This window comes from Acinetobacter sp. 70_2 (assembly GCF_056736115.1).
In genome coordinates this window covers 57,672-173,014 of sequence record NZ_JBWZIP010000001.1, presented here as the reverse complement: position 1 = coordinate 173,014, position 115,343 = coordinate 57,672, and the positions used below count along the sequence as shown (strand labels likewise).

Below are 115,343 nucleotides of genomic sequence, written 5' to 3'. Positions count from 1 at the left end.
CATGTTGCTGTACATGGTGCTAAATCCAAGAATGGTGGTTTAGTTAAGGCATCATCTAGCAGTTCGAAAATTAAAGGATTAGCTATTGCTCGTGTAGGTGATGAGGTTATTTATGCAGATGGTACAACCTCTAAGATAATCTCTGGTGCGGGTTCTGCATGTGTTGTTGAAGGCCTACCAGTAGCATTAGTAGGTAGTCACGTAGAAAATGGTGATGAAATTATTGATAGTCCTAATACTTCTGTCGCTATCAGAATTTACAAAGATCAACCAAAACCTAAAAACTTTTTGAGTCATGACTAATTTTAAGGAGTAAATCATGGCTAAAGGTTTTGCAATCCATAATGCTATTACAGATCATGGTGGAGTTATTCCATCTACGCAAACAAGAACTTCTCAAATGGGCAACTTATTTGTTAGAGCTGGTGATGGTCATATGTGCCCTAAATGCAGGTGTTGGTCTGTGGTTATTAAAAGCCATGACCATATCATTATGGATGGTAAACCAGTAGCATATGTGGGTGATAAGTTATCATGTGGTGCAACGATTCAACCACAACAGTCTCATGTTGTAGGAGAGAGTGGTAGTCCTTATTCTGGAAAGGATAACCAAAAAGATTCATCTATTAATAAAAAATTTGATGAGCAAGTTCAAATAGAAATCAATAATAGTTTTTCAGAGCTTTTTGGAGGATTAGGCTATAGACTTAAAGTTGGAGAAAAAGTCATTGAAGGAACATTTGATTCTTATGGTAAAACAGAAAGATTTGAAACTCAGAATGCTGCACAGGTTTCTGAATTTGAAATCTTTTTTAAAGACAAAATTAAATATTTCTCAGATTTAGAAGGAGAAGAGTAAAATGGGATTTAGTATTCTTGAAAATAATTTAGATAAAATAATTACTAATAATAAGAAAGATAGTTTAGCTAAATTGAAGTTAAGAACGAGAACTTTAACGGCAGGGGAAATTGAGTTATGTCAATTAGTCTATAAAAATACAATAGATTATTCTAAAGTTACAATTATAGAAGGTAGTTTTTTTCCATTTGATTTACAGAATGAAGATACTTTTGTGACTCCAAATGGACATATTTTCATTCCAACCAAACATTTTTTATTGGATTATAGTAAGGAAGATATAAGTTATAAACATTTATTTATTCATGAAATGGGTCATGTTTGGCAACATCAAAGAAAGAATAGAGTACTTATAAGTGCAGGAATAGCACAAGCATGTACAGTTTTTAAGGACCCATATAAATATAATATACATAATACCGACACTGTGGCTGACTATGTGAAATATAAGAGTAATAAGAAATTTGTAAATTACAACTTAGAATCGCAAGCAGAAATTTTTGCAGATTACTGGGCATTAAAAACAAATAATTTACAGGCAATTAGTAGAAAAAACTTAATCAATATAGATAGAAATAACTTACAGGCTACTATAGCAGTCTATGAAGCAAAAATAAGAGAAGTAATTAAGTAGATCGATATGAAAGAGAAAAAAATTGTTGGATACACCTTAATAGTATTATTTTTAATTTCAATTATTTTTATGCTCAATAAAAATAAGAATGAAGAATTTAAAATAAGCTTGATACATGATAGCTTAGTTATCAATTTTCCAAATAAAATCTTTGTTAAAAATTATGCAATTAAAGATTTTGAAAAAGATAATTTTTCAAATTCAAATGGACCAACAGAGTATAGAAAAGTATTAGAAAACTCATACTACAAAGAAGTTGATCTTATAAAAATAGAAAATATTTCAAAATACAATATTATACCAGATCATGCTTATTTTTATGTTATGACTCAAGAAAATGATCATGATTTAAATGCTAGACTAAAATCTCTAGGTTTCTGTATAAAAGGAAATAGTGTGCTATTACAAAGCAGTCGAGAAAAGGACTCAGATTTTATAGAAAAATGTCATGCTAAAGATAAATAAAATTTTAACCCTGATAGTAATTATTTATTATTAACAAGATAAAAATTGAATGAAATTATTATATTTACTGCTTTTTATTATTAGTAGTACTGCTAGTGCTTCTCCCTATGCCATCCTAAATGTAAAAATTAAAGACAATGATGTGTGTGTATTTACAAAAGGAGGCTATGACAAAGCATATGAGAATCAGACCTTAATTTATATGGGAAAAGTAGATGGAATTAATACCTTTCATGATTCTTATTCAAAAACTTATTTGAATCTTAAAATGCCTATTATTGAAGAGAACTGTATTAAAATTAAGCCATCTGAGTTTAAAGAGCCTTTTCCGTATGATGTTATCCTTGAAACAGACCAATCATATACGCAAAGAATTTGCGTAAATAGGACAATTGAAGGAAAAACTGTATTATTAGAAGCTAAAGCAGACCTTGATAAAGGTATATATTGTGGAACTAATCAATATGATTATTCTAGTAATAGCCTTTGGAATAAATTAAAAAATCTCTATTATTGGTTAGTTAGCTTATTTTAGAGAACTACAAATTAAACAAAATTTTAGAAAATCATGCTTATTATATGTTGTTAGGTGAAGAAAGATTAAATAAAACTATGTAGATGTTTAACCTCAGCCCTAATGCGTTTGAGGTTAAGTTGAGAGTGTTTACTTAAATTATTATATTTACTATTTTTTATTGATGGATCTATTAGTGCTTCTCCCATTCTACTTTATATGTAAAAGTTAAAGATTCTAAATTTTGGTGAAATCTAAAAAATAAATTAATGGCTAATCTATGTTGAAAAATATTAATTTTAGAAATTGTATTAAGTTAATTACTCTGTCTGTATTAATTTTACTTAGTTCTGGTTGTGCTTTGTTTAAAAATAAGCTTCAATTAACAGGATTAATTGAATCAAGAAATCTACTATTTAATTTTAAAGATAAAGAAATAGTTATGTTAGCTTACCAAGTTAACAGTTTAGAAGAGTTTGAGAAAGATAGTTTAACTTATAAAAATATTCTCAAATATCAAAATTATGAAGGTTTTAAAAAAATCTCAATTGAGGATTATAAAAAGAAAAATATTTTAGATAATCATGCCTATTATTTAATAGTGACAAAAGAAGGAACAGTCTTACAAACCTTTGGATTTTGTATTAAAGATAAAACTGTCTACCTTCAAGAGGATCAAAAGGATGATCAGGGCTTTACAAACAAATGCCACAATTTATAAAGACATTTTTTACTTAACTAAATATTCTTTTATCTTTTTGAAAAGTGTCAGTTTTAGTGTTTCTAAAACGTCCATAGAGATCCTAGATCATTCTTCTTAATATACTTTTATGTTAATGTTTTAGTTTGGTAGACGCCATCCTACCAAGTTTCGTAAAAAGCCCTGAAACGTAAGTTTCGGGATTTTTCTTTTTAAGATTTAAATTATTAAATCATCTATACGATGAAGAACGGATAGTTAATGCATTCATTGTTTAGCTCCTTTTTCTAAATCATCTATGCGATGAGCAACAAGAACTAATCGAATGTTAGATGGTGTATTACTTTCTAAATCATCTACGCGATGACGAACGTAGATACTGTTCTTAGTAACAGGCGTAAGAACTTCTAAATTATCTACACGATGACGAACTTTTGGTTGGGAACAATCAATGAAAATGGAGTCTTCTAAATCATCTACGCGATGAGCAACATGTTTTGCCTGGTATTCAAAGTAAAGAAAGATTTCTAAATCATCTATGCGATGAACAACTAGACGACCGATGAAGTGAAACTTCTCCCAGTTTTCTAAATCATCTATGCGATGAACAACATGTTTGAACGGAATCTGGTGCAAGTTCAGTCTTTCTAAATCATCTATGCGATGAGCAAGAATATCAAGCTGCTTATGAAGTTCACCAGTCTTTTCTAAATCATCTATGCGATGAGTAACTTACGAATAGCAATTTCGCGCTCAGCTTCTAATTTCTAAATCATCTATGCGATGACGAACGAGAAAATATTCTTTTATATGTTTCGATGAGTTTTCTAAATCATCTACGCGATGAGCAACGTAAAGGCGGTTGGCCCGGTCTAGCCGTTGATTTTCTAAATCATCTACACGATGAGCAACACTACGCACGGTGTTAAACGTCCTTCCGCATATTTCTAAATCATCTGGACGATGAGCAACTTAATGCCACTCAATCCTGATTTTGCGCCCTTTTTCTAAATCATCTACGCGATGAGCAACGGGGGAAATGAAACATATGACCTACCTTTCATTTTCTAAATCATCTATGCGATGAGCAAGGGTCACGTAATTGATGCTGAAAATGGTGTGCATTTCTAAATCATCTATGCAATGACGAACTCGACAATCAATTCGTCATCAATATCGATCCCTTTCTAAATCATCTGAGCGATGACGAACGTTCCTGTAAAAGCCTATTCTAAGATGGGAATTTTCTAAATCATCTACGCGGTGAGCAACTTGCTTTTGCAGCTCTTCCACTTTCGCTTGCTTTTCTAAATCATCTACGCGATGACCACTATATTGGACTAGAGTCCATCATTAGAAGACGTTTTCTAAATCATCTGGGCAATGAACAACTACCACAAAGAGCTAAGCGCCCATGTCTTGTGTTTCTAAATCATCTGAGCGATGAGTAACATCTGATTGTTGCTCACTTGGCTACACTTCAATTTCTAAATCATCTACACGATGAGCAACCCACCCTTTAGCTGAAGCAAAGAGATGTATTTTTTCTAAATCATCTGTGCGATGAATAGCTTAAGCTACTCTCGAGTGGTTTTTTATTGCGATTTCTAAATCATCTAGGCGATGAAAAACTTGTCGAATTAAAGTTTTGCACGGGCGTGAATTTTCTAAATCATCTGGGCGATGAGCAAGACAGTTGCCCAATTCAGCAATTCATTCATGTATTTCTAAATCATCTATGCGATGAGCAACGTTGTGATGACGTTGGAGGATTTTGATAACGTTTTCTAAATCATCTATGCGATGAGCAACGAAAAGATACTTTTTTGGTTGTATTCAGGATTTTTCTAAATCATCTATGCGATGAGCAACGACTTGTTTTGCTTGCTTTTGCAGACAGAGCATTTCTAAATCATCTATGCGATGAGCAACTGCATTTTGACGCTTAGTAACAGTGGAGTTGTTTTCTAAATCATCTATGCGATGAGCAACTTGAAAGTGAGCGTGCCCAGAAACCTAATTATTTTCTAAATCATCTATGCGATGAGCAACTATATCGCAAACCCTAAGTTAAGAATCTCTGATTTCTAAATCATCTATGCGATGAGCAACCCAGTTTACGAGTGTCAGATCAATGGTCGAAATTTCTAAATCATCTATGCGATGAGCAACCCCCTAATGTTGTCAATTCTCGTGTTTTTAGCTTTCTAAATCATCTATGCGATGAGCAACATAGCGAAATGTTGGGCTATCAGACGGTGAAATTTCTAAATCATCTATGCGATGAGCAACATGATTAACAGGCTCAGGGACATAAACAGGCTTTTCTAAAACATCTATGCGATGAGCAACTCATGCTTGATAGTCCAAGCACTAACGGTCTTTTTCTAAATCATCTATGCGATGAGCAACAACAGTTTCAAAAAGTGGGACCTCCATTTTCATTTCTAAATCATCTATGCGATGAGCAACTCAACTGAATATGTACATGAAACGCCTGACGATTTCTAAATCATCTATGCGATGAGCATCCACCTATTGCCAGTACGTACGTCATTTTGATTTTTCTAAATCATCTATGCGATGAGCAACCGCAAGCGTTGGGATTGGCGCGCGACTACTAGTTTCTAAATCATCTATGCGATGAGCAACTCTCCAGTGCCTTTACCCGTCTTTCTTATTCTTTTCTAAATCATCTATGCGATGAGCAACAAGCTCATCTGTGACAGTGTTTAATCCGAACATTTCTAAATCATCTATGCGATGAGCAACCAATCATCACATTGCTGTGTTTAATCTTCTCATTTCTAAATCATCTATGCGATGAGCAACGGGAAAATTCACTTGAAGAGCGACCAAAGGAATTTCTAAATCATCTATGCGATGAGCAACCACAGGGATTCACTTTCTATGTTAATGGTCCCTTTCTAAATCATCTATGCGATGAGCAACCGATATTAGGATCTGCAACATCAACAGTTGCTTTTCTAAATCATCTATGCGATGAGCAACGTGACTGTAGGCAATAGCTCTCAAAATGTTAATTTCTAAATCATCTATGCGATGAGCAACAGTTAAAAGATGTCTACGGCTTCAAAGTTAAGTTTCTAAATCATCTATGCGATGAGCAACATTTTCGTCACCGCCTTGCTGCTTGAAATAAATTTCTAAATCATCTATGCGATGAGCAACTATACCGGGCATTCAGCTACACAAATTATTGTTTTCTAAATCATCTATGCGATGAGCAACTTAACGCAATACCCTGATACACCAATTTACCTTTTCTAAATCATCTATGCGATGAGCAACATAAGCCTACTGTAAGAAATCGTGGTTTGATATTTCTAAATCATCTATGCGATGAGCAACTTGTAAATGGCATTGATCTTTATGTCTTTATTTTTCTAAATCATCTATGCGATGAGCAACGTTTACATACCAAAGAACTGCCAATTGTGCATTTTCTAAATCATCTATGCGATGAGCAACCTTCAGTTTTGGTAGCAGGACTTGATCGTTTTTTTCTAAATCATCTATGCGATGAGCAACGAGTTCCAGTTCCTCTTCTAACAACTTCTTCATTTCTAAATCATCTATGCGATGAGCAACTAAAACTAGTTTCACAAAAGGTCTGACACCGTTTTCTAAATCATCTATGCGATGAGCAACCTTCTTGATCGATTGCCTTAACTTCCTCTTTTTTTCTAAATCATCTATGCGATGAGCAACAATTCTGAGCAATACCTTGAGGATTAACTGATTTTCTAAATCATCTATGCGATGAGCAACTATTAATATCATTAATAACTTCAAGGCTTGAGTTTCTAAATCATCTATGCGATGAGCAACAAACTTCCCAAATGTTTTCTGCAATTGGCTTATTTCTAAATCATCTATGCGATGAGCAACATCTGCATACATGTTTACCACTTGATGAACTTTTTCTAAATCATCTATGCGATGAGCAACAAAGAACTATCACAACCATTTAGTGTTCCAACTTTCTAAATCATCTATGCGATGAGCAACACTATGCAACTCTTGCGGCTTATAGAGAGAATTTTCTAAATCATCTATGCGATGAGCAACCTTCTCATTAAAACCATCTTCAACTTCTACATTTTCTAAATCATCTATGCGATGAGCAACTTAAAGCAGTTTCATCACCAATATTCTTTGTTTTTCTAAATCATCTATGCGATGAGCAACATTTATATTGCGTAAATACCTGTTCATCAAAATTTCTAAATCATCTATGCGATGAGCAACTCGGTACTGCTGAGACATTCGGCATTGCAATTTTTCTAAATCATCTATGCGATGAGCAACGTATTTCCCATCGCTTTTTTAGCAGTTGCGGATTTCTAAATCATCTATGCGATGAGCAACCATATGTAGACTCAGGATTACCAGTAACTATTTTTCTAAATCATCTATGCGATGAGCAACTTGCTTGGCGGTGAATGTTCTATCTCAATACATTTCTAAATCATCTATGCGATGAGCAACTATTTATGCGTCTACTAAAAAAGTTGACCCTTTTTCTAAATCATCTATGCGATGAGCAACAGAGGTAATGCAAATGCAATTAGCCCAACTGGTTTCTAAATCATCTATGCGATGAGCAACGTGGATGTGAAGCTACCGCAAGCAAACAAGGTTTTCTAAATCATCTATGCGATGAGCAACTTCAGGCGTTTTTCGGCACTTTAAATTCGGATTTTCTAAATCATCTATGCGATGAGCAACCTCGTCTTGTTCGTCTATACTGTTTCTTGAAATTTCTAAATCATCTATGCGATGAGCAACATTTTGTCCAATACGATGCCCATCACCAAAGTTTTCTAAATCATCTATGCGATGAGCAACCATAGCTTTGTCAATTCCGAATACAGCCATAATTTCTAAATCATCTATGCGATGAGCAACCTCGGTGTTTCTGCTTTGCAATCTTTGCTTGATTTCTAAATCATCTATGCGATGAGCAACCAAAATATTTATCATTGCCAATTGTACCCTTTTTTCTAAATCATCTATGCGATGAGCAACAATCATCAAAACTCGCAACAAGAGTTGGTAGCTTTCTAAATCATCTATGCGATGAGCAACTTACGCAAGAACATCCTACAGTTAAAATTGGATTTCTAAATCATCTATGCGATGAGCAACCTGATCATCTTTATTTTGAGAATGGCGCAGTATTTCTAAATCATCTATGCGATGAGCAACCAGTTGCAATCAGATGCTGAAACAGACATAAATTTCTAAATCATCTATGCGATGAGCAACATGTTTGAACTTCAAATCTTGCGGAACAGGCATTTCTAAATCATCTATGCGATGAGCAACGATATCTTTGGGATTAATTTGACCCCACTTTGTTTCTAAATCATCTATGCGATGAGCAACTAGAGTTAAGTTAAAACAAAACTCTTAAAATCAATTATATAAGTTTTTAATGAGTGAAAATATTTCGTTATGAGATACTTGGATTAAATATATGATTTTATTTGATTTTACTACATATGTCAGTAATGAAGCTAAACATGTAATCTAAAATATCTTGGTCTTGGCATGTTTCAATAAGCTGCATTCGGAATTCTTTTTGATTTAATCCTTTTGCAGCACATGTAAAAGCGAGTGGCATCACAAAAGCATCTTTCACTAGATCAGCTAAGTCAAAGACTAGACCTCCACGACGTGTTTTACCGTGCAAAATAGGGAGGGCAAAGCTAATTCCCATTCCATTTAAAGCAACTGCTGCATAGCCATAGGCAATATAGTTTCCATGATCGAGGTAGCTGTTGGCTATATCCGCAATAGTGTCGTGAGAATTTTTTCCTTCATCCCGAATAAACTCAACTCCAAAGCCTTTAGCAAGTTGTTTGTATAACGTTTTAGCCCAACGTCCTTCGGCTGCGAGTAATTCTTGTTGATTTTCTGAGCGATCAATATCTTGTTTAAACGTATTTAAAGCATTTTCATCAATATAAATACCAGATTGAATCAAATCAAAATTCTTCTTCCATGATTGTGATACGAGGGCAATACGTTCAAGTAATAATATTTTTGCCATGAGTAAACGTGCGTCATCTTCTAACCACGCTCTCATCCAAATTTGCATATATTCAGTGGGGCGGTATTCACTTTGGGGCGCTAAAAATGTTAAGTCTAATGATGAAAATAAAGGGGAACCGCCAGAACCGCAAAACCCAACCATGACATTAGATTCCGCTAAACGTCTGGCAGCCGCATCTGTTAATGAACTGCCTTTGCCAAGTAGTAAAAAGGCGGTGTTTTTCTCTGGGATATTATAAAAATATTCCACAGGTTGTGAGTTCTCCGTCAAGTAAACAATTCGATCATCTTTTAAAACGACACGAACTCTTTCGAGATAAAATACGCAGGCACGCTTTGAAAGCATAAGTGGGCGGCTGCGTTCTTGACGGAGTTGACTCATATTATATTTCCTTAAAAAACAGGTAGGGCAAAAGGACTTTCCTTACGGGCAAGCCCATAACTATCAGGCAGCCCGTATCCCGCGTTTTCACTCTCCTGAACATCAATAATGATTGTAAAACCATGACCTGTACTGCTGACCACCTGAAAGAAGGGCATTCCTTTGGCAGTTTTTAAGCGTCTATCTCTTAAAGGTTCATTTTTGTGGGAAAGCTTGGTACGTTCAGCTTTGAGGGTTGGAATACGAAACTTTCGATAACTTTTCCAACCAGAAATTTTGGCAGTAGGAACAGGAATTGCGGCGCCTAAAACGGTATAGTCGCGAATTTTCCAGTGTCCTTTAATTGCCTCTATTAACTCATCTAACTCATCCTGTTTTTCTGCAAAAATTCGCAAAATATCAAAGTTAGGTTTAGCTGAACGACCATGTTTTTTCTCAAACTGTTCTTGCTTCGCTTTCAATTTATCGGATATCTCCAACGCAAGAGCATAATGCGCAGGCAGTTTCCGAAATGCACCATGAATGACGGTGTAAATTTGATTACGAATATGGCCAAGTTTTAAATCCGTATCATCTGATGATTCAAGAACACGGATATCCAGATAGTAATTGGCATCCATCATTATTCACCCTCGGAGTACACGCCACCACGAATTAAACACGCAATCAGGAACATGCCTTTGTCGCTGTTTACATCCAGTTCATCAATTTCTTTTAAAATATCGAATGCAGAAACTTTATCTTTACCCACGCGATAGAAAATCTGTCCTTCTAGGTTTGCCCCGTTAGGCTCTACTGCAATTGGCTTTTCATCGTTTTCTTGAAATAGTGGATACCAAGTGTCAATTGTTCTTAGAGCATTTCCGATTTTTTGGTCACGTAATGCGGCTTGACCTAGATATTGGTTGTCATTTGCTTTGTGGTCTGGCTTTTTCGGTGTTAATTGATATAAAGATCGAGAGAAACCTTTTGGTTTATCTTCTAAGTAATTTTGAGAAGGGAAAACTTCTACACCGCCCATTCCGAAGTCAACAATCGCTTCAATATGCAATGCAGCACTTGTTGATTCACCAGTAATTCCTTTTAACAAAATGTCTGCTAGTTTTTGTTCTTGTTCAGACGGTTGATCAAAACTCTTAAGGTTATAAGAAAGAGCATCAAAGCTAAATGTTTCAGGGTGGTCTTGAGCAGTCACTTGAATGGTAATACTTTCAGCGACAATGCGGTTACGCCATAACCAGCGGCCATTCACGATATTACGTACATAACGACGTACAACTTCTTTAAGTCCATCGCTTTCTTTGGCGCGATTTACAAAACTTAAGAAAGCTTGGCGGAAATTATATTCTTCGGTTTTGTCAGCACCAGCTTTAGAAGCACTTGCAAATAGTACATAGCTCAAGTCAATAAAACGAAAGTCCCATTTCACCAAAAGTTTGGCTTTAGGTTGTAATTTTGCAGATTCGGTAAGCTGAATATTGGTGACTTCGCGAGCCAGTGAATTACCAGTTGCAGCCCCTTTTTCTTTATTACCTGCTACGTTTTGAGTCCCTCGAATACCGTGATACATCACGTGTAAAGGCTCTTGTTTACCATCTTCAAATAAGTTAAAGAAAGCCCCATCACTTACCACTGTACCGCGTTGTAAAGAAAGGCTACCCGGTAATTTCTTAAAAATTGTCATGTGAAAAAATCCTTATGTTTAAAAGTAAGTTATGCATTAATGCAATTTTGTTTTAAAAGAAAAATGTCGTCTTGCGGCCAGTGGTAGGTCCACAATAATTTTTGCAAGTTATGCCAAGAGTCATTCTCAGTCTCGGTATTTTTCCTTAGAATCTCACCTAAAGAAAAATACTGAACAATGCCGGTAAGCGGTTCTGCATAGGCATGTGCTGTCGTTTCCTGATCTTGTGCTTGGCGAATACCAGCTCGTTGGTCTGTGAGTGGCTCAAGTAGGGCGTACCCTAAATTAGTTGCCGATATCCAACTTAAATTTTGGTCATTAAAGAAAGTTCTAAGTGCATCTGCTTTTAATGCCAAAAGTTGGGTAAATGCCTGAATTCGGCTAATTTGTTTACGTTGCTGATATTCAATAAGCAAATCTTGTCGGTCTAAAATGGCAAACCCAGTTTTGATTTTCTTTAAGGCATTTTCTAATTCATTTTCAGCGTGTGTCGTAATTTCTAAAAACTCGATAATTTGTCCACCAGCAAAACGGCTACGTTTAAGTATGTTTGTTAGTTTTTCTGGACTAATCCGAGAGCTAGAAAATTTGATAACAAGGCTAAACTCTAAATGACAAGATGCAGTTGGTTGTAAAGACAATGCGTATTTATTTTTAGAAGAATAGTCCTTTTTACCAATAAACACGGCACCACGACGTTGAGCAGGCGTAAAGCGGCCATAGGCTTGTCCACCTAAACGTTGTTGGTCATGATGAATATAAATAATGCCTTCATCTTGAGTGCCTAATTGTCTTGCCAAATGATGTGCAAACATATTGGCTGCAAACAAAGGTACGCCACCTAATAAAACGCCATTGGTTTGCATATTTGCATTTTGTACTCGCATACGGGGAATAACGACATAACGACTCATCGAACAATCTCCCGTAAGCGGCGGGCGATATAACCTTCTGAATTGCTATCTAGGCTAATCGTTACAGTTTCATTATTTATTTCTATATCAAAAGTTTCATTGGTGATTTTTCTAGCAAGATAATCAGAGAACTTAATTCTCCAGTTATCATCTCTTAGTTCTGGATCAATCAAACCTTGTAAAACAAACGAAAGGCTCGGATGAACCCAAAATGAAGGGCGCTCAATCTCTTCCATACTTGGTAGAATTGCTTCAGCTTCTTCTAAAATATTTTTTTGGAAAGTCGCTTGTCTTAATACATCTTTAGCAAGGATATTCAGGAAAATAACTTCCTGATCTCGTACATCCCAATTAGTAGAAGGAGCGAAAATCTCGAGATCATGCCAATTTTGAATAGTATTCGTTGCGGTAATAACAAGTTGGTGATTTAAAATTTCTGACCACTCTTTAATTGCTTCTTTTGCCCGTTTAGTTCCATTAAGCAGTTTTATTTTGCGGGATAGACGTATCGTAAATCCGTTATAGAAAATCGCTAATGCTTGGCGTACTTTTTCACTTGCTTGAGGAGCATCAACTGTAATAGGGCGTTGCATTGAACGCACTAGGCTTCCGACATTTTGTGGATTAGCTCCGCCTATACCAAAAACAGCAGTTTGAATGCGGTTAAATTCACTGTCTTTTTCTTTGCGTAATTCATTTACAGCATCAACTTCTTGGTTCACCAGATAATTTACACCAGCAGCAGTAAGTGGGCTTACTGAAACGTATTCACCATTTTTTGGAATTAAAAGCTGGCGCATGCGTATATCAATATTTTCTGTACCGGCTTGATATGGCTCATTAAAAATAGATGAAATGGATGGCTTGAGCTGTTGCACTTGTTGTTGAAACTCAGCTTCTTCTGAACTGATATCATCATTAATCATGGCTGCTTTTACGACTTTAAAAATAGAAGCCGTTTTACCTGCATTTGCCTGATAATCGGTTGGAATAAGGAAGTCTTCATTTAATAAAGTTCGAGCACTAAGATAGGGTAAATCAAGTGCTTGTTGTTTACTTAAACGAATCCCACCTTTTTCAATATTGGAATTAATTGTCTTTAGACTAAAGTGTACCGATTCTTCTAAAGCGTTTATAAAAATATCAGTTTGTGGTTCAGGCATTATCTTCCCCGTTTTTGTTATCTAGCCAATTTTTAACACATTATTTGAAAAATGAAAGTGTTGGAGAAACACTTGACGTCATAAATTGTCGCCAAGTGTTTTGAACATTAAAGTGACTGGTAATTAATTTAAGTAAAGCCGACATTATTCATAAATATCGGCTTTAAATAGAGTTCTAGCTGGTATGACATGCATTACAGCAGTAATAACATCCATTGATTCGAGCGTTAGGCCATTTTTGTTTTGCTGCTAAAACTGCGCTAAAACAACTCAAATATTCACCCAAATCTACTCTGTTTTGAGGGTATGGCATAAAAGAGCAACCTGTTGTGAGGTTATGAACTTCATAATCGCCATTTGCTTGAACATTTTGATTGATAATGAATTTAGACATAGCTCTTAGTCCTCACAAATCATAATGATTGAAAGTAGATCTACGCTTTGCTGTCTAGCAAGGTGAGACAAAAAATTGAAATGTTGTGCTATCATTTGATAGTCCTCCGTAGTAATTGAACGCTGTGGAAATGGACAGAGCAGATATGAAGTTTTCGAAGGCTAAGTATCTGCTTTTTTTATAACCATTTTCTAAAAAAGCTAACTTGTTTTTCTTGTTGTGTCAATAATTTCTTTAGATTTAAATAAAAAAATTAATAAAAATTACTATAAGTATTAAGGGTTCATTTTTATAAGGGATTTAATCTTTTTTAGATCATGCTAATATGTATACATCCACTATCGTGAAGATAGTTGAGAAATTAATACTTATAGAAATGTTATAAGTGTTTGTCATCGCTTAGATGATTTAGAAAGTGTAGTGGAATAAATATCCTTCAGCCCATTCGTTGTTCATCGCATAGATGATTTAGAAATGTTAATTCATTAATTTGTGATAAGCGAGATTGTTATTCATCGCCCAGATGATTTAGAAAAAGAATGGAAACCATTCAAAAAATGGTTAACGGTTATTCATCGTTCAGATGATTTAAAAGAATTCCTTTCAAAATTGAAGACGACGTATTTTGTCGTTAAAAGGCCGTATTAAGCTGATTAAAACTTTCTCTTTTTAAAACAAAAGATTATATTTTATGACATTTAAACTTTAACAATAAACTATGCATGTCATTTTCATCTCGGCTTGTGAAAAAAGAGCTTTAAAGAAAACAAGAGCAATTTTGGATAGCTATGCTATTCGTACAGGACATTCGTCTTGGCAAGCACCAATGACAATGGACGGTTTAAAAGAAATTCGTAGTGCATTAAAAAAAGTAGCCACCCGACAAACTGCAGTAGCCGCTTACATTAATTTTGGTGTACGCAGAATGAAGCTTGCATGGGTTGTAGGAGCAAAGCATAAATTTGCAAACGATGGTGCATATCCAGTTGCATCGACCAAAAAACAACAAAAACTACTAATGCTAGATGAATGGGTCAAAGTAAGTAGCTTGTTGGCAGGTGCAGCAGGGGACATGCATGATATCGGTAAGGCCTCACAACATTTTCAGAACAAATTAAGTCCAGAAATGGCAGGGCAAAAAATTAGAGATGACATTCGACATGAGTGGCTGTCTCTAAAACTATTACAACAACTCCGAAAAAATGGATGGGACTGGCAGCTTGCTTGGAAAAATTTAGATAAAGGTTTAGATAAATTTACTTTAGGTGATCGACCAGAAATTGAACAGGGAATTCAAAATGAATTAGAAGCAGTCGATTATTTAGTTGTTACACATCATGGTTTATTAGGAGTTGAAGAAACTTTAAAAAATGATCCATTAGCCTTACCTCACTATGAAAATCATGTCCGTACATTAGTTCCAAGCCGTGAGCAAATAACAAGTGCAGGTGAGTTGCCAGACTCTATTTTTAAAAGCCATCAAAAACGTATGCAGCGTTTAACTGCGTTAATACCAAAACAAAAAACAGACCAGCTTTTATATTGGAAGGCTTTAGCACTACATTCACGAGCAGCTCTGATTCATGCCGATCATATTGTCTCGGCCCAGCAATATTCTTTGCAAAAGCCTGAAAATGTATCGTTATTTGCAAATACAAAGCTTAAAAATATCGGCCAAGACAAGAAAGCCAAATTACAAGATCAGCCACTAGAATGGCATTTACACCAAGTGGGTGATCGGGCTTCACGAATCGCAGTTCAAATGATGACTGATTTGAGTTTATCAGGGTTATCTGAGCAAACAGTTGAATACATTTGCCAGCCAACAACTCACCCGCGTTTCCAATGGCAAAATATCGCAGCAAATGCGTTGCAAAAAAATATACAGAAGCACCCTGAAATACCAGCATTGGTATTCAATATTGCAGGGACAGGAAGTGGTAAAACCCGCATGAATTTGCGGGCGGCTTGTACTTTAAGACCAGATGACCCAAGAATAGCGATTGCTCTTAATTTGCGTTCTCTAACTTTGCAGACTGGGCATGCACTTAAAACTTCGATGAATCTATCGGAGGATGAAATCGCCGTGATTATTGGGGACACTGTTACCCAGACCTTATTCGATCAAAATAAAGAGAAAATTGAGTTCGTTGATGAAGATGAAAATCATCCAGAACCTATTTTTGATGCTTGGGGTGAGGACTGCGATTTACCTGAATGGTTACATCCATTATTTACGGTTGAAAAAAATGGACGTAAAGTTTTAGATCAAAAAGAAACGACCATCCTTGCTTCGCCATTATTAGTTTCAACCATTGACTATCTGATTGCAGCGGGTGAACCACATAGACAAGGACATCACGTTAAAGCACTACTTAGAGTGATGAGTAGTGACTTAATTTTAGATGAGGTGGATGGCTATGAACCTAAAGCATTGATCGCTGTTTTGCGCTTAGTCCAGTTAGCTGCAATGTATGGTCGAAATGTTATTTGTTCGTCAGCAACCTTATCACTTACAGTTGCCAAAACAATTCATCGGGCTTTTGAGTCGGGTATGCAGATGCGGACAGCCCTTTATGGTACCGAGAAAAAATCAATTATTGCGATTATCGATAATGAGCTTAAACCGCAGATTTGGTTAGAACGATCAAATCAAAAATCAGAATTTAATACAAACTACCAAAAGCATTTAGATAATTTACAAGTTCACTTGCTCTCTAAGCCTACCCATCGACTGGCTCAGTTGCTTTCGTTACCTGAAACTACAGTTTTATCGTGGAAACAGTCGGTATTGGAAGGAGTAAAGCAACTTCATCAAGAGTATGCATGGAATTTTAAAAAGACCGAAAAGAAAATTTCTTTGGGGCTTATACGGGTTGCCAATATTAAACATGCAATTCGACTTGCCCAATTTTTATCAGATCATTTACCTGAGGCAAAAATAGCTTGTTATCATGCGAATGACTGGCTTATTTCAAGATTTTATAAAGAGCAACGTTTAGATCAGCTTTTAACACGTCATAAAGACGGTAAAAAAAGAAAAACTGTTAATGAGCAGATCGAGCAAGATGATGAAATCATTGATCTCATTCAAAAATCTAATTCTCTAAATATTCCATTTATTGTGATTGCAACACCAGTGGAAGAAGTTGGGCGAGATCATGATTTTGATTGGGCTATTATTGATGCATCAAGTGTGCAGTCAATTGTACAAACAGCGGGTCGTGTTAATCGTCATCGGTTAGAAAAAGTACAGCAACCCAATATTATGATTCCACAATGGAATTATCGTTATTGTGAACGACGTGATATTGAAAAACTTAAACAACAAAGTAAACAGCGTCGCCCTGTATTTATATACCCTGGCTATGAAGGATATGGTTCATCGGTAACTTCAACTTATTCATCTCAAGATTTAAAAGAGCTTTTGCCGTGGGATCATCAATCTCAATTAGTTATTAATGCCCGATTGCGTTTTGATCAAGTAAATTGTTTGTTTGCAAAACATGATGACCAACAAATAGGAAGTTTTTGCCAAAATTATTTTAATGATCAAGGGGAGCAGTTATTTTCTCGGGCGGATGTAGATGCAAGTATTATGACTGAGAATATTTATAATTTAACGCCTTTACGAGAACGTAATTATCAAGAAACTTATATGTTTGAGTGGGCTGAGAGCTTGATTGTTAGAAAACAAGTTTATGGTTTTGATGAAAAAGCGACTAAAACTTTAAAGTATCCAAAATATGGTTTGGTATGGGATCAAGTGAAGTTCGAAGAAATTCCTGCTAAACCACAAGCATGGTTAGCTCTCGATCCACAACAAATGAAAGATTACTGTTATGAGTACCAAATTGCCAGTGAACAAGGCTGCCGTATATCTTTAACACCTTACAATAGAGATGAAATACCTACTTGGTCTTATGATTATGGCTTTGGCGTTATGGAGAAGTGAAAAATTTTGTATGAACTCCCTACTTAAATTTATTTTAATTATCGATTGTTAATAATTAATTTTTATTTTAATTATTTCTTAATGAATTTCTATATATGGAGAATTTGTTGGTGGTAAAATATGATTTTGTGAGTAAATTCATATTTTTATTATTATTAAAATTATCTAAAGTATTTGTTTACTATTTTAAAATATACTCTGTAGTTTAAAAATATCATTAAAACTTGCTAGAACAACGTCTTATTTAAATATAAAACATAATTATATATATTAATATGTAACATTATATTTCTTTTCTTGAAAACAAGAATTTTAAAGGATATAAAAACTATACAGATTTGTCTGTATATCTGTATCTAACTATTTATAAAAGGAAGTATCATCATGAAAAATCGTAAGAAAAATGCTGAATACCTAGGCACTTTGCTAGGTTAATTTAGTAACCGAAACAAAACTATTAATCTTAAAAAAGGAAGTATCATCATGAAAAATCGTAAAAAAAATGCTGAATACCTAGGCACTTTGTTAGGTTAATTTCATAACCAAAACAAAACTACTAATTTTAAAAGGAAGTATCATCATGAAAAATCGTAAAAAAAATGCTGAATACCTAGGCACTTTACTAGGTTAATACAGTATCTTCGATAAAAATAGTATGTCTATATCCATAGACATACTATTTTTTCAACTTAATAAAAAATAATAATTTAAAGGAATATAGCTATGGAAGTTATTAGCATTCGTCCAAACTTTATTAAAACTTTTAATAATCCAAATAATGATTATTTCTGTATAGTAACTAATGAATCTTTGGAAGATAAAATTAAAATCACTGATGATTCTAACTATATTGAAAGTAAGATTATTTTATATAAACCTAATGATAGATTTGAAAATTTACTAGAAAATGTAATACCTGAGAATTCTCATGTATTAGTTATTTCTCCTGATGTTTTTTTTCAATCACCAGATCAGAAACATATTGGAAGCAAAAGAAAGTTGATTGCTATGGCATGCAATTCAACTCCAACGGATATAAATGCCATAAAGCATTTTATGGAAATAATTGAAAATACTGATCCAGACAGCCAACAGGAATTTGCTGATAGATTCTTTAGTATTGGTGAAGATTCAGATTTTTTAAGCTTTGTAGATCCCGTGAACAATACGTCAGCAACATTTAATCATTTAGATGAAAGCTATCTATGGAGTGAACAAGCTGGTCATTTGGGTTATGGGGAACAACAATTAGCTCCTGCAGGGGAAATTAGTGTTTTACCTTTGAGAATTCAAGAGTTTGATGAAACTTTACGTTTAGATTTTAATGGAACAATTGCATTACATGGAGTTCCAATTTTACATAATGGAACTGTTAGCTTCTTGCGAGAGGATCAAAAAAGAATATTTGATCAACTTATAGAAATCAAACACAACCCGATTATTGCTACTGTTGAAAATGGTGTTATCACTGCTCTTAGTGACCCAACTGGCAAATGTCCAAATGCTCTAAATATGTTAAACAGTATGTTCAATGTGGATTCCAGATATAGAATTCTTTGGGAAATTGGGTTTGGTGTAAATACACATAATAAAATACTCGATGGAAACCAAGCTATGAATGAAACCTTTGGTAATACTGATGGTGCTATACATTTTGGTTTAGGTTTAACACCCTATACACAATATCATTTAGATATAATTTGCCCAAATACTGTGGTTAAAAATAATAAGAATGAATACTTGATTGGAAAAGAAGGGAAAAAGATATTACGAAATAAATCAATTGGATGCCCTTGTATAGAATGATAACTAATACATCATTGCTAAGCAGAAGTATACCTGTTTGCTTAGCATTAACACCTATCGGTTTATTATTTGGTATTCTCGCTGGCCAACAGAACCTTCATCATTATGAGGTTCTATTATTAAGTATTTTCGGATTTTCGGGGAGTGGACAGTTTGCACTCTTAAGTTTTTATCAGAATAACTTTGTAGATATTGGATATTTAACAGCATTTTTACTTATATTAAGTATGAATGTTAGATATATTCCAATGACATTAATAAGTACTCCAAAAGATATTAAACTAAGTTCAAAAATTGTTTATTGCCATATACTTTCTGATGAATCTTTTGCTACTGAGAGATACACAGACACATATCATGATCATCTCAAAATCCGATTATATATTTTCTTTACATGGGTTCTATCTACTCTAGCTGGTCAGATATTATCGTCATATATACCTGATTATATATTAAGTTATTTAAATGTATCATTTCCTATTTCTGCAATTTTGTTTACTTTAAGCTTTATTAATATAAAACTTAAAACAACGAAAAAGAATGTTAAAGTTATATTTGTTCTATTTTTAGTGACTGTTTTATCCTTCTTTGTTTTTGGAGAAAGATTTTTTTGGATACCTGCAATTCTAATGAATTATATTATTTTTAGGAAATTTAAATGAATACAAAACTATTAATTGGTGTTGTAATATTATTTTCTATAAGTGTTATTGTCAGAATAGCACCTGCATTTGTAAAAAATAGACTAAATAGTGAAACATTAGATAATATTGAGCAAGTTTTACCAATATGTGTTTTTATACCTATGTCAGTCTATTTTTTTATAACTGAAATACAGAAGAACTTTTTACCAGCTATTATTTCATTCATATTTATATTTATCTTGTTGCAGATTAAAAGTAATAATCTTGTGACAATTATTGGTTCGATACTGGTATTTATTTTTATTAAGAATTTTACAAACCTGAGTTAATTATTCTCTTAAAACTGCTTCAATATTATTACCATCTATATCAATAAGAAAAGAGGCATAATAATTAGTACTATAGTTCAAGCGGTATCCTGGTTTTCCATTATCTTTGGCTCCAATTTCTAAGCCCATTTTATGAAAAGCAATAACCTCATCTTTTGATTTAGCTGAAAAAGCAAGATGTACTTTACTACGGATACCATCTTCTGAACTACTCGCTATCCAGAAATAAACTCTATTATTCATTCCAAAACCGTAAGCAATTATATTTTCATTATCATCTTTTCGTTTTTTTAAACATTTGTATCCTATACTCTCTAATAGATAAGTATAAAAATTATAAGCTAAATCTAAATTACTTACTTTTAATTCAATGTGATCTATCATAGTTATATATGTTAAATATTAAATCAGATTTAATCTAACATGAAATTTATATAATTAGCTATAACTGTTGTACTTTTAAAATATTATCTCATTGTTAATGAAAAAAAGTTTAGTTTCTTATGGAGTTATGACTATTGAAAAGAAGATAGTGATTCCAAATGAGTATGTTACTGTAAAGCGAACTTTGAAGGTCGATAATTAATATATTTAAGTTATCATCAGTTAGCTTTTCCAAAGGCCTCCATGCCACAACAGAACTTTAATTTTTTGCACTGATTTAAAGTCATCCACCGTTGCATCACATCGATAAGAAAGCTAAGTCAAATGCTCCGCAATGTTATTTTCATCACATCTTATATCCTATTAGTTATGCGATTTGATGCTAAACCACTAGGTGATATTTAAGTATGTAGTACTACTCGAGAATAGTACTGGTAAATGTTGGTTCTACTTCTAGCATTTCACCACGATGGTGTACTTTTACTTAGAGAGATACATGAAAGTAAATTTTATTCTAAAAGATGAGACTAGCCTAAGAAAATTTATATAGAAAAAATGATTAAAACTTTAGTAATAGATTGATGTAATTCATTGATAATTTTTTTATGTCATGTATTTTAGGCTCAAACATAAATAACACGTGATTTTTATACATGAGTAATTTTGATAGTACTAAAGAAAATTTAAGTGACATTTTAAAGAAAATTGTTGAGGGGAAATTACAGTTACCTGACTTTCAGCGTGGTTGGGTCTGGGACGATGCTCATATCAAATCATTGTTAGTAAGCATTGCACGGTCATTCCCTGTAGGTGCTGTAATGCTTCTGGAAACAGGAGGCGACGTAAAATTTCAAGTACGTCCTATTGAAAATGTGGAACTTGACAGAAATGATATAGAGCCTGAAGAGCTGATTTTGGATGGTCAACAGCGCTTAACTTCTCTAACCCAAGTACTGAAATTAGATAAACCAGTTAAGACATTTGATGAAAAGGGAAGAGTGATCAAACGTCATTATTATATTGATATTGAAATGGCATTGAGTGGTAATTTAGAAGATGCTTTCATTTCAGTAGACGAAGACAAAATTGTTAAAACAAATTTTGGTCGGGATGTTCAGACGAAAGAAAACGGCCAATTCGAAAAGATAGAGTTGGATTTTTCTACTATTGAAAAAGAGTGTAAAGCATTCTTTTTCCCATGTAATCGAATTTTTAATGCCAATGAATGGGAAGTAATTTTATTTAGAAACCATGCAAACAGAATTCAAGAATATATGGACTTCAGAGAAAAAGTTCTCGAAAGCTTTAGAAAGTATGCACTTCCAGTAATCAAATTGAATAAAGAGAATTCTAAAGAAGCAGTTTGTTTGGTATTTGAAAAAGTGAATACAGGTGGTGTTCCATTATCTGTATTTGAACTTGTCACAGCGACATTCGCTGCTGAAGGATATAATCTCAGAGATGATTGGTATGGGCATCCAGAGCGTAATCCAATTGGTCGTGCTAAAAGATTAAGTGATAAAGAACCTATATTAAAGTTGGTAGAACCGACGGATTACTTACAAGCTATTAGCTTATTAAGTACATTGCAACAGAAAAAAGCTGATATCGCAGCCAATAAAACTGGTAAATTTAGTACCCCAGTAAGTGCAAAGCGCGCAGCAATCTTAGGAATGTCATTAACTGATTATGAAAAATGGTCAAATGATATTGAATATGGTTTTATATTAGTTGCTAAGTTCCTGCGTAAGGAATGTTTTTTCTTCACTAAAGATTTACCATATCGTACACAGTTGGTACCTCTAGCATCGATTCTGGCATTACTTAAAGAAAGATGGTTAGAACCAAAAATCTATGAAAAGTTAAGTCAATGGTTTTGGTGTGGGGTACTTGGTGAGTTGTATGGTGGTGCGGTAGAAACACGTATCGCCAATGATCTAGAAGATCTTAGTAATTGGGTTTTAAATCCAGATCATGAGATCAGAACAATTCAAGAAGCATCATTCCAAGCACAACGCTTGAAAACGTTAAAATCTCGTTTGAGTGCGGCATATAAAGGTTTAAATACTTTGGTATCGAGAGAGGGTGCACAAGACTTCTTTTGGAAGGAGTCTGTTCAAAATTTAGATGTAGAAGAAGTTGCATTGGATATTCACCATATTTTTCCGAAGAAATGGTGTGAAGATAATGGGAAGCCTTCAAAAATATATGACTCTATCCTTAATAAAACACCAATTTCTTATAAAGCAAATCGTATGATAGGTGGTAAGGCACCATCGAAATATCTTAATGACTTGCAAAATCATAAGACTGTGTTGATGGATGATATGGGTATGAACAAGATCTTAACTACACACTTTATTGATCCTGAGTTATTAAGAGCTGACGATTTTGACGCCTTTATTGATGCTCGCCAACAGCAGCTACTTAAGATCATTTCTAAAGTAATGGGTAAAACACTTTCAGATGATAATATCGTTTAATGGCTTATTAAGGGGGCTTTAGCTCCCTTAATTTTAGTATTCTATTTTTTAAATATTTTTGAAAATGATAGATTATTATAGTCATTATGCAGATTTTATTTGAAGTAACTCCATACTTCCCCCAAGGCCCCCATGCCGCAACAGAACTTTAATTTTTTGCGCTGATTTAAAGTCATCCACCATTGCGACACAGAGATAGAGGAGCTAAGCCAAACGCTTAGCCCATGTCGTCTTTATCGCACCGCCGCATCACACTAAAAAAAGTAGGGGCAAAGTCCTGTGGGAGAGCAGGACTTTGCAAACTGACATGTTCTAGACGTTGCATGAGCTTATGCGAGTAAACTTGTTCAAGCCGTTGGTAAATACAGTCGCAACTGACTTGGGTGTGCCCACCAGACAGGCAAATTTCTTCAAAATCCTGCTGAGTGTGAATGTCGCAACCAGAAACACCGTAATCGCCTATTAAAAGGCTTAAAGCCAAAATAGGTTTATAAAGTTTCATATTATTCTCGTGATAATTTTCACTAAGTTATTAATAAAAAATAAGCCGCATATATTTAAAGTATTAAAATCATTTAAAAAGGGAGTAGTTAACCCGCCTGAAATACAGAAAAATAAAATGATTAAAATTTTAAAATAAAATTATTTATAAATTTAAAATATTTTAGGTGAGAGAAAGCCTAAATTTTAAATAAATAAAAAGTTTATAGGGGAGAGGGGATAAGTTTATATAGTGGCATGGTCAACTCCTAGAATTTATGGAGCTCTACCACCAAAGATCACCGTCAATTGATTTGGGTGGTAGAACGAAAAGGGGTTAGCAGACTGGGATCCAAGGAACCAGCACGCGCAAGCGCGTCCCCCTCCCGTCCTACCGCAAAGAAAAGGGACGCAAGGGTCTAACGACTTATAGTGGAACTATAACCCGCCATGGATCTACGGTCTGCTAAAACCGACTGGCAATGTAGGCCAGCGGGACCATAATAATCATAAGTTTTTAACAGGTCAATTCAATTTAAATAAAAATATTATAAAAATTTTAATTATAATTTTATATTTTAATTAAACTCAAAAGTTAGTCCATTAAAATAGGTAAATTAATAAATATAATAAAGTTAAACTAAACGTTTAACCTGCTCTTAAAATGTATAACGGTAATTAATAAATACACGGTGCTGGTCCCAATCTTTACGGGTCATGCCATTTATTTTCTCGCCTAGGTTTGCATTTTCAAACTTTGACTCATAATGCAAAAAAGAATAACGCACATCTAAGTTTTTTACCCACGGCAAGGCATAACTCACCGTAAAGTCAAAGTAACGCTCTTTACCCTCAATATCACTGCTGATGTTACTTTGGTGAGCGCCAAAGCCATAAATATACTTCGCTTCGGTTTTTAAACCTTTCACATAGTCTTTCCAGTTATATTTCAGGCGAAGGGCAACGGCGGTTTCATCGTTGTTGGTAAAGTCGGGGCCAATGGTCGCAGAGGTCGGAAACGGGTTGGTGCCGTGGTCTTGCGTTAAAACCGAGTTGCGGGCGGAGTGTACGGCAAAGTTATCTTCTATCCAAAAGCCATCAAACTTTGAAACGGCAATGCCACCTTCGAGATTATTCTTGGCCACATTTACGTCTACAAAATAACCATTACCACGGTTGTTAATTTCTTGGCCTTTGACACAGTCCAGCTCGGTTTCGGCACCGCATTTAAACAGCTTGCCATCATCACGTGAGAAAAAAGCACCTGTGTTAAATGTCCACACCAAGCCATGCAAGGGAAATTTATATTGAGCAATCGCCCCATACTTTTTTAAATAATCTTTGCTATTTAAATATTCGGCATTCACGCTCCAGTTTTTGTATTGATACTTGGCACCAAGCAAACCGACATAATCAATTCGCTCGTCATTTTCAGTCACCAGTTTTTCAAAAGAGTCCATGCTGCGCGGTTTCCAGCGGTCATAGTAAGCAATGTAAGTTTGTAGCTGATCATTCAGTTGAAACTGCCCACTCGCACCCGAAAAAGTGTCGGGTACTGCGCGGTTATTGGTGCTTTTAAGCAAGAGTGAATCGTGCAATTGGCGACCTAATTTAATTTCGCCTTTGTCGCCCAGTTTTGCCTTGATGTAGAGCTGCCCTAAAGTTGCAAAGTTTTGATCAAGCTTGCCGTTATTTTCGACCTCTAAAAGCTGAGCGCTAGGCTTGCCAGAGTCAAATAACTTGGTGACTGCATAGAGTGAGCCATCCACCCCAAGCCAGTCCCACAGGTAGGGTGACTGATAATTTAACTCAAGCCCTAAAGCGCTTTGCTCATATTCACTCGACGAAGGCGAAGGGTTCGCAAGCGTGGGGTGGGCGGTGCCTTCATCATTCCAGTAACGGGTGTTAAGTTTTAATTCTAACTTGCCAAATTGTTGAGGAAGCTCTGCATACGCATTGCTTACGCTGCCTAAACCAATACAGCCCCATAGCAAATATTTATTCATTTTAAATTCCTTTTTTAAGCATGAATAAGCCCTTTGCCTAACGCTTAGGTTAGGCAAGCTTTTTATGAAATGGATGAATTAAGGAGAGAGTTTTTCGAGCACTTGGCCTTTGGTTTCAATGGCAAACAAGAAGGTCACCAGACCACCAATGAGCGCCACAATGGCAAGCACACTAAACACGTATTGAATGCCATAGCCACCAACCACGAGGCCTACCATAACAGGCCCAATTGCAGAGCCTGCACGTAACCAAGCGGTACTAAAACCAATGCCCATCGCACGTAGGCGAGTTGGGTAAAGTTCGGCAGCGTAAAGGTATAAAGAGAATGAAATAGTTTGCAAAATGGCATAGCTAATTGTTGCGAAAATTACAACTTCCATTGCCGATTTTGCGCCTAAAACCGAGAGGCTCATGAGTGGAATGATCGCCAAGAAAAACGCTGCACTGTACCAAGGGCGACGGCCGACTTTATCAATCATTAACGCACAGATAATAGAGGCAATCACACCCACGCCCGAAGTAATCCAGCCATAACCTAAACTGGTTTGAAGCGATAGACCAAAGTGTTGTTTGTAAAGAGATGGCAGCCAAGTCACCATGGCATTGTTCACCATATACACGCAAAACCACATGCCCCACAGGGTAAAGGTACGTTTACGGTAGATGCCACGGAACAGCTCGCGCCAGTCGGTTTTTGCCATGCCTTGCGGGTTAATTTCTTTAACCACAGGTTCAGGCAAAGTTTTACCGCTTTTGATGGCACCATCTTCAAAGCTTTTAACGACTTGATCTGCTTCTTTAAAACGGCCTTTTGAAGCAAGCCAGCGTGGTGACTCAGGTAAGAAAAAGCGTAAAGGAATCACTAGTAAAGAGGGAACGAGGCCCACAATAAACATGACTTTCCAGCCGTAAATTGGCATCAGGAAAAATGCTGCCATGCCTGCAAACATAAGACCGAGTGGGAACAAAACTTCATAGAGCAAGAAAAACTTACCGCGCTTTTCTGCACCAATAAACTCATTAATATAGGCACTCGCAACGGGCACTTCACCGCCTGTTCCAACACCTTGTAAGAAACGGAAAATTAACAGCGACATTCCGCTCCAAGCAAAAAGACAAGAAATGTCCATTGCCACAAACAGTAAAATGGTAAAAGACAGCACTTTTAAACGACCGACTTTTTCGGCAAGAGAACCAAAGAAGATCGCACCGACCAGTTGCCCAACATAGCCCGCAGCAATGATCGCGCCGACATAGGCAGGCGTCAGGTGCCATTCGGTTATGAGTTGGGGTAAAGCAAAGGCAATCGCAAGAACAGTATAAGCGTCAAAAAAGGTCGCGATACCGATGGTAATTCGCATAAATTGCAATCGTCCGGTGACGGGTAGTCGTTCGAGTCTTGCAATAATTTCCGCATTTTTTTGATGATGACTAATTTGTTCTACATCCGCTAGATTTGTCATCTTATATCTCCTTATCACTACATTCCTCGTAGTTTTGTTGTTCTATTTCGCACTACCTGTTCACCACAGTTTGCATGCTTTTTATTATTGTTTTTAAGAGACATGCCCGATGTTTGGCCTCAGGCAGCGTACAGGAAAAAAAGGCTAGCGTATATGCTAGCCCGAATGGAATTTAAGCAACGGCTTGGGTTAAATCGACCTTGCCAATTCCGGCTTGACGCATCGCATCATGAATTTCTTGCTCAGCACCATCTGCAAGTGGAAGCAGTGGTGAACGCACAGTGGCATGGTCCAAAATTCCGCGAGCAACCAGTGCATGTTTAAGTGCGACCGTACCTTCCATGTGTGAACCGCGGTGATAAACATTGCGAGTCACTGGTAATAGTTGATCGTGAATCGCACGAGCTTTAGCATAATCTTTGGCTTTACCTGCTTTAATCATTTCAATTAACAATTCAGGGGCAATGTTGCCATAGCCAACCAAAGCGCCGTCTACATCAAACATGGTGTGAAGCAAATATTCATCGTGGCAGGTCAATACCTGTAAGTCTGGGCGTTCACGGCGAATAATCGGAATTTCGACATCCCAGCGACGCATATTACGCACACCATTTTTCATGGCAAACACACCTGGCTGTGCAGAAATATCGAGTAGGGTGTCTAGGTCGTAAGTGGCTTTAGTCGCATCTGGATATTGGAATAAAATAGATGGCAAACCACTTTCTTCATAAATTGCTTTATAGCGGTCTTGTGGTGCACCTTTTTGATAGCCAAAACGCAACCAGCCGTGTGAAGGGTAAATTAAGCCTGCTGAAGCACCCGCACTTACGGCACGTTTTGCTTCTTCTGCTGCAACCGAAGTACCTTCGAGTGTAATACCAGCGATTACCGGAATTTTGTCATCTACAGATTTAACAAAGCTTTCGATGACCTGCATTTGTTCTTTTTGCGACAAGAATGTTCCTTCACCTGCATGCCCAAGAACAACCAAGCCTTTCACACCATCAATACTGCCTAACCATGAACCTAAACGTTGAATTGCATCATGGTCTACTTGTCCATCACGGGTAAAAGGAGTCACAGGTGCTGGGGTTAATCCACGTAAATCTAAACTCATAATCGTACTTCCTATACAGTGTAATTAAATATTCTCTGGTTCTTAATCTGACTTAAATCGTGTTGTAGAGAACATGATTGGAGTATAGAAATAGGTGAGCTATGTAGGAATTACCAATTCTTGAATTTCAGTTATACTGAAAATGTATAGCTCAAAATGCTGCCTATTTACGATTTAGGAAGAATCGATGAATTATGAATTATGGAAAATATTTTTAGATGCGGTGGAACTGGGTAGCTTAAGCAAAGTCGCGATGCTGCATAACACCAACCAACCGCAAATTAGTCGGCAAATGAACGAGCTTGAAGCGCAATGTGGCGGTCGTTTGTTTAACCGAACTGGCCGCGGTGTTGAGCTGACCGACTTAGGCCAGCATTTACTTCCTAAAATTCGTTCATGGCTGAACGTAACCGACCAACTCAATAATGAAATTTTGCACTCGACCGATACCCCAATTGGTACGGTTCGTATTGCCAGTTTGCCGTCTACTGCACATCCGTTGTTATCGACGTTGTATAAAGTGCTTCAAGAGAAATATCCCTTAATTAAACTGTCGGTACGTGAAGGGCAAGGTGTGCATTTAGAAAAATGGCTTGAAGATGGCAGCGTCGATTTAGCCATACTCTATCGGTTTAACCCAACGCCTAAACAGGGCGATGTTTATCTTACCCAAGCCGATACCTATTTGGTCGGCTGTGAAGGTGATGCGCTGACTCAGGCCAATGAAGTCGAATTTAAAGCAGTAAGTGAGTTACCTCTGGTCACCTTTTGCAGGCCAAGTAACTGGCGCAATTTTTTAGACCACATGGCCTATGAAAATGGGGTAGAGCTGAATATTATGTTTGAAGCCGACTCGATTAGTTTGCAAACCCATTTGGTTTCCGAGTCTCGCATGTACACCATGCTGGGGCCGCAAGCGTTAAAGAAGGCCAGCCAATACACCTCAATTCAAGCCGCAAAAATTATTAATCCTGCGCTCAAGCGCTATATTTCTTTGTCTATTTCTAAACATGGCTATTTAACGCCCGCGTGTAAGGCGGTGATGGAAGAAATTAGGGATTTGGCTGATTTGCTTTAATCAAACCGTAACTTTATGACTGATACTGTTGCATGGTGCGCATCATAATTGTTGCTATTTTGAAGACAGTGTTGCGACATTAAACAGTCTATGTTTTTACATGCTTTTTTGTTTTTATAAATGCTTTAGCTTTGATTTGTTTTTAAATATTTAAAACATCTTTGTAGTGAATTTAATGACTTTAAAAGAACAGGATGCTGCTTATGCCAGAGACCTCAATTCAACAAGAGACACAAAGTACATGGGCACTATGTCGAGATCCTGTTTTACTGACTATGGTGGGTGGAGCAATTGATACCATTGGCTTTATTGCGTTATTTGGTTTTTTTACCGCGCATGTCACGGGTAACTTGGTACTGGCAGGAGCGGCTTTGGTGAAAGGTGGTACAGGTGTCTGGATTAAGCTTGCTGCTATTCCATTGTTTATTTTGACGGTGGTGATTACCAAACTGTTAATTGACCGTAGTCAGGTTAAACACAAAACACTGTCTTATTTATTTTTATTTGAAGCTATTTTCCTGTGTGCCTTTATGGTTGCTGGGCTTTACTTTGAGCCATTTAAAAATGCCGATGCGATTACTGTTGCTATCACGGGTGGCCTCGGTTTAATTGCCTTAGCTATTCGTAATACTTCAAGTAAAACCCTCATTAAAAATATTAGCCCAAGTACCATGATGACAGGCAACACCACCCAGCTTGGTATTGATATTGCCAACTTGCTTAAAAACAATAACGCAGCCAATCGGGCAAGTCTGCTTAAAAGTGCCAGTATTGTCATTGGCTTTGTGATTGGTGCTTTTATGGGGGCTGTGCTTTATGTCTATTTTGACTTTTGGAGTGTAGCGCCGTTTATTTTACCTATCCTTTATTTTTCTTATTTGGCTTCACAGCAGAAGTTTAAACAAGCTTAAACAGAGCTGTTGAAAGAGCCTGAATTTAAAAAAATTCGGGCTTTTATTTTTTCTATAACGCACCATTGAAGTTGAGCTGAAATTGTTCGTTCACAGCTTTACAGGCATAATGACGAATGGGGAAATACATTCGATAAAGGAATGCACAATGACAAAGTCTGGCCATTATTTAGTGCTTGCAATAATGGGACTGCTTAGCGGTTGTCAGGTCATTCATTTAAAAGAAAGTAACTTAAGCAGCGCTTTAAAAAGTAAAAATGAAAGCATTTTGACCGACAATACTTTAAGCCATCAAACCCAAAACTTGCTGTATTTGGTCAAAGAAAATGAAAAGTCTTGTCTGCAAAATTTTGACGATTGTTTAAAGAAAATTCAGGGGCTGTCTGAAAATAGCAGCCGAGAAGAACGTTATGCTGCGCTGAGTGAAATTTACTTAGCCAAAGCTTTAGATGTGGGACGTAGTAGCCAGTGTAATGTTGGCAGTAAAAATAATAGCTGTGTCGAGCAAGAGTTAGCACTGTTTGATAAAAGCTTGCGTTATAGCTATGTTTATTTGTTTGACTCTGAAGAGTCGCCGTTCGATCGGGTATTTGACCATCGGCAAAATCAGGTACGTATTTTTTATAACGTGGCTTTGTCAAAGCTTATGACCACGTATTTTAATCATTTAAATACGCTTTATTTCCCACCGCTACTAAAAGCAGATGGGCATGAGTACCACGTTAACTTTGATCATGCAGTAGATGTACAAAATATTGAAGTCGATACCTTTCGCTCTAGCTATAACATGAACTTTTCAGGGTTTAATACCGTCAACCGTAAGGACGGTTTAGGAGCCGAGTTTATTGTTGGTCGCAAGGAGCATGATGTAAATCATGGTTTTATTTTAGACCCCGATGCTTTTTACGCTCACCAGAGTAATCCGAACATACATTTACCACGCTTCTTTCCAGTAACTGCCATTGCCTACCCAAAACAAAAGGCCACAGCCGATCAGATCATTGCTGGGGCAGATTTGGAAATTTCCATGTTCGACCCATACCGACAGGACCGTGTAAAAGTTGAAGGTGTGGACTATCCACTCACGGCAAACTATTCAGCACCTTATGGGCTTTGGCTGTCAAAATATAATTTAGGTGCAGCAGGTTATTGGTCTTTAATTAATAAAGAAGCCAATTTGATTATGCCGCATTTATATATGCTGGAACCCTTTAACCCGAATAAGAAAATTATTGTGTTTGTTCATGGTTTGGCAAGTAGCCCAGAAGCATGGGTGAGTCTAACCAATGACATTATGGGCGATGCCGAATTAAGAAATAACTATCAAGTTTGGCAGGTATTTTATTCAACCAATATGCCGATTTTTGAAAGCCGCTTTCAGATTTACTCATTGTTGAATCAAGCTTTCCAAAACGTTGCTAAAGACAGCTATGCTGCTCATGATGCCGTGTTGGTTGGGCATAGTATGGGTGGAGTGATCAGTCGCTTATTAGTAAGCGATGCCGATATTTCAGAGCAAGCCATGCAAAAAATGAATGAAGCCCAGCTAAACCGTTTAAAAGAAAATCCAGTGGTGCTAGAGCGTTTTCAGTTCAAAGCTTTGCCTTATTTTAAGCGGGTTGTTTTTGTTTCGGCGCCGCATCATGGTACTGACTATGCTGACCGATGGTTTACCCAAATTGCCCGTCGCATTATTCGTTTGCCTGCTGACTTTTTTATTGCAGTTGAAATGAGAGATGAAAAAAATACCAAACTCAGAAAAGGCTTAATTGAAAATGGAGCGAGTAATTTAAGTCGTTCATCTAACTTTATGAAGCTCACTCAAGCCATTCAGCCATCGTCCAATGTGGTGTATCACTCGATTATGGGCAATATAAATGGTACGACAGATAAGTCAAAAATGAGCGATGGGATTGTGCCGTATCAAAGTTCACATTTAGGTGGAGAGCAATCAGAACTGATTATTAAAGGTGGGCATTCAATACAAACTAGCCCTGAGGCGATTTTAGAATTACGCCGTATTTTAAGGTTGCATTTAAAGCAGTCACAGCCTTCAAAATAGAAAATTTTGTTTTTAGAAAACCACTGCTGAAACGACTCAACAGTGGTTGAAATGATTAATTAAGCTGATTTTGTTTGAGTGATTTTTTATGCTCAAAGTAGCTAATTGAAAAAATAACCAAGCCGACCAAATACAACACGCCAGACAACAACAGTAAGTCTAAGCCTGCGGCATAGAGCAACCAAAGCGCATAAATTGAAGCGACACTTGCAATGGCAATATGTGGCATACGTTTGTGGCGAATGGATTCTTTTAGATAAAAAGCCGACACCAGAAAATAAGGCAGCAAAATCATTACCGATGAAATCAGTAAAAGCTGGGTGTAGTTTTTATTGAAAAAATACACGGCAATGAGGGAGCCTTGCACCACAATGGTGGTGAGCCAAAGCGATGAAATGGGTACATTATTTTGATTATTCTTTAAAAATAATTTCGGGAATGCACCATTTTTTGCCGCCAAAAATGGAATTTCAGTCGCAAATAACGTCCAGCTTAAATAAGACGAAGAAACTGAAATAATAAGCCCGATGGTTATAACGATAGTACCCGGTAAGCCGATGAGCTGCTGCAAAATAGTCGCCATAGATGGGTTATGCATGCCTGCAAGTGCTTCACGACTTGCCACACCATAAGCCAGTACTGTGACCATGATGTAAAAACTTAACGCTAGTAACACACCTAATATAGTCGCTTTACCAATGTCATGACGCTTTTTTGCGCGTGATGATAAAACCACAGCACCTTCAATACCGGTAAATACCCAAAGGGTAATCAGCATGAGGTCTTTTACTTGTTGCCAAAGCGGAACTTTTAAAGAGAAGTCATTTAAGTTGAGTTTGAACAAATCAAACTTAAAGGCAATAAAGGTAAAGAAGATGAAAACCACCATTGGAATAATTTTGGCAATGGTCGCCAGTAAATTCACAATCGCAGCTTCTTTAATGCCTCGACTCACTAACCAGTGCACCAGCCATACAAAAATGCTTGATCCAATCAGTGAGTAGAGCGTATTACCCTCACCAAAAATAACGTGGTCTTTGCTGTCGGTAAACATGCCGACGCCTGAAAAGGCAATCACTACATAACCGACAATACCAATGGTAGTACACAACCAATAGCCCCACGCCGAGCAAAACCCGATGAGGTCTCCAAAACCTTCCCGCGCATAGTTATAAATACCACCGTCAAGATCTGGTCGTTGACGCGTTAAATGCAACAATGACAGGGCTAAGAAAATAATGCCGACCCCAGTAATGAGCCATGCAACAAGAAGGGCAGAGCCGTTAGCGACTTGAGCCATATTTTGGGGTAGGCTAAATACGCCTGACCCCACCATAGAACTAAAGACCAGCGCTGTAAGAGACAATAGTCCAATTTTGGCAGCAGACATGGTATTTATTCTTTAAAAAATTGAGAAAGTTCAGCAATGTGTTCTGGTCCGATACCACAACAACCGCCAACTAAACTTGCACCTGCTTTCTGCCATTGTTTAGCAAAACCAAGATAAGCTGGAGCATCTAAGTCTTTACGAATTTCATCCAGACCATCGTTGGCTGTAGCGCTTTCATCTTGCGGTGGGAAAGCGTTGGCATAGGCGCCAATTTGTACAGACTCTGGAATGAGTCCTTTAATCTCATTAATCGCTTGCAAGATCACTTCAGGTTGGCAGCAGTTAAACAACACTGCTTTGGCATTGGATTGTTTGATGAAATCAGCCACTTGCTGCATGTTTTCGCCTGAACGAAGTAAAGCTTGTTCTTGTTTAATTTCATCTTGCAGCGTAAATGACACCCAATAGTCCTTACCATCTTGTGGCAATAACGCGTGTACTGTTTCAACTTCTTTTAAGCAAGACTGAGTTTCAGCGAGCCAGAAATCTACTTCTGGTGCCAATGTGTTAATGATAGGCTCAGCTAGGTTTTTAGCCTGTTCTGGTTGGAACAAGTCTGCACGGTAAGAACCAAATAACGGTGGTAAGCAGCCTGCGATTTTGACATTTTTACCGCTTTCTTTAACTGCATTTTTCGCTTGTTCGATGGCAACTTTAATTAAACGTACGCCGTCAGTTTCAAAGCGTTCCTGACCAATGTGAAATGGTACAACTGCGTAGTTGTTAGTCGTGATGACTTCTGCACCAGCATTGATAAAGTCGAGGTGGACTTCTTTTACTGTTTCAGGTGCTTCAATAAGTGCTAAAGCAGACCATTCTGGTTGACGAAATGGAGCGCCACGACGGGCCAATTCACGGCCTAAACCGCCATCTAAAATTTTCATAAATTACAACATAAAGGGAGAAAAATAATTCAGCTAATCTAACGCGTAGGTGTATTCTATTCAATCACTAATATGCTCGATATATTTCAAAAAAAATGAGATGGTTATGAAAATTTTTTCTTAAAAGGAATTCTGTAGATGCTGTTCAGTTTTACTGATGAACTTCACGTGAAAATGAGCGTGTATTGGTTGGCAAACATAGAATGAAAACGATCTTACAAAGCGCCATATTGTTGCCAGCTTTCACCTGTATGCTGTGTTTTATAATAGGTTTGAAGTTGTTTAAGCTGTGAAAAATGTATACCTGACCACACCAATAAACTGATCACTATTAAAACCTTAAATACATTACTAAGTTTATTTAGGCGGGAAAAAGCTAGTAGAACAAAAAATAGTGCAGGTAAAAATATAAAGAACTGGAGAGGTGAGAAAAATAGATGAGCTGTGCTGAAATATAACGCGACTGCACTTAGCAGTATATTTAAAACTGAACAGATTCTCTGGTACTTGCCGAGCTTAAATGCATAGGCAGTGATAATAAATAATATGGCTGAGCTGACATAAATTGCTGTACCACCAATCATCCACATATAAAACCCGCTTAACAAAAGATAAGCCAGTAGCAAAACAAGTACGAGTTTAAAACAAAATGACAAGAGGCGAGGTGATGCGTTTAAAGGCGTCATAGCGAATCTATATCTCAACTGAGGTCTTAAAAAAACAAAAGGACGAATCGAAATTCATCCTTTTGGAGTTTTATTTATACATCGTCAAACTTAGTTTGCTTTTGCAACAGGGGCAGCAGCAGTTTCATCGTTTGCAGCTTTGAACGGAGATGTATAGTTCAAGCCAAGCGTAGAACTTGTGTACTGACGAACTTTGTCGAGTAACACTGGGTCTTTGCTCAAGTCTTGCTTATAAGAAACCACGATTTCATGAAGCTTTTGGTTCCACTTACCTTCAGTTTGCTGAGGGAAAGCTTTTTCAAGCAAGTTAAGCATGATGTATGGAGAAGTCGAAGCACCCGGAGACGCACCTAACAATGCAGTTACAGCGCCGTCTTTAGAAGCAAAGATTTCTGTACCGAATTGAAGTGTCGCAGGTTTACCCGGTTCTTTCTTGATGATCTGAACACGTTGACCACCTTGGCTTAAACGCCAGTCTTCAGCTTTCGCATCTGGGTAGTATTTACGAAGTTCATTTAGACGGTCTTGGTCTGACATCATCACTTGGCTGACCAAGTATTTAACAAGATCAAGGTTTTCCAAGCCAACAGTCGTCATTGGTAAAATGTTGTTTTTGTTGGTTGATGCAAGTAAATCAAGCTGTGAACCATTTTTCAGGAACTTGTTTGAATACGTTGCAAATGGTCCAAACAATACATATTTTTTACCGTCGATATAACGTGTATCAATATGTGGTACAGACATTGGAGGCGCACCAAGTTCAGCACGACCATATACTTTTGCAGTATGTTGAGACGTAATTGCTGGGTTATCAGTAATTAAGAACTCACCACCTACAGGGAAGCCAGCATATTGTTTCGCTTCTGGTAAACCAGTAAGTTGCAATAATTTAACCGCTGCACCACCTGCACCGATAAACACAAAACGCGTTTTAACGTGATCTGTTTTACCAGTTTTCAAATCTTTAAAAGACACAGTCCAAGTTTTGTCATCATTTTGGCTGATGCCAGTCACTTCAGTTGAAGTCTGTAATTTGAAATTTGGGTTTTGGTTTAAGTGTTTCACTAACTGATTCGTGATTGAACCGTAGTTTACGTCTGAACCAACTTCCATACGAGTCGCTGCAACTTTTTGAGTTGGGTCACGATCGTTCATCACCAAAGGTGCCCATTGCTTAATCACAGCTGGGTCTTCAGTAAATTTCATACCTTTGAACAACGGGCTTTGAATCATGGCAGCATAACGTTTTTCTAAGAACTGAACGTTATCGCCCCAAACGAAAGCAATGTGTGGAACAGGGTTAATGAATGATTTTGGTTCAGCTAAAACGCCTTGTTTTACCTGATATGACCAGAACTGTTTAGCGACTTCAAACTGAGAAGCAACTTTTTCAGCTTTGACAATTTCCATCTTACCGTTTTTTTCTTCGGTATAGTTCATTTCCATAAAGCCAGAGTGGCCTGTTCCGGCATTGTTAAAGCCGTTTGAACTTTCTTGAGCAACTTGGTCAAGACGTTCATACATACGAATTTGCCAATTCGGTTCAAGCTCAGTGAAATAAGTACCGAGAGTGGCACTCATGATGCCGCCGCCAACAAGAACAGCATCAACAACTGGCTCATCTTTTGCAGTTTGTACTTGTTTTGACGCAATTGGTCTAAACAAGAAAACAATACCTGCAATTAAAATAAGAATGATTAATACCAGAAGGTATTTCAAAAACTTTTTCATGTAAGGGGGACCTTAAAATAAGTTATTTGAGTCACTTAAGGTGTGAGGAAACCTAGACAGCGTATCCAGACAAAATGGATATAAATGCGAAAGTAAAATTCTCCAAAACAGAGAACTTTAAAAAAAGAAAAATTACTTGGGATTATCGCAAACACTCTATATTTTAGACTAATTTTGCATTGACAAGACAATTTTTATAATAAATGGGGTTCATCAAAATCATAAATATGATTTATATTTGACCAAATTAAGCTTTTGTAAGATTATTTTTTGCTGATATTTTGATTTAATTATTTGATAATTAATGATTAAAATAATTTTGGTTAAACTTGAATCATTTGAGGATAATTTGCCTATAAAAATAGATTAATTTTTATTTCATGCCATATTTATGTAAATGTTTAGCTTATAGCCGCTTATTTTTTGTCATACATAGTTCTTATTAATGCTTGTGCAGTACCTATTAAATTAAGGGCATATCTCTGTATAGGAAATATGCCCTTAACGGTTTTATGACGCGACATAGAACGGTGCAGTTGAACGTGGCAACGCTTCACGCCCACGAATTTGGTCTGCAATTTTCTCGGCAATCATAATGGTGGTTGCATTTAAGTTACCGGTAATAATGAGCGGCATAATTGAGGCATCAACCACACGTAAACCATTCATACCGTGTACACGGCCTTGACCATCTACAACTGCCATCTCATCTTCACCCATCTTACAGCTACAAGACGGGTGGTAAGCCGTTTCTGCATGGTTACGAACAAAGTCATCAAGCTCTGCATCGGTTTGCAAATGTTTGCCCGGGCTAATTTCATCACCACGATATGGGTCAAGTGCAGGTTGCTGCATGATTTCACGTGTAATACGAATTGCATCACGGAACTCACGCCAGTCTTGTTCAGTCGACATGTAGTTAAACAAGATACTCGGGTGCGCAAACGGGTCTTTCGATTTAAGTTTGATACGACCGCGTGAAGGCGAGCGCATTGAACCCACATGGGCTTGGAAGCCGTGTTCTTTTACTGCATTACTACCGTTGTAGTTAATGGCAACTGGTAAGAAATGGTACTGAATATTTGGCCACTTAAACTCATCCGAACTACGGATAAATCCACCCGCTTCAAACTGGTTACTTGCACCAATACCTGTGCCGTTAAATAACCACTCGGCACCAATCGCAGGTTGGTTATACCATTTCAAGGCAGGGTATAAAGAAACGGGTTGCTTACATTTATACTGTAAGTACATTTCTAAATGGTCTTGCAGGTTTTCGCCTACACCCGGCAAATCATGAACCACATCAATGTCCATTGATTTTAAGAAGGTACTTTGACCTACGCCTGAGCGCTGTAAAATTTGCGGTGACGCAATTGCGCCTGCGCAAAGTAATACTTCGCGTTTAACCAAGGCACGTTGTAAGTTGTTTTGATCAGCACCAATAATGTATTCAACACCAATCGCTTGCTTTTGGTTAAACAAGATTTTGTTGGTCGTCGCGTGAGTCAAAATAGTCAGATTTGGACGACCTTTTGCCATATCCAAATAACCACGTGCGGTACTTGAACGGCGGCCTTTAGGCGTAACTGTACGGTCCATTGGACCAAAACCTTCTTGCTGGTAACCATTTAAGTCATCAGTACGTGGATAACCTGCTTGTACACCAGCTTCAACCATGGCATGGAATAGCACGTTATTGCCATTTTTTGGCGTAGCCACTGATACAGGACCGCTATCACCGTGGTAGTCGTTGCCACCAATGTCACGAGTCTCGGCTTTTTTGTAGTAAGGCAAACAATCGGCATAAGTCCAGTTTTCAAGGCCTTTATGGGTCGCCCATTGTTCTAAATCCATTGCGTTACCGCGGATATAGCACATGCCATTAATTAAAGATGAGCCACCTAAACCTTTACCACGACCACACTCCATACGACGGTTGTTCATGTGTGGCTCTGGGTCAGTTAAATAAGCCCAATTATAGCGACGACCTTGAAGAGGGTAGGCCAAAGCTGCCGGCATTTGTGTACGGAAATCCAAGCGATAATCTGGTCCACCTGCTTCTAAAAGTAGAACGGTGGTATCTTTGTCTTCAGTAAGACGCGCAGCGAGTACATTTCCGGCAGATCCTGCGCCAATAATAATGTAATCATATTCTTTAATATTCATAACTATCCTTTTTTTACTAACAGTTTGCCTGAGCAATCTATAAAGACTGCTCGGCATATGTGATTTAGGTTGAAGTGTTTAGAGCGATAGGGGCATTAAAAAATGCTTTGATAATCGCCAAGTTCAACTTGAATAGATTTGATACGGGTATAGTGCCCAAGCGTGGTTAAGCCATTTTCGCGGCCTACACCAGATTGTTTATAGCCACCGACTGGCATCTCGGCAGGCGATTCGCCCCACGTGTTAATCCAGCAAATACCAGCTTCAATCTGGTGAATAATGCGATGAGCGCGGCTAATATCTTGAGTGACAACGCCAGCAGCTAAACCAAAGGTGGTGTCGTTGGCACGACGGATGACTTCTTTTTCGGTTTCATAGCTTAAAATGCTCATGACAGGTCCAAAAATTTCTTCTTGAACAATGGCCATCTGGTCAGTGCAATCGCTAAATACTGTCGGTAGTACATAAGCACCTTTGGCAAGCTCGCCTTCGGTCGCACGACCACCACCAATTAACACTTTAGCGCCTTGTTGTTTGCCTGACTCAATGAAAGACAACACTTTTTCCATATGAGGGAAGCTGGTGAGCGGACCGAAGTTGGTGTCTTCAGCCATTGGGTCACCAATGCGAATACGTTTTACACGCTCTACCACAGCTTTTTCAAAGTCGGCTAAACGTGATTGTGGGACAAATACGCGCGTACCGTTAGTACATACTTGACCCGAGCTAAAGAAGTTCGCCATGACTGCAATATCTGCGGCACGGTTAAGGTCGGCATCTTCACAAATAATCAGTGGTGATTTACCACCAAGTTCCATGGTCACTTCTTTTAAGGTAGAGCCAGCAGCACTTGCCATGACTTTTTTGCCAGTTTCCACACCACCAGTGAATGAGATTTTTTCAATCACAGGATGTTCAGTGAGCGATTGACCAATTTCACGGCCAGCACCTTGTACCACGTTAAATACGCCGTCTGGTAAACCAGCTTCTGTATAGATTTCTGCAAGTTTAAATGCAGTGAGTGGTGTGGTTTCGCTTGGCTTGAAAATCATAGCGTTGCCGGCTGCAAGAGCAGGGGCAGATTTCCATAAAGCGATTTGAATTGGATAGTTCCAGGCACCAATACCTGCAACCACGCCTAAAGGTTCGCGGCGTGTATAAAAGAAACTTGATTCGCGAAGTGGAACTTGTTCGCCCTGAATAGCTGTTGCAAGCCCTGCGTAGTATTCGAGTACATCTGCACCAGTCACAATATCAACTGTAGATGTTTCGCTGTAGGCTTTACCGGTGTCGAGTGTTTCAAGACGGGCAAGCTCATCATTACGTTCACGGAGAATATCGACAGCACGGCGTAAAATACGTGAACGCTCCATAGCGGTCATGGCTGCCCAGATTTTTTGTCCTTGTTGGGCACTTTTTACAGCAGCTTCAATATCTTGTTCAGATGCCTGTTGAAGAGTCGCGATAATTTCGCCGTTGGCAGGGTTAATACTATTAAATGTTTTACCACTGGTTGCTTCAACGTAGCGTCCATGGATATACAATTGATGAACTTGTACATCACTCATTTTGTCTCTCCTGCAAAGGCTTGTTCGCAAATTGCAATTGCGTTTTTACATAATCGTAAGCAATGGAACGGGCCAGTTCGCTGTCAAATTCATTGTGACGGCTTAAACTGCCACGTAGCCATAATCCATCAATCAATGCTGCCAGACCCCTTGCGGCAACACTGGCCTGTTGTTCATCCATTAACTTGAGAAAATAAAACTTCAAGTTGGAATACAGGCGTTGATCATTAATCTTTTGCAAACGGCTCAGGTCCGGTACATGCATGCTTGCAGACCAAAAGTCTAACCAGACCCGCATTGCTTTTTCATTTACCTGACTAATGTCAAAGTTAGAGTCAATAATTGCCTTAATCTGGCTTTCCGGATGCGAATCTGCTTCTGCTCTGTACTGTTCGGTTTTCCGACGCAAAACATTGAGCATTTCTTGCATACAGGTATTTATTAACCCTTGTTTGTCGCCAAAGTAATGGCTGACAATACCGGTCGACAACTCGGCTTTTTTTGCAATTTGTGCAATGGTGGTATTGGATAACCCCACTTCATAAATTACGTCGAGTGCAGCGTTCATAATCTCTTCACGGCGCACATGCTCTGGTTTTACTCTGCGTTTTGTCATGATTGTCCACATCAGCACTTTTACGGGTGCTTTAAATTCAGCATGTTAACTTGCAGAGCATCATAGCACTTTTTTTATCATACTTGTTATTGATTGAACGTTCAATCAATAACAAGTATGATGTGTAAAAATCAATGAATTTTTGAATCTTACTTCGGGGTAGAAGAGATAGAATCAGAAGTTCTTACGGATAGGATGATGCGCATAAGTCCGGTACTTATCACGTTATTTTGGAAAAAATACACCGATTGCAAGGAGCAATAAGATGGTGTTGAAAAGTGATGGATATTCTTCAGACCATATTCGGTTAAATCGTTTTGTATTTTGGAGTTCGGCAGTCAGTATCGGCATTTTTGGCCTATTATTTGTGCTGTTTCCAGAAAAAAGTCAGTTTTGGCTGACCTATGTGCAAGAGCAAGTAAACCACTTTTTCGGGTGGTATTACATGTTGGTGATTGTGCTGTGTTTAGGCTTTGTGGCTTGGCTTGCCTTCTCAAAAGTAGGACAGATTCCTTTAGGAAAAGACCACGACAAACCTGAGTTTGGCTATTTGGCTTGGACCTCAATGCTGTTTTCGGCAGGTATTGGTATCGCGCTACTTTATTATGGTGTTGCTGAACCTGTTGACCATTTTCTAAGACCACCCGAAGGTGAAGCAGGTACTATTCAGGCCGCCCGCAATGCTATGACCTATAGCTTTTTGCATTGGGGTATTCATGGCTGGGTGCTTTATGCTTTACTCGGTGTGACTTTAGGTTACTTTGCTTTTAGACAAGATTTACCGCTTGCATTGCGCTCGGCGCTCTATCCAATTTTCGGAGAGCGAGTTCATGGGCTAGTTGGCGATTTTGTCGATGGCTTTGGTATTTTGGCGACCGTTATTTCTTTGGTGACCAACTTAGGTATTGGTGCTTTAGTGTTGGTTTCAGGTATTTGTTATTTAATTCCTGAAATACCACATAGCTCTGCAACCTTAATTACAGCTGTTCTCGTCATGATGAGTGTGGCGACCATCACAACAGTAGTGGGTATTGAAAAAGGTCTGGCATGGTTATCGCGTATTAATTTGCGTTTGCTCTATGCTTTACTTTTATTTGTATTTTTAACAGGACCGACGAACCATTTGTTAAATGGTCTTGTTCAAAATGTCGGTGATTACCTCAACAATTTTATGGGTAAAAGCTTTGATATGTATTTATACAATCAAAAAGCCAGTGGGTGGTTGGGTTCATGGACTGTGTTTTATTGGGCATGGTGGATTGCTTGGGCACCTTTTGTAGGAATGTTTATTGCCCGAATTTCCAAAGGCCGAACCATTCGTGAAGTGGTTTTGGGTGTATGTCTCATTCCATTAGGTTTTACCTTGGCTTGGATCTCGATTTTTGGAAACACCGCAATTCATTTTATTCTCAACCAAAAGCAGAAAGCTTTAGGTGATATGGTTTTAAGTGACCCAGCGTTGTCATTATTCAAATTACTCGAATATCTCCCGTTTAATCCGTATATTGCCGGGATTGTTGTTGTAATTTGTTTCGTTTTATTTTTGACCCCTGTTGGGTCTGGTACACTAATGATCGCCAATTTGTCCTCGAAAGGGGGCACCAGTGATAGTGATTCACCGATCTGGTTACGCATCTTTTGGTCTGTGGTCATTACCATTGTAAGTATCGGCTTATTATTAGCAGGTAGTTTTAACTCCATGCAAAGTGCAGTGGTGTTATGTGGTTTACCATTTTCAGTCATTATTTTGCTTTATATGTTTGGTCTAGCCAAAGCCTTAAAGCAAGATGATTTTGACCCGAATGTTGCGAAAAAGCAGTTAGCTATTTCAAAAGACATTTCTATTCCATCGAATTGTGACCAGAATAAAGTGACTGAGGTTTTATAACCTTGGTTCATCACATTTATTTATATTTTTTGCGTTCAAAGCAGTCTTTTCATTATTGTTAAATAGTGAAAAGACTAAATTGAATATTTTATTTTTCTTCTATTCCTTGAGGATTGTATGGCAACAGATAATCCAAGAGCAGTTGATGATTTAACATTATCTAAATCTAAAAAAGACCCGCTTAACCGTGTGGTTTTTTATATTTCAGCTCTAATCATTTTAATCTTTTCTCTCGTTACTTTTTTATTTAACGATTTCGCAAATCGAACCATTAACACCGTTCTTGCGTGGGTAACGTCAACATTTGGCTGGTATTATTTACTAGCTGCTACGCTGTATATGGTGTTTGTAATTTTCATTGCCTGCTCACGATATGGTGAAATTAAGCTTGGTCCTAAACATTCAAAGCCTGAGTTTAGTTTACTGAGTTGGTCTGCCATGCTGTTTTCGGCAGGTATTGGTATCGATTTAATGTTCTTCTCGGTGGCCGAGCCATTATCTCATTATATGCAGCCACCTGTTGGCGTAGGCCAGACCTATGAAGCAGCACGCCAAAGTATGGTGTGGACGCTGTTTCACTATGGTTTGACCGGATGGTGTATGTATGCCTTGATTGGTATGGCACTCGGTTATTTCAGTTATCGCTATAACTTGCCGCTGACCATTCGTTCTGCACTTTACCCAATTTTCGGGAACAGGATTAATGGGGCTATTGGCCATAGTGTGGATACTGCCGCCGTCATCGGGACAATTTTTGGTATTGCGACCACCTGTGGGATTGGCGTAGTACAGCTGAACTATGGTTTACATGTTTTATTAGGACTGCCAGAGAATATCTGGATGCAGTTTGCACTGATTGCCATTGCAGTCGGTATTAGTATTATTTCAGTGACATCCGGGGTAAATAAAGGCCTTCGGATTTTGTCTGAAATCAATATTTATGTATCGATTGGTCTTTTGCTATTTATTTTATTCTTGGGCAATACCGAGTTTTTACTCAATGCGCTGGTACAAAATATTGGTGATTATTTAACTCGCTTCCCAACCTTAGCCTTACAAAGTTTTGCCTTTGAACAACCTAAAGATTGGATGAGCAGTTGGACCTTGTTCTTCTGGGCATGGTGGATTGCTTGGTCGCCATTTGTAGGGTTGTTTTTGGCCCGTATTTCTAGAGGCCGTACTATTCGTGAGTTTGTGTGCGGGACTTTAATTATTCCTCTGCTATTTACCTTAACGTGGTTATCCATTTTTGGTAATAGCGCATTGCACAGTGTTATTTTTGAAGGCAACCAGACTTTAGCTGCAACGGTATTATCCAATCCGGCACATGGTTTTTATGACCTGTTAGCGCAGTACCCAGGTTTTACCTTCATTGCTTCAATCGCGACAGTGACAGGTCTTTTGTTCTATGTGACTTCTGCCGATTCGGGTGCATTAGTTTTAGGTAACTTCACGACCAAGCTTACGCATATTGATAATGATGCACCGCGTTGGTTAAGCGTATTCTGGGCAATTGCCATTGGTTTATTAACGCTAGCCATGCTGATGACCAACGGGATTACCGCTTTGCAGAATGCAACCATCATTATGGGACTACCGTTTAGTTTCGTAATGTTCCTAGTCATGGCTGGTCTTTATAAGTCGCTTAGACTTGAAGATTACAGGCATGCCAGCCGAAGTATGAACGCGGCACCTGTGGTAGGTAACGTCGATATTCTCAATTGGAAACAGCGTTTGACTCGGGTTATGCATCATCCGGGAACGACTGAAACCAGACGGATGCTCGATACCGTTTGCCAGCCTGCCGTTCAAGCCGTTGCTGATGAACTTATTAAGCAAGGTATGAATGTAGACGTGCAGCAAACACCACTTGAAGATGAAGAGGCGCTATATCACCTTGATATCACCATTCATTTGGAAGAAGAGCAAAACTTCGTGTATCAGATTTGGCCTGTCCGTTATAGCGCGCCTAACTTTAGTCAGCGTGTAAAACGAGGCAAACAGTTCTATTACCGTCTCGAAACCTATCTTTATGAAGGTTCTCAAGACAACGACCTTGTTGGTTACAGTAAAGAACAGGTTATTAATGACATTTTAGATAAATATGAAAGACATATGACGTTCTTGCATATTAATCGTATTAGCCCTGGGAACCGTCCATTATTCCCAGATCCGCAAGCTTAAGGGGAATATGCATGGTTTCACCATATCTGCATTCTTTTGCTTTATTTTTCTCTTTGCTCAATCCATTTTTAATGAGCATTTATATGATTGGCCTAATCCGCCATTCAGAAACCAAGGTATTTAACAAAGCTTTAATTCAGGGGAGCTTGATTGCTTATATCGTCTTTATGCTGTTTGCATGGGGCGGTGAAGCAATCTTTAGTAAATACCTGAACGTACGCTTTGAGGCTTTCCAGATTTTTGGTGGTCTTATCTTTTTAGTGATTGGTTATCGCTATGTGTTTCAGGGAGCCGACACCATTGGTGAAATGCGCGGTGCACCTGAACATTTAGCAGGAACGATCGCTATGCCTTTTATGATTGGACCAGGCACCATTAGTGCGGCTGTGGTCACGGGTATTGAAATGTCGATAGGTGCTGCGGCACTTGTTATTGGGTTTACCATGTTTTTAACATGCAGTATTTTGATTTTGATGAAATTTTCACATGATCATTTACGCTATAAACATGCAAAATACATCGATCGATATTTTGATATTGTCGGGCGTTTATCTGCTTTGTTAATTGGTACGATTGCTGTTGATATGATTATTAATGGTATTACTGGACTGATCCATAAAGTATAGCCAGGCTTATATAAAACGATGCTGTGTTATTTAAAATGGAACAAAATGGCATAGCATCTTTAGTTTATTTTTGGCTGCTTCTCAGCTTTTTATTTAAGAAAAACTAAAAAATAATTAAAAATAATAGCTTAAAAAATATTCGTTCAAAAAAAGAATTAACAATATTAAAAAATACGATGCTATGTTGTGGATTTAAGCATGTTTTTTTTGTGAATTATCAACCATAATGTTTTCTGAGCTTGTTTTGAGACAGAGTTGAGTCATGCCTACATTAGATGAAATGACAACCGTAACTGATGATCAGTCAGAATTAACCATGTCAGTGTTAATGACCCCAGACATGGCAAATTTTTCAGGTAATGTTCATGGTGGAACAATTCTAAAGCTGTTAGACCAAGTGGCCTATGCTTGTGCAAGTCGTTATTCAGGCAGTTATGTCGTAACGTTGTCTGTAGATAAAGTAAATTTTAAAGAACCAATTTATGTGGGCGAACTCGTTACATTTTTAGCGAGTGTGAACCATGTGGGTCGTACTTCAATGGAAGTGGGTATTCGTGTAGAAGCACAGAATATTCAAAAGCGCACCGTTCGCCACACCAATAGCTGTTATTTCACGATGGTTTCGGTTGATGAGCATGGTAAACCACGTGAAGTGCCTCAATTAAAACTCGATACTGAATGGAAACGCTGTCGATTTGAAGCAGCAGAACACCGTAAGGTGTTGCGCCTACAAGAAAATCATAATCCTTCTTGCAGCATGTATAAGAAAACTTCTTAAACAACAAAGAAGACTAAATTAAAAAAAGATCGAACCGCAGCATGGTTCGATCTTTTTTCTTCACCGAAATTCAACGTCCTGTTTCGTTTCAGCAAAATTATCTCTGAGCTTGGAGGAGAGTACAGAGGTAATTATTGAGCAGCAGGAGCAGCTTCAGAAGCAGAACCTACCGCTTCAGATGCAGCATTTGCAGTGTTTGCTTGCTCTTGAGTTGAAACTACAACTTTATCTTCTGCTGGAGCATGAACTTTATCATGTTTAGAAGCAGCAAAAGTTGAAGCAGCAGTTAAAGCTAGAGTAGTCGCGAGTAAAGTTTTAGCTAATTTCATTTTATGGCATCCTTAAATTCATTAAAAAATAAATCAAACCTAATCGTTCATACCTACCTGATAAAACATGTAGGGCTGAATGACTAAGCTAGGACACATGCTAAGCCGAGCTTTGGATTACATCAATTAACTTAACAATCTATTACGCCTATCTTAACAATATGAAATATACGGGCCGTTTATGTGCGTCTACTGTAAAATTGGAGCGCTTGTTGAGCGCTAAAAATGTGAAAGAATATTTCTTGTTGAGTAAAAAAAAGCCAAGTTAGTTACGTAAACAAAACACTCTGGCATGAATTGTGAATGCCCATAAATAGAATATTCCGTTTAATTATTTTTTATTTAAAGTTAATTTAGATTATTGATGAGAGGTATGTCACAAAAATGCTGTTTTAGCCGGATAATTGAAAACTATAGCTTCAAAATGAAAAATGTTTTCCATGCCACTTAAACAGTGATATACCTTTCTTAGTTTTTAAAACCTTGTTGATTTGAGCCGCTTGTGAAACTTATTGCCCCAAAAACTGTGCCTACCCATATTATCTCAGGGTTTTTAGGTGCAGGAAAAACCACATTATTGCAGCATTTATTAAGTCAGAAACCCAAAGATGAAGTATGGGCAGTCTTAATGAATGAGTTTGGGCAAATTGGAGTTGACCAACAACTGTTACCTCAAGATGAAGGTTATGCCGTAAAAGAATTATTAGGTGGCTGTTTATGTTGTAGTAGCCAACTTCCCATGCATATTGCTTTGGCTCGTTTGTTAAGTGAACAAAAGCCAGACCGACTCTTTATTGAACCTACTGGGCTTGGGCACCCTTCACAATTATTTGATCAGCTTACAGAACCTCATTGGCAAAACAGCTTGGCTATGCGTGCATTGGTCACGGTTGTTGATGGTAGTCGTTTGCATGACACCAATTGGGTTAAACAAAATCTGTATGAAGATCAATTAAAAGCCGCGCAAATTGTGGTGGTGTCGCATGCTGACACCATGACTTTTGAAGATGATCAGGCACTAGATAAGCTTAAAGATGAATACCAGCCTTATCAGCAGCAATGGCTAAAGACCGAGCATGGTCAACTTGAACTAGCACAAATTGATGTCGCTGCTCGTTTAACTGAACGCTCTATACAACCTTTACTTAAGCTTCAAAAACAAATGACCGAAGCTGAAGTTGCAAAAGAAATTCATCAATTGCCTTATCACTATGTTGAGTCTGCACAAGGTTATATTGTGGCGGGTTGGAAATTTCCTAAGCGTTGGAAATTTGAGTTTTATGCTCTGCTCGATGTGTTGTGCGCACAGCAAGACTGGCTACGTATTAAGGGAATTTTTAATACAGATCAGGGATGGAAGACCTTTAACTTTAACCCTGAGCAGTTTAATTATAAGTCTGGTGAAGAGAGCATTGATAACCGTATTGAAATCATTAGCCAACATGAACACGACTGGCTGGCATTTGAAAATGAATTATTAGATTGCAGAATTGATGAATAGAGAACATTGAAAAGATAGCTCAATGTTCTCAAAAATATTCATCTATTTTTTGATGTTGAGTATAGCTTTAGCTTGAGCATGGTCAATGTCTTTTTCCCAATGTGCAACGACTACGGTCGCAACACAGTTACCAATTAAATTGGTGCAGGCACGGATAATCCCGATAAACCAATCTACAGACAATAAAAGCACTAAGCCAATTGCAGGTAAGCTTGGAATGACTGAAAGTGTCGCCGCAAGAATCACTAAAGCAGACCCCGGAATACCGTGCGCGCCTTTAGAGGTAATGAGTGAAACCAGCAAAATAGCCAACAAGTCATGCATAGAGAGATCGATATTGCAGGCCTGTGCAATAAAAATCACGCCTAACGTTAAGTAAATTGAAAAGCCGTCTAAGTTAAAAGAATAACCAGTAGGAATAACCAGACCGACTGTTGAATCTTTAATTCCCAAGTTTTTAAGCTTTTTCATGACTTGAGGGAGAACCGAATCGGAAGAGGCAGTACCTAAAACAATCGCGAGCTCATCTTTAAAGTAACCTACAAATTTGAAAATGTTGAGACCAGCAAGTTTTAGAATTGAACCTAGAACAACCACAACAAATAAAATGCAGGTTGCATAAAAGAGTAAAACTAAATAACCGAGTTGTAGAAGTGAGTCTGATCCGAATTTTGCAGTGGTATATGCGACTGAACCGAATACACCAATTGGAGCTAAACGGATAATCAGTCCCATAATTTTAAAAAAGACTTCAGAGAAAGCTTCAAGTGCCTGACGTACCAGCTCTGCTAAATGTTTAGGAATTAAGAGTAGCGAGACACCAAACAAAATCGCGATAAGTAAAATCTGTAAAATATCGCCGTTGGCAAAAGCAGCCGTAAATGTTTTCGGAATAATATTGAGTAAAAAGTCCGAACCTGTATGCATGTCATGAGCACGGTCGGTATAAGTACTTAAATCTTTAGCATCTAAATGATGAATATCGATATTCATACCGACGCCTGGTTTAAAGACATAAGCAACAATAATTCCCAAAATTAAAGCAATACTGGTGACTACTTCAAAATAAAGAATCGTTTTTGCACCGACTTTGCCCATTTTTTTAATGTCGTTTGCACCATAGATTCCCAGTACCACCACACAAAACACAATTGGAGCAATCAACATTTTAATGAGCGAAATAAAACCATCACCAAGAGGTTTTAAAGCTAGGGAGAAATCATGAAAACCAAGACCTACTGCAATACCGAGGAAGAGAGCGCAGAGAACTTGTAGGAATAAACTACGTTTAAGTTTTTGCCACATAAGTCATCAAATCAAAAAAAGAGGAATACAACCCTCTCAAGCAAAAAGCCCGCCAACTTTAAAAATGCTTAGATGTTTTGGAATAAGATGCAAATTTAGAGTGAAAGAAGTTTTGGGTTACTGCGTTTTTTCTATAAATTTTTAACTAAAATCGAGTATTCTTAGCGCCAAATTTTTGGACATATCAACTATGGCGCTTAAAGCAACAATTTATAAAGCGGATCTGAACATTGCCAATATGGATGACCATATTTATGGCGATTATCAATTGACGCTTGCCTTACATCCTTCAGAAACTTTAGAACGATTAATGGTTCGTGTTATGGCATTTGCACGTTTTGCCAGTGATAGCCTTGAATTTACCAAAGACCTTTTTGAAACTGATGAGCCTGCACTTTGGCAAAAAGACTTAACAGGACAGTTAGAAACCTGGATTGAAGTCGGTTTACCTTCTGAAGATAAAGTGAAAAAAGCCAGTGCCCGTTGTAAAAATGTGGCAATTGTTGCTTATGGTTCACAAGTCGAAGACTGGTGGAAGAGAAACAGTAAAATTAAAACTTTGAGTAATGTTCAGGTATGGCAAATTGCACCTGAAAGTACAGCAGAGCTAGAACAGCTTTGTGAACGCACTATGCAGTTACAGTTAAATGTTATGGACACAGAGTGGACTTTGCTTGGTGAAAAGGGCCAAGCAAATGTGGTGTGGACACAATTACAGTAAAACTGGAAAGCGAAACAAATTTTACAACTTCACTTGCTAGACTAAAGATTGAGTCTGAGCTGTGAATTTAAATGAAACGGAAATGTTATGATCACTGAATTAGAAATTATCGATTTAAAAGTAGGCGAAGGTAAAGAAGCGGTTAAAGGTGCTTTAATTACCACGCACTATATAGGGTGGTTAGAAGACGGTACTAAATTCGACTCTTCAATTGACCGCGGAAATTATTTCGAATGTGTCATTGGTACAGGCCGTGTGATTAAAGGTTGGGACCAAGGCATCATGGGAATGAAAGTGGGCGGAAAACGTAAACTTATTGTTCCTGCGCATTTAGCTTATGGCGAACGCAAAATGGGTAAAATTATTCCGGCAAATTCAAATTTGATTTTTGAAATCGAATTATTTGACGTAAAAACTCGTGATGAGTGATATCAAATTCTTTAGGGTTTGATTTTATATAAGCTTTAAATATAAATACATTCACTATTTATATTTTAGCTTTTTGAATATTTAAGATTATTTTCAGTTTATTTGATTATAAAGGTGAACTGAAAAACTGTTCTTTGGAACAGTCTGAACCTAAGGGCTAAATTGACATAAGGTTTAGTTCTTAAGTTTAAATTTCACATAAATAATCTATATTGCTATTGAGACGCTATTTCATGATTACCCGTTTTGCATCTCCTTTGTTGAATCTAACGCTTGGCTTGGCTTTAGCAGGCTTGTCAGGTATGGCATTAGCTAAGCCTCCTAAAATAGATGCTTCAGAACTTACTGTTATTGGCTATCATGAAATTACCGATACTAAAAATGCCTTAATTCCTCAATATGCAGTGACCACGAAACAGTTTAGTGAGCATATTGATTGGCTGCAAAAAAACGGTTTCCATTTTATTACTGTAGATCAGTTGATTCGTGCTCATCAGGGCAAAACTGCACTGCCGACCAAGCCAGTTTTATTAACTGTAGATGATGGTTATCAGTCTTTTTATCAAAATGCCTATCCAGTGATTAAGGCTAAAAAAATCCCGGTAGTACTTGCAGTTGTTGGTTCTTGGTTAGAGCCTAAAGCAAGTCAGAAAGTTGATTTTTCTGGCGAAGAAATTTCACGTGATAAAATCTTAAGCTGGCCTGAACTTAAAGAAATGCAAGACAGTGGTTTTGTTGAAATTGCAAGCCATAGCTATCATTTACACCGTGGTATTACAGGTAACCCACAAGGAAACTCTGAACCTGCGGCAACGACTCGTTTTTATGACGTAAAAACTAAAACGTATGAAAATGACAGCCAATATCAGGCCCGAATTTATAACGATTTAAAAAAGAATAATCAGTTGCTTAAAGAACATGGTATACGTTCACCACGTATTATGGTGTGGCCATATGGTCGCTATAATATGCAAACTGTTCAAATTGCTAAAAAGCTTGGTATGCCAATTACCATCACACTTGATGATGGTGCGGATCACGCTAAACAGTCTCTACAAAATATGAGCCGTATTTTGGTAGAGGGCGGAATGAGCACAAATGATTTAGCTCAAGAGATTAAAAACCGTGAGTTAAATTTAACGGATAATAACCGTCCGCAAAAAATCATGCATGTGGATCTCGACTATATCTATGATCCAGACCCGCAACAGCAAGAGCGTAATTTAGGTAATTTACTCGACCGTATTAATGCAATGGGCGTAAATACAGTTTATTTGCAGGCTTTCTCTGATGCAGATGCGAATGGTTCTGCCGATATGGTATACTTCCCAAATCGACATATTCCTATGCGTGCTGATTTATTTAACCGTGTTGCATGGCAAATTCAAACACGTACTCCTGTAAGCCGTATTTATGCGTGGATGCCATTATTGGCATGGGAACTACCAAAAACTGATCCTGTATCAAAAGATTTGGTTGTAACCCAACAGGATAAAACGGGTGGACACCTTAATATGGGATACATTCGTTTAAGTCCTTTTTCACCTGAAGCGCGTCAAACTATCCGTGAAATATATCAAGACTTAGCGAAGTCATCGTCTTTCAATGGAATTTTATTCCATGACGATGTGACACTGTCTGATTATGAAGATGCAAGCCCAGATGCTTTAAAAGCTTATGCAAAACAAGGCTTACCAACAGACTTGGCAAAAATTCGTGCAAATGACGAAGATTTGCAAAAGTGGACTGCATACAAAACCAGATATTTAGATGATTTTGCGATGCAGCTTGTGGATCAGGTTCGTCAATATGAGCCATTCCTGTTAACAGCACGTAATTTATATGCGCAAGTGGCTTTAAAACCATATGCGGAAAATTGGTACTCTCAGTCACTTGAAGAGTCATTAAACCGTTATGATTTTACTGCTATTATGGCGATGCCTTATATGGAGCAAGTGAAAAACTCAGATCAATTCTATAAAGATATGGTTGATCGTGTTAAGCAATATCCAAATGGCATTAAGAAAACAGTTTTTGAGCTACAGGCAACGAACTGGCGTAATAACGAAAAGGTACCTTCAACTGAAATGGCTGCGACAATTCATTCTCTCTATGAACAAGGCGTAATGCATGTCGGATATTACCCTGATGACCCAATCAAAGATCATCCGGACGTGAACGTGATGCATAAAGCATTTGCTGAAAAATCATCTCGTCTTGTGCCGTAGTCGAGGCTGAAACATGACAATCTTTGCTGCAATATGGTCGCACGCCCTAAAATTCGTTTTTTATTATCCATTGTTTATGTCATATCTATGGATGATAGGTGCGGTCATTTTCTATTGGAAGGAACGTAAGGCTCCACCTTACGATCAACCAGCTCCATTAGAAAGCTATCCGAAAGTTGCTGTACTTATTCCTTGCTTTAACGAAGGTGATAATGCAGAGGAAACCATTAGTCATGCTTTAAAACTGGACTATCCTAATTTTGAAGTGATTGCGATTAATGATGGCAGTTCGGATAATACGGGTGAAGTGCTGGACCGTTTAGCTGAACAATACGAAAAGCTTCGTGTTGTTCACCTTGCACAAAACCAAGGTAAAGCAATGGGCCTACAGGCAGGCAGCCTGATGACCGATGCCGAGTTTTTAATTGGTATCGATGGCGATGCTTTGCTTGACCCGCATGCAGCGAAATGGATGATTCGTCATTTTCTTCAGAACCCAACAGTTGCAGCCGTAACTGGAAACCCACGTATTCGTACGCGTTCAACTTTGTTAGGACGTATTCAAGTCGGTGAGTTTTCTTCGATTGTGGGAATGATCAAACGTGCACAGCGTACATTTGGTCGTTTGTTTACGGTGTCTGGTGTAATTACCGCTTTCCGTAAAAGTGCTGTTCACCAAGTCGATTATTGGTCTCCAAATATGTTGACCGAAGACATCGACATTACTTGGAAATTGCAGCGTGCAGGCTGGGACATTCGTTTTGAACCGAATGCCTTGGTCTGGATTTTAATGCCTGAAACCTTAAACGGTTTGTGGAAACAGCGTTTACGTTGGGCAATGGGTGGAGCACAGGTTTTAATTAAAAACATTGATGTGTTCACCAAACCAAAATTGAATTTTTTATGGCCTCTCATGTTTGAGCTTTGCTTAACTTTAGTCTGGTCATATTTAATGCTGGCAATGGCTGTGTTGTGGTTGGTACATTTTATTTTACCAGTCCCTGCTTTAGCCGTTGTGAGTTCCCCATTTTTACCGTATGGTAGCGGTATTTTATTGGGGGCAACCTGTCTAATTCAGTTTGCTTTAAGCAAATGGATGGATAGTCGCTATGAACCGCATCTAGGAAAAAACTATTTCTGGATGATCTGGTATCCATTGGTCTTTTGGCTAATCACCATTTCGGCAACCATTGTGGCATTTCCAAAAGTCTTACGACGTGGAGATGAGAAACGAGCACGTTGGGTGAGCCCGGATCGGGGCATTCGTTAGATGAAATGCAAGAGTCATGAGATTTTAAAGATCGTGCTGTATTGATGTCTGGGGAAAACCGCAGCACTTCGTTAGGTAAAGAGAAATGAAGACAAATTCGTTGATTATTGATTTACGTCGTCAATTACCATGGCACAAACGCTATGTTTCTACAACAAGCACAGCCATGATGTGGGGCGGTTGGTTGTTGTTGTGGCGTCCGTTCGTGTTTGTATGGCTATTGGTTGAACTACAAAAAACACATTTGGTACACCGTTTATTTAGTGCCTTTGGTGTGGGAATTGAGCATGGCTTTACAGCACTTATTGCTTGTGCAATTGGTTTGTTGCTATGGAGTCATGTATTGCCTGAACGCCGTGTTGAGGGGAGTGCACTTAACATGAAACAGACAGATGATTATGCACGCTACTTTGATTTGCCAGAGCAAGAAATTGAACAGGGCCGTAGCCAAAAAATTACGGTCGTTCACCATGATGAATTTGGTAAAATTGTTAGAGTTGAATAAACCTAATAAATAAAAAAGAAAGCCCACATGATGTGGGCTTTCTTTTTGCATATATGCTTAGAGAGTAATAAGTTTTAAACCGCGAAGTATAAGTTTGAGTAGGTTTTATTTACCTTTAAAAACAGGCGGTCTTTTTTGCAACATGGCAAACACACCTTCTTGAACATCTTCTGTGGTGAGTAAAGGCTGAAGATGGCTCTGTAATTGGCTAAAAGCAGTTTCATAACCTTCATTAATGGCTTCACGGGCAGAAGCGAGGGTCGCTTTTACAGCAAGTGGTGCAGCTTGCGCGATATTTTCAGCCAGTTCTATTGCACGTTTAAGCTCCGTACCTTCTGAGCAAACTTCTGTAATCAGGTTCATATCAAAGGCGGTTTTTGCATCAAAAGAGTCACCTGTAAGCAAATAACGCATCGCTTTGGCCCAACCTGCTGCCTGAGTAAAGCGGGCAGTTGCACCGCCAAAGGGTAAGATGCCACGTTGGACTTCCATTTGCGCAAACTGAGTATTTTCACTCGCAATTGCAATATCTGCATTAAGAAATAGTTCTATGCCAGCTGTATAGCAATAACCTTGTACGGCTACAATTAATGGTTTACTTAGTTTTCGGCCAACTGTACCCCACGGGTTAATTTCTTCATGACTAAAATCAAAAATACCTGTAGCAAGCTTAGGTTGTAACTCAACTAAATCTAAACCCGCCGTAAAATGGTCACCATGTGCAAAAATAATTGCACAGCGCAGAGCATCATTATTTTCATATTCGGTCAGTGCTAGTGATAAGTCTTTAATGAGGTGGCTATCAAAGGCATTGCGTTTTGCTGCCCGATCTAGACCAATTAAAAAAATATGTCCTCGAGTTTCACGGCTGACTTTCCCTTCTTGATTTGACATATTCTCACGCTCTTTATTTGTCTTTAATTATCTTTTAAACAATCATTTAAAAACGATCAAATACAATTTGTTGATGACTTGGTAAGTGAAAATAAGATGATGCTGTAAATATGAGTTAAAAGTGCAACCTGACTCATAGATGAGCCAAGTTGTATATGTTTAGGCAGAGCGCCTTGAATACATCAATAGCCCTAGACACAACATGATTAAACCTAAAACTAGATGTGAGCTAAGGTGTTCATGGTTGAACCATGTTCCCCAAAAGGTGGCTAAAACAGGGGTGATAATTGTAATAAGCAGTACCGTCGTCGGCTGTAGTACCTTAATGAGCTGATAATAAAAAATCATGGCAAGTACAGAAGAAAAGACAGCACTATAGAAGACCGCGAGTGAAATTTTCAGACTTGGAAATTCAGTTGGAAGATGTGACCAGAAGAAAGGCAACAAGCATACATAACCCACCCACGAGACAAGGCTAGAACCCGTCATTTGTATAATGGGATGAATATGCGCTCCGACAGATTTTACGGCAAAAGTCGACAATACATAAAACAGCATAGCGATCAGCTCTAGCATAATACCAATACTGTTGAGCTGAAAACCTGATGAAGATAGCCCTAATGTAAAACTCATCCCGACAAGAGCAATACCGAGACCAAGCCACTGCCATGATGAAAAACGCTCGTGTCCTAATACAAAGGAGCTAATGAGCCCAGATACTAAAGGAGAGATGCCGTAAATAATTGAAATAATGGCCGAAGGAACTTTATCTGCACCCATATAGCAAAAAGCCATGGAACCAAATAAACCAATGGCTCCTGCACAGTAGCTTAAAATTGCTTTTTTACTAAAGATCAGTTTTAAACGGAAAAATTTTAAACACAGCAAGGCAATCGGAATAGCGATGCTAAAGCGAAGGAATAACCCCCATGCCCAGTGAAGTTCTTGTACTGTCCAGACAGCGGCGAGTGGTGTAAGCGACCAAATAACAATGACCGCAATAAATTGGCCGGCTGTAGCGAGTCGAGTCGGAGATGACGGTAATGCTACAGCCGGCTGAATCTGCGGGCTGGACGTACTCTGTTGTTCAAATAAAGGCTTCATATAAAGCTCCATAAAGTGATGTTTTTTAGGATGAACGAACATAAAAAAAAGCCGCGTTTTATGGCGGCTTTTTAAGAAAAATCAGAGAATATATTATGTAATTAAATTCTTGATTTTTTTATTTAAAGCGCCAAATTGTCCAAAACAAGGACGTCGCCAAATGACCACACAGAACTTAATCTCTGGGGCGTAGAATTGACGCGCTAGACAATAATGGGCTTTAGATAAAAACATGATAAGTATATTAAAAATATAGATGATATTTTTATAACATATAAATAGAAAAGTACAAATTAGATTCAAGCGTGGAATATAGATTTTTTTGAATACGTTAAATTAGTTGTTTGCTTAGGCCCATATTTTTCTCATAATACCTCGTCAAATTGATCTCAATAAGCAGCTGCTCTTATGTCACCTCTAGAAATCTTTGCGGTCTTAATTAGTCTAATTGGAGTCGGATTAACTGTAATTCGCAATATGTGGTGTTGGCTGTTTAATTTCTTTGCCTTTGTTCTATACGCCTATTTGTTTTACGAATTTAAGCTTTATGGTGAAACGATTTTGCAATTCTTTTTTATGGCCGTAAATTTTTATGGTTTTTACTATTGGCTCAAAGGAAAGCAGCAAGATCATGACATTCGTATAGAACCAATAGCTCCTAAAGTTGCAATTTTTCAAATGATCATTGCCGCGGTAGGTGGTTTACTTTTTGGTTTGATACTTAAAAACTTTACCGATGCAGCAGTGCCTATGCTCGACTCACAGCTTGCCGCATTTAGTTTGCTTGCAACTTACTGGACGAGTCGAAAACATATTGCGACTTGGATACTTTGGGTATTTGTCGACATTATTTATGTGGGCATGTTTATTTATAAAGATCTATTTTTAACTTCAGCCTTATATGCAGCCTTTGTGTTAATGGCAGCTTATGGTTGGTATCAATGGGAAAAGGTTAAAAGAAAACAGAACGATCATATAGATTTGAAAAAAACTATTTAATGTATGAGAAAATATTAAAACAATAATCCTGTTTGGAAATTATTTGATGACTCATACTTTAAAAAAACTTTTATTTTGTTTATTTCTTTGTTCTGGTTATGCAAATGCTCAGATTAACGCTGTTCCTTTAAAACAGCTTAGTAAATTACCGGATTCATGTCAGAAAGATGAAGCTGCTGAAAATAATAAATTAGCTATACAGACGGCACAGGTAAAAATACAAAGCTATTCTTGCTTTAAGCCTGATATAGCTGATGCGCTAGGCTATAATGTATTTGCTATCAATTTAGATAAAAATAAAACCTATTATTTTAAAGCGCAAACTCAGGATATATCCTCAATAGCAGGTCAGACTATATATAAAATTGATTCTGAAACCTTTGCAATAGACAATTATCAGGAGCGTGGTGGAAATTTTATTATTTTTTGGGTAGCGGACTGGTCAAATATTTATACACAAGATATTAGTTATTATACGGATGATGAAACTTCCATAGATAGCTTTATTAAAGACAAACAGATTTATTTACAGAAGAAAAAATATTTGGATAATACCAAAACTAAGAAAGTTGGATCTCCTTTAATCATTATGAAAGACAAACAAAAAGGTTTGATCATTAATAAGACTAAGGCACAAAACTTTTAAATCATTAATTTCTGGATTTTTATGAAAAATTTAACTCATATATTTTTATTTTGTATTGGTTTTTTAGTAGCAACTACCTCTTATGCGCAAGTAAATATTAAACCTTTATGGCATGGTAAGGTATTAAACGGTTTTGATATTCCCTTAAATAATCTGAAAAAGCCAAAGCAGGTTATTAAAGGTGAAGCTGATGAATGCAATGGTAGTTATTTTCCAGATCAATGGGTATATGAAGATGGAGTGATACTCTCTACGGGATCTTTAGATAAGGTATATGTAAGCCAGCAAAATGGTCTAAAGTATGGTTCTCGATTATTTAATCATTTAACTACCGAGAATGATTTTAAAAAGTTTTTTGGTAAACAAATAGTTATATCTGAAAATCATACTTACTCTATATTTCCTTGGAAAGGTACTAATGATGGCTTACATTTTCATTTCCGTAATGGAAAATTACACTACTATACGCACTCTATTGATGACTGTTAATGATTAACCTTTAAGAATAGCCATGATCCTGAATTTAGTCATATATAAACAGCAACAGTTTGATGTGATGGCCCAAAAAATTATGGCCGAACCCACAAAATATATAGATTTTAATTCAGTGTCAGATTTTTATAAGGCTGCATGGCTCAAGGATTTTCCACAAGGCACACAGGTCTCTGCGACAGGTTTAGATGATGGTGCTGAAGAGTTTTATGCCGTAATACAGTTTAAACAGCAGTATTTAAAGTTTGATATTAAAGAAAATCATTTGCTACTGAGTTTTCAGGATATGAATGGTGAAGTTTTTAAGCGTAATTTTTAATTGAAGAAATAAAAGCACAAAAAAAGCGACTTAACGTCGCTTTTTTTAATAGATAAATTTTGAAATTTTATCTGCGGTTGTGATCACCATAGCTGCGATATCTTCTTTAAAAGTCTTTTCATCATAAGTGGTAATTGGGCAGCTCACTGAAAGAACCGCTACCATTTTGCCATTTGATTGTTTGAAAATAGGGGCAGCACAAGCAGCCATATCATGGTTGTAATGGCCCCAGCTCACCATCGATTTTTGAGTTTTTACATAACTCAACTTTTGTAAGAGTGCTTTCAAACTGGTTGGGGTTAGTTCTGAGTAACTATCCCACTCATTGAAATTACGGTAACGTTGTCGTACTTCTGCCTCTGGTAAATCTGACAATAACATTTGACCAATGACGGTTGCATGGGCAGGCCAGCGAGTACCTAAACTAATATTGCTGGTAAACGTTCCCATAGATTGAACGTTATTTACAAAAACAATATGTGTACCTTCTAAAACAGTCAGATGCACTGCCAGTTTGGTTTGGTCACGTAGTTCTTTCATTAGAGGCGTTGATAAATCGAGTAATGAAAGCTTCGATAAGCTGTTAAAACCAAGCTCCATGACTTTTGAATCGAGTGCATACGTTTTTTGAGAGGCTTTTCTTAAATAACCGCAAGCTTCAAGTGTATAGATCAGACGAAATGCACTAGAACGGTTCACTTCCAAAATTTCGGCAATTTCTGTAATCGTCATTTCTTGTGCTTGTTGATTAAAAGCTTGCAAGATGGCTAAACCACGCACAAGCCCTGGTACTAAATACCGATCATCATTTTTTGTTGTTTCTGATTCTTGCGAATCTTCTTCAATCTCTAGGCTCATTCGTGTTGTTTTCCTATAAATAAAACAGGGTTCGAATTAGGGCATTATGCTTTATTTTAGAACTATTGTAATTATAAAGATCGCATAAAACAATTTTTATATTTAAAACAAAGTTTTTATTTTGAAACGTAACAAATTATTTAAAATTAATTAATAACATGATTTATATGGTTATTTTTACTTTGACAAAAATTAACCAAGAGTATTATTCTTTGCTTGTGTTTTGAAAATGAAATTAAGTTTTGTATATAAAACAAAACGAGGACGCAAGATATGAGTTGGATCTCAGTTTGTCAGCAAGGTGACGTTAGCGAAGATGAGCCGAAAGCCATCGAAATTGAAGGGAAAAAAATAGGCGTATTTTTCGTCGATGAAAATTACTTTGCTATCGAAAATGTTTGCCCTCATGCGTATGCCTTATTAACCGAAGGATTTATCGAAGATCAAACTGTGGAATGTCCATTGCACGAAGCAATTTTTGACATTCAGACAGGTGAGCTAAAAAGTGGACCCGGGTGTAGAAACCTATGTACGTACCCAGTTCGTGTTGAAGGACAGGATATTCAAATTCAACTCTAGTCCTCACATGTACAAGGAAGCAGAACAATGAAGACATTTAATGAAAAGTTGGCAAGCTGGATTCATGCAACGCCGGCAACCGAAGCAGGTATCAACAATATTCAAATTCCTGGTCAATCTGAATTGTTGGTTTGGCAGACACGTTATAAAGAACCAACTCTCTATGAACAGGATTTTGTAAAAAACTTGATTCAGGCATTTTCTGCGGGCGCAACAGAGTTAGATGACGTTGTTTCTGCACTTAATCAACAGGGCTTCCGTTGTGAATCTGGTGATGAATGGACTTCTGCAAGCTTTACAGAAGAAATGCAACGTTTAGGTTATTGATTCAAGGAAGAATAAAATGAACGCAATCGTATCAACTTCTCAAAGCGCTGAAGAATATTTAGAACTTGGTTTACGTGACCAATGGCATCCTGTTTTAGCAAGTTGGGAAGTCGCTGCTAATCCAGTTGGAATTACCCGTTTAGGCGAAAATATTGTGGTTTGGCGTGATGCCGAAGGTCAGGTTCATGCGCTTGAAGATCGCTGCCCACACCGCGGTGCTCGTCTTTCACTCGGTTGGAACTTGGGTGACCGAGTTGCTTGCTGGTATCACGGTGTTGAAGTTCGTGCTGATGGTGTTGTTGCCGATGTGCCAGCCGTTCATGAATGTCCAATGACCGGAACTAAATGTTTAAAGAACTATCCTGTAATTGAGCAACATGGAGCAATCTTTATCTGGTTTGGCATCGATGCAAATGAACAACCAGCACCGCTTGAGTTTCCAGAGCAACTTGCAAGTGAAGAGTGGAGTGCATTCCTTTGCCAGGCAGACTGGAAAGTAAACCATCAATACGCGATTGATAATGTGATGGACCCAATGCATGGGACCTATTTACACGCGACATCACACTCGATGGCAGATGGTGAACGTACTGCAGAGATGAAGCACCGTACAACCGATAAAGGCTTTGTTTTTGAAAAAGAAGGTCAAACAGGTGTGAACTTTGACTGGGTTGAATATGGTTCAACAGGTGCGAGTTGGTTACGACTTTCAATCCCATACCGCAAACAATTTGGCCCAGGTGGTGAATTTTGGATTGTAGGTTATGCAACGCCGATTGATGCCAATAATACTCGTGTATTTTTCTGGCGCTGCCGTAAGGTAAGTGGTTGGCAACGTAATGTATGGCGCTTCTTATATCGCAATCATTTAGAACAGTTGCATTGGGATGTATTGGAACAAGACCGCATTATTTTAGAAAACCTTGCGCCAAATGCGCGTGAAAAAGAGTTCCTCTATCAACACGATGTGGGTCTTGCACGTTTACGCCGTTTAATGAAAAAAGAGGCTGAAAAGCAATTAAAGAAAATTGCTGCGCTAAATGCATCAAACCGTATCGAGATGCAGGAAGAAGCTCATGGCTAATGTAGCGTTGTTGCAAGGCAAAAAAGTTTTAGTGACTGGTGCTGCGCGTGGTTTAGGCCGAGATTTCGCTCAAGCGATTGCCGAAGCTGGCGCTGAAGTTGTGATGGCAGATATTTTATCTGACTTGGTGCAACAAGAAGCCCAAGCGTTACAGCAACAAGGGTTAAACGTTCATGCTGTCACCGTTGACCTTGCCAATGCAGACTCTATTGAAAATGCGGTTGCAAAAAGCGTTGAAGTCTTACAGGGACTAGATGGCCTTGTGAATTGCGCGGCACTGGCGACCAATGTCGGTGGAAAAAATATGATTGATTACGATCCTGAACTTTGGGATCGGGTCATGAATATTAATGTGAAAGGCACATGGCTCATCAGTAAGGCATGCGTTCCCCATTTAAAGCAATCGGCTGCCGGCAAGATCATTAATGTTGCTTCCGATACAGCACTTTGGGGTGCACCAAACCTGATGGCTTATGTTGCAAGTAAAGGTGCAATTGTTGCCATGACGCGTTCAATGGCAAGAGAGTTGGGACAATCTAATATCTGTGTCAATACATTGTCACCGGGCCTTACTCTGGTTGAAGCAACCGAGTATGTGCCTCAAGAACGTCACGATTTATATGTCAACGGAAGAGCGATTCAACGTCAGCAACTTCCACAAGATTTAAATGGAACAGCATTGTATCTACTGTCGGATTTGTCCTCTTTTGTGACAGGTCAAAATATTCCGGTCAATGGCGGTTTTGTCTTTAACTAAGGAGTAGTCAAATGATTACAGGGATCGAGATTTTAAAGTTTGGAGTTGAAGATAGAGCCGCTTCAAACAAGTTTTTGGCAGATTTTGGTTTAAGCCAAAGTACTTCGGATATTGAAGGCACTGATCTTTACCAAACTCAAAATGGCAGCAAAATTTATTTATTTAATTGTGATGATGACCGTTTGCCAGTTGCTATTGAGCAAGGTTCAACTTTACGTGAAGTCACTTGGGGTGTTGATAGTGCTCAAGACCTTGAAGACTTGGCAGCTCGTTTGGCTGATGTAGAAGGTTTTAAACGTTCTGAAAATACAGTTCAGTGTCTTGACCCAAATGGTATGACTATCCGTTTTGAACAAAGTTTTGTGAAAGATGTTCAAGAACTTAAAACGGAAGGAATTAACCAATACGGCAACATTCAACGTGTGAATGCAGCAAGTCCTGTCTATGAAAAAGGTCAACCTATTGCGATTGGACACGTGGTGTTCTTTACACCAGATTTGGCAAAAACTGAAAATTTCTATATTGAAAAAGTAGGCTTTCATTTATCGGATGCCTATAAAAATCGCGGGGCATTCTTACGTTGCCGCGGTGAAGGTTATCACCATGATTTATTCTTGCTCAGTGTTCCAAATAAACCTGCTGGCTTAAATCACGTTGCGTTTGTAGTACGTGATATCCATGAGGTGATTGGGGGCGGTTTAAATATGAATCGTTCGGAATGGTCAACCTTTATTGGGCCGGGACGTCACCCAATTTCTTCTGCTTATTTCTGGTACGTCAACTCACCATTGGGTGGTGCATTTGAATACTACACTAACGATGATTATTTGACCGAAGAATGGCAGCCACGTGTAGAAGAACATCGTTTAGAGCTTTTCACCGAATGGGCGATTGAAGGTGGTCTTGATGACACAACCCGCCGTCAGGTGAAGCCTGTTTAACAGGTATGGCTTTACAAGGAAGATGGCTATGGAAAAGATCGTAATTGTAGGTGCCGGACAGGCAGCGGGTTGGGCAGTAAGTACCTTGCGTCAAAATGGTTATGTGGGTGAAATTCACGTGGTTTCAAATGAAGATCAAGTGTTTTATGAGCGTCCACCACTATCTAAGCAAGTACTTTCAAAAGAAGCAACTTATGAAAGTTTGAATCTGTTCTCTCCTGAACAGGTTCAAGAGTTCAAGGTTCAATGGCATAAACCGGAAATTGCGACAAAAGTCGACCGTGAGCAAAAACAGGTTCATTTAGAAAGCGGCCAAGTTTTGCCGTATGACAAATTGCTGATTGCAACTGGAAGCCGTGCACGTGTACCCGTCAATACATGGCAGTTCATTCCAAATGTTGTGACCTTACGCAATGTGCAAGACTGTGAACGTTTAGCTGAAATTTTAAAGAATGCAAAAAATGTCGCTGTGATTGGCGGCGGCTGGATTGGTTTAGAAATTGCTGCAACTGCACGTAAGCAAGGTAAAGAAGTTCACATTTTTGAATATGGCGACCGTTTGTGTGCAAGAAGTGTGAGTCCGGAAGTTTCTGCATTTTTAAAAAATATACATGAAGCCCAAGGTACAAAAATTCATTTAGACAGCAAGAGCCTTCATTTGGTTGAAGCGCCGAATCAGAAAGTTGAAGTGGTGAACCATCCTCAAAATAGTCAGTTATTTGACTGTGTTGTGGTAGGTGCGGGCGCTGAAATTGCCAAAGAATTAGGTGTGCATGCTGGTCTCGATGTGAAAGATGGCATTGTGGTGAATTGTTTTGGACAAACTTCAGATCAAAACATTTATGCCGCAGGTGATGTCGCGATTCATCCGGGCTTGGGTTATTGCATTCAGTCTTGGGCAAATGCACAAAATCAGGCAATTGCAGCAGCAAAGTCGATGCTCGGAATTGAAACTGAATATAGCGATATTCCATGGCTTTGGTCAGATCAATATCACTTTAATATCCAGATTTTAGGTACTTATCAACCTGAAAAAACTAAGGAAGTAGTCATTCGCCAAGGCGGTGAAGATCAGGTGAGTTATTTATATCTGGACCATGAAAATCGTTTGCTCAACATGATTGCCATTAATGACTCGAAGCTAGTCAAACTGGCAAAACGTTGGATGCAAGCCAACACCGTTTTAGATCCAAAACTATTAGTAGATGCTGAATTTAATGTCATGAAGTTAAAACCGTAAACATTAAATCTGGTTCTCATTACCAAATCGAAGGAATGACACATGAGTAATGAAGAAAAAAGTGGATTGAAGCATTGGGTACCTGCTTTTGTCCTTATGGTGTGTGTGGTACTGGCATTTTTCGACAAGATTAGTATTGCGGTTTTATTTTCAGATCCTCATTTTCAAAGTGCAATGGGAATTGCTGAAGATAAGGCCAAGCTTGGATGGCTCATGACAAGTTTCTTGCTTGCTTATGGTTTTTCATCAGTCTTTCTAAGCTTTTTGGGTGACATTTTTAACCCAAAGAAAATGCTGTTCTGGAGCGTGACCTCTTGGGGTTTACTCATGTTTTGCATGGGCTTCACCACCAGTTATTCAGGCATGTTGATTTTACGTGTACTGCTCGGTTTAGCAGAAGGTCCGTTATTTGCCTTGGCATACACCATTGTTAAACAGACTTACACAGATCATCAGCAAGCACGTGCTTCTACCATGTTCTTACTTGGAACACCGATTGGTGCATTCCTTGGGTTCCCGATTACTGCAAATGTTTTAGCGCACCATGACTGGCACACCACCTTTTTTGTGATGGCTGGTTTAACACTCATTGCCATTTTCAGCATTGTTTTTGGTTTACGTAACTTGCAGCTCAAGAAAACTGTCGAAATTGATGGTGAGAGTAAACGTACCAATTTCAAAGGCCACATTGCTAACACTAAATTGCTGCTCAGCAACAGCGCATTCTGGTTGGTGTGTCTCTTTAACATTGCGTTGATGACGTATTTGTGGGGCTTAAACAGCTGGGTTCCTTCTTACTTAATGCAAGACAAAGGATTCAATCTCAAAGAGTTTGGGATGTATTCAAGCTTTCCGTTCATTGCCATGTTAATTGGCGAAATTATCGGTGCGTTTTTATCTGACAAGTTAGGCCGCCGTGCAATTCAAGTATTTAGCGGTTTATTACTCGCGGGCATCTTCATGTATGTGATGGTCATTATGACTGAGCCATTATTGATTATTGCTGCCATGTCTTTAAGTGCTATGGCATGGGGTTTTGGAGTAGCAGCTGTATTTGCTCTGCTTGCAAGAGTAACGACCTCAAATGTAGGGGCGACTGCGGGTGGAATATTTAACGGTTTGGGTAATTTTGCAAGTGCAATTGCGCCTGTTCTTATCGGTTACATCGTGATGCAAACACACAGTTTTAATTTAGGAATTACCTTTTTGGCTGCTGTCGCTGTCATTGGGTCGTTGTTCTTGGTTCCTCTTTTAAAACGTTATTAATTCACTGTATAGGAGTTTAAAAAATGACTACACAACAATTCGAATCGTGGGCACAACCAGAGGGTGCTTCTTTAGAAGATTGGTTAAACACACGTATTGCTCGCTTTGAGACACGTAAATACGACTTCGATGCTTTGAAGTTCCAAGCAGATTACGACCCGAAATATCGCCGTGCACAAATGCGTTACATGGGTACGGGTGCAACAGGTGTTGCGAATGACGGCAACACTGTACCAGCAGAAAACTTCACGTTTTCAACCATGGTTCTGCCACCACAGTGTGAAGGTCCTTTGCACATTCACCACGATGTTGAAGAAGTTTTCTTTATGCTCCGCGGCGAAATTGATTTGTTCATTGAGCACAACGGCGAAAAATTTGAGACCCGTTTAAAAGAGCGTGACCTGATTTCAATTCCACCGGGTATTTACCGTGGTTTGTTTAACCCAGGTCAAGAAGATGCCTTGATGTGTGTGATGTTGGGAACAGGCAAACCAACCATTCCGAACTATCCACCAGAGCATCCATTGTCTCAAATCAAACGTTAATTGTTTGATGAAGTGAATAAAAGGAAAGAGTTGAAAATGATGACACTCATTGAACAGTTAGCAGAATTTCCGGTGAAAACCGTTACTGTTCAAGGCCAGCAGCAAGCCTATCGGGAAGCCGGTCAGGGCGAGTACCTTGTGCTGTTGCATGGCATTAGTTCGGGTTCTGCTTCATGGGTAAACCAACTTGAAGTGCTGTCTCATCATTTTCATGTCATTGCCTGGGACGCACCGGGCTATGGCAAATCAGATGAACTTTTAACTGATCAACCCAATGCTACCGACTACGCAAAGCGTTTGGCTGCGTTGTTTGATGTTTTAAAAATTGAAAAAGCAATTGTGGTCGGACACTCATTAGGTGCCTTACAGGCGAGTGCATTTGCTGCACTTTACCCAGAGCGAGTGAAACACTTGGTTGTCGCTAACTTGGCACAAGGCTACCAACGCCACGATGAACAGACACAGATTCAGGTTTTTGAAAAAAGACCAAAAATGTTGAAAGAACTTGGTGCTAAAGGAATGGCCGAAAGCCGTGGACCTCATTTGATTTATAAACAAGAGCCACAGGCCTTAGCTTTAGTTTCAGAGGTGATGCAACAGTTGACCCTACAGGGTTTCACACATGCATCGTACTTACTCGCATATGACGAAATACGTAATTATTTAACCCATTTAAAAGTCCCATGCACAGTGATTGCAGGGCAGCAAGATCAAATCACTCCTGCGTTAAGTATACAAGAGCTTGCTCAGGAATTGCAGTTGGAACAGCGCTTCATCATAGAAGATGCAGGACATTTAAGTTATGTCGACCAACCGCAAGCATTTAACCAAATTATGTTGACGATTCAGGAACAATCGTAAGAGAGATTAAGGATTATGAGCTTCCAAGTTGAAGGAAAAGTTGCAGTTGTTACCGGTGGCTCATCTGGGATTGGGCTGGCTGCTGTTGAAATACTGGTTGCAGAGGGTGCAAAAGTTGCTTGGTGTGGTCGCGATGAAGAACGTTTAAATGCTTCTAAGCACTATATTTTAGAAAAATTTCCACATGCCAATATTTTTACCAAAGCATGTAATGTTTTGAAAAAAGAAGAAGTTCAGCAATTTGCCAAAGACGTCAAACTCAATTTGGGCAATGTGGACATGCTCATTAACAATGCTGGGCAAGGTCGTGTTTCAAATTTTGAAAATACGCAAGATGAAGACTGGATGAAAGAAATTGAGCTGAAATATTTCAGTGTTTTACATCCGGTAAGAGCTTTTCTTGACGACTTAAAACAGTCGGCAAATGCGTCTATTACCAATGTGAACTCATTACTGGCATTGCAACCTGAACCGCACATGATTGCGACTTCATCTGCACGCGCTGCACTTTTGAACTTAACCCATTCTTTGGCACATGAGTTTACTCAATATGGTGTTCGCGTGAACTCGATTTTACTCGGTATGGTCGAATCTGCGCAGTGGAAACGCCGTTATGAAACCCGTTCAGATTTAAATCTGTCATGGGAGGAGTGGACAGGCAATATTGCAAAAAATCGCGGTATTCCAATGCAGCGTTTAGGCCGCCCAGAAGAGCCTGCACGTGCTTTAGTTTTCTTGGCATCACCATTGGCATCTTACACCACAGGTTCAGCAATAGATGTCTCGGGTGGTTTTAACAAACATTTATAAATATTAGGTGCTGTCATGAAAAAGTTGATGATGATTGGTTTTGGCGCAATGGCGGCAGAAGTGTATGCCCACTTGCCTCAAGATCTGCAACTCAAATGGATTGTCGTGCCATCTCGCAGTATTGAAAAAGTGCAGTCACAAGTGTCTTCCGAGATTCAGGTGATTTCAGATATTGAGCAATGTGATGGTGAGCCTGACTATGTTATTGAGGTGGCAGGTCAAGCAGCCGTGAAAGAGCATGCTCAAAAAGTTTTAGCGAAAGGCTGGACCATTGGTCTGATTTCGGTGGGTACTTTGGCTGATAACGAGTTTTTAATTCAGCTTAAACAAACTGCTGAAAAAAATGATGCTCATCTGCATTTACTGGCAGGGGCTATCGCAGGCATTGACGGTATTTCTGCGGCCAAAGAAGGTGGTTTGCAAAAAGTCACTTACAAAGGCTGTAAAAGCCCAAAAAGCTGGAAGGGTAGTTATGCAGAGCAATTGGTCGATTTAGACCATGTTGCTGAAGCTACAGTTTTTTTTACTGGAACAGCCCGCGAAGCTGCGACTAAATTTCCAGCCAATGCCAACGTTGCAGCAACCATTGCACTAGCAGGGCTTGGAATGGATGAAACCATGGTTGAGTTAACTGTTGATCCAACCATCAACAAAAACAAACACACCATTGTGGCAGAAGGTGGCTTTGGGCAAATGACCATTGAACTGGTGGGCGTGCCGTTACCAAGTAACCCGAAAACATCAACTTTGGCTGCGCTTAGCGTGATTCGTGCTTGTCGCAACAGTGTAGAAGCAATACAGATTTAAGAAGGATTTGATCATGGCAAAGGAAATTTATATTGCAGGTGAATGGCGATTAGGTCGTGGTGCAGTCATTCAAAGCCTGTTTCCGGCAGATCAGTCGGTAAACGCTGAGCTTTCAACAGCAACGCTTGAAGATGTAAATGAAGCAATTGAAAAAGCAGATCAGGCTTGGCGTGAACCGAGCTGGAGAAACAGCTTGCCGCATGAGCGCGCACGTATTCTCTACAAAGTTGCAGACATTATTGAAGCGCGTGTAGATGAGTTAGCGAAATTACAAACACGTGATAATGGTAAGCCTTTAACCGAAACTCGTGGCTTGGTGATGAGCGCGGCGGCAACTGCACGTTATGTTGCTGCGGCTTGTGAAACAATGAATGACGAGCTCACCACTCAACGTGCTCCAGACTTTATGACCATGAGTGTGCATGAACCTGTCGGCGTTGTGGCAGCCATTACCCCTTGGAACTCTCCAATCGCGAGTGAAGTTCAAAAGCTTGCTCCAGCTTTGGCAGCAGGAAATGCCGTGGTGTTAAAACCAGCAGAAGCAACCTCACTGATTGCTTTAGAGCTTGCCAAAATTTTTGAAGAAGCTGGCTTACCAAAAGGCTTACTCAGCGTGCTAGTTGGTCGTGGTTCTATCATTGGTGATGCGATTGCTCAACATCCATTGGTTCGTAAAATTTCTTTTACAGGTGGCACAACCACAGGTCGTCATTTGGCACACATTGCCGCAGATAAACTGATTACTACTTCGCTTGAGTTAGGTGGTAAGTCACCAACCATCGTTTTGCCGGATGCAGATGTCGAACTGGCAGCTAAAGGTGTCGCGTATGGTATTTTTAGCTCGGCAGGCCAAGCGTGTATCGCAGGTTCTCGCTTGTTTATTCATAGCAGTCTTTACGATCAGTTTTTAACGCGTTTGGTTGAAATTACCAAAGGCTTACGTGTGGGCCATCCGGAACAAGCTGGTGTGCATTTAGGACCACTGGTCAATGACAAACATATGCAGTCTGTTGACCGCTATGTGCAGCTTGCTAAAAGCGAAGGTGGTCAAGTTCTGATTGGTGGTGAAGCGCTTACGGCTGGTGACTATGCCAAAGGAAGTTATTACTTACCAACGATTATCACGGGCTTAAATAACAGTGCTCAAACCTGTCAGGAAGAAATTTTTGGCCCTGTTTTAGTGGTTATGAAATATGACAATGAGCAAGATTTAATTGCTCAAGCCAATGACAGTTGTTTTGGCCTTGCCGCAGGTATTTGGACTGAAAGCTATCGCAAAGCTTGGCGGATTGCACGTGCATTAGAAGTGGGAACGGTATGGATTAATACCTACAAAAAGTTCTCGATTAGTACGCCTTTTGGTGGCTTTAAAGACAGTGGAATCGGGCGCGAAAAAGGCCGTTTGGGCATTTTATCGTACATGCAACAAAAGAGTATTTATATGGGGCTGAATGAACAGCCTAACCCTTGGTGCGATTAATAAATTCAAGGACTGAAAACAAATTTTGAGGAACAGACATGACTGAACGTGTAAATGTAGGCGAAGCAATCGCAAGAGTTTTAGAAGCGCACCAAGTTGATAGTATTTATGGTGTTATTTCCATCCACAATTTACCGATTGCCGATGCAGTAGGGCGCCGTGAAAAAATGCGTTTTGTCGCAGCCCGTGGTGAAGCGGGTGCGGTTACTATGGCAGATGCACACTCACGCTTTAAAGGCCTAGGTGTAGCGTTAACCAGTACGGGTGCTGGAGCAGGTAATGCGGTGGGGTCACTGATTGAAGCAATGAATGCGGGTAGCCCTGTATTGCATTTAACAGGTCAAGTTGAGCGTGAATATCTTGACCGTGATGCAAGTTTCATTCATGAAACTAAAGACCAACTTACATTCTTGCGTGCATCAAGCAAAGCGGCGTTCCGTATTACCAGTCCAGACAATGCAGTTGGTGTGATACGTGAAGCAATTCGAGTAGCAACTACAGTTCCAATGGGACCAGTAAGTGTTGAGTTACCAATTGATGTACAGGCAGCAGAAATCGATTTGCCACTTAACTTAGGACCAGTCAAAGCACTTGAGTTACCACAGGCAGAGCAAGCTGAAATCGACCTTCTTGTCAGTGAAATCAAAAAAGCAAAACGTCCGATTTTCTGGATTGGCGGTGGAACTTTAAATAGTGTTGCTGAAGTTAAAGCAATTGCAGATTTAGGTATTCCGGTTGTTTCATCGACTCATGCTCGTGGGGTGTTGCCAGATGATCATCCACGTAGCTTAGGTGCTTTCCATAATTCGGCGGGTGTTGAGCAGTTATTAAAAGATGCTGACTTAATGGTTGTGGTGGGTTCTCGTTTACGCAGTAATGAAACAAAAACTTATTCGGTTGAATTCCCTGAAAATATTATTCAGGTAGATGCCAACCCAGTGGCTCAGCAACGTAATTACAAAATCCGCAACTTCATTTGTGGTGATGCCAAAGATGTCTTAACACGTGTGTTAGAACAGCTTCAAGACATTTCAAAAGTTGATGCTGACTACGATGCTGCTGTAGTGGCTGCTAAACAGTCTGCAATTGATGCACTGCGCAAACAAATCGATCAATACGCATTAATTTGTGATCACTTACGTGCAGCTTTACCTCAAGACGGTATTTTTGTACGTGACATCACCATGTCTGGTAGCACATGGGGCAGTCGTTTATTCCCTGTACAAGCACCAAACCAAAACATCCACTCACTTGCGGGTGCAATTGGGTTAGGCCTTGCAACAGCAATCGGCGCTTCAATTGCTAACCCTGACAAAAAAGTAATTGGTTTAGTCGGCGATGGCGGCTTAATGCTGGGTATTGGTGAGATTGCAACCATGGTGCAAGAAAACACCAATATGGTCCTAATGATTATGAATGATGGTGGTTATGGCGTAATGCGTGGTATTCAAAATAATTACTTCGGTGGCCGCCAGTATTTCAATGAACTGCATACGCCTGACTACAAACTTCTTGGTGAATCAATGGGTGTGAAAAGCTGGAAAGTAGGTAGTGCAGATGAGTTTAAAACGGTTATTCAAGAGGCTGTCGCTTTTGAAGGGCCAACCGTGATTGAGCTGGATATGAACTCGATTGGACCATTAAACTTCGCGGGTCCACCGCAAAAGAAACTGTATTAACCAGTTTGGATGGTTTAGTACATATGCGATGGGAGCTGCTAAGCCATCCTTTTTTTAGATAAAATTTTTTGTCTAAAAAACAATAAAAACTAAGTTTTACAGGTAAAACAAATAAAGTTCCAGCAGGACGCTGGAACTCAATCAAGGATGTAGAGATGAAAAAGACTTCATTGATCATGGCATTCATTGCACCGCTTACGCTGGGGGTAAGCGTCAATGCATTTGCAAAAGACTCATTGCTTGAATGGAAAAGTGATGATGGCACCGACTCATTAAAGTTAGGTGGGGTGGTTCGGTTAAATCAACGCTATGAAGATTGGGAAGGGCCAAACCGTGGTTTTGGTAAGCTCCATTTTGATATTTTCAGGGTAGATCTCAAAGGAAAGTTTGATGATGCCTACATCAATGCCAGTTATATGTTTCAAGACCAACAGAAAACGTCCATTGAAAAAGCATATGTTGGATATAACCTAGATGCGAATAACAGCATTGAAGCAGGTTTGGTTTATAAGCCTTTCACGATTTATCCATACCCACAAAATGGCTGGACCTATCACATTCCATTCTTTTTAGGTTATGGCAATAACATTGCACCGGGGATTAACTGGAATTATCACGACAAAGATTGGGATTTAAAACTCGGGTATTACCCGCAAATGTTAGAGACGAATTTGCGTTATTCACCTGAAAGTGCAACTTATGATGACTTGGCAGGAAATGCATTTCCATCTCAAAAAGCCTATCAAAATGAAAAACGCAATCAGGTGAATACCCGTATTGTACGTAAGTTAGAGACCGATTTTGGTAAGCAAGAGTTCGGTGTATCAGGTGCAATTGCCCAGCTACATAATGATATTACCGACAAAGACGGCAAATATTATGCAGTCGGTTTGCACACCGAAAACAACTACAAACGCTTTAATCTACAAAGCTCGGTCATTCATTATCAATACGATGCTAAAAATCCAGATGGTGTAAATAGTGATATGACTTTAATGGGGGCGAATGGACTTACACCTGCTTATTTCATTGCTTCAGAAGGGACGATTGCCAGTTTAAACCTTGCCTATACGTTGCCTGTCACCAATATGGGTAAGCTAAAATCCATTAAGTTTTATAATGACTATAGTTACTTGGATAAAAAACGTGATGATTGGTCCGACTCGCAAATGAACACCACAGGAATGATGTTTATTGCTTCACCCTTTATGGTTTGGGCAGATTATACGTGGGGTAAAAACTCCAACATCATTGGTGGTTCTACAAACTCAACGGGTTATACCTCTGCAACCTCGCCAAACAGTGATAAATGGTTATATCGTATTAACTTTAATATCGGCTTTACTTTCTAAACTAAGCAGCAATAAAAAAACCACGCAATCGGCGTGGTTTTTTCATAGGTTAAAGCTTTTAATATCTGTTTTTTTCAAACTTATTCCAAAATACAAAAGCAGTCACAAAGGCTAAAATTGTTAGCACGAAAATATAATACATCGCACCAATATCACTATATTGACTGAGCCAATGCACTAAAGGCAGTGTCATACCGCCAACAATCGCATAAGACAAATTATAAGAAAATGAAATGCCCGAGAAACGCACAGGCGCGGGGAACATTTTAACCATACTGCTCGACACCATGCCGACAGTACCAGAGCATAGACCCAACAGCATATATAAACCAAAAATGGTTGAATGGGCAGCATGTCCTAAACTGTTATAAAAAACTGCTGCTGTGAGTGCAACGGCAAGCGCACCGACCATCATGACTTTGCCACAGCCAAAACGGTCAGCAAAATAGCCAGCCAAGATACACCCGACCATTTGCATAACAATTGCTGCACTTTGCATTTCAAAAGTCTGTGCGCGCTCAAAGCCAAATGAACCAATCAATAAATTGGGCATGGCTAAAATAACCACGACTACACAGCCAGTTAAAAACCACGTAAATAACATGCCAATCGCAACGGCTGTTTTATGCGTTTTTAACACTTGTTTTACAGGCATTTCTTTTGAAATTTCTTTACGTGCCTGCATGGCTTTAAACACAGGCGTTTCTTTTAAATAAGTCCGTAAATAAAGTGCAACTAGACCAAAAATACCACCTGCAATGAAAGGAATACGCCATGCCCAGTCGTGAATTTGTCCTTCACTAAAATTCAGTGAAATCCATAGAGACATCAGTGCGCCTAGTAAAATTCCTAAAGACAGACCAGCGGTGAGTAAACCATTTGCCAGTCCAATTTTTCTTTCGGGAACATGTTCAGACACAAAGGTCCATGCGGCTGGAATTTCACCCCCAATCGCAATCCCTTGTACCACTCGCATAAGTAGTAAAAGTAGGGGGGCTAAATACCCAATATTTTCAAAGGTCGGCAATATCCCGATAAACAGGGTAGGCAGCGCCATCAGCAAAATAGAAAGTGAAAATAGTTTTTTGCGCCCAACTAAATCACCAAAGTGGGCCATAACCACCCCACCTAAAGGCCTAAAAAAGTAACCTGCTGCGAAAATTCCGTAAGTGTTAAGCATGGCCCAAAATGGGCTAAGGGTGCTTGGGAAAAACAGGTCGGAAATGATTTTGGCGTAAAACACATAAATCACAAAATCGTAAAATTCTAAAGCTCCACCCAATGAAGAAAGGGCGAGGGTTCGTTTATCTTCTTTATTGAGATAGTTCGCATCCTGCAAAGTTAAGTCCTGATCCATTTTTTTACTTAATTGTTGTAATTGAAGTTTGGATATTAATGGAAAAGTGAAGTAAAAGTAAATGGAGGAAATTTGTTCTATACGGAGGCTTAGATTTTCATCACTCAAATAAAAAAAGCTTTAAAACAAAAAACGCATTAGATGAAACAAAAACAGATGTAGGAATGACTTTTCTTTTGAGTCGTTCAGCGAAATAATAAAACTCGTCTAGCCAGTTTAATGAGAGAGTCAAAGGATGAGTGTAGTTTTACCTGTCGCGAAGCGTGGTGAAGATATTTTGAAATTGATTGCGGCTCCCGTCTCGGCAAATGAGTTAAACAGTGATTGGCTTTATCAGCTTGCCGCTGCTATGCAAGCAACCATGCTTGAGCGTAATGGAGTGGGAATTGCCGCACCGCAAGTTTATATTTCTAAACGCGTCATTATTGTGGCTTCCAGACCAAACCCACGCTATCCCGATGCACCTGAAATGGATGCTGTGGTGATGGTGAATCCTGAAATTTTAGAGTTTTCGAGTGAAACGCTTTTGGGTGAAGAAGGTTGCTTAAGTGTGCCAGATGAACGTGGACAAGTGGAACGTGCAGAAATGGTTAAGGTTAAATATCTAACCCTTAAAGGAGAGATGGTTGAAACAATTTTTCATGGTTTTCCTGCTCGTATTGTTCAACATGAAGTCGATCATTTAAATGGAATCTTGTTTGTAGAAAGAATAAGCTAATCTTCAGTTTAAAGTTTTGAAAAACCTATAATGAGCTTGAAATGAATAAGACATAGCAATTACAATACTTATAGCGTGATATTTAAATCATTACAAAAGATATAATTTTAATATTATCAGCAGGTTGTGCTGAAATTTTGCGCGATGTTGTGAATCTCCTCATTTAAGGTTACTGACCATGAAAACCCCTCTCCCAGAATATTTGGCAAATGTTATAGAAGCCTGTGACATCGACAACAGTGGTCATCTCGCCGATTATATTCCTGAGTTGGCAAATGCAAACCCAGATCGATTAGCTTTAGCAATGTCTACGGTAGATGGCGAAATTTATTCGGTTGGTGATGATGATGTCGAATTCACCATACAGTCGATTTCTAAACCTTTTGTATATGCCTATGTTTTACAACAACTTGGCATTGATGCAGTACTTGCGAAAGTAGGGGTAGAGCCTTCGGGGGAAGCCTTCAATGAAATTTCTTTGGGTAAAGACGGACGTCCGAAAAACCCGATGATTAACTCTGGCGCAATTACTGTACATTCCTTGATTCAGGTCAAGCATGGTTTACATAGCGCAGAAATTCTACGCCGTTTTATGAGCGAGCTTGCAGGCCGCGAATTAAGTTTTGATGAGTCTGTTTATGATTCGGAAGTTAAAACAGCCTACCGTAATCTTTCGATCGGTTATATGTTGAGAACTGTCGGAATTTTGGAAACTGACCCTGTAGATATCGTGAATGGCTATATTCGCCAATGTGCGATCATGGTTACAGTTAAAGACTTGGTACGTATGGGCAGTGTACTTGCTAATGGCGGGGTCGATCCTAGAACTGGAAAGCGCCTATTGAATCGATCTGTCGTTAGACAAGTCCTCAGTGTCATGATGAGCTGTGGTATGTACGATGCAGCGGGTGACTGGCTTTCAACTGTAGGTATTCCTGCTAAAAGTGGTGTAGCAGGCGGTATCTTGGGTGTGCTACCGGGGCAGGTCAGTATTGCTGCTTTTTCACCTCGTTTAGATGAGCATGGTCATAGTATTCGAGGCATCGATATTTTAGAGCGATTATCTCGTGACATGGGATTACATCTCATGGAAGGTACACCTTCTGCACAAACCATTGTACAAAGCCATTACCGCACAGGAAAAGACGCATCATTAAGCGTATATGTGCTTCGCGGCGTATTGAAATTTACTGAAGCGGAAATGTTATTACGCATTTTACAAGACGAGACAACTGACCAAAGCACAATCGTCATTGATTTAACACAGATTTCACTTATCCACGATGTGGGTAAACGTATGTTCTTAGAAGGGGTAGATCGTCTGATTGATGATGGTCATACGCTTGTTCTAGTTGACCCTGAACAGCGCTTAGATCATGCCAGAACAGCTAAAGATCGTGAGCTTCATGTCTACCACGATTTTGATGATTTGCTCGAAAAGCATGAGATCCGCACTAAAAAAAAGACTTATAGCGACATCGCGGCACTTCTAAACTGCTGAGGTGTTTTTCCTAGATGTCGCTTAAACATCGCACTGAACGCGCTGGGGTTTGTATACCCCAGTGACTCTGAAATTTGAGCAATAGATTCACCATTCGCGATTTTACTCAAGGCAATTGCAATATGCATTTGCTGTACCCACGCCCGATACGACAGCCCAGTTTCTTTTTGGAACATACGCATTAAAGTTCTAGAACTCGTACCAATCTCATCGGCCCAATCTGTTAAGTCTTTTGAATGGTCAGGAGTATGTAATAACTCTTGGCAAATTTTTAATAGTCGTTTGTCTTTCGGCCAAGGAATCTGAATAGGTAACAAATTGGCTCGATGAATTTCTTCAAAAATCAAAATTTGTAAAGAACGGGAAAGTTCTTGAGAAGTCGCAGTATTTGGCGTGTCTTCTCGCTCAATTTCATTTAAACGAATTAAAAGTTCATGTAAAAGGTTGCTTACTCGAATAATAAAACAATGTTGCCCCATTAGAGCTGCTGCATTTACTTCAACCAATGCCGTATTTAACTTCACGTGACTCAATGAAATCACGCTGTGTTCTACATTTGCCGGAATCCATAATGCACACATCGGCGGCACAATCCAGACATGATTAGGTGTAAAAACCTGAATATTTCCTGTAGACGCATACAAAAACTGCGCACGTGTATGCGTATGGGTAGGTGTGATTTCTCGGTAGGAATGCTCAGAAGAGAGTCCAATCACAAGTTCAGACAAATCAGACTGAATAAGAGAATCGGACATAAAATATCCTGAAAATTGTCACTTATACAATGATTATTGGAAGATAACTTTATAAGCGACAATTTACAATAAGCATCTCATTTAAAAATATTGGAGTTTTTCAGGTATGACGTCTTCAATACAATTGAAAGATGGTATTGCCAATACCGTTGCAAATGATCAGCCTCAAGGAATGATTATTAAAATTGTAGGCGCCGTGGCGGTTGCGCATTTACTGAACGATTTGATTCAAGCGGTGCTACCAGCCATCTATCCAATGCTAAAAGCAAACTTTTCGCTGAGTTTTGCAGAGGTTGGCCTGATTTCGTTTGTATATCAAATTACAGGTTCACTACTTCAGCCTTGGATTGGACTTTATACCGATAAACATCCAAAACCATATCTTCTCCCACTCGGAATGGTCGTTACATTCTGCGGCATTATCTTGTTGGCATTTTCACCTAGTTTTGCTGTGTTGTTATGTGCATCTGCACTGATTGGGGTCGGGTCTGCAACCTTTCATCCTGAGGCTTCACGGGTGGCACGAATGGCGTCGGGTGGACGCTTTGGTACGGCTCAATCGACTTTTCAGGTGGGCGGAAACACAGGTACTGCCATTGGCCCATTGTTGGCAGCTTTACTGATTGTTCCATTTGGGCAGCATGCAGTTGCGGGCTTGGTTATCATTGCACTTTTAGCAATTTGGGTTTTATTTGGTGTAAGCCGTTGGACGGTAAGTCATGCAAAAAGTCAGGTGGTTGCACGTGCTACCCAAGCACAGAGTAAATTGCATGGCCGTAAGCTTATTATTGCTTTGAGCACAATTAGTTTATTGATGTTTGCTAAATTTACTTACATTGCCAGCATTAGTAACTACTTTACTTTTTATCTTATTCAAAAGTTCCATATCAGCATCCAGACTGCTCAGTTGCATTTATTTGCCTTTTTAGCAGCCGTTGCATTAGGTACATTTGCAGGTGGCCCAATTGGAGACAAAATTGGCCGTAAAGCTGTGATCTGGGTTTCATTTATTGGTATGGCGCCGTTTGCATTAATGATGCCGTATGCAAACTTATTCTGGACAACGGTTTTCTCAATTATTGCAGGTTTGGTGTTGTCGTCTGCTTTTGCCGCAATGGTGGTTTACGCACAAGAAGCTGTTCCGGGCCGTGTGGGTATGATTGCAGGTTTAATGTTTGGTCTTATGTTTGGGGTAAGTGGTATTGCCGCAGCAGGGTTGGGACATTTAGCTGATATTAACGGCATTGAATGGGTATTTGGTTTATGTTCATTCTTGCCATTACTTGGGTTTGCAACAGCACTTTTACCAAACACAAAGGTTAAATAAATGAAAAGACTCTCAGCCATATTCAGCTGAGAGTCTTTTTAGTCAAATATATCTCTAATTAAAAAGACTATTTTTGAACACCAAACTTAAATACGGTAACACTGTTATAAGTTTGATTTGGGTTTAAACGTGTAGATGGGAAAGTCGGTTGATTTGGGCTATCTGGAAAATGCTGTGTTTCTAATGCTAGCGCATCTGCTTGTCGATAGAGTACGCCGTTTGCACCAGCAACATTTCCGAGTAAATGATTGGCTGTATACATTTGAACACTGGGTTCAGTAGTCAAGACTTGCAGTGTCCGTTTAGATTTCGGATCAAAAACATGAGCTGCAAGATTTAACTTTCCTTGAGACTTTTGGTTAAGTACCCAAGTTTGGTCATAGCCATACCCATAGGCCAATTGCTGATGATTCGCTCGAATATCTTTCACAATTGCTTTAGGCGTCCGAAAATCAAAAGGCGTACCTGCAACCGAAGCTATTTCACCTGTGGGTAAAGAGTTTTGATCGGTTACCAATACACGGTCTGCATTTAGCTGGACAACATGATCCAGTACGCCATAAGGGTTATTACCAGCGCCGGACAAGTTGAAATAACTATGGTTGGTAAGATTGACGACTGTAGGTTGATCAGTTTTGGCCTTATATTCAATTTTAAATTCATTCTGATCTGAAAGACTGTAGATCACTTCCACATCTAATTTTCCGGGAAAACCTTGATCACCATTTGGACTGGTCAACTTAAGAGAAGCTTTAACGGTTTCACCTTGAGAAACGAGGGGCTTAACTTGCCAAACACGTTTATCAAAACCCGGATTACCGCTATGTAATGAATTCGGTCCATTATTTTTTTCAAGATTATATGTTTTTCCATCTAAGCTAAATTTAGCCTTACCAATCCGGTTCGCATAACGACCAATTAACCCGCCAAAATGAATGCCTTCCTTGGTATCAGTGACTTCATAGCCTTTTAGATCATCGAAGCCCAAAACAATATTATTTTGTTTACCTTGTGCATCGGGAGTCAAAATCTGAGTAATTACACCACCGAAGCTAATAAAAGAAACTGAGACTCCCTTATTATTGCTCATGGTGTATAGATCAACTTTTTGACCGTCTTGAGTCGTACCATAGGGTTTTACATTTAATGTTGCTGCATTTGCAAGTTGTGCAAAGCTATAAATCGCAACACCTAAAATTACTAATTTTTTCATGCTTATACTCTATTTTTTAATAATTGGACTGGATGAATATAAGATTGATTTTTCGTCTTTTTAAACAGTTTTTTATTATATATAGTGTTAATGATGATTAGCGCTGTTAACGCTAAGTATTGAACAAACTGGCACTAATTCAATTAATAAAACTCAACAGTAAGCTATTTTTATGACTCATCTCGACTCGGTTTTAAAATTTTCGCTTGGTCTTAATGGCATGTCATTTGACTTAGACAACCAGCACATCCAACTCGAACAGGGCTTAGGTTTTGTTAATTCAAAAAGTATTCGACATGGTGTGATTGATGAACTTGCTATCGAAAAGATGATTTATTTTATTGAAGAAATCATCGAGTCCCAGCCTCTAAGAAATTTAAAGATAAGTGGCGTAGCTGTTACGTCTGATACTGCCATGACACAACTTAGCGAGTTATTTTTTAGTGCTAAAAAGCAAATTAGCCGTATTGAGCTTGAGCATGGTTTTAATAGTTTTATTGAGCGTTTGAGCTATTACACAAACCAAGTGGCTCCAGATCAGCTTTATATTTTTACCTACTTTGTATTTATTCGAGAGATGATGCATCACTTAAGAGTTGAGCAAATTCAGATCCTTTAAGAAATGACACTAAAAGCGTAAAAAATAGGGAATAACGGATAGTAAAGTGCCAATGCCACTAAGCAAGACATTACTCTCAATAAAATAAGGGAAAATCATTAAAATTAAACCCACAGTAAAAGGCACAGTCATTTTTTGCTTTTTTCCATAGAGAAAATAGCCGAGCCCAATGGAGCTAAAGATTACGCCGAGAAAAAGTTGAGTTGTGTTCATAAAGAGTTTCTAAATACTTGAATAAAAAAGAGCTACATATGTAGCTCTCCTCAAAAATTACATAAGCTTAAGCAATCGAATCATCTAAATTTGGTGCTAACCAACGCTTCGCTTCATCCAGTGTCCACCCTTTACGTTTTGCATAATCTTCAAGTTGGTCTTGAGAGATTTTACCCACGTTAAAGTATTCACTTTGTGGATGAGAATAATAGAAACCGCTCACCGAAGATGGTGGCATCATTGCAAAGTGTTCAGTCAGTTTAGTACCGATTTTGTCGGTAGAACCTAACCAGTCGAACAACACCGCTTTTTCAGAGTGCTCTGGGCAAGCAGGGTAACCCGGTGCAGGGCGAATACCGACATATTTCTCTTTAATCAGTTCTTCATTGCTAAGCTGTTCATCCGCTTTATAGCCCCAGAACTCTTTACGAATGCGTTCATGTAAGTGTTCGGCAAAAGCTTCAGCAAAACGGTCTGCCAATGACTGAACTAAAATTGCAGAGTAGTCATCACCTTTAGCTTTGTATTCATTTGCCAGTTCTTCTGCACCAAAAATAGATACAGTAAATCCGCCTAAGTAGTCTTGTTGCTCACGGTCAGTGCGAATGTAATCTGCTAAAGACAAGTTTGGTTTACCTGTGACTTTGTCAGATTGCTGACGTAAGTGCTCAAAAGTATGCGTAACATTTTGCCCCGCTTCATCGAATACGCTCACTGTGTCTGCGTCAGTGCGCTGAGCAGGGAACATACCAAATACAGCACGTGCATCAAAAAGGTTGTTGTCGATAATATCTTTCAACATCGCTTGTGCTTGGTTGTAAAGGTCAGTTGCCGCTTCACCCACCACTTCATCTTCTAAAATTTTCGGGAATTTACCTGCCAAGCTCCAAGAAATAAAGAATGGTGTCCAGTCAAAATAATCTACGAGTGTTGCAAGCGGATAATTCTTTAAAACTTGTGTTCCTAAAAGATTTGGTTTTGGTGGCACGTAGCTTTCATCAATTTTAAAACCATTTTCAACCGACTCTTTATAAGTCAGTTTGGCCGCTTTTGGTTGCTTGTTGGCTAAACGTTCACGAATTTTGGCATATTCAGCACGGTGTTCTTCAATAAAGTTTCCACGCATTTCTTTTGAAAGGAGAGTGGTTGCAACACCCACAGCACGTGAAGCATCAGCCACATAAATCACAGCATCGTTTTGGTACTGAGGATCAATTTTTACTGCTGTGTGGGCTTTAGACGTCGTCGCACCACCAATCAATAAAGGAATGTTAAAGCCCTTACGCTGCATTTCTTTCGCAACAAATACCATTTCATCTAAAGATGGAGTGATCAGACCAGACAAGCCAATGATGTCACATTTTTCATCAATTGCAGTTTGCAAGATCTTCTCGCAAGGTACCATCACACCAAGGTCAACAATATCGTAGCCATTACAGCCAAGTACCACGCCTACAATATTTTTACCAATATCGTGTACGTCGCCTTTAACAGTTGCCATGAGGACTTTACCTTTAGATTGTCCTTCAGACTTTTCAGCTTCAATGTATGGGTTGAGCCATGCTACAGCTTGTTTCATAACACGGGCAGATTTTACAACCTGTGGTAAGAACATTTTGCCTGAACCGAACAAGTCACCAACCACGTTCATACCGTCCATCAGCGGTCCTTCAATCACATCTAAAGGACGTTTTGATTTTAAGCGAGCTTCTTCGGTGTCTTGGTCAATATAAGTGGTAATACCTTTAACCAATGCATATTCAAGACGTTTTTCAACTGATTCATTACGCCATTCAAGGTTTTCGGCTTCTTTGGCAGCACCGCCTTGTCCGCGGTATTTTTCTGCTACTTCAAGCAGTTTCTCAGTCGCAGCTTGACCAGACTCACCTTGGTTTTGGTTTAAGATGACATCTTCAACAGCTTCTTTTAGCTCGGCTGGAATGTCATCATAAATTGCCATTTGACCAGCATTCACAATACCCATGGTCATGCCTTGCTTAATGGCATGGTACAAGAACACAGAGTGAATCGCTTCACGAACGGGTTCATTACCACGGAATGAGAATGAAACGTTCGATACCCCACCAGAAATCATGGCATGTGGTAAGTTCTGTTTAATCCAACCTGTCGCCTCAATAAAATCGACCGCGTAGTTGTTGTGTTCTTCAATACCTGTTGCCACTGCGAACACGTTAGGATCAAAAATAATATCTTCAGCAGGGAAGCCCACTTCATTTACTAAAATGTCGTATGAACGTTTACAGATTTCGCGTTTACGTTCAGCAGTATCAGCCTGTCCAGCTTCATCAAAGGCCATCACAATAATTGCGGCACCATATTGACGGCAAAGGCGGGCTTTTTCGACAAACTCGTCATAACCTTCTTTTAAAGAAATCGAGTTAACAACAGGTTTACCTTGTACGCATTTTAAGCCAGCTTCAATGATTTCCCATTTTGATGAGTCAATCATGATTGGCACACGTGAAATATCAGGTTCAGATGCTACAAGGTTTAAAAAATGCACCATCGCATTTTGCGAATCGAGCATCCCTTCATCCATGTTAATGTCGATAATTTGCGCGCCAGCTTCAACTTGTTGCTGTGCAACTTCTAAAGCTTCGGCAAAGTTTTCTTCACGAATGAGACGTAAGAATTTTTTAGAACCAGTAACGTTAGTACGTTCACCAACGTTTACGAAAAGTGAGTCATCATGAATATTAAATGGCTCTAAACCACTTAAACGGCAAGCAGGTACTGTTTCAGGTACTTGGCGAGGCGCAATATCTTTTACTGCATTGGCAATGGCGCGAATATGATCTGGTGTCGTACCACAGCAACCACCCGTAATGTTAATTAAACCGCTTTCAGCAAATTCTTTTAAGAAAGCAGCAGTTTGCTCAGGCGTTTCGTCATATCCACCAAATGCGTTTGGTAAGCCTGCATTTGGATGCGCTGAAACAAAAGTATCTGCGACATCAGAAATAGTTTTTACGTGAGGACGCATGGCATCTGCACCAAGCGCACAGTTAAAGCCAATTGAAAGCAAATCACCATGACGAACAGAGTTCCAGAAAGCTTCGGCAGTTTGGCCTGTTAAAGTACGACCTGATGCATCGGTAATGGTTCCTGAAATCATAATTGGTAACTCACGACCAATTTGTTTGAAGACTTCTTTAACTGCAAAAATGGCTGCTTTACAGTTTAATGTATCAAATACGGTTTCAATCAAAATGATATCAACACCGCCTTCAATCAGTGCATGAGTCGCTTCAATGTAGTTTTCTTTTAACTCATCAAAGGTAATGTTACGAAAAGCAGGGTCATTTACATTTGGTGAAATTGAACAAGTACGCGATGTTGGACCGAGTACACCAGCAACAAAACGTGGTTTGTCTGGAGTCGAGTACTTTTCACAAGCTGCTTTGGCTAAACGAGCTGCTTCACGGTTAATCTCTGGAACAAGATCTTCCATGTGATAGTCAGACATTGAAACACGTGTGCCGTTAAAGCTGTTGGTTTCAATAATGTCTGCACCAGCATCAAGATAAGCTTCATGAATGCCTTGAATGATTTGAGGTTGTGTCAAAACTAAAAGGTCATTATTACCCTTTAAGTCATGTGCCCAATCAGCAAAACGCTCACCACGGTAGTCGGCTTCTTCTAATTTATGGCGCTGGATCATCGTTCCCATAGCACCATCAATAATCAGAATGCGTTTAGCAAGAAGCGCTTTTAGGGTGGCAAGCGTAGACATAGAAAACCCCGATCTTTTATATGAATTTAAAAATGCGGCGCTATTGTAACAGAATAGCAGCACAAATGATGACCTACGAAGGTCATGAGTTGATGAGAGAAAAATTAAAAAAGAGGGGGTTTTATGACAAAAACGAAAGAATTTTCATGAAATATTCATCAAATGATCATGATATTGAAATATTTCATGATCAATATGCCGAAATATTACAGTTGTTCTGTGTAAAAAATAGACATCCAGGTCATTTTATTTGTTTTTTTGCTGTAAAAATAAGCACAAAAGGAGCTTATAAATAATGATTTAAGTTATTGTATTTTAAAAATAAAATAAAAATTAGCGAGGAAAGGTGCATCAAATGAGGTCAAAATATAAAAATTTGACTTCATCAGGCGGCTCTTTGTCATATAATTGTCATAATTTAATTTAAGAATACAGAGGATTTTATTATCCTCTTACCGTCTGCATGAATTCTAATCTACCCCCTGTTTCGGATTCAAAACTTGCGGCAAACCTGCAAGCAAAATCGACGAATGTACACGTCCCAACACCGAAATTTTTTATGCCGGTGTTTCTGACGATTATTGTTGCAACACTTATTTATATTGGGTTTCAGGTTAGTGCTGATTTAGCGCATGTTCCACCTTTGAGCCTTTATTCAGTTATTCTTTTATCGACTGCACTTTTCATTGCATTGGGCTTTGAATTTGTTAACGGTTTCCATGACACTGCGAATGCAGTAGCAACGGTCATTTATACAAATGCATTGCCTGCACCAGTTGCAGTCATGTGGGCTGGTTTTTGTAATTTCCTTGGGGTAATGGTCGCAAGTGGTGCTGTTGCTTATGGCATTATTGCATTGCTTCCTGTTGAACTTATTATGAATATGGGGAGCGGTGCTGGCTTTGCAATGGTTTTTGCATTGTTAATCGCTGCAATTCTTTGGAACTTGGGTACTTGGTTCTTAGGAATCCCAGCTTCTAGCTCTCACACCTTGATTGGTTCAATCTTGGGTGTGGGTATTATGAATCATCTATTGAGTGCATCGACTGGCGTAACGACCAGTGGTGTAGATATGGATCAGGTGATTAAAGTAGGTAAGGCATTATTATTTTCACCTTTAATTGGTTTTGCTTTTGCAGCAATCTTATTCTTGTTGGTTAAAACTATTTTCAAACGCCAATTAGAATTATTCCAGCCACCTGAAGGTAATAAGCCACCACCAGCAATCATTCGTGCAATTTTAATCTTTACCTGCACAGGTGTAAGTTTTGCACACGGTTCAAATGACGGCCAAAAAGGTATGGGGCTCATCATGCTCATTTTGGTTGGTTTAGTACCATTAGCTTATTCAATTAATAAAAACCTCGATACACAACAGGTTCAATCATTCCACCAGCTTTCTTCTCAAACTGCTGTTTTGTTAAACCATAATCAGCAAGAATTGACTGATGAAAAAGCGCGTGAAGTTTTAACTAAATATATTCAAACTAAGCAACAAACACCTGAAGTTGTACCAGCATTGGCAAGTATGACTGACCATTTAGGTACTCGTGTTTCTAGCTATCGCGACTTAAAAGATATTCCTGAAGCTGCGATTAGTGAAATTCGTAATGACATGTATTTAAGCACAACGACGTTTAAACGTTTGGACAAAGCAGATGCTTTACCAAAAATGGATGATTCACAGAAAAAGCTTGTGAAAGATTATCGTAGTAGCTTGGATTCATTCTTACAGTACATTCCAAACTGGGTGAAAGTTGCAGTTGCATTGGCACTTGGTCTTGGTACTATGGTTGGTTGGAAACGCATTGTGGTGACTGTAGGTGAGCGTATTGGTAAGGACCATATGACTTATGGCCAAGGTATGTCTGCTGAGCTTATTGCAATGAGTACAATTGCAGCAGCAGATGGTTTAGGTATGCCAGTTTCAACTACACATGTTTTAAACAGTGCTGTTGCAGGTACCATGGTTGCAAATAAATCAGGTCTAAACTTTAATACTGTTAAAACAATCTTATCAGCTTGGATATTTACTTTACCTGCGACCATCTGTTTGTCAGGTGGTTTATATTGGTTGTTCTTAAAGTTCATTTAAGTTGTCTGTTTAAATCTAAAAAGCCACTATTATTAGTGGCTTTTTTATTGGCATATTTAAAAAAAAAAGATCGCTTTTTTCAGATAAATTCAGTAAAGAGTTAATGATGATTGCGAACACTTAGTGCTAAGTGATTGGCTCAAAAAATTGATGAAAGGATATAGGATGAAAACGGTTCAACTTGATCAGCTAAAACAACAATTACCACTCATTCAAACATTACAAGATTACCAAGAAACATTTTGGTTCAATCCAAACCGTTATCCTTTAAACGATGCTCTCGCGAAAGTAGGACTGACCGAGCAAGATGTAAAAGATGCCGAGGCTAGGCTAGAACGTTTTGCACCTTACTTGGCAAAAGTATTTCCGGAAACTCAAGCACAACATGGAAAAATTGAATCCGCGTTAGTAGAAATTGCAGATATGCAGCAAGCCCTATCTGTAACAAAACAACAGGAGCTTACGGGAAAGCTTTGGCTTAAAAAAGATAGTCATTTACCTATTTCAGGTTCAATCAAGGCACGTGGTGGTATTTATGAAGTTCTGGCTCATGCTGAAAAATTAGCAATTAAGGCTGGGCTTCTTAAGTTAGAAGATGATTACAGTAAACTTGACCAAGATGCATTTCGAACATTTTTTTCCAAATATCAAATAGCGGTAGGCTCTACAGGTAATCTTGGTTTATCTATTGGTATTATGAGTGCGAAGCTCGGGTTTAGAGTGTCCGTGCATATGTCTGCCGACGCAAGACAATGGAAGAAAGATAAATTACGCTCACTAGGGGTCAATGTCGTGGAATACGCCAGTGATTATGGCGTTGCTGTAGAGCAGGGACGAAAAGCCGCAGAACAAGATCCAAATTGCTTTTTTATTGATGATGAAAATTCAACAACATTATTCTTAGGTTATGCAGTAGCAGGAATACGCTTAAAACAACAGTGTGAGCAAAAACAGATTAAAGTCGATGCAGAACACCCATTATTTGTTTATTTACCTTGTGGCGTAGGTGGTGGCCCTGGTGGTGTAAGCTTTGGATTAAAACTCGCTTTTGGTGAGCATGTACATTGTATATTTGCAGAACCGACTCATTCTCCGTGTATGTTGCTAGGTGTTTATACAGGTCTGCATGATCAGATTTCCGTAAATGACATTGGTTTAGATAACATCACTGCGGCAGATGGGTTAGCTGTTGGTCGTGCTTCTGGTTTCGTAGGGCGTGCTATGGAGCAGTTAATTGATGGCTATTACACGATTCATGATGAATGTTTATATGAGCTCATTGCGCTTTTAAAACAAACTGAAAATATTCAAGTTGAACCCTCAGCTGCGGCAGGCATGATGGGGCCATATTATGTGCAAACTACTCCTGATTATTTAGCTTTGCATCAATTGTCAGCAGAGAAATTAAAGCAGGCAACACATGTGATCTGGGCGACTGGTGGTGGTATGGTGCCACCAGATGAAATGCAAAAATATTTAAATCATAGTCAAAACAAATAACTGAAGCTAAAAAAGCCCAATTCTAAAATTGGGCTTTTAATTTCATTATTTTTTAGAAGATTTCCTAAATGGAAGTTTTTCGGTTGCAAAACCATAAATTGCAGCAAAAGGAAGGGCAGTACGGGCTAAATAAGCCACACGCCATAGTCCACCATGATTTGCTCCTTCCATCATCAACTCAAGAGGGTGATCCAATACGGTTTCAGGGTTCGCCACAGAAGATTCATTTCTTAAATCATGAATCCATAGCGCCGCCATAATCGCATTGGTAGTTTCTGGGTTAAATGCTTCTACATCAAACAGTTCGGCACCATTAAAAGCAGCTTTAAGTAGCGGATTTTTAGTCACCGAGTGAGTTGTGGTAGAAGGGGCAATATTAATACTTACACGTTGGCCTTGATGACGGGCAAGTGTTGCACGCCATTGTTGAATACGTTTTGCCAAAGCATAGTTTGGCCCTTGTTCAACCACTAAACAGTCTGCAATACCATAAGTTTTACCATTTTCGCTGGTAACCAAATCTTGATAAGGCGCTTGGAAAAAACGTTTGAGCGAAAGAGCAGAAACTCCTTTTGCAGCCATTTTTTGTAGTTGTGAACGAGATTTAAATTTCTCTTGAGCAGCATCTGCAACTTCTTTGGGTACTGCGTAGACATCGGTTGGGGTGCACATAAACATTAAGCTGGTATCAGGTTTATGTTCACTCACATATTGCATAATGCTGTCCATTGCCATTGAGACACGGACATGCTTTTCTCCATCTAAATAAGCAATAGCAGCCAAATCTAACTTTTGTGGAAATTGAACTAACCACTGTGCAATTTCTGGTATTTGAGTTAGTAAATTGGCGCCTAATTTATCTCTTAATTCTGAAGCTTTTGCTGATGAGTCAACTGATTCAATCGTAGGTGCAATAAGGGTCGCATTTCCTTGCTGAATTGTATGTAAAATTTTGCCCCAAACTCTTGGGTTCGGTAGATCTACTGCAACAATATTCGCTTTCCACTTTGCTAACCAAGGTAAGGGGCCAGCTTCTGATGCTGCACCAAACAAGACCATAGTGCGGTCAGATAAATCAAACCATTCAGGGTGGGCAACAGCTTCACGTAATGCTTTGGCGTGGCTAGGCTCAATAATGCCTGCACTTTCCCATTTTTGGATTTGATCGAGTAAGCTTTGTCCGCTCAGTTTTTTACCTTTATACGGCACATACCATTCTGGTGCAGCTTCACTTTCGCCTTTAAACCTTACTGTATTTAAAGGTTTAGAAGAGGAAATATGCAGAGCATCTTTTAAAAGATAGTGTTTACCATCGCGGAAATAGTCAAAGAGATGATGAGCCTTATGTAAACCCTGTTTTGCAATGGTAATCGGATTGTTGTTATTAGAGAGTCCATGCTGAACAAGTGATTTAAAGTATGTTGGATAATTTTTCCGCCAGTTTTTTTCAGTCAAAATCTGTTGAGCAGTTTTATTATCTACAATAGATAAAGCTTCTGACAAAATCTCTTGGCCTGTGCGAGAAGTACTTTGCTTTTTGGTTGAAGCGTGTATCGGAAACTGTAGACCTTCATCTGGACTCTGGCTGGACATAAAATATCTCACTTGTACGATAGCATTAATATACAGGTGTATACATTATCTATGCCAATTAAAAGAAACGAGTGGCAATAACTGACAAAATGAAAATTAAATTATTTTTGTGATAGAGGTGGTTTGAGTGATTTTTTATGATAATTCGATCTCATTTTTACCTCAATTTTTTTCACATTTTTAGAACATTTTTATAGACTTACGTTACATAAATGATTATTTTGTATAGAGCGAAATCATCAGATTTAAGCTGAAGATAAAATGTTCAAAATGTATCAATAAAAAAGATACGATGATGAGTAAAAACTAGACTTTTTTATTAAACGATAAGACAAGTCAAACGGAATAAGAAAGAATTGGGGTGAAACTAGATGAAAGACAACGTAAGATTGTCTTTTAAAAATCTTGGGGATATGGTGATTTTTTTACACCATAATTTTCTAGTTTCGCCCCATCTAATTTTGGGTGAAACCCTTCACATGAGCTGTAAGTCATCTTGCTAAAGGGCAAGTTTAATTCGATTACAGTCTATCTAAACCTTTAGCAACGGCCTTTCTTAGCTTGTCCTGGTGGGCAAAAATCACCTGGATGATTGTGATAAGGCGAATCTGGATCGACCACAACACTGCCAGCTGGGGTATAAACCGCACAAGCAGATAGTGATAGTGTGAAAATTGCTGCTGCACAAACTAGTAATGCTTTCATATTGTTCTCACTTTTTATCATTCTCCCTTTTACTATCTACTATAAAAATTATTAGATCGTTTTTCGATCTACTTTTGGTTAAGAAATATCAATACTACAAAATAGTTTTAACTTGTTAAGGTGTACGTAAAATTGTTCGAAAACCAACGTGGGTAGCGGCTAAATCAAAATCTTGAGGATAATGGCTACTATTACGATAACGTGAACAGTAATTTTCAGCACACAAAAAGGAACCTCCTTTAATGACATATTGAGTACTGCTCATTTCTTTTTGTCTTAAATCAGAATAATTACCCATATGTTGATCATGCGCGCCTTGGTAGGGAGAGGATGTCCATTCCCAAACATTTCCAATCATATCGAATAGCTTAAAGCCATTGGGTTTAAAGCAGCCGACAGGAGCAACACTCGTAAAATGATCTTGATTCAAATTTTCAAAAGGGAATGCACCTTGCCAGTAATTGGCTTGGGGATGCTGATGTTCATCGGTAGGTGCTTGGTGTAAAGGCGTGTCAGTTTGTGAGTTAGCTTTAGCGGCGTATTCCCATTCAAGTTCAGTGGGTAAATCGCGTCCTAGCCAAACTGCATAATGCTCAGCATCATTTTTTGTTACGTAGCGTACAGGTTCATGAGAGTTGGGAAGTGCACCATTCTTGCCGTTTGGTGTTTTCCATGTATATCCAGATTTAAGTTGCCACCAATGCTGTGGATGATGTGGGTCTGGAGAAAAAACAGCAGCCTGCTTTTGTTTTTCAGCATCGGTAATATAACCCGTGGCTTTTACAAAACTTGAGAATTGAGCAACGGTAACTTCAGTTTGATCAATCCAGAAACCTTTAACTTCCCGTTGTTTCTTTCCAAAATTAAGTTCATCAGGATAAGCTTTTTCAGAGCCAAAATTAAAATGTCCATCTGGAATGAACACCATTCCGGCAGTTGTATTTTTAAGCCAACCTGCAGGAAGGCCTGTATAGCTTTTACACTGTTCAATAGAACCCAAAGCAGCCGATGGGTTGGCTTGCTTTGGTAAAACTGTTTTCGTGTCAGAGTTATGTTCAGACTTACTACAGCCTGTGATGAACAGCAGGCTGATTGTAGTGCTTAGAACCAGTTTCAATTTCATTTGGCGTTATATTCCTGTACGCCATTTTGTTCAGTGTATTTTTGATAAACCGAGAGCAACTCTTGTACTTTTGCTGGGTAAAGCTGTGCAACATTGTGATTTTCACCACGGTCAGTGGCAATGTTATAGAGTTCCCAAGTATTCGTACCTAATTCAGGACGACCTTGAAGCGCAATTTTCCATTCGCCTTGTTTCGCATATTTACTGCCATGGAGTTCATCGGCAAAACTGAAATTTGCTGGACGGATGGTTTGTGATTTATTTTCAAGTACAGACTTCCAAGAATAACCGCTTGGCGTATTAATGGTTCGGCCTTTATATTGCCCTTGAGGTACTGGAATATGAGCATAATCTAATAACGTTGGAAAAACGTCGAGTACAGATGCAAAGCTATGATTGGTTTCTTCAGCTTTCTTTTGGTTTGGTAATTTCACAATGGCAGGTGCTGTGGTTGCGCCTTCCCCAGCGGTATCTTTCCATAAATGGAAAGGTGCTGCACTGACCTCGGCCCAACGTGGTCCAATATAGTGGTATGAAGTAGGGGTACCAACGTTTGCTACAGAGTTATCAAAACCAGATTCACTGCCATATCCACCGCGAATAAAACCTTCTGCACCATTGTCAGAAACAAAGAAAATTAAAGTATTTTCATAAAGATTATTTTGTTTTAGGTATTGGATAATTCGACCTACGTTGGCATCAAGATTTTCTACCATACCTGCATAGATTTCCATTTTACGGGCTTCAAGTGCTTTCTGCTCAGCTGTTAACTCATCCCATTTTCCATATTTTTGTGGTGCATTTTGCGTCGCAATTGGTTCTGCAGCCTCAAAGTTTGCCGGAATAATTCCAAGTTGTTTTTGGCGTGCTATACGTGCTTTGCGAATGGCATCGTAGCCAACATCATAAACGCCACGATATTTGTCACGGTGTTCAGCAGGAGCCTGTATAGGCCAGTGAGGTGCGGTATAGGCAGCATAAGCAAAGAATGGCTTACCGCTATTTTTGCCTGATTCTAAGTAGCTCAGCAATTTGTCGGTAAAATAGTTGGTCGAGAAGAAGTCATCAGGTAATGCTGAAACAGGAATAATTTGTCCATCTTCGGTATAGGTCGAGTTCCGTTTAAAGGCACTTGGAGCCTGCTTAAAGTGATGGTCTAAACCTTGCAATAAGGTAAATGAATGATCAAAACCTTTAGCATGTGCATTGGTTTCAGGGGTTAAGCCTAAATGCCACTTACCACTAATATATGTCCGATAACCATTGTCTTTGAGTACTTGAGCAATTGATAAAGAGCGTTCATTTAAATAGCCTTCATAACCCGGCTGTCCTTTTAAACGGTCAGGGGTAAGCTCTGCCATAGCACCTATACCTGCTAGATGATGGTCAGTCCCTGAAATGAGTTGCGAGCGAGTAGGGGAGCAAGTGGGTGCAGTATGATAGTCCGTTAAAAGTCGGCCTTCTTTTGCCAAACTATCAATATTAGGTGTATGAATTTCACCACCAAAGGCTCCTAAATCTGAATAGCCTAAGTCATCAGCCATAATGAATAAAATATTGGGCTGCTTTGGTGTACTGGCTGCAGTTTCTTGTGAGTTGTTATCGTTACAGCCAGCTAAAGATAAGCTAAATAAAGCAATGGAAAGACTAGATAAAAGAGCTTTGTACTTCATTGTATCATCTGAATTATTAAAAGAATTGTGCTTGAGTTTAATCAGATGGTTTTTGCTATCCAAACAAGGAATTGATCAAAGAAAATCAGAAAAATGTCTGAGAATTTATGCTGATAAATAAATGAGAAAAAAAGAAAAGCCCATATTGGGCCTTTCAAAAATATTAAGTTTAAAACGGCAAGCGGGTAAGTTGATCCAAGAAATGTGGAATCACTCTTGGTTCAATCAAAATCGTTACTACTACACCATAAGCTGCACCCCATAAATGGGCACTATGGTTAATATGAGTATTGCCACGTTTACCAGCCCAAATACTATAAGCTACATATAAAACCGCAAAAATAATGGCTGGTACTGGAATAAAAAATACAAAAATCAGCTTCCATGGCTGAAACAGGATATAGGCAAACAGAACAGCAGATACAGCTCCTGAAGCTCCAAGACTTGCCCAATTTGCATCATTTTTATGTTGTAAATAGCTTGGTAAAATCGCAAAAATTAACCCGCCCAAATAGAACAACACAAAACCCATGTCGTAGAAATATTGGCGATAAAAACTTTCAATGATGCTGCCAAAGAAGAACAGGGTAATCATATTGAAAAGTAAATGTGTTCCATCGGCATGAATAAAACCATGGGTGATGAAACGATCAAATTGTCCACGTTGCATTGCAGGCGGCCAGAAGATCAGGCGGTTCATAACGTTGTGATTGCTAAAAGCAAGTAAAGAGACGACGACCGTAATAATAATAAGGGTAATGGTATGGTTAAACGGCAAATGCAACATAAGAAATATTTAAAAAATGATCAATACTAAGGTCAATAATGCCATTAAAAATACAACTTGAAACCCTGTTGTGTATAAATCCGACAAATTTAGTTGATTTTTTTTAAATCCCCCTCATCTTCGGTTAATATAAAGGCATCAGCTTGAGGAATATTGTTATGTCGACTGAGAACACCAACACTGCTGTTGCAGAAGAAATTCCGAACCTTTTGATTACACCATCTGCACAAGAGTATTTGCACGAATTATTGGCGAAGCAAAATACTCCGGGAATTGGCGTTCGAATTTTTGTTGAACATCCGGGTACACCACGTGCAGAGTGCTGTATGGCATATAGCGCACCAGAAGAAGTGGTACCAACGGATTATAAACAGGACTATCCTGATTTTCCTGCATACATTGATGCACCGTCTATTCCATATCTTTTAGACGCTGTAATTGATTACAACAAAGACCGTTTTGGTGGTCAGTTAACCTTCCGTGCACCAAACTCTAAAGTGCCACGCGTAGGACCAGATGCTTCAATTGAAGAACGTATTACTTACATTCTTCAAGCAGAAATTAACCCAGGTCTTGCAGGGCATGGCGGTAATTGTAGCTTAGTAGAAGTGCAAGATGACCCAGAACATGGTTTAACTGCTGTATTGAAATTCGGTGGTGGTTGCCAAGGTTGTTCTGCAATTGATGTGACTTTAAAACAAGGCGTAGAAACAACCTTGAAAGAAAACATTCCTGAGCTTCAACGTGTGGTTGACCAAACAGACCATACGCAAGCAGAAGGCGCTTACTTCAAATAATAAGATTATTTGAAAAGTGAAATAAAAAAGCCTCTTCCTGAGGTTTTTTTATTTTTATCAATTGAAAATAATTATCAATATTATTTATTTTATTATTTAAATTTGTTACATTTGTTTAAGTAAAACTTAATATTTATTCATAATTTAATCTGTTGGAGCAGGATATGACTAAGCGTATTTTCCAATCTGTACTATCAATTTCGGTACTTACAGGAATGTTTCCTGCGGCTTATGCCGCTGAAAGTGAAAATATTTTAGTTGATTCTTCCAGAAAAAATAAAAAAGATAGTGAGGTTGCACAATTAGAAAAAATAGTCGTGACAGCAAGTGGTTTTGAACAAAATATAAAAAAAGCAGCCGCTTCTATTTCTGTTTTAACTCAAGATGAAATTAATAAAAAAGCATATCGTGATGTCACTGATGCACTTAAAGATGTGCCTGGTGTCGTGGTTACAGGGGGCGGAAGTTCATCTGATATCAGTATTCGTGGAATGGGAAGTGCCTATACCGTTATTATGGTCGATGGTAAGAAAGTAAACACACGTTCTGTACGACCAAATAGTGATAATTCAGGTATTGAACAAGGTTGGTTACCGGGAATCGAAAGTATCGAACGTATTGAAGTTATTCGTGGCCCAATGTCTGGACTCTACGGTTCAGATGCGATGGGTGGTGTAATTAATATCATTACTAAAAAAGTTGCAGATGTTTGGAGTAGCTCGGTTAAGTTGGATACTACCATCCAAGAAAACAATAAATCTGGAAATCTTTACCAAGCTAATACTTATGTTTCAGGGCCATTAATTAAGAATTTACTTGGGTTAAAAGCCAACGGCACATTTTCACAAAGAGATGAAGATGAAATTATTGGTGGTTATAGCAAACAAAAAATCCGTGCTGGTGGGGCTACTTTAAGTCTGACTCCGAATGACCAACATACCATTGAACTTGAATATCAGCGTTCTATTCAAAATCGTAATGCTACAGTTGGAAAATCAGTTTCGCCTATTCAAACTGGACGTAATCCACCAGTGGATTCAATAACGGATTATTATCGTACCGAATATAGTGTGACCCATCGTGGTGACATTGGTCCTGTGAAAACCCATTCTTATATTCAACGCGAAGAAAACAAGAATCCTTCGAGAAACATGGAGGCTGTAAATACTACTTTTAATACGCTTAACCAGATCACACTCGCAAATCATGCACTGAGCGTTGGGGGCAGTTATTTAAAAGAAGAATTAGATGATTTAGGAAACCAGTTAAAAGTGGGCGGGTCACAACCTGTTTCTAATTTAGATCGTTATAGCTGGGCATTATTTGCAGAAGATGCATGGAATATTATTGATCCTTTTACTTTAACAATGTCACTGCGTATGGATCAGGACGAAAAATTTGGAGATCATTTCACTCCTAAAGTTTACGGTGTGTGGACTTTAAATGATAACTGGATCATTAAAGGCGGTGTATCAACAGGCTATAAAACACCTGCATTACGAGCGACAGTAGCAGAATGGGGACAAGCTACGGGAGGAGGACGTTCGGCAGGGGTAATTGTTGGTAATCCAAATCTAAAACCAGAAAAAAGTACCAACTATGAGCTGTCATTTTCTTGGGATAATTTAGATAACTTGAATGCTGGCCTAACGCTTTTTAATAGCGAATTTAAGGATAAAATTACAGAAGTTAGAACCTGTTCAGGTGATGCAGGTACCTATAATTGTGATTGGTTGGGTACAAAGTTTGATTTTGTCAGTCAACGTACGAATGTAGATAAAGCCAGTATGAAAGGGGTTGAAGCGACGTTTGGTTGGCTCATTTCACCTGACTTAAAGTTGAATGCTAATTATACCTATACCGATACAGAGCAAAAGAGTGGGGAGTTTAAAGGCCAACCTTTAAATGAAATGCCGGAACACATGTTTAATACCACTTTGGATTGGCAAGTGAATGATTTGGTGGGCATGTGGAGCCGCTTGAATTTCCGTAGTAAAACTTCTGAATATTTAAGCCGAACTTCAATGGCTGAAGGAAAACCTGCTTATGGGTTGGTTGATATTGGTATGAACTATAAACCGACTGATAAAATCCAAGTTGCAGCAGGTATTTATAACTTATTTGATAAAGATATTGATGTAGCAACTTACAATTATGTTTTAGACGGACGCCGTTATAATTTAGGGATTATTTATAAATTTTAAATAGTTAAACAACAAAGGCGCTTTAAGCGCCTTTTTTGTTTAGAATTTCTAATGTTTTTTCAGAATAATAAAACTTTTCTAAGTAAACACGGGCACGGCGTCTTAAATGTCCTGTTGTAATTAACTGCTGTAATACAGGCACAAGTAACTTGGTCAGCTCATGTTGTACTAAACCTTCATCAATATTGAGGTCACGAAGTAACAAGTCAAAACTACGCTCCTGATTACGTACATACCAAGTATAGATACCATCATGTACTTGCTGTTTTAGATAATCAGTTTGACGAATGTGGTCCCAGATTTCATGCCCTAAACCAACCGTTTTTGATAAGTCTTGAGTTTCTACATAATTTTTTAAAACAGAAAGTGGCATAGTTTTAACTTTATGCCAAACATTTGCCTGAAAATGGTAGAGCTTATCATTGTCAAAATGTTGGTTTAAAACACGCTCACTCATTTGGCTGAGTTTTAAAATATTCTTTTGCAAATAATGATTAATCGTATCGTCCAGATTTGAATCGGTTACTGTTTCTAAAACAGATTTCCCCATTTTCATAAAACGACCTACACCGGGCACACGTTTTGACATCGATTCATCTAAATAATCATGCATTGTTTGCTGAATCAGTTGCGTGAGCAGGGCCGAAAAAGCAGGGTTATTCACAATCGTTTTAATCAGTTTTTTACGGTGCTGTTCCTTACTTGCAACGTATTGTGCAATTCGGTCAATCGTTAGAACAGGAATAACATCTTCAACAGTTGCGGTTTCATTTGCAGGATGAATCAATGCAAAGCGAATATGCTCAGCAATTTGTTCAATCAGGAAATCAGAAGCAGGCGTATCTAAAATCTGCTTTTGAATGAGCTGTTGAATTTGTTCAAAAGTCCACAGATGTTGTAATTGCCGACTCCCCAACCAATGATAAAATTGCTCAAACTCTTGCTGGATCACCTGAGTCTGAGCAAATTGCTCATCTAAAAAATCTAGATGAGCTTCAATAAGTTTTTCAATAAGTGGTTGGGTAGACATAAGGTCTCACAAGTCCGAAGTTTTATTAAGGTGTGGTCGTTTTTGACGACTGATTTGTTTCTACTTTAAGTAAAAACGGTAGATATTGTTGCATAACCAACTGTTCAGCTTCCAATATTGGCATATGGCCTACGTTTTCTAAAATAACTGGAGGCTGTGCGTTTTTCAAAAGTCGTTTTAGTTCACTCGCCACTTCAACATTAATAATCTTATCTTGTTTGCCCCATAAAATGAGTGTGGGTGCATCAATGGTTTTGGTGAGTACTGCAAATGAGTCTGGAGTATAGACTTTATTGAGTGCAATGAGTTGGTCGACCAATTTTTGAGTTTGTGGTGCCTGATTAATCATCAGTTTTTCTTGAGCTTGTAAGAACTCTTTAGGAATAAACGGAGGATTAAACATGGTTTGTTTTAATAAATAATTAAAGTCACCTTTTTTAGAGACTAAAAGTTGTTTTAAGTAGGCTGGGTCTTTTAGATAAATTGTATTGGCAGAACGGAAAATACCGCCGCTATCAACTAAAAATAGACTTTTGGTTTCAAATGGATACTGTCCAGCATAGAGTAGGGCAATAGAACCACCAAGTGAGTGCCCAGCAATATGGATAGGTCCTTTCAAATTTTCAGCTTCAACAAAACGGCGTAATTTTTCAGCAAGGTTCGGAACAGAATAGTCAAAGTCTTGAGCAACAATAGTTTCGCCGCTACCTGGTAAGTCTGGAATAATGACGTGGTAATTCGTAGTTAAGTAATGCGCCATGCGATTCCAATTGTCACGACTGCCACCTAAACCATGAATAAGTAATAAGGTTGGTTTTGTGGTCGAACCACCTTCACTATATGACCAAGTGATATCACCTACTTTTAATTTTTTGCTTTGAAGGCCCGCCCAGCTACGTTCTTGTTGTAAGACTGTTTGATACGTTACATCAATATTGTCGATTGCCTGTGCTTGAGAAATGCTCATAACCGACCATAAGCTACAAGCTAATGTCAGTGCAGTAGCAGTTTTTTTCATAGAGGCTTTAATTGATGCAGACAGCCTGGTCATAGATTTCATCCTTGAAGCTTAAGCGAGTTTGAAAAATTATTGAAAAACTTTGCCAATGAGTCATTTGCCAAACGTTTGGAATGAAGAAAATTATAGTCAATCTAGGAACTAAAGTATGTCTATTTTTTCACTAAACAGTAGGGAAGGGACAGTAAGTTTCACATTTAAGTAAAGGAAGTATTTTTAAAATTTTTCATGAAAAAGGATTTATTTTTTGTCAGTGACATTCAAATTTTGACACATTAAAATGATTTCCAACCTTGAAAAAACAATGGAAATATAAAATGCCTACTGCGCAAGAAGTTTTAGATCGTCTGAAAGCCGGTAATCAACGATTTGTAAATGGAAATACTTCCCTTGCAAAAACCTTATCGCATCACGAACGTGCTGAAATGGCAAAGGATCAAAATCCGTTTGCGATTGTATTAGGCTGTTCTGATTCTCGTGTACCAGCAGAAATGGTATTCGATCAAGGTCTTGGTGACTTATTCGTAATTCGCGTTGCTGGTAATGTAGTTGCACCTTCACAAGTTGGTAGTGTTGAGTTCGCTGCAGAGCGCTATGACTGTCCAGTTGTAGTTGTATTAGGACATAGTCATTGTGGCGCGATTCAAGCGACTATTGATACATTAATGAACCCTGATCAACCACCATCGTCTAACTTAATGTCGATTGTGAACCGTGTTCGTCCATCTGTTGAAATTTTAATGCAAACTGACTTAAAAAATGATTTGAAAAAATTATCATGTCATGCAGTACGTTCAAATGTTTTTGCTTCGGTAAATCAGTTACGTCATGGTTCAAGTGTGCTTGAAAGCTTGATTGCAAAAGGTGAATTGATTGTTGTTGGTGCAGAATATTCATTAGAAACTGGTGAAGTTACTTTTTTTGACTTCTGATCAGTCTAAAAAGATTTAAAATTAAAAGGTGCCTATAGGGCACCTTTTATGTATGGATAAGCTAAATTAAATAGTTTCGATTGTGCTTGAGCATTTGGATGAATCAAGTCATTTTGCATAAGCTGTTTTTGACCAGCGACTCCATCAAGGAAAAATGGTAGTAATTTCACCTGATATTTTTGACTTACAATTTTGTAGCTGTTTTCGAAAGCTTTGCTGTAAGCGGTCCCATAATTTGGCGGAATCTTCATACCAAAAAGAATAACCTGCGCTTTTTGTTTTTGGCTTAACTGGACGAGCTGAGACAGATTTTGTTGAATCATTTGTGGCGGTTGTCCACGCAAGCCATCATTCCCACCTAACTCAATAACAACAACCTCGGGTTTATAAGTTTGTAAAAGTTTAGGTAATCTTGCCAAAGCCCCACTTGTGGTTTCACCACTCATACTTGCATTGACCACTTTATGTTGTTTGGGATACTGTTGGTCTAAACGTTTTTGTAGTAATTGTACCCAACCTTGTTTGGGGTCTATTCCATAACCGGCACTAATACTATCTCCTAAAATTAAAATAGTTTTGGCCGAGACGAGCATAGGCAACATGCTCAATGAAATGAGCAAGAGACTTTTAGAACTAAACAAATAAGATTTATACATTTGTGTTTCGACCCGAATACTCAATATATAGGACTGTCCACATCATGCCACAACCTATCATTGCTGCCCATCAAGTTACACAAACTATTCAGATTAACCAAAATCAGTTTACGATTTTAAAAAATATTGATTTAGAAATTTATGAAGGGGAGCAGGTAGCAATTACGGGACGTTCTGGCTCAGGTAAATCAACATTATTGGGTATTTTAGCGACTTTAGACCAGCCGTCTGAAGGTGAGGTGTGGTTATGTGGACAGGCAGTTCATGAGTTAACAGAAGAGCAGCGCGCTCAAATTCGAATGCAGCATATCGGTTTTGTATTTCAGTCTTTCCAACTTTTACCGCAGTTAAGTGCACTTGAAAACGTAATGTTACCGCTTCGGTTGCGTAAAGATTTTGATTATAAAGTTGCTGAACAAAAAGCCTTAGATTGGTTGCATCGAGTAGGCTTAAGCCGACAGGCAGAGCAAACCCCTAAAGTCTTATCTGGAGGAGAGCAGCAACGTGTGGCAATTGCTCGGGCTCTCATTGCCGAACCACAAATCATTTTTGCCGATGAACCGACTGGAAACCTCGATGGACAAACAGCTCAAGAAATTGAAACTCTACTTTTTGATTTAAATAAAGAGCTCGGTACAACGCTTATTTTGGTCACACATGACCGTAACTTGGCAGCGCTTTGTCAACGTCATGTTGAGTTAGATGATGGTCGACTAAAGACGGTACAGGGTGGTTGAATTATGCGCAATCTTCTCAAACCACTTCTACTACAAAGCTTTCGTACCGGAGGGTTATATTTACTCATTATTGCGCTTTCACTTGCCATTAGCGCAACAACAGCTCTCAAGTTCAGTAATGATCAGGTTAAAAATGCGGTTAGCCTACAAGCATCACAAATGTTAGCAGCTGATTTAGTTCTTTCGAATAATGAACCTCTAGACACTAAATGGCAAAAAAGGGCGGAACAGATTGGATTAAAGCAGACTCATGTGACTATGTTTAGTTCTATGGCACATACTCAAGACCAGTTTGTTATGGTCAATGTCAAAGCAATAGAACCTACGTTCCCATTAAGAGGAAAGCTTGAGATTGCACCTAGTACACAGGGTATTCAACCAGGCCAAGTGTGGTTAAGTCAAAGGGCTGCCGATTTACTTAAAGTTAAACTAGGCGATATGTTATCTATTGCAGATGCCGAATTTCGTTTTAGTGGTGTCATTGTACGAGATTCAAATCAAGAGTTAGGTTTTTCTGGTTTTTCGCCTACCGTTATTATTCATCAAGCCGATATTGCTAAAACGCATGCAATACAAACTGGCAGTAGAATCGATTATCGATTGTTAATGTCTGGTCAACCTGAACAGGTTCAGAACTTTAGTAAGCAATTTAAACAGCAACATAAACCCGTAAATGATCAGGAAGAACCTGCAGGTTTACGTTTACGCGATGCCAGTGAATCAAATAGTAGATTATTACGTCCGTTAGAAAACTTAGATACCTTCTTACAACTTGCCAATATTTTAACGATTTTATTATGTGGCATTGCCATCGCGTTAACGAGTCAGCGTTATGTTCAGCAAAACCAAGATCATATTGCTTTAATACGTTGTTTAGGTGCCAGCAAATTCCAAATTTTATGGGCCTATATCGGGCTACTTTGTGTAGTCAGTGCAATTTCGATTGTGATCGGTAGCCTACTCGGAATAATGATGGGCTATGGCTTGCTTGAGCTTATGTTACAACTGATACCACAACTAGAGTTAAGTTTTTCCGCGGTCGGTTTTTTAATTGGCCCCTTACCAATTGCCATTTTTACGAGTGTGATTGTGCTACTCGGATTTATTTTGCCAAGCATTTGGGAGTTGTTAAATACACCTCCAATTCGGGTCATTCGAGAGCAGGCAAAATCTCGAAAATCGTTATTCTTTATGTTCTTTGCTGGTATTACCAGTCTTGTTATTTTTAGCTTAGTTTTAAGTGAAAATTTAATGCTCAGCATTTGGGTATTAACAGCGATTATTCTACTTTGCATTTTACTTTACACCGTTGTCTGGCTATTGCTTCGTGCTTTAAAAAAGATGAAAACCCGTTTGTCTTTTTATATTCGTTCACCATCGCAAAGTGCCTTACAAATTACAGCACTGGCTTTGGGTTTAAGCCTCATTACCGTGTTAAGTGTATTAAGAACAGATTTATTAGAGCGTTGGCAACAGCAATTACCAGAGGGAACACCAAACCAGTTTGTTTATGGCCTACCTCCATTCGATTTAAAAGCTTTTGAGCAACAGTTAAAGCAAAATGGTTGGCAAAGTACACCGTTATACCCAAACATTCGTGGGCGTTTACTTGCCAAGAATGATGTGCCTTTTTCAGAAGAAGCTATAAAGCAAAATAATTCTTTACGTCGTGAATTAAATTTAACTCAGTCGAGTGCTTTACCAAATGACAATGCCATTACAAAAGGTCAATCTGGGTTCAACGCTGTAGGCCAAGTTTCAGTAGAGGCAAAAACTGCTGAAAGTCTAGGTATTCAGATTGGGGATAAGCTGACTTTTAGCATGCCAGACGGTACTTTGCAGGCAAAAGTTGTGAATTTTAGAAGTGTTGAATGGGAAAGTTTTAGTCCAAATTTCTTCTTTATTTTTTCACCAAAAACTTTAGATGAAAATGCGGGTAGCTACTTGGGTAGCTTTTATGTGCCTAAACAAGATCAGCCTAAAATGATTAATATTATTCAGCAATTTTCAAATACAGTTTTTATTGATGTTGACCGTATTTTGGATGAAGTAAAGCGTTTAATGAATGTATTAGTCAAAATCGTGACTGTACTTGCGGCTTTAGTTGGCTTTTCTGGAATACTCGTTTTAATTGCTTGTCTAAACCTGTTAATGGATGAGCGCCGTCGAGAGGTTGCTTTATTACGTTCATTTGGTTTGTCTAAAAATAAAATGAAGCAGATGCTCAGTTTAGAAATTGGATTTTTAGGGCTATTAGCAGGCATTGTTGCCTGCTGTTTTGCCGAAGTAATTAGTGCAATAGCAAGTTATAAAATGAACATGGCTCTACAGTGGCATATTGAAATATGGTTGATTTTACCTCTTGCCATGATGCTCATTTGCGCTCTTATTGGTCGTTATCGACTAGGATATCTTTGTAATTTGCCGCCATTACAAAGTTTACGGGAACTAAACCAGATTTAAGTTAGGGTAGTATTTCTGGGTTCTGAATTAAAACCTCATGCCAAAGCGGAAGTAATGGTGAGTTGAGCTGATTACAGTAAATATAGAAGCCGACAGTTATTAAAAGGCCTCCCACCAACCCTAAAAATTTTAGGAGGCTTCTAAATTGAGTGCGATAGCTTAAATACCAAATCAGTGCGAGTAATGCACCCATAATCATGCCACCAACATGTGCAGCATTATTAATACCTGTGGCAACCAAACCGAATATAAGGTTAATCGCCATAATCATTAATAATGCTTTTTTATCAAGTATGTAGGCTTGATGCGGTAAGGGTGGAAATAAAGAAATAACAGTTAAAGCTGCACCTAGTCCCATCACGGCACCCGAAGCACCAGCACTGACATGAGGGAGCAAGCTTTGGTCAAAATGTTGTAGTAATTCATGTCCATTTTGAATATTGATATAACTACTTAAAAGGCTGCCAAACAGACCAGCAAGCAAATACAGACCAATAAAATATAAACGACCAAATAAAGCTTCAGCGACATTACCGAAAATATATAAGGCCCACATGTTAAGCATAAGGTGAATAATACCAAAGTGAAAAAACATGCTGGTAAATAAACGTTCTGGCTGTCCAGAGAAAGTAAGTGGTGTAAAATCTGCTCCCCAGTGAAGAGCATCTTTTATGGCTGGGTCACTAATGTCGACCCCAGATATAATTTGCCAGATGAACAAACCTACATTGATTGAGATCAGTAGGGCGGTCAGCCACCAAGCTTGTACATTGAGTTTACGATTAATGTGCGGAGGCTGAGTTTGAGTCATGCTATGCTTTTGTTATATATGAACATGCTTTACAGCTTAACATGAAAAAAGTTGAATACAGGAGATCAAGACGAACATGAAAGCTTTTATTGTTCGCGTGTTGTTAATTTTTATTGGGGCAATTCTCTTAATTCAGCTTTGGATCTTCTCAAGTTTGGTTTGGTGGCGTACACATGAAGTTGATACCACCATGTTTATGCGAATTGATTATTGGTCAGATACATCTCGACCAATCATTCATGAATGGCTCGACTATGACGATATTAGCGATAATTTCAAACATGCGATTTTAGCTGGTGAAGATGCAAAATTTATTCATCATCATGGCTTTGATTGGCAAGGTATTCGTTTTGCCCTTGAGCGTAACAATGAAGAGGGTGAAGTTGTTGCGGGTGGTTCTACCGTGTCTCAACAGCTTGCAAAGAATTTGTTCTTATATAATAAGCGTTCATTTATTCGTAAAGGCCAAGAAACAGTAGCGACATGGATGATGGAGCGCATGTGGTCAAAACGCCGAATTCTTGAGGTCTATATGAACTCGGTTGAATTTGGCAAACATTTATATGGTGTTGAAGCAGCTTCTCAATATTATTATGGTAAAAGTGCTAAAAGCTTAACGCGTGAACAAGCTGCTTTTTTAGCCGCGTTATTGCCTGATCCAAAATATTATCAAGATCACCGTAATGATCATAAACTACAATATCGAAAACGCGTTATTTTACGTTATATGAATAGCACCCAGATTCCTGAATAACTCTGTCTTAAAGATGTGTTATTTTTTTAGTTTTTATCAAATTGACATAAATTTGCAGCATACTATTTTGCAGAGATTTTGGTTGGAAAGAGATTAAGTTAGACATGAATACAGCGATTACAGCAACGACCCCAACAGAATATAGTTATAACGACCGTTATATTAATCGTGAATTGTCTATTCTTGACTTTCATTTGCGTGTACTGGAACAGGCAGTCGACCCTTTACATCCATTACTTGAGCGAATGAATTTCTTGCTCATTTTTTCGCGTAATTTAGATGAGTTTTTTGAAATTCGTGTGGCAGGAGTTATGGAGCAATATGCTCTAGGCAATGAAAGTCGAAGTCCTGATGGTTTAACACCAAGACAGGTCTTACAAAAAATCTCTGAGACTGCTCATGCGGCAATTGAACGCCAATATCGCATTTTAAATGAAGAAATCTTACCTAAACTCCGTGAAGAAGATATTTGCTTCTTGCGTCGTGGCGAATTAACACCAGCTCAATCGGCTTGGGTTAAAAAATATTTTCAAGAACAAGTTGCACCTGTTTTAACACCAATTAGTCTAGATCCAGCTCACCCATTCCCACGTTTAGTCAATAAAAGTCTGAACTTTATTGTGACTTTAGAAGGTAAAGATGCATTTGGTCGTCAAATTGATTTAGCTGTTGTACCAGCACCGCGTTCATTACCACGTGTTGTACGATTACCAGATGAGTTAACAGGTGGTAAAGAACATCACGTCATGCTATCTGCAATTATTCATGAACATGTATCAGATTTGTTCCCCGGCATGACTGCAACTGGATGTTATCAATTCCGTGTAACTCGTAATGCCGATTTGGCGCTCAATGAAGACGTTGAAGATTTAGCTAAAGCTTTAAAAGGTGAATTAAGTTCACGCCGATTTGGTCGTGCAGTTCGTTTGGAAGTAACTCATAACTGTCCACAACATATTTATGAATATCTGCTTGAAGAATTCGACTTAAACGAAGAACAACTATATAAAGTTGATGGTCCTGTAAACTTGGCTCGTTTGGTTTCAAACTTTAAACGTCCTCATTTGCGTTATGACTCGCATACGCCAGTCGTACCGAAAGTGTTTAAAAAGACCGAGAGTATTTTCTCTGCCATGCAAAAGCAGGATATTTTGCTTCATCATCCATTTGAATCTTTTGCGCCAGTTATTCAGTTACTCCGCGAAGCAGCACGTGATCCACAAGTACTTGCAATTAAACAAACGCTTTACCGTAGTGGTGTTGATTCGGAAATTGTACAAGTCTTGGCTGAAGCTGCACGTAACGGTAAAGAAGTAACGGCAGTTATTGAATTACGTGCCCGTTTTGATGAAGAATCAAACATTGAAGTGGCGAATGTACTTCAAGAAGCAGGGGCGGTAGTCGTTTACGGTATCGTGGGTTATAAAACCCATGCCAAAATGATTATGGTGGTACGCCGTGAAAATAATAAATTGGTACGTTATGTTCATTTAGGTACAGGTAACTACCATGCGATGAATGCCCGTATTTATACCGATTATGGTCTTATGACGACCGATAAAGACTTATGTGAAGACGTACATCGTATCTTCCAAGAGTTAACAGGTATGGGCAAAATGGCAAAACTGAAAAAGTTGCTCCATGCACCTTTTACTTTGCATGCTCAGCTCATCAACTTTATTGATGAAGAAATTGCAAATGCAAAGGCTGGTCGTAAAGCCCAAATTATTGTGAAAGTGAATGCTTTAACAGAAGTTCAATTAATCAATAAATTGTATGAAGCTTCTCAAGCAGGGGTGCAGGTAGATCTCATTATTCGTTCTATTTGCTGCTTACGTCCGGGATTGCCAAATTTATCGGAAAATATTCGAGTACGTTCAATCGTAGGGCGCTTCCTTGAGCATACACGTGTTTATTACTTTAGTAATAATGGTGATGCACGTATTTACTGTTCAAGTGCAGACTGGATGGATCGTAACCTATTTAATCGTGTTGAAGCATGCTTCCCAATAGAAGATCCTGCATTGAAAAAACGAATTTATCAGCAAGGTCTTCTTAATTATTTGCAAGACAATCAGCAAGCTTGGTTATTGCAAGGTGATGGTACTTGGGTCCGTGCTCAACCTGCTGAAGGTGAAAAACTACATAATGCTCAAAGAGAATTATTAGAAACATTTAAATAAAACTTAATATTAAAAAGCCGGCATTATGTCGGCTTTTTAATTGTTTGAAATTCATAGTAATTTAATCTGAATTCTTAAATGGTTGCAGGATATACGATAATAGTTTGAAACACCGCAATATGTTTTAAAAATATGTGATTCTTTACATAAAACATTGAATTTTAAAAATATACAAATTATGTGAAATCTACTTTAATACGCTGCATTAAATATACTTAACTTTGGTAAGTGAATAATATGCAATGCTTTATTAAAAGTTTATTTATTAGAATATTTTTAGGGGTAATGCCAGTGACTGCGTATGCAGATCAAAAGTGCTATGGAGATATTATTGTATTTCATAAATATGATGATCAAATGATATATCCCTACTTTATACAACCTTCAAAGGAAAAAAATAAGAAAAATGAAACACAAACAAAGGTAGTAACGGTCCAGAAAAGAAAACCTACTCAAGATGAACTGGTAGCACAAAAGAAAGTTGAAGATACTCAATCAAAAAAAATAGAAGAAAAGAAAAATCTTGAGAATAAAAAACAGCTTGATGCAGCAGTAGCTAAAGAAATTTTAGAAAATGGCGAAAAAAAATGGATGGTACAGGTTGCGTTGGCACCTAATCAAAATAAAGCAAATATGATCCAGTCTCAATTGCAGGCGAAAGGATATAAGATTGTGACTAGCCCAACCACAAAAGGCATACGGGTTATGGTAGACCCCGCCAATGATTTTGCGATTGCACAAATTATTCGAGAAAAAATAATTTCAGATGAGAGTTTGGATCTGAAATCGGCTTGGGTCTTTAAATGGGCATCTTTAACAGCACAGTAAAAGAAAAAGGAGTCCGAAGACTCCTTTTTTATTCATGTAAATTTGTTGTGATTTTCTGCATGATTTGCAGGAGTACATCAAACTCGCTTTGTAATGGCGTACTTTTACGTGTAACGAGCGCTAGTGTACGACTTGGTGCATCTTCAATTGGTTTTGCAGTAATCTGATCATTAAACTTGATCATACTGTTTTCAATTGCGATTTCTGGTAAAAGCGTAAAACCTAAATTAGAAGAAACCATTTCGACTAATGTTGGTAATGAACTTGCTTTTAAGCGGTTATCGTTTTTACGTTCACCAATTGGACAAGCACTTAATACATGGTCACGTAAACAGTGGCCTTCTTCAAGCAAAATAAGACGTGACAAATCAAGGTCATCGAGAGAGTTTGCTTGAAGTGCATTTGTATCTTGCTTACTACAAACAAGATATAAATTTTCTTTTGAAATTTCAGCTACTTTTAGACTTCTTGTGTCAAAAGGTAGGGCAAGGACGATCATGTCCAAATTACCGTGTTCTAAGCGCTCTACAATTTTCTCACTTTGAGCTTCATGTAAATGCAACTGAATCTTTGGTAATTGTTGATGCACTTCATCAAGTAACCGTGTCAGGATAAAAGGTGCAATGGTTGGAATAACACCCAAATGAAGATCACCAGTTAATGGTTCACTCATTTCACGGCTTAAACGCATTAAATCCTGAGCATCTGCTAGCAATACACGGGCTCTAGCAACGACTTGTTCACCTAATGGTGTTAAGCGCACATTCTGACGGTCACGCTCAACCAGAACGCCACCTAATAGCCTTTCCAGCTCCATGATACCGCCCGATAAAGTCGATTGGGTAACAAAAGAGCGGCGTGCTGCTTCAGTAAAATGCAAAGTTTCCGACAACGTAACTAAATATGATAGCTGTCTTAGTGAGGGTAATGCAGCCATAGTGTCCTAGTATGATGATTTAAAATGATGCGCAAATAAACCGCTAAGCTGTGGAATAAAATGGGCAGGGATATCATGCCCCATTCCATCAATTAATTCAAACTTAGCACCGGAAATTGCTTTTGCTACAGCCTTACCGTGGCTTGGTGGAAGTAAGCGGTCACGAGAGCCATGTAAGACTATGGTGGGTTGCTTAATTTCACGGTCCAGTTGCAGTAAGGAACCTGTACATAATATTGCTAAAAACTGTTGAAGTACACCAGCAGGATAATAGCTACGTTGATAAAGTTTTCGTGCAGTTTGAACGGCTTCAATATGATTAATATAACCAGGAGAACCAATCAATTGGAATAATTTTAAGCTGTGGTTAACAATCCCTTCTTCATCACGTGATTCGGGTTTGCCAATCAAACTTAAAAGTTGTTTAGGAAACGGGGGTGGTAAAAAGGGTTGGTTGTTACTGGTAAACATCAAACCTAATTTTTCTACTTTTTCCGGATATTTTGCAGCAAGTATCTGGGCAATCATACCACCCATTGATGCACCGACCACATGTGCTTTATTTACACCTAAACGGTCGAGAAGCATCGATACGTCGTCTGCCATATCATACAATGTATAAGGTGCACCCTGATTTTTTAGCCCTAAGGCAAAGCGACCCATCAATTTCATGGTATTTAAACGTTTACCCTGATGACGAACTTTTGAAGAAAGGCCAATATCACGGTTATCAAAACGAATAACACGAAAACCTTGATCAATGAGCGATTTACAGAAAAAGTCCGGCCAAAATAGCATTTGGGCACCTAAGCCCATAATTAGCAAAATGGTTGGATGTTCTGCTTTTCCACCTACTTCTACATGCAATTCAATACCATTGCCTAAGTTGACTTTGGTTTCTTGCATAAAAGGAGTGTAGGGTGAAATACTAAATTGTAAGGCGCTATTCATGTTATGCATTCCTTGAAGGAATACTCTTGAGCGAGTATTCCCAGTTTAAACCTTATGCTTGGGCAGGAATAAGATCTGGAACAAGCTTAGTTAACGTTAAACGTTGCTTGCCTGCTGTTGCACCTAACAATACGAAACCACGCAATGTTCCTTCATTGTCAATTGCTTTGGCAAGCATACCATCGTCGAATTCTTCAGTTTCCCAATTTACATCGACATCAACCGGTGCCGGTAAAACTGTAAGTGGTGCAGCCGGGGTTTTTACCGCAACTGGCATTGCAGGGTAATGTACATTTGTTTGTTGGCCGCTTAATGTTTTTGCTAGAGCACGCGCTTGTTGCATAATTGGCATTACATAAGGAAGCAGGGTACCATTCACTTCTGCACAGTCACCAATCGCATAAATATCTGCTTGATTCGTTTCAAGCAAGCTATTAGTAATTACACCACGGCTGGTTTGAATATTTGCGCTTTGAGCAAGAGAAATATTTGGTTGTAGACCAATCGCTGAAAGCACGATATCAGCAACTAAAGTTTGACCATTTGCTAATGTAACGGCGTAATCTTCACCATTATTGATCTTACTTACTTTTTCAACGGTTGTACCTAATGCAAATTTAACCCCAGCTTCTTCAAGATTTTCTTGGAAAGCTGAAGCAATGTGTGACGGTAACAAACGGCCTAATGGTTGAGGTGCTAAATCAATTACCGTTACATCATATTCACTATGAAGTAAGTCATTGGCAAATTCACAACCAATCAAACCAGCACCCAAAATCACAACACGTTTATCTTTGCGCTGAGCAAGGTTTTCGCGGAAGGTACGATAATCAATCAGTGAGTTCACTACATGAATGTCATCACTGCCATCACCTGCAATTGCAAGACGAATCGGGTTAGCACCAACGGCTAAAATCAGTTTTGAATAGGGTTGATTTGAAGTTACCCCATCTTTCTCTAGAACAAGCTCATGACGCTCAGCTAAAATTTCTTTCACCCATGTAAAAGGTTCAATACGCATATTGAGCTGTGCACTCATTTTTGCAGCATCACCTAACGGAATTTGTTCCGGAGCCTTTTTACCTGCAAAAGCGTTAGATAACGTTGGTTTTGCATAGTTCACCGCATCATCCGCACAAATCATCACAAGTTCTTGCTCTGGGTTAAGCTTACGGAACTCACGTGCTAAGGTATAACCCGCCATGCCTGATCCGATAATGACGATTGGATGCATTTTTTTCTCCAGAATTAGAATTGTTCATTTAATACGGTGATTGGTGATATATAAAAAAGACCATGTCAATCATGGCCTTTTAGGTTAAGACATTAGATTTCGATCATTTCAAAGTCAGCTTTTGAAACGCCACAATCAGGGCAAGTCCAATCATCAGGGATATCTTCCCATTTTGTTCCAGCTGCAATGCCGTCTTGTGGCCAACCTTCTGCTTCATCGTAAATCCATCCACAAACGATACATTGATATTTTTTCATGAGACTCTCCGCACTGATAAGTTTGCTCAAAGCTGCCTTTCAGTAAAACTATTCCATCTATTAATAATGTAACTACGATCCGTTCAATAATAACTAATGTAGCTTTGATCGGGTATCAAATTTTTACGCAGTTCTACATTTAAAGTAAAGCACATAAGGGAGTTTAATCATTCGTAAGCAAAGATGAATGGCATATCGAGACAAATAACTGGTTATTTAGGCAAAACTTCAACATAAGCACATAATAAATCATATGTTTTTATTCACTTATTAATGTAATAAGGTTTTAAGTGATATGAAGGGTTACAAAAAGAACAAAGCATTTATATAAATAAAGTTCTTAAAAACATAAGCTGATTAATAAATAGACAGATAAATTGATGTTTATATAAAACGAGAAAGTTTATTGAACACTTAAGTAACAGAGATAAGGAATTGAATATGGAAATTCTAGTATATGAAGTAGAAATTAACGCGCCTATAGAAAAAGTATGGAACATACTCTGGAATAGCGAGACATATAATGCATGGACGAAATTTTTTGCGCCAGATTCTTCAATGCGTACTGACTGGAAGATTGGTGGTAAAACATATTTTCTAGACGGAGAAGGAAATGGAATGGTTTCGACCATTGAAGAAATGAAAAAGCCTGAAGTGCTAATTTTTAAACATTTAGGAATGATTAAAGAAGGTAAGGAAGACTTAGAAAGTGAAGAGGTGAAAGGCTGGAGTGGTTCGTTAGAAAAATATTTTTTAAGCCAAAATGGGAATACTACAACTTTAAAAGTTGAATTGGCCACCTTACCTGAATATATCGGTATGTTAAAAAGTGGCTTTGTTCAAGGTTTTGAAGTTGTAAAACATATTGCAGAAGGGAGCTAGTTCATCTTGCTCAGTTGGTTGTTTAGGCGAAGTATTTTTTATGAATTTTAGAAATCAGATCATTGAGACGAGAAGGATAAGCAAGACGATGATGGCCTCCGTCATATGTTTCTACTGTCATATAAGGTGAAAGCTTTTCCTGTACTTGATACATATCAAGTTGCTCGTCTCCTAACTCTAAATAAGCCATTTTAGGATTAGAGTGATCAAGATCTTCATCACAAAGGTCGGGATAATCATTACGAAAACTAGGATTAAGGCTTGGATTGGCAACAACAACAGCTAATTTATGTTGAGCAGCTGTTTTTAAAGCCCAGTAGCCACCAAGGCTATGGCCGACTAATAAATCTGGTTTAATCGTTTCAATTGCTTGATGATAAAAGTCCTTCACTGAGGCATAACTTAAGTTACGATAATCCACATCAATACAAAATTTTTCAGGATATAAAATGGCATGGAATTTTGTTGATTCACGAGAAGAATCCAAGCCATGTAAAAATAGAATTTTCATTATTTGCTACACAATCTCATAGATAAAATAAAAGGCAAAATAGGCCTTTTAAAAATCGAGGTTATTTGGATTTTTTTATATTTTACTTAAAGCTAAAAAAAATGATCTTAGCGATTGGTCTAAGTAATTTTCTTCATTCAAAATGTCTTTAGTTTGACTGCTTTGACTTTTTTTCATCTTTGTTTGATTGAAATCATTCGAAAAACCTCAGCAATCTGTTAAGCTATGCCACTTCATTTTTACTTAAATCGAGGCAGAGATGACGCAACAAAACGCTCAATCGACTTCTGAACCAACTATTTCCGAAAACGATTTAATTGCACAGCGTCATGCCAAATTAAAGCAAATCCAAGATGTTGCAAAGGATACTGGAAAAAGTCCTTGGCCAAATACATTCAAACGTGAACACTACGCTGCTGATCTACAAGAACAATTTAAAGATCAGTCGAAAGAACAGATTGAAAGCGCTGAACATGTCTATGTAAAAGTTGCTGGCCGTGTCATGTTGAACCGTGGTTCTTTCATGGTGATTCAAGACATGACTGGTCGTATCCAGTTATATGTTGACCGTAAAGGTTTACCAAAAGATATTCTTGAAACTATTAAAGGTTTAGACCTAGGCGACATTATTGCTGCTGAAGGTTATATCGGTCGTTCTGGTAAAGGCGATTTGTATGTACACCTTGAAGGTTTTGAACTTCTTACAAAATCACTTCGTCCATTACCAGATAAGTTTCATGGCTTGAACGATACCGAAGTTAAGTACCGTAAACGTTATCTCGACTTAATCGTGAATGAAGAAACGCGTAAGACTTTTGAAATTCGTGCCAAAGTTGTTGCAGGTATTCGCGCATTTTTAACAAATGAA

The 115,343-nt window shown here is 38.6% G+C and carries 101 protein-coding genes and 1 CRISPR repeat array (2 of these 102 cut by a window edge); of the genes, 59 read left to right on the top strand and 42 right to left on the bottom strand.

All coding sequences use genetic code 11. The features are described 5' to 3' along the window. From AC1PJ9_RS00705 to AC1PJ9_RS00680, 6 genes are all read left to right on the top strand, one after another. A protein-coding gene (locus tag AC1PJ9_RS00705) for a PAAR domain-containing protein (RefSeq protein ID WP_311086451.1) crosses the window boundary here: on the top strand, positions 1–303 show its 3' portion. 126 nt of this gene lie to the left of the window's left edge; 303 of the gene's 429 nt are visible here — the last part of the coding sequence; the start codon falls outside the window, past its left edge; the stop codon is at positions 301–303. 16 nt (positions 304–319) lie between these two features. Then, positions 320–859 carry a PAAR domain-containing protein gene (locus AC1PJ9_RS00700; protein WP_311086450.1) on the top strand — a complete coding sequence of 180 codons (540 nt, stop codon included), beginning with the start codon at positions 320–322 and terminating at the stop codon, positions 857–859. A gap of 1 nt (position 860) precedes the next feature. Next, entirely contained in the window at positions 861–1,493 is a 633-nt protein-coding gene (locus AC1PJ9_RS00695) for a peptidase (RefSeq protein WP_311086449.1), read from the top strand. 6 nt (positions 1,494–1,499) lie between these two features. Beyond that, the gene (locus AC1PJ9_RS00690) at positions 1,500–1,958 is read left to right on the top strand and encodes a hypothetical protein (RefSeq protein ID WP_311086448.1); all 459 of its coding nucleotides are present in this window, start codon (positions 1,500–1,502) and stop codon (positions 1,956–1,958) included. Positions 1,959–2,007: 49 nt separating this feature from the next. Then, the gene (locus tag AC1PJ9_RS00685) at positions 2,008–2,493 is read left to right on the top strand and encodes an NF045616 family extracytoplasmic (lipo)protein (protein ID WP_311086447.1); all 486 of its coding nucleotides are present in this window, start codon (positions 2,008–2,010) and stop codon (positions 2,491–2,493) included. A 259-nt stretch (positions 2,494–2,752) separates the two neighbouring features. Continuing rightward, positions 2,753–3,193, top strand: coding sequence for a hypothetical protein (locus AC1PJ9_RS00680; protein WP_311086446.1), 441 nt, complete (start codon positions 2,753–2,755; stop codon positions 3,191–3,193). Between the two features lie 442 nt (positions 3,194–3,635). Further along, positions 3,636–8,584: direct repeats of the CRISPR family, unit length 28 nt; unit sequence TTTCTAAATCATCTATGCGATGAGCAAC. Between the two features lie 97 nt (positions 8,585–8,681). Here the strand turns inward: AC1PJ9_RS00680 and cas1f are convergent. From cas1f to AC1PJ9_RS00650, 6 genes are all read right to left on the bottom strand, one after another. Then, positions 8,682–9,635 (bottom strand): type I-F CRISPR-associated endonuclease Cas1f, encoded by a 954-nt coding sequence (gene cas1f / locus AC1PJ9_RS00675; protein WP_104075107.1) that lies wholly within the window; start codon positions 9,633–9,635, stop codon positions 8,682–8,684. An 11-nt stretch (positions 9,636–9,646) separates the two neighbouring features. Then, positions 9,647–10,255: a type I-F CRISPR-associated endoribonuclease Cas6/Csy4 gene (locus tag AC1PJ9_RS00670; RefSeq protein ID WP_311086475.1), complete on the bottom strand. Its 609-nt coding sequence runs from the start codon at positions 10,253–10,255 to the stop codon at positions 9,647–9,649. A gap of 2 nt (positions 10,256–10,257) precedes the next feature. Next, positions 10,258–11,319 (bottom strand): type I-F CRISPR-associated protein Csy3, encoded by a 1,062-nt coding sequence (gene csy3 / locus AC1PJ9_RS00665; RefSeq protein ID WP_311086445.1) that lies wholly within the window; start codon positions 11,317–11,319, stop codon positions 10,258–10,260. 29 nt (positions 11,320–11,348) lie between these two features. After that, the gene (gene csy2, locus AC1PJ9_RS00660; protein WP_311086444.1) at positions 11,349–12,233 is read right to left on the bottom strand and encodes a type I-F CRISPR-associated protein Csy2; all 885 of its coding nucleotides are present in this window, start codon (positions 12,231–12,233) and stop codon (positions 11,349–11,351) included. Next, entirely contained in the window at positions 12,230–13,396 is a 1,167-nt protein-coding gene (locus AC1PJ9_RS00655; RefSeq protein WP_311086443.1) for a hypothetical protein, read from the bottom strand. Before AC1PJ9_RS00655 ends, csy2 begins: the two co-directional genes overlap by 4 nt. A 175-nt stretch (positions 13,397–13,571) precedes the next feature. After that, complete coding sequence (locus tag AC1PJ9_RS00650; RefSeq protein ID WP_311086442.1) at positions 13,572–13,790, bottom strand: hypothetical protein; 219 nt, start codon at positions 13,788–13,790, stop codon at positions 13,572–13,574. Between the two features lie 718 nt (positions 13,791–14,508). On the opposite strand from AC1PJ9_RS00650, the gene cas3f reads away from it, so the two are divergent. The 4 genes from cas3f (at position 14,509) to AC1PJ9_RS00630 (ending at position 20,524) form a co-directional block, all read left to right on the top strand. Further along, a complete protein-coding gene (gene cas3f / locus AC1PJ9_RS00645; protein ID WP_311086441.1) occupies positions 14,509–17,745 on the top strand; it encodes a type I-F CRISPR-associated helicase Cas3f in 3,237 nt (1,078 codons plus the stop codon). Positions 17,746–18,468: 723 nt separating this feature from the next. Next, a complete protein-coding gene (locus tag AC1PJ9_RS00640) occupies positions 18,469–19,551 on the top strand; it encodes a hypothetical protein (protein ID WP_311086440.1) in 1,083 nt (360 codons plus the stop codon). Next, the gene (locus AC1PJ9_RS00635) at positions 19,548–20,213 is read left to right on the top strand and encodes an AzlC family ABC transporter permease (RefSeq protein ID WP_311086439.1); all 666 of its coding nucleotides are present in this window, start codon (positions 19,548–19,550) and stop codon (positions 20,211–20,213) included. Before AC1PJ9_RS00640 ends, AC1PJ9_RS00635 begins: the two co-directional genes overlap by 4 nt. Then, on the top strand, positions 20,210–20,524 hold the full coding sequence (locus tag AC1PJ9_RS00630; RefSeq protein ID WP_311086438.1) for an AzlD domain-containing protein: 315 nt from the start codon (positions 20,210–20,212) through the stop codon (positions 20,522–20,524). Before AC1PJ9_RS00635 ends, AC1PJ9_RS00630 begins: the two co-directional genes overlap by 4 nt. On the opposite strand, the gene AC1PJ9_RS00625 is transcribed toward AC1PJ9_RS00630, so the two are convergent. After that, positions 20,525–20,908: a VOC family protein gene (locus AC1PJ9_RS00625; protein WP_311086437.1), complete on the bottom strand. Its 384-nt coding sequence runs from the start codon at positions 20,906–20,908 to the stop codon at positions 20,525–20,527. A 653-nt stretch (positions 20,909–21,561) separates the two neighbouring features. Here AC1PJ9_RS00625 and AC1PJ9_RS00620 point away from each other — a divergent pair. Further along, positions 21,562–23,391 carry a GmrSD restriction endonuclease domain-containing protein gene (locus AC1PJ9_RS00620; RefSeq protein WP_311086436.1) on the top strand — a complete coding sequence of 610 codons (1,830 nt, stop codon included), beginning with the start codon at positions 21,562–21,564 and terminating at the stop codon, positions 23,389–23,391. A 217-nt stretch (positions 23,392–23,608) separates the two neighbouring features. On the opposite strand, the gene AC1PJ9_RS00615 is transcribed toward AC1PJ9_RS00620, so the two are convergent. The 4 genes from AC1PJ9_RS00615 to AC1PJ9_RS00600 all read right to left on the bottom strand — a co-directional run bounded on the left by AC1PJ9_RS00615 (position 23,609) and on the right by AC1PJ9_RS00600 (position 28,458). Beyond that, a complete protein-coding gene (locus AC1PJ9_RS00615; RefSeq protein WP_311086435.1) occupies positions 23,609–23,893 on the bottom strand; it encodes a hypothetical protein in 285 nt (94 codons plus the stop codon). 637 nt (positions 23,894–24,530) lie between these two features. Next, positions 24,531–25,877, bottom strand: coding sequence for an OprD family outer membrane porin (locus AC1PJ9_RS00610; protein WP_311086434.1), 1,347 nt, complete (start codon positions 25,875–25,877; stop codon positions 24,531–24,533). 78 nt (positions 25,878–25,955) lie between these two features. After that, positions 25,956–27,341: an MFS transporter gene (locus AC1PJ9_RS00605; protein WP_311086433.1), complete on the bottom strand. Its 1,386-nt coding sequence runs from the start codon at positions 27,339–27,341 to the stop codon at positions 25,956–25,958. Positions 27,342–27,513: 172 nt separating this feature from the next. Further along, complete coding sequence (locus tag AC1PJ9_RS00600; protein ID WP_000050871.1) at positions 27,514–28,458, bottom strand: dihydrodipicolinate synthase family protein; 945 nt, start codon at positions 28,456–28,458, stop codon at positions 27,514–27,516. 187 nt (positions 28,459–28,645) lie between these two features. On the opposite strand from AC1PJ9_RS00600, the gene AC1PJ9_RS00595 reads away from it, so the two are divergent. The 3 genes from AC1PJ9_RS00595 (at position 28,646) to AC1PJ9_RS00585 (ending at position 32,509) form a co-directional block, all read left to right on the top strand. Continuing rightward, positions 28,646–29,536: a LysR family transcriptional regulator gene (locus AC1PJ9_RS00595; protein WP_200002242.1), complete on the top strand. Its 891-nt coding sequence runs from the start codon at positions 28,646–28,648 to the stop codon at positions 29,534–29,536. A gap of 203 nt (positions 29,537–29,739) precedes the next feature. Beyond that, complete coding sequence (locus tag AC1PJ9_RS00590; protein WP_039254153.1) at positions 29,740–30,447, top strand: YoaK family protein; 708 nt, start codon at positions 29,740–29,742, stop codon at positions 30,445–30,447. A 148-nt stretch (positions 30,448–30,595) separates the two neighbouring features. Continuing rightward, on the top strand, positions 30,596–32,509 hold the full coding sequence (locus AC1PJ9_RS00585; RefSeq protein WP_311086432.1) for a lipase family alpha/beta hydrolase: 1,914 nt from the start codon (positions 30,596–30,598) through the stop codon (positions 32,507–32,509). A 55-nt stretch (positions 32,510–32,564) separates the two neighbouring features. Here the strand turns inward: AC1PJ9_RS00585 and AC1PJ9_RS00580 are convergent, their stop codons facing one another. The 7 genes from AC1PJ9_RS00580 to betI form a co-directional block, all read right to left on the bottom strand. Further along, positions 32,565–33,899, bottom strand: coding sequence for a basic amino acid/polyamine antiporter (locus AC1PJ9_RS00580; protein ID WP_311086431.1), 1,335 nt, complete (start codon positions 33,897–33,899; stop codon positions 32,565–32,567). Between the two features lie 5 nt (positions 33,900–33,904). Next, entirely contained in the window at positions 33,905–34,783 is an 879-nt protein-coding gene (locus tag AC1PJ9_RS00575) for a homocysteine S-methyltransferase family protein (protein ID WP_072618352.1), read from the bottom strand. A gap of 215 nt (positions 34,784–34,998) precedes the next feature. Beyond that, on the bottom strand, positions 34,999–35,469 hold the full coding sequence (locus tag AC1PJ9_RS00570; RefSeq protein ID WP_311086430.1) for a hypothetical protein: 471 nt from the start codon (positions 35,467–35,469) through the stop codon (positions 34,999–35,001). A gap of 90 nt (positions 35,470–35,559) precedes the next feature. Further along, entirely contained in the window at positions 35,560–37,200 is a 1,641-nt protein-coding gene (gene mqo, locus AC1PJ9_RS00565) for a malate dehydrogenase (quinone) (RefSeq protein ID WP_311086429.1), read from the bottom strand. Between the two features lie 510 nt (positions 37,201–37,710). After that, positions 37,711–39,369 carry a choline dehydrogenase gene (gene betA / locus AC1PJ9_RS00560; RefSeq protein ID WP_004888295.1) on the bottom strand — a complete coding sequence of 553 codons (1,659 nt, stop codon included), beginning with the start codon at positions 39,367–39,369 and terminating at the stop codon, positions 37,711–37,713. Positions 39,370–39,464: 95 nt separating this feature from the next. Then, positions 39,465–40,937 (bottom strand): betaine-aldehyde dehydrogenase, encoded by a 1,473-nt coding sequence (betB, locus tag AC1PJ9_RS00555; protein WP_311086428.1) that lies wholly within the window; start codon positions 40,935–40,937, stop codon positions 39,465–39,467. Beyond that, positions 40,930–41,553, bottom strand: coding sequence for a transcriptional regulator BetI (gene betI / locus AC1PJ9_RS00550; RefSeq protein WP_000166965.1), 624 nt, complete (start codon positions 41,551–41,553; stop codon positions 40,930–40,932). Before betI ends, betB begins: the two co-directional genes overlap by 8 nt. A gap of 265 nt (positions 41,554–41,818) precedes the next feature. On the opposite strand from betI, the gene AC1PJ9_RS00545 reads away from it, so the two are divergent. The 4 genes from AC1PJ9_RS00545 to AC1PJ9_RS00530 all read left to right on the top strand — a co-directional run bounded on the left by AC1PJ9_RS00545 (position 41,819) and on the right by AC1PJ9_RS00530 (position 47,029). Beyond that, a complete protein-coding gene (locus tag AC1PJ9_RS00545; RefSeq protein ID WP_087606739.1) occupies positions 41,819–43,441 on the top strand; it encodes a BCCT family transporter in 1,623 nt (540 codons plus the stop codon). Positions 43,442–43,558: 117 nt separating this feature from the next. Continuing rightward, the gene (locus AC1PJ9_RS00540) at positions 43,559–45,625 is read left to right on the top strand and encodes a choline transporter (protein ID WP_077170077.1); all 2,067 of its coding nucleotides are present in this window, start codon (positions 43,559–43,561) and stop codon (positions 45,623–45,625) included. Positions 45,626–45,636: 11 nt separating this feature from the next. Continuing rightward, positions 45,637–46,251: a MarC family protein gene (locus AC1PJ9_RS00535; RefSeq protein WP_002054351.1), complete on the top strand. Its 615-nt coding sequence runs from the start codon at positions 45,637–45,639 to the stop codon at positions 46,249–46,251. 262 nt (positions 46,252–46,513) lie between these two features. Further along, positions 46,514–47,029, top strand: coding sequence for an acyl-CoA thioesterase (locus AC1PJ9_RS00530; protein WP_004703199.1), 516 nt, complete (start codon positions 46,514–46,516; stop codon positions 47,027–47,029). 131 nt (positions 47,030–47,160) lie between these two features. On the opposite strand, the gene AC1PJ9_RS00525 is transcribed toward AC1PJ9_RS00530, so the two are convergent. After that, positions 47,161–47,358 (bottom strand): hypothetical protein, encoded by a 198-nt coding sequence (locus tag AC1PJ9_RS00525; protein WP_002054416.1) that lies wholly within the window; start codon positions 47,356–47,358, stop codon positions 47,161–47,163. A 502-nt stretch (positions 47,359–47,860) separates the two neighbouring features. On the opposite strand from AC1PJ9_RS00525, the gene AC1PJ9_RS00520 reads away from it, so the two are divergent. Beyond that, positions 47,861–48,859 carry a CobW family GTP-binding protein gene (locus tag AC1PJ9_RS00520; protein WP_311086427.1) on the top strand — a complete coding sequence of 333 codons (999 nt, stop codon included), beginning with the start codon at positions 47,861–47,863 and terminating at the stop codon, positions 48,857–48,859. A gap of 42 nt (positions 48,860–48,901) precedes the next feature. Here the strand turns inward: AC1PJ9_RS00520 and dctA are convergent, their stop codons facing one another. After that, positions 48,902–50,164, bottom strand: coding sequence for a C4-dicarboxylate transporter DctA (dctA, locus tag AC1PJ9_RS00515; RefSeq protein WP_311086426.1), 1,263 nt, complete (start codon positions 50,162–50,164; stop codon positions 48,902–48,904). A 190-nt stretch (positions 50,165–50,354) separates the two neighbouring features. On the opposite strand from dctA, the gene AC1PJ9_RS00510 reads away from it, so the two are divergent. The 5 genes from AC1PJ9_RS00510 to pgaD all read left to right on the top strand — a co-directional run bounded on the left by AC1PJ9_RS00510 (position 50,355) and on the right by pgaD (position 55,317). Continuing rightward, a complete protein-coding gene (locus tag AC1PJ9_RS00510; protein ID WP_311072186.1) occupies positions 50,355–50,885 on the top strand; it encodes a YaeQ family protein in 531 nt (176 codons plus the stop codon). Between the two features lie 87 nt (positions 50,886–50,972). Next, positions 50,973–51,314, top strand: coding sequence for an FKBP-type peptidyl-prolyl cis-trans isomerase (locus AC1PJ9_RS00505; protein ID WP_311072184.1), 342 nt, complete (start codon positions 50,973–50,975; stop codon positions 51,312–51,314). A gap of 233 nt (positions 51,315–51,547) precedes the next feature. Continuing rightward, positions 51,548–53,542, top strand: coding sequence for a poly-beta-1,6-N-acetyl-D-glucosamine N-deacetylase PgaB (pgaB, locus tag AC1PJ9_RS00500; protein ID WP_263613126.1), 1,995 nt, complete (start codon positions 51,548–51,550; stop codon positions 53,540–53,542). Positions 53,543–53,555: 13 nt separating this feature from the next. After that, positions 53,556–54,812 (top strand): poly-beta-1,6-N-acetyl-D-glucosamine synthase, encoded by a 1,257-nt coding sequence (gene pgaC / locus AC1PJ9_RS00495; RefSeq protein ID WP_261491610.1) that lies wholly within the window; start codon positions 53,556–53,558, stop codon positions 54,810–54,812. 85 nt (positions 54,813–54,897) lie between these two features. Continuing rightward, positions 54,898–55,317 (top strand): poly-beta-1,6-N-acetyl-D-glucosamine biosynthesis protein PgaD, encoded by a 420-nt coding sequence (gene pgaD / locus AC1PJ9_RS00490; protein ID WP_263613127.1) that lies wholly within the window; start codon positions 54,898–54,900, stop codon positions 55,315–55,317. A 105-nt stretch (positions 55,318–55,422) separates the two neighbouring features. Here pgaD and AC1PJ9_RS00485 read toward each other — a convergent pair whose 3' ends face one another. Beyond that, the gene (locus AC1PJ9_RS00485; protein WP_263613128.1) at positions 55,423–56,211 is read right to left on the bottom strand and encodes a crotonase/enoyl-CoA hydratase family protein; all 789 of its coding nucleotides are present in this window, start codon (positions 56,209–56,211) and stop codon (positions 55,423–55,425) included. Between the two features lie 159 nt (positions 56,212–56,370). Then, positions 56,371–57,315 carry a DMT family transporter gene (locus AC1PJ9_RS00480; RefSeq protein ID WP_263613129.1) on the bottom strand — a complete coding sequence of 315 codons (945 nt, stop codon included), beginning with the start codon at positions 57,313–57,315 and terminating at the stop codon, positions 56,371–56,373. Between the two features lie 408 nt (positions 57,316–57,723). Here AC1PJ9_RS00480 and pnuC point away from each other — a divergent pair, with 408 nt between their 5' ends. From pnuC to AC1PJ9_RS00460, 4 genes are read left to right on the top strand one after another with little or no spacing between them, the layout of a single operon-like run. Next, positions 57,724–58,314 (top strand): nicotinamide riboside transporter PnuC, encoded by a 591-nt coding sequence (gene pnuC, locus AC1PJ9_RS00475; RefSeq protein WP_049065220.1) that lies wholly within the window; start codon positions 57,724–57,726, stop codon positions 58,312–58,314. A gap of 46 nt (positions 58,315–58,360) precedes the next feature. Continuing rightward, complete coding sequence (locus tag AC1PJ9_RS00470) at positions 58,361–58,960, top strand: hypothetical protein (protein WP_263613130.1); 600 nt, start codon at positions 58,361–58,363, stop codon at positions 58,958–58,960. Between the two features lie 21 nt (positions 58,961–58,981). After that, on the top strand, positions 58,982–59,449 hold the full coding sequence (locus AC1PJ9_RS00465) for a hypothetical protein (RefSeq protein WP_263613131.1): 468 nt from the start codon (positions 58,982–58,984) through the stop codon (positions 59,447–59,449). 22 nt (positions 59,450–59,471) lie between these two features. After that, positions 59,472–59,771, top strand: a complete 300-nt coding sequence (locus AC1PJ9_RS00460) for a hypothetical protein (protein ID WP_263613132.1) — start codon at positions 59,472–59,474, stop codon at positions 59,769–59,771. A 45-nt stretch (positions 59,772–59,816) separates the two neighbouring features. On the opposite strand, the gene AC1PJ9_RS00455 is transcribed toward AC1PJ9_RS00460, so the two are convergent. Continuing rightward, the gene (locus AC1PJ9_RS00455; RefSeq protein ID WP_199968365.1) at positions 59,817–60,629 is read right to left on the bottom strand and encodes an IclR family transcriptional regulator; all 813 of its coding nucleotides are present in this window, start codon (positions 60,627–60,629) and stop codon (positions 59,817–59,819) included. A gap of 273 nt (positions 60,630–60,902) precedes the next feature. On the opposite strand from AC1PJ9_RS00455, the gene AC1PJ9_RS00450 reads away from it, so the two are divergent. From AC1PJ9_RS00450 to AC1PJ9_RS00385, 14 genes are all read left to right on the top strand, one after another. Next, positions 60,903–61,208, top strand: a complete 306-nt coding sequence (locus AC1PJ9_RS00450; protein WP_002117586.1) for a non-heme iron oxygenase ferredoxin subunit — start codon at positions 60,903–60,905, stop codon at positions 61,206–61,208. A 27-nt stretch (positions 61,209–61,235) separates the two neighbouring features. After that, positions 61,236–61,535, top strand: coding sequence for a recombinase-like helix-turn-helix domain-containing protein (locus AC1PJ9_RS00445; RefSeq protein ID WP_005070730.1), 300 nt, complete (start codon positions 61,236–61,238; stop codon positions 61,533–61,535). 16 nt (positions 61,536–61,551) lie between these two features. After that, entirely contained in the window at positions 61,552–62,619 is a 1,068-nt protein-coding gene (locus tag AC1PJ9_RS00440) for an aromatic ring-hydroxylating oxygenase subunit alpha (RefSeq protein WP_119685590.1), read from the top strand. After that, entirely contained in the window at positions 62,612–63,376 is a 765-nt protein-coding gene (locus tag AC1PJ9_RS00435) for an SDR family oxidoreductase (RefSeq protein WP_005070723.1), read from the top strand. The genes AC1PJ9_RS00440 and AC1PJ9_RS00435 overlap by 8 nt, the downstream gene beginning before the upstream one ends. A gap of 11 nt (positions 63,377–63,387) precedes the next feature. Further along, complete coding sequence (locus AC1PJ9_RS00430) at positions 63,388–64,317, top strand: VOC family protein (RefSeq protein WP_311086425.1); 930 nt, start codon at positions 63,388–63,390, stop codon at positions 64,315–64,317. 28 nt (positions 64,318–64,345) lie between these two features. Further along, positions 64,346–65,557 carry an NAD(P)/FAD-dependent oxidoreductase gene (locus AC1PJ9_RS00425; protein WP_311086424.1) on the top strand — a complete coding sequence of 404 codons (1,212 nt, stop codon included), beginning with the start codon at positions 64,346–64,348 and terminating at the stop codon, positions 65,555–65,557. Between the two features lie 42 nt (positions 65,558–65,599). After that, a complete protein-coding gene (locus tag AC1PJ9_RS00420) occupies positions 65,600–66,823 on the top strand; it encodes an MFS transporter (protein WP_144733237.1) in 1,224 nt (407 codons plus the stop codon). Between the two features lie 23 nt (positions 66,824–66,846). Continuing rightward, a complete protein-coding gene (locus tag AC1PJ9_RS00415) occupies positions 66,847–67,368 on the top strand; it encodes a cupin domain-containing protein (protein ID WP_002117566.1) in 522 nt (173 codons plus the stop codon). Positions 67,369–67,404: 36 nt separating this feature from the next. Further along, a complete protein-coding gene (locus AC1PJ9_RS00410; protein WP_311086423.1) occupies positions 67,405–68,229 on the top strand; it encodes an alpha/beta fold hydrolase in 825 nt (274 codons plus the stop codon). A gap of 15 nt (positions 68,230–68,244) precedes the next feature. Beyond that, on the top strand, positions 68,245–69,039 hold the full coding sequence (locus AC1PJ9_RS00405; protein ID WP_004703156.1) for an SDR family oxidoreductase: 795 nt from the start codon (positions 68,245–68,247) through the stop codon (positions 69,037–69,039). Between the two features lie 15 nt (positions 69,040–69,054). Further along, positions 69,055–69,846, top strand: a complete 792-nt coding sequence (locus AC1PJ9_RS00400) for an aspartate dehydrogenase (protein WP_005303282.1) — start codon at positions 69,055–69,057, stop codon at positions 69,844–69,846. 13 nt (positions 69,847–69,859) lie between these two features. Further along, positions 69,860–71,326, top strand: coding sequence for an aldehyde dehydrogenase (locus AC1PJ9_RS00395; RefSeq protein ID WP_311086422.1), 1,467 nt, complete (start codon positions 69,860–69,862; stop codon positions 71,324–71,326). Positions 71,327–71,364: 38 nt separating this feature from the next. Continuing rightward, entirely contained in the window at positions 71,365–73,005 is a 1,641-nt protein-coding gene (locus tag AC1PJ9_RS00390; protein WP_311086421.1) for a thiamine pyrophosphate-binding protein, read from the top strand. A 155-nt stretch (positions 73,006–73,160) separates the two neighbouring features. After that, on the top strand, positions 73,161–74,357 hold the full coding sequence (locus AC1PJ9_RS00385) for a hypothetical protein (RefSeq protein ID WP_209762803.1): 1,197 nt from the start codon (positions 73,161–73,163) through the stop codon (positions 74,355–74,357). Positions 74,358–74,415: 58 nt separating this feature from the next. Here AC1PJ9_RS00385 and AC1PJ9_RS00380 read toward each other — a convergent pair whose 3' ends face one another. Then, the gene (locus AC1PJ9_RS00380; RefSeq protein WP_191110421.1) at positions 74,416–75,714 is read right to left on the bottom strand and encodes an MFS transporter; all 1,299 of its coding nucleotides are present in this window, start codon (positions 75,712–75,714) and stop codon (positions 74,416–74,418) included. A 235-nt stretch (positions 75,715–75,949) separates the two neighbouring features. Between AC1PJ9_RS00380 and def the strand changes: the two genes are divergently transcribed. Together def and AC1PJ9_RS00370 are read left to right on the top strand one after the other, a co-directional pair. Further along, on the top strand, positions 75,950–76,432 hold the full coding sequence (gene def / locus AC1PJ9_RS00375; RefSeq protein ID WP_068936590.1) for a peptide deformylase: 483 nt from the start codon (positions 75,950–75,952) through the stop codon (positions 76,430–76,432). A 178-nt stretch (positions 76,433–76,610) separates the two neighbouring features. Beyond that, entirely contained in the window at positions 76,611–77,933 is a 1,323-nt protein-coding gene (locus tag AC1PJ9_RS00370; RefSeq protein ID WP_311086420.1) for a glutaminase, read from the top strand. Here AC1PJ9_RS00370 and AC1PJ9_RS00365 read toward each other — a convergent pair. After that, positions 77,900–78,688 carry an AraC family transcriptional regulator gene (locus AC1PJ9_RS00365; protein ID WP_311086419.1) on the bottom strand — a complete coding sequence of 263 codons (789 nt, stop codon included), beginning with the start codon at positions 78,686–78,688 and terminating at the stop codon, positions 77,900–77,902. The two genes, AC1PJ9_RS00370 and AC1PJ9_RS00365, sit on opposite strands and share 34 nt — an antisense overlap. Before the next feature lie 106 nt (positions 78,689–78,794). Here AC1PJ9_RS00365 and AC1PJ9_RS00360 point away from each other — a divergent pair, with 106 nt between their 5' ends. After that, a complete protein-coding gene (locus AC1PJ9_RS00360) occupies positions 78,795–80,015 on the top strand; it encodes an MFS transporter (protein WP_311086418.1) in 1,221 nt (406 codons plus the stop codon). 67 nt (positions 80,016–80,082) lie between these two features. Here AC1PJ9_RS00360 and AC1PJ9_RS00355 read toward each other — a convergent pair whose 3' ends face one another. Continuing rightward, on the bottom strand, positions 80,083–81,228 hold the full coding sequence (locus AC1PJ9_RS00355) for an aldose epimerase family protein (RefSeq protein ID WP_311086417.1): 1,146 nt from the start codon (positions 81,226–81,228) through the stop codon (positions 80,083–80,085). Between the two features lie 172 nt (positions 81,229–81,400). Between AC1PJ9_RS00355 and AC1PJ9_RS00350 the strand changes: the two genes are divergently transcribed. Then, on the top strand, positions 81,401–81,847 hold the full coding sequence (locus AC1PJ9_RS00350; protein ID WP_311086416.1) for a hypothetical protein: 447 nt from the start codon (positions 81,401–81,403) through the stop codon (positions 81,845–81,847). A 9-nt stretch (positions 81,848–81,856) separates the two neighbouring features. Here the strand turns inward: AC1PJ9_RS00350 and AC1PJ9_RS00345 are convergent, their stop codons facing one another. Beyond that, positions 81,857–82,060, bottom strand: a complete 204-nt coding sequence (locus tag AC1PJ9_RS00345; RefSeq protein WP_311086415.1) for an amino acid transport protein — start codon at positions 82,058–82,060, stop codon at positions 81,857–81,859. A 67-nt stretch (positions 82,061–82,127) separates the two neighbouring features. Continuing rightward, complete coding sequence (gene metH / locus AC1PJ9_RS00340) at positions 82,128–85,814, bottom strand: methionine synthase (protein ID WP_311086414.1); 3,687 nt, start codon at positions 85,812–85,814, stop codon at positions 82,128–82,130. 20 nt (positions 85,815–85,834) lie between these two features. Between metH and AC1PJ9_RS00335 the strand changes: the two genes are divergently transcribed. The 3 genes from AC1PJ9_RS00335 (at position 85,835) to AC1PJ9_RS00325 (ending at position 89,409) form a co-directional block, all read left to right on the top strand. Next, positions 85,835–86,110 carry a hypothetical protein gene (locus tag AC1PJ9_RS00335; RefSeq protein WP_479762693.1) on the top strand — a complete coding sequence of 92 codons (276 nt, stop codon included), beginning with the start codon at positions 85,835–85,837 and terminating at the stop codon, positions 86,108–86,110. 167 nt (positions 86,111–86,277) lie between these two features. Next, positions 86,278–87,909, top strand: a complete 1,632-nt coding sequence (locus tag AC1PJ9_RS00330) for an inorganic phosphate transporter (RefSeq protein WP_311086413.1) — start codon at positions 86,278–86,280, stop codon at positions 87,907–87,909. Between the two features lie 165 nt (positions 87,910–88,074). Next, positions 88,075–89,409: a D-serine ammonia-lyase gene (locus tag AC1PJ9_RS00325; RefSeq protein ID WP_311086412.1), complete on the top strand. Its 1,335-nt coding sequence runs from the start codon at positions 88,075–88,077 to the stop codon at positions 89,407–89,409. A 45-nt stretch (positions 89,410–89,454) separates the two neighbouring features. Here AC1PJ9_RS00325 and AC1PJ9_RS00320 read toward each other — a convergent pair whose 3' ends face one another. The 5 genes from AC1PJ9_RS00320 to AC1PJ9_RS00300 all read right to left on the bottom strand — a co-directional run bounded on the left by AC1PJ9_RS00320 (position 89,455) and on the right by AC1PJ9_RS00300 (position 95,290). Next, complete coding sequence (locus AC1PJ9_RS00320) at positions 89,455–91,002, bottom strand: hypothetical protein (protein WP_311086411.1); 1,548 nt, start codon at positions 91,000–91,002, stop codon at positions 89,455–89,457. A gap of 540 nt (positions 91,003–91,542) precedes the next feature. After that, positions 91,543–91,707 (bottom strand): hypothetical protein, encoded by a 165-nt coding sequence (locus AC1PJ9_RS00315; protein WP_263613149.1) that lies wholly within the window; start codon positions 91,705–91,707, stop codon positions 91,543–91,545. Positions 91,708–91,822: 115 nt separating this feature from the next. Then, positions 91,823–92,830: an SUMF1/EgtB/PvdO family nonheme iron enzyme gene (locus tag AC1PJ9_RS00310; RefSeq protein ID WP_311086410.1), complete on the bottom strand. Its 1,008-nt coding sequence runs from the start codon at positions 92,828–92,830 to the stop codon at positions 91,823–91,825. Then, a complete protein-coding gene (locus tag AC1PJ9_RS00305; RefSeq protein WP_311086409.1) occupies positions 92,827–94,503 on the bottom strand; it encodes an arylsulfatase in 1,677 nt (558 codons plus the stop codon). The genes AC1PJ9_RS00310 and AC1PJ9_RS00305 overlap by 4 nt, the downstream gene beginning before the upstream one ends. A 169-nt stretch (positions 94,504–94,672) precedes the next feature. Beyond that, positions 94,673–95,290 carry a rhomboid family intramembrane serine protease gene (locus AC1PJ9_RS00300; protein WP_311086408.1) on the bottom strand — a complete coding sequence of 206 codons (618 nt, stop codon included), beginning with the start codon at positions 95,288–95,290 and terminating at the stop codon, positions 94,673–94,675. 158 nt (positions 95,291–95,448) lie between these two features. Between AC1PJ9_RS00300 and nfuA the strand changes: the two genes are divergently transcribed. Both nfuA and AC1PJ9_RS00290 read left to right on the top strand, forming a co-directional pair. Beyond that, on the top strand, positions 95,449–96,087 hold the full coding sequence (gene nfuA, locus AC1PJ9_RS00295; RefSeq protein WP_004703125.1) for a Fe-S biogenesis protein NfuA: 639 nt from the start codon (positions 95,449–95,451) through the stop codon (positions 96,085–96,087). Positions 96,088–96,251: 164 nt separating this feature from the next. Beyond that, positions 96,252–98,291 carry a ligand-gated channel protein gene (locus tag AC1PJ9_RS00290; protein ID WP_311086407.1) on the top strand — a complete coding sequence of 680 codons (2,040 nt, stop codon included), beginning with the start codon at positions 96,252–96,254 and terminating at the stop codon, positions 98,289–98,291. A gap of 22 nt (positions 98,292–98,313) precedes the next feature. Here AC1PJ9_RS00290 and AC1PJ9_RS00285 read toward each other — a convergent pair whose 3' ends face one another. Next, positions 98,314–99,321 (bottom strand): hypothetical protein, encoded by a 1,008-nt coding sequence (locus tag AC1PJ9_RS00285; RefSeq protein ID WP_311086406.1) that lies wholly within the window; start codon positions 99,319–99,321, stop codon positions 98,314–98,316. 25 nt (positions 99,322–99,346) lie between these two features. Continuing rightward, on the bottom strand, positions 99,347–100,372 hold the full coding sequence (locus AC1PJ9_RS00280; RefSeq protein WP_311086405.1) for an alpha/beta fold hydrolase: 1,026 nt from the start codon (positions 100,370–100,372) through the stop codon (positions 99,347–99,349). A 284-nt stretch (positions 100,373–100,656) separates the two neighbouring features. On the opposite strand from AC1PJ9_RS00280, the gene AC1PJ9_RS00275 reads away from it, so the two are divergent. Next, positions 100,657–101,271: a carbonic anhydrase gene (locus AC1PJ9_RS00275; RefSeq protein ID WP_003653067.1), complete on the top strand. Its 615-nt coding sequence runs from the start codon at positions 100,657–100,659 to the stop codon at positions 101,269–101,271. Positions 101,272–101,303: 32 nt separating this feature from the next. Here AC1PJ9_RS00275 and AC1PJ9_RS00270 read toward each other — a convergent pair whose 3' ends face one another. Next, positions 101,304–101,927, bottom strand: a complete 624-nt coding sequence (locus AC1PJ9_RS00270; protein ID WP_311086404.1) for an arylesterase — start codon at positions 101,925–101,927, stop codon at positions 101,304–101,306. Positions 101,928–101,971: 44 nt separating this feature from the next. Here AC1PJ9_RS00270 and AC1PJ9_RS00265 point away from each other — a divergent pair, with 44 nt between their 5' ends. After that, complete coding sequence (locus AC1PJ9_RS00265) at positions 101,972–102,664, top strand: ABC transporter ATP-binding protein (RefSeq protein WP_263613157.1); 693 nt, start codon at positions 101,972–101,974, stop codon at positions 102,662–102,664. A 3-nt stretch (positions 102,665–102,667) separates the two neighbouring features. Further along, on the top strand, positions 102,668–105,127 hold the full coding sequence (locus tag AC1PJ9_RS00260; RefSeq protein ID WP_311086403.1) for an ABC transporter permease: 2,460 nt from the start codon (positions 102,668–102,670) through the stop codon (positions 105,125–105,127). 1 nt (position 105,128) lies between these two features. On the opposite strand, the gene AC1PJ9_RS00255 is transcribed toward AC1PJ9_RS00260, so the two are convergent. Continuing rightward, positions 105,129–105,938 carry a rhomboid family intramembrane serine protease gene (locus AC1PJ9_RS00255; protein WP_311086402.1) on the bottom strand — a complete coding sequence of 270 codons (810 nt, stop codon included), beginning with the start codon at positions 105,936–105,938 and terminating at the stop codon, positions 105,129–105,131. A 76-nt stretch (positions 105,939–106,014) separates the two neighbouring features. Between AC1PJ9_RS00255 and mtgA the strand changes: the two genes are divergently transcribed. From mtgA to AC1PJ9_RS00240, 3 genes are all read left to right on the top strand, one after another. After that, the gene (mtgA, locus tag AC1PJ9_RS00250; protein WP_263613160.1) at positions 106,015–106,692 is read left to right on the top strand and encodes a monofunctional biosynthetic peptidoglycan transglycosylase; all 678 of its coding nucleotides are present in this window, start codon (positions 106,015–106,017) and stop codon (positions 106,690–106,692) included. Between the two features lie 104 nt (positions 106,693–106,796). Next, positions 106,797–108,875: a polyphosphate kinase 1 gene (gene ppk1 / locus AC1PJ9_RS00245; RefSeq protein ID WP_263613161.1), complete on the top strand. Its 2,079-nt coding sequence runs from the start codon at positions 106,797–106,799 to the stop codon at positions 108,873–108,875. 237 nt (positions 108,876–109,112) lie between these two features. Next, complete coding sequence (locus AC1PJ9_RS00240; RefSeq protein ID WP_263613162.1) at positions 109,113–109,703, top strand: SPOR domain-containing protein; 591 nt, start codon at positions 109,113–109,115, stop codon at positions 109,701–109,703. A 28-nt stretch (positions 109,704–109,731) separates the two neighbouring features. Here AC1PJ9_RS00240 and oxyR read toward each other — a convergent pair whose 3' ends face one another. From oxyR to rubA, 4 genes are all read right to left on the bottom strand, one after another. Next, complete coding sequence (gene oxyR, locus AC1PJ9_RS00235; RefSeq protein WP_002054474.1) at positions 109,732–110,640, bottom strand: LysR family transcriptional regulator OxyR; 909 nt, start codon at positions 110,638–110,640, stop codon at positions 109,732–109,734. Between the two features lie 6 nt (positions 110,641–110,646). Then, a complete protein-coding gene (gene estB / locus AC1PJ9_RS00230) occupies positions 110,647–111,591 on the bottom strand; it encodes an esterase EstB (RefSeq protein WP_311086401.1) in 945 nt (314 codons plus the stop codon). Positions 111,592–111,643: 52 nt separating this feature from the next. Further along, positions 111,644–112,825: a rubredoxin reductase RubB gene (gene rubB / locus AC1PJ9_RS00225; protein ID WP_151687523.1), complete on the bottom strand. Its 1,182-nt coding sequence runs from the start codon at positions 112,823–112,825 to the stop codon at positions 111,644–111,646. Positions 112,826–112,917: 92 nt separating this feature from the next. After that, a complete protein-coding gene (gene rubA, locus AC1PJ9_RS00220) occupies positions 112,918–113,082 on the bottom strand; it encodes a rubredoxin RubA (protein ID WP_000760495.1) in 165 nt (54 codons plus the stop codon). A gap of 441 nt (positions 113,083–113,523) precedes the next feature. Here rubA and AC1PJ9_RS00215 point away from each other — a divergent pair, with 441 nt between their 5' ends. Next, a complete protein-coding gene (locus AC1PJ9_RS00215) occupies positions 113,524–113,964 on the top strand; it encodes an SRPBCC family protein (protein WP_311086400.1) in 441 nt (146 codons plus the stop codon). A 22-nt stretch (positions 113,965–113,986) separates the two neighbouring features. Here the strand turns inward: AC1PJ9_RS00215 and AC1PJ9_RS00210 are convergent, their stop codons facing one another. Then, on the bottom strand, positions 113,987–114,475 hold the full coding sequence (locus tag AC1PJ9_RS00210; protein ID WP_311086399.1) for a YqiA/YcfP family alpha/beta fold hydrolase: 489 nt from the start codon (positions 114,473–114,475) through the stop codon (positions 113,987–113,989). A gap of 259 nt (positions 114,476–114,734) precedes the next feature. Here AC1PJ9_RS00210 and lysS point away from each other — a divergent pair, with 259 nt between their 5' ends. Beyond that, positions 114,735–115,343, top strand: partial view of a lysine--tRNA ligase gene (lysS, locus tag AC1PJ9_RS00205; RefSeq protein ID WP_263613166.1) — the beginning only. It continues 921 nt past the right edge of the window; the window shows 609 of its 1,530 coding nt (coding positions 1–609); the start codon lies at positions 114,735–114,737; its stop codon lies off the right edge, out of view.

Excerpts from the sequence above, each read along its gene's own strand:
- AC1PJ9_RS00510 (WP_311072186.1), top strand. The coding sequence starts at position 50,355 with ATGGCGCTTAAAGCAACAATTTATAAAGCGGATCTGAACATTGCCAAT.
- AC1PJ9_RS00580 (WP_311086431.1), bottom strand. The coding sequence starts at position 33,899 with ATGTCTGCTGCCAAAATTGGACTATTGTCTCTTACAGCGCTGGTCTTT.
- AC1PJ9_RS00650 (WP_311086442.1), bottom strand. The coding sequence starts at position 13,790 with ATGTCTAAATTCATTATCAATCAAAATGTTCAAGCAAATGGCGATTAT.
- AC1PJ9_RS00425 (WP_311086424.1), top strand. The coding sequence starts at position 64,346 with ATGGAAAAGATCGTAATTGTAGGTGCCGGACAGGCAGCGGGTTGGGCA.
- AC1PJ9_RS00525 (WP_002054416.1), bottom strand. The coding sequence starts at position 47,358 with ATGAAATTAGCTAAAACTTTACTCGCGACTACTCTAGCTTTAACTGCT.
- dctA (WP_311086426.1), bottom strand. The coding sequence starts at position 50,164 with ATGTGGCAAAAACTTAAACGTAGTTTATTCCTACAAGTTCTCTGCGCT.
- AC1PJ9_RS00335 (WP_479762693.1), top strand. The coding sequence starts at position 85,835 with ATGAATTTAAAAATGCGGCGCTATTGTAACAGAATAGCAGCACAAATG.
- AC1PJ9_RS00695 (WP_311086449.1), top strand. The coding sequence starts at position 861 with ATGGGATTTAGTATTCTTGAAAATAATTTAGATAAAATAATTACTAAT.
- AC1PJ9_RS00465 (WP_263613131.1), top strand. The coding sequence starts at position 58,982 with ATGAAAAATTTAACTCATATATTTTTATTTTGTATTGGTTTTTTAGTA.
- AC1PJ9_RS00655 (WP_311086443.1), bottom strand. The coding sequence starts at position 13,396 with ATGCCTGAACCACAAACTGATATTTTTATAAACGCTTTAGAAGAATCG.
- csy3 (WP_311086445.1), bottom strand. The coding sequence starts at position 11,319 with ATGACAATTTTTAAGAAATTACCGGGTAGCCTTTCTTTACAACGCGGT.
- AC1PJ9_RS00305 (WP_311086409.1), bottom strand. The coding sequence starts at position 94,503 with ATGAAGTACAAAGCTCTTTTATCTAGTCTTTCCATTGCTTTATTTAGC.
- AC1PJ9_RS00275 (WP_003653067.1), top strand. The coding sequence starts at position 100,657 with ATGCCTACTGCGCAAGAAGTTTTAGATCGTCTGAAAGCCGGTAATCAA.
- AC1PJ9_RS00260 (WP_311086403.1), top strand. The coding sequence starts at position 102,668 with ATGCGCAATCTTCTCAAACCACTTCTACTACAAAGCTTTCGTACCGGA.
- AC1PJ9_RS00480 (WP_263613129.1), bottom strand. The coding sequence starts at position 57,315 with ATGAAGCCTTTATTTGAACAACAGAGTACGTCCAGCCCGCAGATTCAG.
- AC1PJ9_RS00680 (WP_311086446.1), top strand. The coding sequence starts at position 2,753 with ATGTTGAAAAATATTAATTTTAGAAATTGTATTAAGTTAATTACTCTG.
- AC1PJ9_RS00400 (WP_005303282.1), top strand. The coding sequence starts at position 69,055 with ATGAAAAAGTTGATGATGATTGGTTTTGGCGCAATGGCGGCAGAAGTG.
- pgaC (WP_261491610.1), top strand. The coding sequence starts at position 53,556 with ATGACAATCTTTGCTGCAATATGGTCGCACGCCCTAAAATTCGTTTTT.
- AC1PJ9_RS00570 (WP_311086430.1), bottom strand. The coding sequence starts at position 35,469 with ATGACGCCTTTAAACGCATCACCTCGCCTCTTGTCATTTTGTTTTAAA.
- pgaD (WP_263613127.1), top strand. The coding sequence starts at position 54,898 with ATGAAGACAAATTCGTTGATTATTGATTTACGTCGTCAATTACCATGG.
- AC1PJ9_RS00630 (WP_311086438.1), top strand. The coding sequence starts at position 20,210 with ATGAATACAAAACTATTAATTGGTGTTGTAATATTATTTTCTATAAGT.
- AC1PJ9_RS00385 (WP_209762803.1), top strand. The coding sequence starts at position 73,161 with ATGAAAAAGACTTCATTGATCATGGCATTCATTGCACCGCTTACGCTG.
- AC1PJ9_RS00585 (WP_311086432.1), top strand. The coding sequence starts at position 30,596 with ATGACAAAGTCTGGCCATTATTTAGTGCTTGCAATAATGGGACTGCTT.
- AC1PJ9_RS00280 (WP_311086405.1), bottom strand. The coding sequence starts at position 100,372 with ATGACCAGGCTGTCTGCATCAATTAAAGCCTCTATGAAAAAAACTGCT.
- AC1PJ9_RS00575 (WP_072618352.1), bottom strand. The coding sequence starts at position 34,783 with ATGAAAATTTTAGATGGCGGTTTAGGCCGTGAATTGGCCCGTCGTGGC.
- AC1PJ9_RS00290 (WP_311086407.1), top strand. The coding sequence starts at position 96,252 with ATGACTAAGCGTATTTTCCAATCTGTACTATCAATTTCGGTACTTACA.
- AC1PJ9_RS00345 (WP_311086415.1), bottom strand. The coding sequence starts at position 82,060 with ATGAACACAACTCAACTTTTTCTCGGCGTAATCTTTAGCTCCATTGGG.
- AC1PJ9_RS00620 (WP_311086436.1), top strand. The coding sequence starts at position 21,562 with ATGAGTAATTTTGATAGTACTAAAGAAAATTTAAGTGACATTTTAAAG.
- def (WP_068936590.1), top strand. The coding sequence starts at position 75,950 with ATGAGTGTAGTTTTACCTGTCGCGAAGCGTGGTGAAGATATTTTGAAA.
- AC1PJ9_RS00610 (WP_311086434.1), bottom strand. The coding sequence starts at position 25,877 with ATGAATAAATATTTGCTATGGGGCTGTATTGGTTTAGGCAGCGTAAGC.
- AC1PJ9_RS00540 (WP_077170077.1), top strand. The coding sequence starts at position 43,559 with ATGGCAACAGATAATCCAAGAGCAGTTGATGATTTAACATTATCTAAA.
- AC1PJ9_RS00350 (WP_311086416.1), top strand. The coding sequence starts at position 81,401 with ATGACTCATCTCGACTCGGTTTTAAAATTTTCGCTTGGTCTTAATGGC.
- AC1PJ9_RS00270 (WP_311086404.1), bottom strand. The coding sequence starts at position 101,927 with ATGTATAAATCTTATTTGTTTAGTTCTAAAAGTCTCTTGCTCATTTCA.
- pgaB (WP_263613126.1), top strand. The coding sequence starts at position 51,548 with ATGATTACCCGTTTTGCATCTCCTTTGTTGAATCTAACGCTTGGCTTG.
- AC1PJ9_RS00590 (WP_039254153.1), top strand. The coding sequence starts at position 29,740 with ATGCCAGAGACCTCAATTCAACAAGAGACACAAAGTACATGGGCACTA.
- betA (WP_004888295.1), bottom strand. The coding sequence starts at position 39,369 with ATGAATATTAAAGAATATGATTACATTATTATTGGCGCAGGATCTGCC.
- AC1PJ9_RS00530 (WP_004703199.1), top strand. The coding sequence starts at position 46,514 with ATGCCTACATTAGATGAAATGACAACCGTAACTGATGATCAGTCAGAA.
- mqo (WP_311086429.1), bottom strand. The coding sequence starts at position 37,200 with ATGAAAAAGTTTTTGAAATACCTTCTGGTATTAATCATTCTTATTTTA.
- oxyR (WP_002054474.1), bottom strand. The coding sequence starts at position 110,640 with ATGGCTGCATTACCCTCACTAAGACAGCTATCATATTTAGTTACGTTG.
- AC1PJ9_RS00310 (WP_311086410.1), bottom strand. The coding sequence starts at position 92,830 with ATGAAATTGAAACTGGTTCTAAGCACTACAATCAGCCTGCTGTTCATC.
- pnuC (WP_049065220.1), top strand. The coding sequence starts at position 57,724 with ATGTCACCTCTAGAAATCTTTGCGGTCTTAATTAGTCTAATTGGAGTC.
- AC1PJ9_RS00410 (WP_311086423.1), top strand. The coding sequence starts at position 67,405 with ATGATGACACTCATTGAACAGTTAGCAGAATTTCCGGTGAAAACCGTT.
- csy2 (WP_311086444.1), bottom strand. The coding sequence starts at position 12,233 with ATGAGTCGTTATGTCGTTATTCCCCGTATGCGAGTACAAAATGCAAAT.
- ppk1 (WP_263613161.1), top strand. The coding sequence starts at position 106,797 with ATGAATACAGCGATTACAGCAACGACCCCAACAGAATATAGTTATAAC.
- AC1PJ9_RS00670 (WP_311086475.1), bottom strand. The coding sequence starts at position 10,255 with ATGGATGCCAATTACTATCTGGATATCCGTGTTCTTGAATCATCAGAT.
- AC1PJ9_RS00435 (WP_005070723.1), top strand. The coding sequence starts at position 62,612 with ATGGCTAATGTAGCGTTGTTGCAAGGCAAAAAAGTTTTAGTGACTGGT.
- AC1PJ9_RS00600 (WP_000050871.1), bottom strand. The coding sequence starts at position 28,458 with ATGAGTTTAGATTTACGTGGATTAACCCCAGCACCTGTGACTCCTTTT.
- AC1PJ9_RS00315 (WP_263613149.1), bottom strand. The coding sequence starts at position 91,707 with ATGAAAGCATTACTAGTTTGTGCAGCAGCAATTTTCACACTATCACTA.
- AC1PJ9_RS00635 (WP_311086439.1), top strand. The coding sequence starts at position 19,548 with ATGATAACTAATACATCATTGCTAAGCAGAAGTATACCTGTTTGCTTA.
- AC1PJ9_RS00330 (WP_311086413.1), top strand. The coding sequence starts at position 86,278 with ATGAATTCTAATCTACCCCCTGTTTCGGATTCAAAACTTGCGGCAAAC.
- metH (WP_311086414.1), bottom strand. The coding sequence starts at position 85,814 with ATGTCTACGCTTGCCACCCTAAAAGCGCTTCTTGCTAAACGCATTCTG.
- AC1PJ9_RS00415 (WP_002117566.1), top strand. The coding sequence starts at position 66,847 with ATGACTACACAACAATTCGAATCGTGGGCACAACCAGAGGGTGCTTCT.
- AC1PJ9_RS00535 (WP_002054351.1), top strand. The coding sequence starts at position 45,637 with ATGGTTTCACCATATCTGCATTCTTTTGCTTTATTTTTCTCTTTGCTC.
- AC1PJ9_RS00485 (WP_263613128.1), bottom strand. The coding sequence starts at position 56,211 with ATGTCAAATCAAGAAGGGAAAGTCAGCCGTGAAACTCGAGGACATATT.
- AC1PJ9_RS00300 (WP_311086408.1), bottom strand. The coding sequence starts at position 95,290 with ATGTTGCATTTGCCGTTTAACCATACCATTACCCTTATTATTATTACG.
- AC1PJ9_RS00360 (WP_311086418.1), top strand. The coding sequence starts at position 78,795 with ATGACGTCTTCAATACAATTGAAAGATGGTATTGCCAATACCGTTGCA.
- AC1PJ9_RS00640 (WP_311086440.1), top strand. The coding sequence starts at position 18,469 with ATGGAAGTTATTAGCATTCGTCCAAACTTTATTAAAACTTTTAATAAT.
- AC1PJ9_RS00210 (WP_311086399.1), bottom strand. The coding sequence starts at position 114,475 with ATGAAAATTCTATTTTTACATGGCTTGGATTCTTCTCGTGAATCAACA.
- AC1PJ9_RS00405 (WP_004703156.1), top strand. The coding sequence starts at position 68,245 with ATGAGCTTCCAAGTTGAAGGAAAAGTTGCAGTTGTTACCGGTGGCTCA.
- estB (WP_311086401.1), bottom strand. The coding sequence starts at position 111,591 with ATGAATAGCGCCTTACAATTTAGTATTTCACCCTACACTCCTTTTATG.
- cas1f (WP_104075107.1), bottom strand. The coding sequence starts at position 9,635 with ATGAGTCAACTCCGTCAAGAACGCAGCCGCCCACTTATGCTTTCAAAG.
- AC1PJ9_RS00320 (WP_311086411.1), bottom strand. The coding sequence starts at position 91,002 with ATGTCCAGCCAGAGTCCAGATGAAGGTCTACAGTTTCCGATACACGCT.
- AC1PJ9_RS00380 (WP_191110421.1), bottom strand. The coding sequence starts at position 75,714 with ATGGATCAGGACTTAACTTTGCAGGATGCGAACTATCTCAATAAAGAA.
- AC1PJ9_RS00605 (WP_311086433.1), bottom strand. The coding sequence starts at position 27,341 with ATGACAAATCTAGCGGATGTAGAACAAATTAGTCATCATCAAAAAAAT.
- AC1PJ9_RS00355 (WP_311086417.1), bottom strand. The coding sequence starts at position 81,228 with ATGAAAAAATTAGTAATTTTAGGTGTTGCGATTTATAGCTTTGCACAA.
- AC1PJ9_RS00325 (WP_311086412.1), top strand. The coding sequence starts at position 88,075 with ATGAAAACGGTTCAACTTGATCAGCTAAAACAACAATTACCACTCATT.
- AC1PJ9_RS00625 (WP_311086437.1), bottom strand. The coding sequence starts at position 20,908 with ATGATAGATCACATTGAATTAAAAGTAAGTAATTTAGATTTAGCTTAT.
- AC1PJ9_RS00370 (WP_311086420.1), top strand. The coding sequence starts at position 76,611 with ATGAAAACCCCTCTCCCAGAATATTTGGCAAATGTTATAGAAGCCTGT.
- AC1PJ9_RS00690 (WP_311086448.1), top strand. The coding sequence starts at position 1,500 with ATGAAAGAGAAAAAAATTGTTGGATACACCTTAATAGTATTATTTTTA.
- AC1PJ9_RS00395 (WP_311086422.1), top strand. The coding sequence starts at position 69,860 with ATGGCAAAGGAAATTTATATTGCAGGTGAATGGCGATTAGGTCGTGGT.
- AC1PJ9_RS00420 (WP_144733237.1), top strand. The coding sequence starts at position 65,600 with ATGAGTAATGAAGAAAAAAGTGGATTGAAGCATTGGGTACCTGCTTTT.
- AC1PJ9_RS00450 (WP_002117586.1), top strand. The coding sequence starts at position 60,903 with ATGAGTTGGATCTCAGTTTGTCAGCAAGGTGACGTTAGCGAAGATGAG.
- AC1PJ9_RS00445 (WP_005070730.1), top strand. The coding sequence starts at position 61,236 with ATGAAGACATTTAATGAAAAGTTGGCAAGCTGGATTCATGCAACGCCG.
- AC1PJ9_RS00365 (WP_311086419.1), bottom strand. The coding sequence starts at position 78,688 with ATGTCCGATTCTCTTATTCAGTCTGATTTGTCTGAACTTGTGATTGGA.
- AC1PJ9_RS00240 (WP_263613162.1), top strand. The coding sequence starts at position 109,113 with ATGCAATGCTTTATTAAAAGTTTATTTATTAGAATATTTTTAGGGGTA.
- AC1PJ9_RS00215 (WP_311086400.1), top strand. The coding sequence starts at position 113,524 with ATGGAAATTCTAGTATATGAAGTAGAAATTAACGCGCCTATAGAAAAA.
- cas3f (WP_311086441.1), top strand. The coding sequence starts at position 14,509 with ATGCATGTCATTTTCATCTCGGCTTGTGAAAAAAGAGCTTTAAAGAAA.
- rubA (WP_000760495.1), bottom strand. The coding sequence starts at position 113,082 with ATGAAAAAATATCAATGTATCGTTTGTGGATGGATTTACGATGAAGCA.
- AC1PJ9_RS00545 (WP_087606739.1), top strand. The coding sequence starts at position 41,819 with ATGGTGTTGAAAAGTGATGGATATTCTTCAGACCATATTCGGTTAAAT.
- AC1PJ9_RS00265 (WP_263613157.1), top strand. The coding sequence starts at position 101,972 with ATGCCACAACCTATCATTGCTGCCCATCAAGTTACACAAACTATTCAG.
- AC1PJ9_RS00460 (WP_263613132.1), top strand. The coding sequence starts at position 59,472 with ATGATCCTGAATTTAGTCATATATAAACAGCAACAGTTTGATGTGATG.
- AC1PJ9_RS00285 (WP_311086406.1), bottom strand. The coding sequence starts at position 99,321 with ATGTCTACCCAACCACTTATTGAAAAACTTATTGAAGCTCATCTAGAT.
- AC1PJ9_RS00255 (WP_311086402.1), bottom strand. The coding sequence starts at position 105,938 with ATGACTCAAACTCAGCCTCCGCACATTAATCGTAAACTCAATGTACAA.
- AC1PJ9_RS00685 (WP_311086447.1), top strand. The coding sequence starts at position 2,008 with ATGAAATTATTATATTTACTGCTTTTTATTATTAGTAGTACTGCTAGT.
- AC1PJ9_RS00390 (WP_311086421.1), top strand. The coding sequence starts at position 71,365 with ATGACTGAACGTGTAAATGTAGGCGAAGCAATCGCAAGAGTTTTAGAA.
- AC1PJ9_RS00470 (WP_263613130.1), top strand. The coding sequence starts at position 58,361 with ATGACTCATACTTTAAAAAAACTTTTATTTTGTTTATTTCTTTGTTCT.
- AC1PJ9_RS00455 (WP_199968365.1), bottom strand. The coding sequence starts at position 60,629 with ATGAGCCTAGAGATTGAAGAAGATTCGCAAGAATCAGAAACAACAAAA.
- AC1PJ9_RS00615 (WP_311086435.1), bottom strand. The coding sequence starts at position 23,893 with ATGAAACTTTATAAACCTATTTTGGCTTTAAGCCTTTTAATAGGCGAT.
- nfuA (WP_004703125.1), top strand. The coding sequence starts at position 95,449 with ATGTCGACTGAGAACACCAACACTGCTGTTGCAGAAGAAATTCCGAAC.
- AC1PJ9_RS00700 (WP_311086450.1), top strand. The coding sequence starts at position 320 with ATGGCTAAAGGTTTTGCAATCCATAATGCTATTACAGATCATGGTGGA.
- AC1PJ9_RS00595 (WP_200002242.1), top strand. The coding sequence starts at position 28,646 with ATGAATTATGAATTATGGAAAATATTTTTAGATGCGGTGGAACTGGGT.
- betI (WP_000166965.1), bottom strand. The coding sequence starts at position 41,553 with ATGACAAAACGCAGAGTAAAACCAGAGCATGTGCGCCGTGAAGAGATT.
- mtgA (WP_263613160.1), top strand. The coding sequence starts at position 106,015 with ATGAAAGCTTTTATTGTTCGCGTGTTGTTAATTTTTATTGGGGCAATT.
- AC1PJ9_RS00430 (WP_311086425.1), top strand. The coding sequence starts at position 63,388 with ATGATTACAGGGATCGAGATTTTAAAGTTTGGAGTTGAAGATAGAGCC.
- rubB (WP_151687523.1), bottom strand. The coding sequence starts at position 112,825 with ATGCATCCAATCGTCATTATCGGATCAGGCATGGCGGGTTATACCTTA.
- AC1PJ9_RS00505 (WP_311072184.1), top strand. The coding sequence starts at position 50,973 with ATGATCACTGAATTAGAAATTATCGATTTAAAAGTAGGCGAAGGTAAA.
- AC1PJ9_RS00440 (WP_119685590.1), top strand. The coding sequence starts at position 61,552 with ATGAACGCAATCGTATCAACTTCTCAAAGCGCTGAAGAATATTTAGAA.
- betB (WP_311086428.1), bottom strand. The coding sequence starts at position 40,937 with ATGAGTGATGTACAAGTTCATCAATTGTATATCCATGGACGCTACGTT.